A 115,343-nucleotide genomic window follows, 5' to 3' on the forward strand; every position below is an offset into this window, starting at 1 on the left:
AGGCAACCCTTCAATCACAAACTTGTGGAAGGCGCGGTTGTTTTTAATAAGAATTGGCGTATCGGGGGAAGATACCGTGTTAACCACATCATTCAGTGCCTCTATCGGAAGCTCTGGATTGATGATTGCTAATTGATTTAATAGCCGTTGCTTCAAAACAACTTGATGGTAATCATCACGCTCTGGAGAATCTCCATCAGGTGTGATGTCATAGCCATTTTTATATAGATAACCTTGGTCGGTGAACCATCTAATACATTCTTGTTCCAACTGGTCTTCTGTGATCACATTATTCCCTCAAAGTCGAAAGTCTTTTTTATTATTCTCGTAGCACAACACTTAGAACGGCAGCCCAAATAACAAGCCAATTCCGAATCCAATCGGGCTAACTGGTATTGCCACATCCGCTATGAGTTCTGCTAAGCCCTCACTCGCAACATCACTTGTTATAGATTCACCTACGCTGTGAACCATTTCACCTGCTAATGTCTCTGACACCGTATCAGTCAATATTGCGTTATCGATTCCTGAATCGATAACCAATGTGCCATCAAAACTATCAGCAACTTCGCTCGAAACAATAATGGGGATGTCTGAGTTTTCAGCAAGGGTCTCGTTAATATAAGCAACGCTGTCGGTCGCTTTTAATTGCACTTCAGCCGCAATGTCACCATCACTCATCAATGCAATATCAGAAACGGGATGGTTAGTGGCTTCAAAGAGCATGGCATCCATACCCTGCCCGTTTAGTGCGGCCACAACCTCTTGTTCGAAAACAATGCCTTTGATGTTGCTGACATGTCCTGACATAGCATCAGGGGTAACATCAGCAAAGTAATCAAGGATCTCGTCGTTACTTGCAAGCTCTAGCTCGTTATAGCCACGACGGACTGCATCAAAAACGGAACTTTGAGCAATCATTGCTGACGGGTTCCTGCTAAGAAGTCAACAATTTGCCTAAAGCTAGTATCAAGCATTGGATAAATACGGTGCCCATTTACGTTACTCGCACTTCCATGAGTCGGAGCATTTAATTTCGCAATATCTTGGGCCGAATTACCCTTTTTAGTTTCAAATTCAGTATTAGCTCCAAGTCCAACCAGTTTCAGTACAGATTCGAGGTAGCCACTACTAGCTGCAACCATCAAAGGTGACCATCCACCCTCATTTCTCAAGTCAAGATTGGCACCTTTGCTATGGAGAAATTCTAATGTTGAGACTTGATTATAAGTTGCAGCCCGATAAGCAGCGGTTCTTCCAGACTTACACTGAATATTGACATCCACACCCTTATCTATCAGCAACGAAATGAGTCCTGTTTTGCCATTTTGAGCCAATAAAGCTAACGCTGGGTGTGAATCCTTATTTCTTGCGTTTGGATTCGCACCAGCCGCAACAAGCGCTTTGATCATTTCGTCATCACCTTTAGCAATGGCGATAATCAGCATCGTTTCTTTATCTTCGTTTTCAACATCAGGATTCACACCATCAGCTAGCAGCTTCTTCGCGATGTTGATATGCCCACTTTGATACGCTGACAACATGGCGGCTTCTGAATACTTCGCACTGAACACCGCTCCTTTAGCGAGTAATTTATCTACTATCTCTATGCGTTGTTTGAAGTAAGCGCCCGTTACCGCATTCCAACCATCGTTGTTACAAACATCAACGGCGGCACCGTACTTAAGCAGAAACTCAACCGCTTTGATTCGACCTTTCATTGATGCCCAAATCAATGGTGTCCAGCCCTTGTCGTTACGAATATTAACTTCAGCACCTTTTTCAACCATCAACTCAGCGATTTCAAAATATTCATTGTCTAAACAAAGCAACAATGCGCTACTTATTTGTTGTGGTCGATAGTTAGGATTTGCGCCTTTGTGTAACAGTGCTTTAGCAATATCCAAGAAACCTAGTTCGATTGCTAACCGAAGTGGGTTATGGCCTGCATGATTGATATCAAAACCGTCACTGTTCATGATGTTCTCGGTGATTGCCGAAAAACCATTTTTCAAAGCAAGCTCAAACGGCGTTGCTCCTAGCTCTTCAAAGACGGTGTTAACTAACTCTGGTTGTTGTTCAAGTACATCGTTCAATAACGCCAAATTACCAGACTCAATGGCTGTTAATAGTTGCTCAGTCATTCAGGTTAACCTCTGCGATGTCTAACTCGATTTCGCCGGAAAGCAATTTAGAAATAGTCATTTCTTCTTCCTATTTTTCTGAGCATCACTACGCTTTTTCTTAGTCAAAAAATCATCCCTTGTGGGTAGGTTTGAGGAAAGGGAATCGATAACGAAATTGGCATATTTCTCAAAGTGCACGACATCATCCTTGGGAATGTATTTTCCTGTATGTGCTATTTCGTTCCGTTGCTTCCAAAGAGACTTTTGACTGTTAAAGATTGCATTGTATGCATCTGCATCAAGACCTTTGATATGTTTCAAAGGCCCCCAACTAGCTCTAATGAATCCCAGTTTATCTGGCCAAGGCTCTTGAATCTTGTGGTGATATTTGTGCAATCGAAGAAGTACCTCGATATTACACCACAACAAAAACACGGCTAAGCTAGGCTCCTCGTCGAAAAGCCGAGTGGCCCTAGCTTGATAACGTTGCTCTTCCAGTAGTTTAAATGATACATAAGCTCGTTCGTGTAATCTGCTCCGTTTAGTCACTTAGAGGTAATTCTCCTGATAACAGCTTAGGAAGCAAAGTGTCACGTAACTGGACAAGTGTCTTATTTTCATCACCGTGGCGCTTAATCAACTTCATATTTGCAGCGACTAGTTCATCGAACTTCTCAAGAATGGCAAGCGGTGGAATAACAAAAGGCATGGTTTGAACAGTCTTGGCTTGTGCTCGTTGACGACCACTAGTCCCCGTCATACTTTGAATTGCAAACTTTCTGAACGGCTCAAATCTCGCCATAAAATAGCTGAAGTATTTGTAGCTGTCAGACTTCGAACGCATGACAATGTATTCAGTAGAACCCCAGCCAACTTGTTCATCTTCAAGAAAATCTATGTATGCACTTTTACCGTTTTCTAGACATGGTGTTATACGCGCAAGTAATGCATCACCATTTATAAATTTAGTGCCGCTACCCATTTCTCGATCATAGATGTCCAAAGCAAGGTGACCTGCTGTTGGCATGTTTTTCATATCTAGATATGGAGCTACTGTGCCTTTCTTGAGAGTGCGTTTAGGATTGAAGTCCATCAAGTCCGACAATTCTCCTGCTTCCCAACCCTCAGGTATCAAACCTAACTCAGACTCAACGAGCTTTTCTGGGAATAGCGAGGCAGTGTCAGCATCCATACCCTCAGGTTGCTCGCCATTCATCTTGGCTTTCACTGGCTCGAAATCAACAAACCATGACTTGAAGATGGCTTGTGCCATTTCTTCTAGAGTTTGGTTGATTTGATTGTTAACAGTAACTTTCTTAGTCAGAGCGTTTACTTGTCGAGAAATCACTTTTTGAATTGCGATTGGTGGAACGATAACAGGTAATTTTAGTTGACCCGTTATTCCAAGGTAAGCCCTAGTTGAACCAGAACCTGCCCATAACCCCAAAACATTCTGGAAGAAACGTGAATCAAAATATGATTTTAGATAAATATTACTTAGCTTGCTTTCATCCAACACCCGATAATAGGTAACTTGAGGGGTGAGCATAATATAGTCGTGATCATTGTCTTGAACTATTGCCGTTCGACCAATAGTAGCTTTATGAGATAACAAAACGTCACCGACTTTGGAAAAGCCTTTTCTCAAACCTGAAGCTTGTTCGTGAGTAATAAACTTACACGCAGTCAAGTCAACGCGACCACCAGATAGGTCAGATGCCATGACAAATGGAATGCCTGACTCAACATAATCTGAGGCTTTCGGGTGAGTTCCTCCGTGATTCCCATCCAATGGCTTAGCAATAACTTTATTCTTTACTAACTCATCAACTGTAAATGCTTCCCAACCTACTGGCAGTTCAAAAGGCAAATCAAAGCTCATAACCCAACCCCGCTAGGTTCTTCTTGATCTCAGCTTCTAGCGTTGCCGATTCTGCAAACTGCTCACTTAATTTGGAAGTCAGAGTTGCCATCTTCTCAGCAAAAGGAACGCCATCATCCTCTTCTTCCGCAGCACCAACGTAGCGCCCCGGAGTTAGAACAAAGTCATGCTTGGTGATTTCTTCAAGTGTTGCTGATTTGCAGAAGCCTGCTTGGTCTTCATAAGCAACGCCGTGAACTTCTTCACCTGTTTTCCAAGCATGAAATAGGTCGGCTACTTTCTTTATGTCATCAAAGCTGAAGTCACGTAATACACGGTCTTTCATGAAGCCAAGGTTACGCGCATCGATAAATAGCACCTCACCTTTACGGCCACGGAGCTTGCGACCTGCCTTATCAACGCGAGGGTTCTTGTTTTTAGTTAAGAACCAAATACACGCAGGGATCTGTGTGTTGGTAAACAGTTGACCGGGAAGTGCTACCATACATTCAATCAAGTCGTTCTCGATTAACGCCTGACGAATAGTGCCTTCGTTGTTGGTCGTTGAACTCATAGAACCATTTGCCAACAGAAGCGCCTGAGAGCCTTCAGGTGCTAGGTGATGAAGCATGTGCTGCATCCATGCGAAGTTCGCATTTCCTGATGGTGGTTGGCCGTATTTGAAGCGAGGATCGTTATCATCAACACCCGTATTCCACTCTTTCATATTAAATGGAGGGTTTGCCATGATGAAGTCAGCACGTAGGTCTGGATGTTGTACGTTAGTGTAGGTACTTGCAGGCTCTTTACCGAAGTCGTAATCAAGACCACGGATCGCCATGTTCATCGCTGCTAGCTGCCACGTTGTATGGTTGTACTCTTGACCGTAAATTGAGATCTTCTGTTTCTGAGTAAGGGCATCAACCTTCTTCTCGTTTGCATGACGCTCTATGAACTTCTCTGATTGAACAAAGAAACCACCAGAACCCATTGCAGGGTCGTACACACGACCTTCAAACGGTTCAATCATCTCAACGATCAACGTTACGATGGATGCTGGCGTATAGAACTGACCACCTTTTTTACCTTCAGCCAGTGCGAACTGACCAAGCATGTATTCGTATACATGACCTAGGATGTCTTTACTGTTTAGATCTGCATGAACAAACGGAATTGTCGCAATCAGGTTGATAAGCTCATTCAGCTTAGCTTGGTCAATCTTCAATGAAGAGTATGACTTGTTAAGCACACCTTTCAGTTTCGGGTTATCGCGTTCGATACCTTCAAGTGCGTTATCGATGAGGTGACCGACAGAAGTTATTTTCTTAGGCTTACCGTTGATATCTAGCTCAGCACCACCAATAACCAATGGGCCGTTATCTTGCAGGAACTGCCAACGAGATTCAGTAGGTAGCCAGAACACGTTTTTCTCTGTGTAGAAATCACGTTGTTCAAGCTCGATGGCAATCTCTTCTGCTAGTTCTTCTTCCGAATAATCAGCAGGATCTAAATAGTATTCGTGCTCAGGGTTAGCAATGTCGGCTTTGATCTCATCCTGACGCAGCTTAAACGCATCAGAGACGTATTTAACGAAGATTAGACCTAACACTGCATGTTTGTACTGCGCCGCGTCTAGCGTTGAGCGTAGCTTGTCTGCTGCGTTCCAAAGCTTGCCTTCAAGCTCTTTCAAATACTGTTGTTCTGTTTGATTCATTAGAAGTTTTCTTGTTATAGAAATATTCCGTTAATCATACCACTGGATGCAGCATTGTCTTTGATTTCTGCCTTACTTAAAGAGCATTTTTATGAAGTAAGGAGCACATTATGGAAGCTTGGAATAAAGGAAAGCGTGTAGGTCAGAAGAAAGCCTTCAAACTAGAAGACATTTGGCGCATCCGTATTCGACTTGAGTTGGAAGAGCGCTTGTTTGAGTTAGCACTGTTTAATCTTGCCATCGACTGTAAATTGAGGTCCTGTGATTTACGCAACTTGAAAGTTCAAGATGTCAGTCGTAGCGGCTGTGTGATGCCGAGAACCATCGTAAAACAGCAGAAGACCCAACAGGAAGTGCACTTCGAGATCACGCCCAAGACTCAGCAAACCTTATCGCAATGGATAATCCAAAACTCGTTGTTACCAACAGACTATCTATTTCCGAGTCCACGCCGTGATGGACAACCTATCTCATACCATTACTACACCACCATGGTTAATCGATGGGTTACTGATATCGGGATGGATAAAACGCAATACGGCACGCATTCACTGCGCAGAACAAAGGCTTCTTTGATCTATGCTAAAACGAAGAATCTTAGGGCTATTCAATTACTTCTTGGTCATGCTAAGTTAGAAAGCACGATTGAATACCTTGGTGTCGAGATTGAAGATGCGTTAAGGATTTCAGAGAGTTGCGAGACTTGAAAAGCTTTGAGTTTGTCATAGCAAAATTAAAATAAGGAAATACAGTGGACGCAAACGCCTTGACGGTGCTAGCTATATTAGTCGCTGGGTATACACTGCTCGCCGAAGAAAAGCGAATTGACTTGAAACTTAGGTTTTCATGGGCGGATAAATCCGTAGTTGGATTTCTTGTCAGCGCTTTACTCTATGTGATTTACCTACCTGTGTTGAGTGCTCTTGACTTAGCTTTACCGTTCAAATGGCTATGGGGTTTTAACGAGAAGATAACAGCCTTTACGGCTATCGTTGCGACCTTACTTTACCTAGCTTTAAAGCTAGGAGGAAAACATCTGCCTAAATCAAAAACTTCTGACTGGCAAAAAGCATCAAGTCACTTACTCAGAAATCAGAAGTTCGAACAGTTGGCATTTTTACTAGACAAATATCATCATCAATTCTTACTATCTTTTCAGGATCGTTGGTTCGACCGAGTTCGAGCTAGATTAATGGTACCTTATCGTCCTTCAATTCAGGAGCTAATTGATTGGGAATTAGGCGAAGAATCTGATGGTAGTTCAATGAGTAGTCGCATCAAAACAGCTCTTGTTACTCTTATGAAGCCTTTTGCGTTCGCACTATCGTATTGCTTACCCGATCACAGCAAATACAAAGAAGGTGTATCCGCAAGTATCTCCGACATATTTAAGTCCCACCTTTTTGTAAGGCATTTAGCTCGAACACAGCCATTGCTTTGTGCGAAATTTACAAGAGTTCGTTTTAGTTCTGATGACGAATTTACTACGTTGTTCTTAAAAGAACTGATTGCCAACATATCAAGCCCTCTCTACCGAGAGCTTCAAGATAATCAAAATAGCTCTTATACAGGCGAGTATTACATTGATGACTCTAACCCCCTGTTAAGCTTCTACTTCAAAGATATCGAAATCGCTTCTCAAGTTAGTGTCTGGAAACCCATTGGCGATTACACCAAAGAGTTTATTAAAAATCAAAAAGGCGAAGATAATTACTATAACAAACCGTTCTCATACACCTATCACGAAGAAGAGAAATGGGCATGTCCTATCTTCGTAAGTATTCACTTTTTCACCGTAATGACATCAAGAGCTATTCACATGGGACACCAAGATCATATGTGGCTGATGTACATAGAAAGATATGTAGATGAAATACTTAAGAACTATATGCCTAACACTGATGTAGACAAAGACCGTGAGTTCCCAACCCGATTCGATTACCTCATTTATCAATCGTTAGATGCATTAAGGGGCTGGGTTGGCGCAGCCACATATAATGCTGAAGAAAATAACAAGGTGCAACTTGACGTCAGTAATGTACCCATCAAATGGGCAGCATCTACGCTTGGTAGTACATTTTATAGCTTAATTAAATCGAACAAACTTACCGATAGCCAATATGTGTATTATCTCGAAATGATCGTGAAATTGATGAAAGATTTGGACAATTCTAATAATAAAGCCCTGAGCAAGCATATTATTGATAATGCTACCAAAGAATATGAGCTATCTTCGCCAGATGGAGGGGTAGTTGCAGCTCTGATTCAACACTACTCTCGAATTGATCATGTTCTCAAGTCCAAAGAATCAACTTTTGAAAAAGTGGTTTCAGGAGCCATCGGTAAACCTTTACGCTAACCATGTCATTTTCCAACGGAACTATTCATAGCGGTGTAAAACAGTCAACAGACAGACCTAACCTAAACATGTGGGAAGTGATAAGAACAATACAAAAAACAATATTGGTGAGTAATATGAAAAAGAATAAAAAACTAGAGCACTACATCGACCAACTTGTTGGTGCTCGTGAACTAGAAATGGCTTTGTTTCCCGAAAAGTTTAAAGAAGCAGGTATCGATTCAAATACATTCCGAAAATTCTACGAAACCACAGTGATCTCTTTCGAAAGTAAGGAACTGGCTAAACACCATAACCTGTTTATTAACTATTGCGCTAAAGTTATGGATACTAGGCTTTATAAAGGGCACTCTTCTGCTCACAATTGCCATGAATCATGTGAAACAGTTATGCGAGCTATTCATGCAGAAGATAACCTCCAGCTTCGTAACTTTCTGTTAGAATTAAAACCACAAGTAACGGTAGGGGATGTGTTAGTTGAAGGGCAGCCTCAGTATAATGTTACAAAAAGATCGATCAAAGAAATAGTTGCAGAAGGTTTCAATCCCAATAAGTATCTAAATGTTCACGTTTGGATAACATTGCTTGACGGTACGATTTTTGACCCAACAATAGCTGCGACTTTAGTAGCAAAAAAAATGCTACCTCCTCAAGAAATCAATCAAATGCATATTCAACCTTTTGGTATGGACAATAATGTAAATATTACCTATAGACCGCTGCTTATTGATGATGAGTTCTATTCCAGAGTTGACCGTGATAGGAGTTTTTAGCTGTATGTAGGCACCTAGATCAACCTTGGGATAACAATCTAAGGCTATATAATACTAAATTGCTTTTGTCCCAAAGCGAGTCTAGATTCCAGACGATTTAACACTAGCTTGGGTATCAAATGAACTAGCTTCTACTCCAACACCATATTATGGGCATGATTTACATTACAAACCAACGTTACGCTGTGTGCTATTGACTCCCTCAAAGAGTTTAATTGTAAGGGCTTTGTTATTACTCCATTGGCACCAGCATCAACGAACGCTATCGCTGTTTCTTTGGTAACATCAGCGGTACAACCAAGAATAGCCCCTTGAAAATCATGCTCATTTCGTATTATTTTTGTCGCTTCTATGCCTCCCATTTGTGGCATTTGATGATCCATCAAGATTACGTCAAAAGAACATTGGTGCACCCTTTCAACAGCTTCTATACCGTTAGATACAATAGAAGTAGTAAGCCCTAGCTTTTCACACAAGCGTTTAGCAACAAGTTGATTAATCCGGTTATCCTCAACGATAAGAACTGACTTACCGGAAAAGTCTTCTTCGTTTGCGAGCTTTCTTTTATCTTGGAAGGTAGTTCCTCTTGGGCTTATAACTCTTGCTACAAAGCAACTTCCTGAACCTAACTCACTTGTGACTGTTATATCCCCACCCATTGATGTACATAATTTTTTAACTATGGATAAACCTAACCCTGTACCTCCAAATTCGTGCATCGTTCTAACATCGGCTTGTTCGAACGCATTAAATATACCGTTTAAACGATGTGAAGGTATACCAATTCCAGTATCAGAGACTTGAATAAAAAGCTCATTTTCTTCATTGTCATATTTTAAGACAACCTTAACCTGCCCATCAGAGGTAAACTTTATGGCATTCCCCACTAAATTGTAAATAATTTGACGTATACGAGCTTTATCTCCGACTAAGACAAGATCTTCAGGCAAACTACTGGTGTCGAATATAAGCTGAAGGTTTTTGTCAGAAGACTGCGGATAAAAAGAGTTTTTTATTGGCATCAATAGCTTGTTTAGTTCGAATTCTTCCTTAACAAAAACTAGATTCCCTTGCTCTAGATTTGAAAAATCAAGAATTTCGTTTATGACTACCATTAGGTGTTCACCTGACTCTAACAGCGTATCTAAGTGCGTCTGAATAGTTGAATCTTTATTGTCAGATATGAGTAACTGCGTCATTCCTATAACACCATTCATTGGGGTTCTTATCTCATGACTCATTGTTGCTAAAAAAATAGACTTAGCTAAATTGGCTTCCTCTGCCTTATTTACTGCCCCCTGTAATGCTAACTTGGTTTTTTTCAATTCTATAATGTAGTGGTTGAGGTAAAGGAACACGACAGAGAAGACTAAAATAATCAATAGTATCAAGGTATAAACGGTTGCTTCGCTGGTTAAGAATATGTTGTCCATCAAACGTTCGTGAACATGTTCCGCTGCTTCATCCATCTCTTCTGAAAAAACTTGTCTCTCTAATTTACTTAATAAAGATTCTGATACAGTTTGTTGTTTTGCTTTAAGTATTTTCTCAAGTAATACCAATTGTCTATCCGCAGTTTTTACGTACTCATCAACTACAGAAGGGAGTGAATTGCCTAACCAAAGCATTTGAGGAAATCTAACGTTAATGTCATTACTGGCTTCCTTTAAAGTGTTTAACTCGTAGGTTAGTTCTTGCACTTCAGAAAGTAGTTTGTTTATCTTTTGGTCAGCGTCTTCTGGCTGAGTTAAATGAATATAGCTCCTCATATGGACAAGGCTTGCTGAATGGGCAACGTGTGAGCTTTCAATGGCCTCTAGAAGAGAATTTTGAGTTTTAAATGAAAAGAAAAAACTGAGAGTTATGCCCAATGCTAGTGCAATTAAAGCTTCCACAAGATTGAACATTTGTGAGTGTTCATTATTCACTTGAGTCCTCCAAATGGAATTCATGGATAACAGGTATAGAGCTTTCTCTTTCAATATAATCAAAAAAGCAAGCAACCATAAATAGCCAAACAATTAATGCTATCCATACAAATACGCTTGTTTTATTCACCTTCCGACACCTCTCTTTCTCCATATGCATGAAGTTTAGAAGAGCATAACCTCAATAGCCATTCAATTTATGTGACTAAACTCAACGGAAAGAAAATGGTATGGTTGTGATACGCTTAAACTTGTTGGAGTAAGGCGCTTCTGTCCCAAATACTTAAGAAAAACAAACCAATGGCATACTCAATAATTGAACATAAACATCGCTTTTCTGCATGGGCAGCTTCCAGAGCATCAAGCGTTAATGGCGTAAGGTTTACGGTTGAGCAAGGCAAACAACTTATCGAGTCTATAGGTCTAGATAGCTTTGTTGATTCTCCAGATAAACTACCAGCTAGAGAAGACATCAATAAACAGCACCGATTATGGCGTGAACAGCTTATTGCTGAAGCGAGTAAAATAGGGTTGGTCTTTACACATGGCATCGCAGCCAAATTAATCAACATGTACTTAAAATCGGCTTTGGTTTGCGGGGGATATGATTCGCACGCAAAAGTCGCCAAATTGCACCCTCCTATAGATGCAGTGTTGTTGAAAGCTTTACGCCAAAATAATATCGGAGGGCTGAAGTCTCGCTGGAAAGAAGCTGAACTTGCAAGATGGTCTAAATTTTCCTCAGATCAATATGAACAAGTAATTCAATCGGTCAAAGAAGTAATGGGCAGCCGCGCACTATGGGAAATTGAAGAGTTTTGGCAAGGCTACCAGTGATCAAAGTAAGGCGCCTTTGTCCCAAACCGATTTTGGTGACATAAGAGGCAGCCCTATACGACTAGGTCACGCTTCACCAGCAAAGGTGTTCGGTCGTGTATGAGTCAGTATATCTTTGTATCCACTGGTGTCCACGCGGGGACATCAGTCTATTTTAATATCACCTTGCTTGACTCGAACACAAAATGAATTCCAGTCATGAGCATAAACATAAATTGGGTGTGGCACTGACTGTCCTCGTATAAATTCATCAAAAACCCGCTCCCATTTGGGTGGCAACTCAGACGGGTCTACCAGTGGGAATGCAACTCCAACCATTCGAAATTCTTCTAAATTAGGCAACTCCATAACTCAACTCCTGATTCAATCGATTACTGTTGAAACGTTATAGTCGAGTCGAGCCTTAATTGCACGTAGTACCCGTCATCCAGATATGTACCTGCAACATAGTTATTATGTATGTCGTGCCACGTTCCAAACTCTTCACTATCGGCCAACCATGTTATGATACCAGCAAGATTTTGTCCCGAACTCGTTTAAAAATTTATATCCGGTTGCAACTGTGGAGAACAAGTGCGAAACCAAGAAACGCAACAATAATTTCGACATAAGCGTAAGTAACCTTTCTAAATTACGGCATCCTGAACAACCAAAGGTATGGAAGGTTGATTAACTTTTAGCGTTATTGGTAAAGATCAATAATTAGATCACAGCAAATATGGTATAAATCCCCCCTAGTTCCATTGAATCCATACTACTTAATGAAGTGTACTTTTAATTTTTCCTTGATAGCTCTTATAACGAGCGCTTCCATATCTACAGTGACTTTTGCTAAAAAGCATGATGAGACAGTTGAGCTTTGTGCAGAGTTTGAATCTATTGCGCGACAAGCAATGACGCTAAGGCAGAATGATTTACCGATGTCTGAAGCTATGCAAATTCTTGGGGGGAAAGAGCCCGGAGCCTTAATGGTAAAGGAGGCATATAATTCGCCCTATTATAACTCTCAGTCACTAAAGGAAGGTCAAATCAGAGATTTTAGCAACGCTGTTTTCAGTTCTTGTTATGAGGCCGTTACGGATGCATAGGAAGTAAATGTTAGAAATCTTATTGTTTGTAGGGCTTTGTCTGACTTTTGGTGTTTTTCGTGTATTAGGGTGTTTATTTTCTTTGGGTGCAGCGGTCGTCGTAGCGATTATTTTGCTCATAATAATGGGAAGTTGATATTAAAAATGAATTGTTACATCTATGTATTGATTATCACTATAAACTCTTGGTAAGTGTATGAAATTAAATAATATCAGTCGGGAGTTATCCGATTTAGCAACACTTGAAATTGATGCTTACTTGAAGCGCGGAGAGCTAATAGAAGCAGCAAAAATCCACTTTGACACGACTGCGTCTTGGTTAGCTTGGTCAAAGTCACACCTTGGGATTTCTAAAGCTACACATTACCAGCACATTCAGTTACACAAGGCGTTTACAAACGGTACTTTCGGTAAAGAAATGAAAAAGGTCCCACTGATGGTTCTCAATCGATTAATGTCAAATGAAAACCTTCGAAATGAAGCTCGTCTCGATATGGCAAAAGGCATAAAAATCGATAGTAATTGGATAAAAACAAAGCGCTAGTGAACTTGTATCTAATACTGAGCCTAATTAGACACTTAAACATGGTAAATCGCACATAAAAGCACCGTGTTTTACATGATGTGTCACAAACAAGACTACACTGAACGTTAAACTAACCCCCATAAGCTAAGGATGGCTTAAATCGCGCAATGAACCATGATAAAACTACCACCATTCTTACCCATCACCTCATTGAATACACCCCGGCAAAATTTGTTTAGTGTTATTGCACTAAGGCACTTTTGAGCTAATTACCACAAAACGTTTTGGACCGATTCAGGTGATTAATTCCGTAACAAAGAAATGGTGGTGTATCTAGCAATCCAAAACGCATCAAAAAATGGACGATGCCTTTCAGGAACTAGCGACAAGCCTGAAACGCTATATTCATATATGGTTTTAGGCAACCGAGAAGGATTGATTCTTAATTACTACGTTTCTCGGATAACTATGGATTTAGCAAAGTATTTAAACCCGAGTTCAACTACCAACAAACGACTTACCTGAATGCATACTAGCAAGAAGAAGGTTCATGAACCTAGAAAGTGAAGTAGATGGAAATTTGAACGAAAAACTGTTGGTTCATGAAGTAAATAGAGGTTCATGAGTTAGAACAGTTTTGGGTGGGAAATGAAAACTATGAATAACAAAGGTTTAACGATGGTTCTGGTGTATATTTGTTCATGAACATCATTGAAACCCAGAATTGTTAAATTGGTTTTGGTGTTTATAAGGCAGGTATCTTTGTGTGATGCCCTGCCTTTATTCGGTGTCGATATTCTCTGATTTATACTGTGTATTTAACCATATTGGCTATTTACCATAAAATACCTAATATCCAGTGATAATAATCTTCGATTTTAACCCTGGTATTAGTTAGAGATTAACCGCCAGCGAATTTAACTTTGTAGCCTTTCTTTTCAAGGTGCGCTTTGATCTTGTCACGCGCGTCGCCTTGAATCTCGATGTTGCCATCTTTAACCGAGCCGCCACAGCCGCACACTTTTTTAAGTTCTGCCGCCATTAGTTTTAATGGAGCGTCATCTAGGTCTAAGCCAGTTACGACAGAAACGCCTTTGCCTTTACGGCCTTTGGTTTCTTTTTGGATTCGAACAATACCATCGCCCTTAGGACGTTGGACTTTCTCTTCTTCAGGTGTGATACGACCTGTTTCTGTTGAATATACTAGGCTCATAATTTACTTCTTTTGTTGCTCTGCTTTTTGTTTTGCGAGTAAGTAAGCTTCTATATGACGCTGGATTGCAATTTTGCCGCCTTTAATTAGGCGACCGTTAAACATGCAATACCACGCATTAGGCTCACCGGTGTCATTCTTGATTTGGTAGCCGTTGAAGTTTTCAGTCGAGCCACCAGTTCCTCTCGACTTATTTAAGGCAGTGAATTCTTTAGGATCAATAATCGATGCGGTTTCAATCCACCAATCAATACTCTTCTTTACGGCAGCTAAATTGCCCTGAATAACATTATTTTTTAACTTCGCACGCCAAACCGTGTTAGTAGCATCCGTCGATTGCAGATGGACGCTTCGATAAATTGAATTAGCCATATCTATTGATCATCTTTTTGTTTTCACTGCATTAATCATAAGTATACTTTTAATGATATCAAGCATAATATGGCAAAAACACCTGTTAAGGTACGGTAATTTGAGAAAAAAAGTCCCTATTTTATCTGACTCTGTGATAATTAATTCATTTGTCGAAAAATTGAACAGCAATGCGTCAATTGAAATTATAGATGAGTTAACAGGATACCAATATTCTCGCAATTCACTGTTGGGCATCTACAGTGATTGGAATCGCTACCACGCGTTCTGTACTAAAAAACGCATTAACACTCTTCCTGCCTCTGTAACGGCAATTCGTCGTTTCTTAGAGACTGAATCCAACGACAGAAAATACGCATCGCTAAAACGTTACACTGCAACGCTTAGTTTATTGCACACTGTGTTCGGCTTCGCTAACCCTATCAAGCATCGACAAGTTCGCTTTACCCTACTCCACTTACAAGCTCAAATGGCCGGTGATGCTAAGCAAACCAATGCAATGACGTCTGCGCACCTGACCGAATTGAACACGCTGCTTTCACATGACAAAGCTAACTTAAGAGAGATTCGTGATATCGCTATTTATAATGTGATGTTCGAGTGTGCTTTAAAGCGTTCGGAACTTAAGTCGTTATCGACCAGTGATGTTGAGAGTACCGACAGTAATTATCAAATAACGATTAAAGATTCTGTGTATCAGCTTTCACAAGTCGCGAGTGTTGCACTCGAGCGTTGGCTTGCATTTACTGGAACACAAGATGATTTACCTGTGTTTCGCGCGATAGATAAGCATGAAAACATCGGGCTTCAAACTTTGGATGATTCTTCTATCTATCGAATCTTGCGCAGAGCGAGTGACTTACTACAGCTAGCAGAAAATCATCACTTTTCCGGCAATTCCATTCGTGTTGGCGCTGCTCAAGAGTTGTCGAAACAAGGTCTTAAGGTGAGAGAGATTCAGGACTTTGGTCGTTGGCTCAGCCCGGCTATGCCAGCTCAATACGTTGGCAATGTTGATAATGCAGAGCGTGAAAAAATGAAGTTTAAGGCGATTCTTCCCTGGCAGTAACTACAAGTTTTTTAAATACCTGTTTTTAGAAAATAGGGCTTAAAAACAGCTAGGTAAAAAACAATAATGCCTTGGCAGAAAGCGCAAGGCATTAGTTTGTCAGCGTCTCGTTGTTGGGTTCAGCTTTACAACGAGTGATTAGATGAGCTAAGCAAGGCTCGTTCTAACGCAGTTCTCTAAGAACTGACTAAATTTAGGCCCATCATGTTCGACCATTTTAGGGAACATAGAAATCGGCGTCATACCCGGGAACGTATTCACTTCGTTCAGGTAGATCTCATTATCTTGTGTTAAGAAGAAGTCGATACGCGATAAGTGACGAAGCTTCATTTGAGAGAAAACTTTGCGCGCGCTGTCTGCAATCAATTCACGTTGTTCGTCAGTTAGGTTACTTGCTTCCACTTCAGTAATTGAGTGGCTGTCTGCACTGTATTTCTCTTCATAAGAATAGAATGCGCCATTCGGTGCAATCACCTCGCCCGGCTTGCTGATGTAAAGCTTACCATCAAGTTCATACGCAGCAACTTCCAGTTCTCTTGGAACGACTGACTTCTCGACAAGTACTTGGTCTGAGAAGGTAAACGCTTTATTGATCGCTTCGCTTAGATCTTCTACTTGGTTTACTTGATAACAGCCAACAGAAGAACCTTGACGAGCCGCTTTCACAAATACTTTACCCCAATTTTCAAAGGCTTGAGTTGCTTGTGAGTGAGTTTGATCTGTGTTGTCTGATAGAAACAGGTATGGTGTGTTTGGAATGCCCAGTGCGTCATACCAAAGCTTCGACGTGATCTTGTTGAAGCTGTTGTTACTTGCTTCAGAACCACAACCTAGATACGGAATTTTCGCCAGTTCAAACAGTGACTGGATGTCACCCGTTTCACCTGGGAAGCCGTGAATGCAAGGCACAATGAAATCTACTTTTGAATCGAGTTCATCGCCACGTAAAGCTTGATTGTTGATATCGAGATAAACCAATTCACCTGAATCAAGACACCAGCCTTCGTTTTTAATCTCAACTCTTACAACGTTAAAATCTGCAACGCTATTGAGTTGTTCAAAAAGGTAATTGGCTGAAACTAAAGACACTTCATGCTCTGAAGATCCACCGCCGCAAAGTAGAAGGATGTTTGTGGTGTTCATGGGTAAATTCGGTCCTTGAAACTAGGAATACTGACTTCAATGATAAACAAAAGTCGAAATAGGTACAGTGTTTTGAACGTTAAATTTGTGTCCGAAAGGACGAGCGATTAACTATTAAACAAAACCGTTCGTCTCAAAACAAAAGAAGGAGCATTTGCTCCCTCTTTATGAATTAAAACTTAGTTCAACTTGTTAAGCGTTGGGTATTCAGAGTTTTTGATGTCATCAATGCTCTTAACGAACGGCTTCAAGTTTTGGAAAGTGGTCGGCAGAGTTGAAATCGCCTTTTTAGCTTCTAAGCGTGTCGCGTAATCACCGTAAAGGACAGTGAACCACTTAGTGCCGTTAACCATTTTGTAGTTTTCCCAAACTGGTTGAGAAGTCGTTGGTAGCATTTTCACGAAAGAATCGACTTTAGTTTGGCTGCCAACAGCAACAACTTGGACTGTGTAACCAAAACGCTGGTTCATGTCTTGCTGCTTCTTAGTTGGGCCTGTTACTACTGCAACGGGTTTAGCCCTAGTCGTTTGAGTCACTTTCTGTTCAACAGGTTGGGTCTTGATAACGTTGACGACATTCTCTTCAACAACGCCTGTTTGCTCAGATTGAGATACAACTGGAGCTTCAACTTTGGCAGTTTTGTACTCTTCTTGATAGCTATCTGAAGTTACATTAGTCACGTAGTCGTCAGATACACATGCAGCCAAGAGCAGTGGCAAAGTCGCAATTGCAAATTTTTTCATGGAAAGCTCTATATCCTTAATAATAATTACTATAAATCATGCCGATACGTCGGTTTAGAATCAAGTTAACTTTGAGATTATACACCATTAGTGGGTGACCTATTTCACAAACTTTATGCAGTGTTTGCTTATTCATCTGAATTCGGTGAATTTGCCATCAACCTGTGAATCAAAAGTAAGTTACGATGAACTTACGTGCATTGCTAGGATATGTCTATGAATCATCTTGATCCCCTCCTTAAACCCCGCTCAATCGCAGTTGTTGGTGCTTCTCAACGAGAAACCCGAGCGGGATATATCGTTATGAACAATTTGTTGCACGGGGATTTTAAAGGTGCGGTGATGCCGGTTACGCCGAAATACGATTCAGTGGCGGGTGTGCTTTCTTATAAGAACATTTTATCGTTACCTATCGTTCCAGATCTCGCGATTTTGTGTACCAACGCGACACGCAATGTCGGCATCTTTGAAGAGTTGGCCGAGAAAGGGATTGCGTCGGTGATTGTGCTTTCTTCTGACATGCACCAGCACAGTGACAACGGCGAAACGTTTGATTCAAGATGCCTCGCCATTGCCAAAAAACATAATATCCGAGTGCTTGGCCCGAATAGCTTGGGGATTATTGTCCCTTGGCTTAATTTGAACGCGTCTTTCTCTCCAGTAACAGCACTACCCGGCAAAATCGCGTTTGTTTCTCAGTCTGCGGCTGTTTGTACCACGATCCTTGATTGGGCTAACGACAAAGAGATTGGCTTCTCTGCATTTATCTCGATCGGTAATGGCAGTGACATTGAGTTTTCAGAGCTATTGGATTATTTGAGTACCGATTCGCACACTGAAGCAATCTTGCTTTATGTCGATAGTATTAGTGATGCGAGGCGCTTTATATCTGCGGCGCGTGCGGCTTCGCGTAACAGGCGAATTTTGGTGTTGAAAGGCGGTCGAACGGCGAAAGGTAGAGCGGCCGCCATGGCACACACAGGTGGAGCCGACACATTAGACATCATTTATGACTCAGCAATTCGACGTAGCGGCATGCTGCGAGTTAAGAATTTGCATGAACTGTTTGCCGCGGTAGAAACGCTGACTCACTCGGTGCCATTGCGTGGTGAACGTCTTGCTATCGTTACCAATGGTGGTGGCCCTGCAATTATGGCCGTGGATACCCTGTTTGACCGTGGTGGTAAGCTTGCTGAACTATCCGAGCAGACTCTAGATAAGCTGAGTAATGTATTACCTTCAAGTTGGTCGCACAGCAACCCTATCGACATTGTCGGTGATGCTGGTGATCAGCGTTATATAGATACGATTAACACGCTGCTTGATGGAGATGAAGCCGATGCCATTCTTATCATGCACAGTCCTTCTGCTATCGCACATTCAGCCCAAACGGCAGAGCGAATTATTGAAGCGATTAAGAAGCACCCTCGCCATAAGCGATTCAATATATTAACCAATTGGTCTGGTGAACTGACAGCAAGGCCTGCAAGAAAACTGTTCACAGAAGCGGGTATTCCAACCTATCGAACGCCGGAAAGTTCTGTGGTCGCCTTCATGCACTTAGTCGAGTACAGACGCAACCAACGCCAGCTAATGGAAACACCAACGACCGCTGAAAAAGTTCACATTGAAGACTTGGCTGATGCGAAAAATTGGATAGAACGCCAACTACTGGATAAAGATACAGTTAGCCTTGATACTCACCAAAACAGTCAGTTTTTCAAGCACTTTAACTTAGATGTTCTGCCAACTTGGATCGCTTCAGACCCAAGTGAAGCGGTACATATCGCGGAAACGATTGGTTATCCCGTTGCGGTAAAACTGCGTTCGCCAGACATCGCGCATAAATCAGATGTACAAGGTGTAATGCTCAATCTACGAAACAGCAGTGAAGTGGCCAATGCGGCTCAAGCGATTCTCGATCGATCTCAATTGTCATTCCCTACCGCGCATATTCATGGGTTGCTGATTCAAGGAATGGCTAAACTTGCGGGCGGGCAAGAGTTACGCGTGAAAGTAACAACCGATGAAACCTTTGGTCCTATCATTTTACTTGGTCAAGGGGGGTCTGAGTGGGACGAATCGATTGATGCCGCAGCTGCCTTTCCACCGCTGAACATGACACTGGCTCGTTACTTGATTATTAGAGCGATAAAAAGCGGCAAGATTCGCCTGCAGAAATTACCTAATCCGATTGATATTGAAGGGCTCTCTGAGTTGCTGGTTCGTATATCTCAAATGGTGGTCGATTGCCCTGAAATACATGATTTGGATATCCATCCAGTATTGGCCAATGGTGACAAATTCACGATATTGGACGCGGATATCATTTTGAAAGCTTATGAGGGAGACCCGCAAGAAAGACTCGCGATTCGCCCATACCCAGTCGAACTGGAAGAAACCATACAGTTAAAGGATGGGACTGAGGTGCTGTTGCGCCCTATTCTTCCTGAAGATGAGCCGCTTCACGCCGACTTTATTAACCGAGTCTCTAAAGAGGATCTGTATAAGCGTTTCTTTAGTGATGTCGGTGAATTCAATCATGAGGCATTGGCGAACTTTACTCAGATTGATTTCGATAGAGAGATCGCTTTTGTGGTCGTTCGCAAGGAACAAGGTGTGCCAGCGATCATCGGCGTTTCAAGAGCACTGATTAACCCTGAGAACACGGATGCAGAGTTTGCGATACTGATACGGTCTGATCTGAAAGGTGTTGGCTTAGGTCGTATACTGATGACTAAGGTTATCGATTACTGCCGCGCTAAACAGACCAAGCAGATGTCGGGAATGACGATGCCAACGAATAGAGGGATGCTGACTCTAGCTCAAAAGCTTGGTTTTAAGCTAGACATCAGTTTTGAAGATGGTACTGCTGATATGGTTCTGCCACTATTTGAGTGACCATGTCTTTTTTAGATGTTGAATACACCAAGATTTGGCGTCGCCCATTTTGTTGCGTCGCCAAGCCATCACAATATCGATAGGTTGCGGCTCTGTTCCCGAAATCTGCTGTAGAACGCCAGATTCGATCAGTGGTTTCGCTATAACACTCGGTAAGGTACCAATCCCTAATCCCGTCGTTAACGCTTCTACTTTCGCAGGGAAGCTCGTGACCGTTAATCGCGGTTGTTTCTCTAGGATATTACGACTTAAAGCGGGTTGATCGCGGGCTGTATCTGCAATTGCGATCACCCTGTAACTTTCCCTCGCCTTTTGGTCGAATTCGCCAGAACGTTTGTGAACATAGTGGTTTGATGCCGCGACCCATACCATTTCCATTTTCCCGATTACGTCACTTTTCATGTCGTTTGGAATCGTGTCAAGCTTAGGGCATACCAATAGATCGGCACGGCCATCTGTGAGAGATTCCCAACAACCCGCTAAGATTTCTTCTTGTAAGCGAACACGTGTCTTACTGATTTTGCCGAGCTCATCGACTAGCGAGAAGAAATTAGCAATCGGAATGATGCCATCAAAGGCAATGGTCAAATCCAACTCCCAGCCATTTGCTAGAATACTCGCGTCATTAACGAGTTGTTCTGTGGCGCCAAGAATAATCCTACCTTGCTCTAATATTAACTGCCCCGCTTCCGTGAAATTTGCACGGTGGCCTGAGCGGTCAAAAATCATGATATCCAAGTCTTGTTCTAACTTCTGGATTTGATAACTCAATGAAGAAGGTGCTCGGTCCATTTCATTCGCTGCAGCGGCAAAACTCCCACGACGATCTATGGCATCCAGTATATGTAGTGCTTCAAGTGTTATTGGGCTATGCATCAGTATCCAACTTTATAAATGAGAGGTTAATCACAAAAATTGAAGTATTCACCAGCTAAATGGAACGTTTAAAGCTTTTAAAATACAACGAGTTATACGGTTAAAATAGGTTTAGGCTGACGAAATCGAAAATAAATTCAAATGCAAATAATAGTAATTATCATTTAGATCCAATATTATCTTTCGCAAATCAAGATAATACTATGGAATTAAGGTAACTATCAGATGTATAAGCAATCCCTACTCTCTGCTTCAATCGTTTTAGCGCTTTCATCAACCTCAGCCTTTGCTGAAGATTATGCCCTATTTGACGAGGTTGTTGTATCTTCGACTCGTACGAATCAAACACTTATCAATACTGCGGCTTCTGTGACTGTCATCTCTGACGAGCAAATCGAAGAGAACATGGCAAAAGATGTTAACGAAATCTTCGAATACACTCCGGGTGTGACGATGAATTCGAGCTCTCGTCAAGGCGCACAGACTATCAACATTCGTGGAATGGAAGGCAAACGCGTTAAGATTTTGGTTGATGGTTCATCGCAACCAGGTTCATTTGATGGTGGCCCTTATGCATTTATTAACTCTAGCGGTATTTCAATCGATCCCGATATGTTGAAAAGCGTCGAAATCATCAAAGGCGCTGCTTCAAGTTTACACGGAAGTGACGCTATTGGCGGCGTTGTTGCTTTCGAAACTAAAGACCCTTCTGATTTCTTAAAAGATGGCGAAGATTTTGGTGGCCAAGCTAAACTGTCTTACTCTTCAGAAGACAATTCTTTTAGCGAACATGTTGCGTTAGCGAATCGATTCGGCGACCTAGAAACATTGGTAGCCTACACGCGTCGAGATGGTGAAGAGTTGCAAAACTTCCGTAACCCTAACGACTTAGAGAACTACGCTGTTGAAGGTCAAGATACCTCAGCAGATAATCTTTTGGTTAAGTTGCAATACCAGTTAAACGAAAGTCATCGTATCGAGTTCTTAGCTGAGCTAATCAAAGATACTTCAGACTCTGACATCTACCACTCAAGCTACGATAGCTATACAGGTGCTGATGACACAACGCAAAATCGATTCGCTATTAAGCACATTTGGTTCGCTGATGGCACAATTGCCGATACCGTGACGAGCAAAGTATCGTACATTTCTAAAGAAGAAAATGGTGTAACGAAGCGCTTTAAACCTGCTGGCCCAGGTATGCCACCTTGGGTACCAGCTAACAACGACAACTTACAAACTAAAGACTACGAGTACACCGAAGATAAGCTTGAAATCGAGACGCAGTTAGATAAAGAAATTAACAACCATTACCTAGTGTATGGTGCGACTTATACACATAGTGACATTAGTAACACCAACATGGAGTACAACTCTGATCCAGCTACTGATGATCAGCTTTATGTATACACTCCTGATGCTAAAGAGCAAAAATTCGGCTTGTTTGTTCAAGATGAAATTAGCCTAATGAATGACAAGCTGGTTGTGACTCCAGGTGTTCGTTTTGATTACTTCTCAACGGATCCAGGCAGCAGCACTACCGAATCGTTGACTGATTTCTCTGATTCTGCAGTAACAGGTCGTTTAGGTTCAACCTACAAACTGACAGATACAGGCACTATTTTTGGCCAAATAAGCCAAGGCTTTAGAGCTCCTTCTTTTGATGAGCTTTATTACACCTATGACAACCCTGGACACGGCTACGTAAATGATCCAAACCCAGATCTGAAGTCAGAAACAAGTATCTCTTACGAGTTAGGCTACCGTCATAATACTCAAGCTTCATCATCTGAAATTGCGGCTTACTATAGTGACTACGATGATTTCATCGAGACAGTAGTTACGAAAAAGGTTGGCGGAATGACGCACTATTCCAACGTTAACTTAGATTCGGCAACGATTAAGGGAATTGAGTTCTCGAACACGTTACTTTGGGATGTTTTGGTAGGCGCGCCTGAAGGTATTTCGACACACTTCGTTGCGTCATACACTGAAGGTGAAGACGGAAACGGAAATGCACTAAATAGTGTGAACCCTTGGAATGCTGTATTCGGTCTTAACTACGATGCTCCAAACCAAAACTGGGGTACTAGCCTTAAGTTAAACTACACGGCTGACAAGTCTGGTTCAGACATCAACTTCGATGACGAAAGTGGCGGCAACGCTGGTCAAGCTGAGCTTCCAAGTGCTACGGTTGTTGACTTGACGGCTTACTACAAACCAATCAAAGATCTGACTATTCGTGGTGGCGTGTTTAACTTAACGAATGAAGAGTACTACCGTTGGAACGACATTCGCGGCGACGATGAGCTTTACAAAGAAAACTCTCAAGCGGAAAGAAACTACGGCATCTCAGCTAAATACGAATTCTAATTCGTTAAATAGCTGATACAGAAAAGCTTATGTAGCAGAAACTAAAAAGCCAGCTTAATGCTGGCTTTTATCTATTTCACTAAAAATTGTATCAAAAAGGAATAAGTGAAATTACGTCTTACTTCTCTGCCATTTCTTTCTTAACCATTACTGCAGCAGCAATGATGAAAGTGATGATTAGGCCTAGTTCCATGATTAACTCCAAAGAAAATTAACATTAAACATATAATTCGCGAGCATAGTAACACAACGAATACAGAATGATACTTTTTAACCACTAATTTACTTTTTATTCGATTTAGATCAAAAAAGATGCCCTAAAGCATCTTTTTGTACGTTAACTATTCATGAAACGACTAGATCAACCAGGGAAACCATCAGGGTTCGTTGACTGCCAGCGCCACGTATCTTCGGTCATATCAGTCAGTGTGCGCGTCGCATTCCAGCCCAACTCTTTCTGAGCTTTAGCCGGATCAGCCCAACATTCTGCGATGTCACCTGGGCGACGATCGACCAGTTGATAAGGGACTTGTTTACCGCTCGCTTTCTCGAACGCCTTAACCATATCTAATACACTTGAACCGTTGCCTGTACCAAGGTTGTAAATATGAAGACCGTCTTTACGCCCTACTTTCTCAAGTGCAGCAATATGACCGTCAGATAGATCCATGACGTGGATGTAATCACGTACGCCAGTGCCGTCTTTTGTTGGGTAATCGCTACCAAATACTGATAAGAATTCACGACGGCCTACAGCCACTTGAGATACGAATGGCATTAGGTTATTTGGGATACCTTGCGGATCTTCACCTAACTCACCACTTGGATGAGAACCGACTGGGTTGAAGTAACGCAGCAGGGTAATACTCCAATCTGGATTCGCTTGTTGAAAATCGGTTAAACACTCTTCAACCATTAGCTTGCTACGGCCATAAGGGTTAGTTGCACTTGTCGGGAAATCTTCAGTAATTGGAACACTCGCTGGATCGCCGTATACCGTTGCTGATGAACTAAATACCAGTGTTTTTACACCCGCTTCACGCATAGCATCGACAAGAACTAGAGAGCCATTAACATTGTTGTCGTAGTATTCAAGAGGCTTAGCAACGGATTCACCAACCGCTTTCAAACCAGCAAAGTGGATAACAGCTTCGATGTTATGTTGCTTCATGGTTTCAATCAGCAGTGCTTTATCGCGAATGTCGCCCTCAATAAAATCAGGACGAACGCCGGACACTTTCTCGATACGTTCTAATACGCTCGGTTTGCTATTGTACAAGTTATCAAAAAGAACAGGTGTCATGCCTGCATTGATCATTTGGATACTTGTGTGACTGCCGATGTAGCCCATGCCACCTGTAACTAAAACATTCATGCTTAGTAAACCTTTATAAAAATACTCAACCTATGGCTTATGATACAACAACTTAACGCGAGCTAACAGACATCAGTACTGTTGATTGTCTGCAGAGAAGGTATATTGACCTTTTCCTTTGTGCTTCGCTTGATACATCGCTTCATCGGCCATTTTTAAAATCGTGTCGAGATCTTTGTCTGATCCATCGACTAAATGGATTCCTATACTTGCACCGACTTTCAGTGTTCGCTGTTTGTAGTTCACTTCTTGTTCGATAAGATCCAACAAACGCTCCGCTAACTTGGCGATTAAGTTTTTGTCGGTCTGTTTAATAATAAGTACAAATTCGTCACCCGACAAACGTGCGACTAAATCCCCTGCTCTTACTTGCGAAAGCAAGCGGTCAGAAACCGTCTTAAGTATTTCGTCTCCAGCATCGTGTCCGTAGGTATCGTTTATACGTTTAAAGCCATCAAGATCTAAGTAAAGTACCGCAAACTGTTGATTTGAATAATGACTCGCGGATACGACACCATCTAAGAACTTATAAAGTTGCGCTCGATTCGCTAAACCGGTCAATGCGTCATGATGCGCTAAGTGTTCTAACCTCTCCATCTCTTTAACATTAGAGAGATCAGATAAAGTTAACACCATATCAAAATCGCCTTCTTTACGATCCGAGACAATTCGATTTACTTTGACGAACATTGGAACCAAAGTGCCTGAAACATTTTGCTCCCATACTTCTCCTTGCCATTGACCATAGTTTTCAAGAGAGCTGCGAATTGTCGGCATTAAGGACGAAAACTGCTGCCAAGAAAAGACTTCAAACGGCGTTTTGTCCACCAGCAAGTCAGCATGATAACCAAGTAACTGTGTGACCGCTGGGTTAACCATGGTAATAACGTTCGACGAATTGAGCACGATCAGCCCATCTTTACTGTTCTCAAATACGCCTGCCGCAAGTCGTTGACGGCTCATTGCCGTTTCAATCTCGGTCACGTCTTGTATCGCAAACAGAGTATGGCCATGTTTCGATAACGATCGGCTACTAATTTGTAACCATTGCTTAGATTGGAACAGATCAATGCTTTCGATCATTTCGTCGTTGAGCTCGATATTAGAATTTATAGCGGCTTGTAAAAAACCTGGTGGCTTAGTCGCGATGAGCTCTTGAATCGACATGTTTTCAAGAAAAGCTTCGGTACACTTAAAGATGTCTCGTGTAGCAGCATTAGCGTGAACAATGACCCCTTTTCGATCGACAACCAATAGTGAATGCTGAACCGTTTCAATGACTTCGTTCGCAAAAGATTTTTCTTCTTGCAGTTTATCTAATGTGAAATTGATCTGACTGTCACGATGCTTCAGCCTTTCTAACATGGTATTGAATGCACGAACTAAGTCGCCAATCTCATCGTTACTTGCGGCTGTTAATTTGGGTTGCTCTGAACGACGCTCAACAAATGCCTGCATTGCTTCATTTAACTCAAACATCGGTTGAATAATGAAACGTTGAACCATGGTTACGAGCACGATCCCCAGAAGTACGAGCAGAAATAAATAGATCACCGCGACTTTTAAAATGTTGGTCAGGATCTTAGCAAACGTCTGTTTGGATATTGTGACGCGTAGCTTTGCTATCATTTCATCATCTAGCCAAATGGGTACAGAGAGATAAATATAGTCTTCTGAGATCGCAAACTGCTGAGCGGCAATATCTTTGAGCTCATCAGCATTAGGCCTAGGTATGACGGTATTATCCACCTGATAGCTAGCAAATAACTGGTTGTCGTGATCAAATAACTTTACTCGCACTATGTCCTTATCGGCTGCAAAGGCAGACAAAATTTCGTTTGCGGAGGTTTTGTCTTCAAACAAAATCGCGGCTTGTAGATTGTATGCCACGCCTTGAGCCAACACTTTAACTCGTTGTATCAGGTTATCTTTCTCGCGTTCAAAAGTGACAGTGTAATTAATAGATTGAATTGTGATAAAGGCAACAGACACAAACAAGATGATCGGCAGGATAAGCTTGTTTTTGATGGATAGCTTATTGATGACAGACAACATTAATTACCCTCCACGACAGCGATACGTAACAAATTTGAGCCTATGATGTAGTTGCCTCTTTTGGCGTTGTCCAAATTGATCTTGGGTTTAATTTTTTTATCAACAGTAACAAGCTCAACGACACCTCCTATGCGAGTAAAGTTAGGAGTCGGACTGACAGTAATCATATTGGGCGAATATAAGCTGTTATCAAATCCCTCATCAGCAGCAGTAAAGTAAGTGATATCGCACTGTGTTGTGACAGTTTGGTGTACATGAATGGGCAGCAAGCGCATTGTTTCGCCATTGGTAAATGAGGTAAGCACATCACTGACTTCTTTATCCCCAATCACACAAAAATCGACGCTATTCATCTGACTCTCATTATCCCAACGAATAAAATTAGCGATTCTTAACAGATACATAGCCTTCATTTCATTGGAGCTGAAACTCGTCGCGTTCGAACCAAAAGAAGTGAGAAGTAAAATCAGCGCAAGTGTACCAATTGCAAATGATTGACAGAATTCGGCACGTTGCTCGAGCCTTTTGACACTCATGAGATACCCTTACGTAAATCTATTCGTAGTTAAATGTGATTGGGGTAAAGACTTTTTAATGACGGCACGTAGTCGTTGCTTTCATTCATGCTAAATTTGAGTGAGTTCGCGGGATATCTCCCGAGTTCACTTACTTTATAGGCAGAGTCGAATCTTTTGTTTATTCGCTCACTATATATGAAATGGAATACTGATAAGTTTCTGGTACCAAAACTTTGAAACAGGTCACTGTTTAATTCCATCATTTATACCAACGTCAGTAAGAACCTAAACGTAAAGGATTGAAAGCAAGTGACAATGAAGATTTTGCTTAATTGCGACATGGGAGAAAGTTTCGGCAATTGGAAGATGGGCGATGATGAATCGGTCATGGAATGGGTCGACATGGCGAATATTGCCTGCGGTTTTCATGCGTCCGATCCCCACGTGATGTCTAAGACTATTAAACTTGCTGAACATTACCATACTCAGATAGGAGCTCATCCCGGCTATCAAGATCTTGTTGGCTTTGGGCGACGTTCAATCCCTCATACTATTGACGAGATCAGCGAATTAGTTTGCTATCAAGTGGGCGCACTGCAAGCCTTGTGTCGTTATCACCATACAACGGTTGGGTATGTGAAGCCTCATGGTGCCCTTTATAACGATATGATGGCAAATACCGATGTGTTTAACGCAGTCGCTCAAGCGGTTGCTGAGTTCAACATCCCTTTAATGATCCTCTCTTCTTCTGATAATCAACAGTATTTAGACATCGCTGATGATCATGATTTGCCTCTACTCTTCGAAGCCTTCGCAGACAGAGCTTATTTAAACAGTGGACAGTTAGCCCCGAGAACTTTAAAAGGTTCGGTCTATGTCAATCAAGATGATATCTATAACCAAGTCATGCAGATCGTCAATTACGGATCAGTCACAACGCTCGAAGGTGAACGACTCCCTATTGAAGCCGACACGATTTGTGTCCATGGCGATAATCCACAATCGATCGCATTGATTAAAAAAATCAGACAAGACCTCAACGCTTTTAATTAATATTGCGAAAGCTAGAAAGCTACAAGCCTGTAAGTGTCAAAGCGGTTAGTTACAAATAAAGCGATAAGATAAGACCACATAACAAGAAACCATGGCCAATCACCAAAACTGCTTATGCTGTGATTGGCACGAATGGTACTTTAAAGCGTATTTCTTCGTATCAGTATGGAAGCGAAATGAAGATGAACAAGATTGAATTCAATATCGACCCTGTCGCAGAGTGCAGTGTTCTAGTTACATTAAAGCCGACTTACTCCTCAAACGTGACGCAAAGTGTAGAGCAAAGTTCAAGCGCAGATGATTCTCGATACATGGCCCACTTTTCTGAGGCCATTCGACAACATTTCGCGTCAGTATTAATGAACGTGACACCGGCTTATCACACAATATTGGTGGATTACCTGCCTTACCGAATATCTGAACAACAATTGGTCGAACAACTTAATACCCTACTCACTCAATCCTTGTCGACACTGGCAAACAACCATTCCCAATCAAACGTTGTTGAACTGCCCGCCTATTATTCTAAAGAAACCGCACTCGATTTAGAACGATACCAAGACAAAGGGTTATCGTTAGATTCTGTCATTGCTCATCACACTTCTCAGACATATCACGTCAGTGCAATTGGCTTTATTCCTGGCTTTGCCTTTATGTCTGATGTGGTTGATGAGCTGGTATTGCCGCGCCATGCGACTCCGCGTTTAAGCGTGCCCAAAGGCAGTATTGCTATTGCGGGGTCAAAAACGGCTGTTTATCCATCTGACTCACCGGGTGGATGGAATATTATAGGTAACTGCCCTTTATCATTGTTCGACTATGACCAATTAACCAGTGCAGACATAACCTCGCAAGGTCTCTCATTGTTGAATGTTGGCGATAGCGTGCAGTTTAAAACCATCACTAAGAAAGAATTCATTGAACTAGGAGGTGTACTTAATGGTTAAACCAACACTGACAGTACTTAAGCCGGGGCCAATGAGTTTGATTCAAGACTTCGGGCGGTTTGGTGTCGCACACCTCGGTTTAACACAAGGTGGCCCAGTGGATGATTACTCTTACAGTTGGGCTAATCACCTATTACAAAATCCAGTAAACCTAGCCGCGTTAGAAATTACACTAGGACAATGTGCTTTCAAGATCGATCATGATTGCGAAATGTCGATATGTGGTGGCGATTTACAGGCGGCTTTGGATGGTCAAAAGCTTGATAACTGGAGTACTTTCCAAGTTCGAGCTGGGCAGGTTTTATCTTTTGGATTGCCGAAGAATGGCCTTCGAGCCTATTTAGCGATTAAGGGAGGGTTTGATGTTCCCGTGACTTTGAATAGTCGATCTACGGTTACACGGGAAAAGATTGGCGGTCTTACCCAAAATGGCGAACCTTGCCAACAAGGTCAGAAGATAGCTTTCTCGACGCATCCTCTCACCCAACCTTTCAAGCCATTGAGCGTCACGTTCAGATACAAACCCAACTATAACCTGCCTTTGAATTTACGCATTATCGAAGGTTATCAATGCAATCTGTTTTCTGAATCTGCGAAGGAAACGCTCTATAGCTCCAGTTATCGTGTTGACCAGAATTCGAACCGTATGGGTTATCGACTCAGTGGCGAGCCGGTCACTTCTCCTGATGTATCCTTGTTATCAGAGGGAATAGCTCTTGGGGCGATTCAAATCCCACAAGACGGGCAACCTATCGTGTTATTGAACGACCGACAAACCATTGGTGGCTATCCGAAAATTGGTTGTATCGCTCGAATTGACTTACCGAGGTTAGCTCAAGCAAAACCGGGCCATGAAATATCGTTTAGTAAAGGCGATCGTTTGGGCTTACAAGATGTGTGGTGTCAGTGGGCACAGTTTTTCGGTTATTGATGTATTTGTTCTTGATGAACAACCCTATTAAGAAAACAAAACCAGACATCTAAATCGAAAAATCCAGCTTACTGTTTGCAGCAAGCTGGATTTTGAATTTGGGTATCGTGGTTCTAGGTTAAGGTATAAGCTTCTAGGAGAATTAGACTGCCTTTAGCCGTGATCTTGACCTGATACCTTCGCAAGCGCATCTGGGTAACCGCGCTCTTTGGTTAATCCTATCGCTCTGTTTTCAATATCATTCATGCTAAGTGACATTGTCACTGAGTGCGTATCTTCAATCGATACCGATTCAGCTATATCAAACCATTGCTCAGCAACCTTTTGCGCTGCTTCTAACGTGGAAGACGCTTTTACGACTTCAAGTCGAGCATAGCGCTCACCGCAGAAAGACACGTCTGAAGCTCTCAAGCTTGGGTCCGTCCCCGGAATTTGCTGCGCACCGAAAAGCGGCTTGCCGCCAACTTCTGCAGAAGCAAAGCTTGGAATGAACTGAGACATATGAGTAATCGCCGCTCGCGTTCTTAACTCAAGTTGCTCTTCGCTCCAACCGGATACGATTTTCTTAAGTAGCTTAGAGGGTAACTGAGGTTGTGATGAATCCGTTGAAGATGAAACCAACCCACCCTCAAACAGAGTAATTCCTTCTGTCATGCCATGAAGCTGGAACACACCATCAGCATACGGCGTTAATTGCGCCATACCTTGTGGAGTGCCTCTTGGGCCATGAAAGATAACCTCTGGCCATTCTTCCTTACATTCTTGAGAATATGGCCACTCAGTGACGTAGGCGGCTTTAAATTCAACCAGTCTTTGTTGCTTAGATCCAACAAAGTCGTCAACGATGCCGGTCTCGAAACCACTCGCATTAATCAAGTAATCTGCCGTCAGGTTACAACTTTGATTTTCACGATCTGTGTAAGTTAAAGACCAGCCTTCTCCCGTCGATTCAACAGATTGTAAACGGCTGTTGGTCAACACAGTACAATTCGATTGTTTATCAAGGGACAACTGAGCTGTCGCGGACAGTCGGAATACACTCCACCCATACTCTTGAACCATCGCGACTGGGTACTTAAGCGTGTCTAAATCAGTGTGTTTAGCAAAAGGAATACACCATTCATCGAGCGATGTAGGTTTCAGAGGCTGCGTCTTTGTAGAAAGCGCTAACAAATCCTCTTTACTGTAGAGTTTGTAATACTCTTCCGGATCGCCAAGCACTTGATTGCTTTTATCTTGTTTAACAAGATCCGCATAAGCTTGTTTGATGAGTTTAAGGCGAGGAAGTAAATCCATCGGTTCACCGCCATCACTATGTGGTACAGCGATGATTGTCGGTCGAATATTGATCGTGTGAGGGAATAGCCGGACAGTATCAATCGACTGCGTGAGCAACTGGAGACACTGCTCTACAGAAATATCTCGATACAAATTGCCGCCAGCGTGCAAGTGGCAAATAGGTGGTCCATTAACCAAACTTGGCCCTTTTTCCATGATAATGACCTTAAAACCCAGCTCACTAAAATGAATAGCGCTCGTGGTTCCGGCAATACCGCCGCCAACAATGGCAATAGAAGGTTGATTTGTATCCGTTTTGTTGTGGTTCATCGTGTTCTGTAGAATTAGATTAACTGCCCCCATTCTACTTTTGTTCGGCGATGAATTAAATCACATTTTTATCAAGGTCTTAGCATTCTGCTTATTAATATCAATGTAAAAAACAAAAATAATCTCTTGACTTAATAACTCTAGATTGAGGTTTGAAGGTTATTCTAACAGTCAGATTTGTCCTAAGTGACGCCACATAAAGGCTGTCTCAATACTCGTAAAACACCGACGTTAACTTATCCCTAAAGTTATCCACCGTTTTTGTGGATAACTGTTGATAACGTTCTTGCTAAGTTGCGCAAACCCTTTGTTTACAGGGACTAACCGATGTTCATAAAATCGTCGATATTGAACAATGAGTTTTAATTAATGCTGAGAAATGTCTATTTTAAGGTGAGATATATCTTGTTAGTCACACGAGTTGGTTAAATAAAAAGCGGCCTATCGCGAGTGACCTAAAAGATGTAAATAGGTATTCGCTGCTAGACCGCTTTAAAAAGTGTGGGTGACGTATGTTAGTTACCCGCTTTTACTTAACCAATGTCGTTTTTAATGCTTATCCAAAGTCCTTGTTTACTGGCGCCAACAAACGTTTAATCAAACTGTTGACCACCGCCGCTAAGGTCATGAAAGTCAGCACAGGCAAAACAATCCATAACATTGGGTGAAGTGATGGTTCTAATTCGAAGCCAAAGTTCATCACGCCAGCGACACTGAGTTCAGAACCTAAAGCTGCAATCGATCCCGCCACCAATGCCATCAATCCATATTCACACCAAATGGTATTGAGAATGCGCTTCTTACTCGCCCCTAAGGTTCGATATAAACGAATCTCTTGCTGTCTTTGAGATAAGCTCAGTCTTAGCAGTGTGAAAATTAACAACAGCCCCGCTACCACGCCAAGTGCTGCGAGCACGGTGATTGACCAGACGATTTGTTTAAGCAGCTCTTGTATCTTGCTGCCCATCTTACGAATGTCCATCAAACTTACAGTCGGGTGATTTCGAGATAGATCGTTGAGCATTTGGTTGTGTTGCTCTTCTAATCTGAAACTCACCAACCAAGTAGAAGGAATGGCACTCAATACATCCGGAGTAAAGATGAAGTAGAAGTTTGGCTTCATTTCACGCCACTCTACCTTCCTAATGCTATTGACGTTAGCCACAACGCTCTGGCTGTTTATCGTGAAAGTGAGCTCATCACCTATCTCCAAGCCAAGTTGTTCAGCCACTTCAGATTCGACGGATACGCCTTTCTCTTGAGTCCAAGTACCTTCAAGCACTTCGTTATAGACTGGTAGAGCGTCTCCCCACGTAAAGTTAATCTCTCGGCTTAGTGCATCTGTCCCTTCAGATGTATCACTGTACTCGTTCGCTTCGACTCCGTTTATTGTGGTTAAGCGACCACGAATAATTGGGAATGCCTGAGTACGTTCTACATCGTTGGCATCAATGGTCGCGAGATAATCGTCTTTCTCATAGCTCGCGATGTTCAGTGCAAACGCATTAGGCGCGTTTTCAGGTAAGGTTTGTTGCCAATCCGACAACAAATCACTTCTCACTAGCCAGATAATCGATAGCAGCATCAAAGACAACGCTAAAGACCCGAACTGAATACCAGTAGCAAAGGGTGTGCGATTGATTCGACTTAACGCCAAACGCATCGAAGTTGATGTCGGTAATTTGCCAAACAAGCGCAATACCACATTACTCACGACCGCTAATACTAAGAACAGACAAGCGATCCCAGCTAAGACAATCCACACCAACAAATTATCGCCGTACATCAACATCATTGGAATAACAGGCACAAGCAACAACAAGTATTTTTTATAGCTTTCACGTAACTGGTGATTTGATTGAATAACGCTGATAGCTGATGTGTTTACCAAACCTATTAGTGGGATACCTAACGCAGGCACGCCAATCAAGATACTCGATACGATAGCCAGTATTGCAGGCTCAGCACCATAACTCGGAAGCGGTGTTGGCAGTAAGTCACTAAGTGGAATTCGCAATAAAAACTCTAAGCCAATACCAATGGCGATACCGAGTACAGCGCCAATAACGACTAACAGAGATACCTGTACAGATAGCCATTTAATGATCCACGGTTTACTCGCACCTAAGCTTTTAAGCATCGCGATGGTTTTTCGACGACTCGCCACATAATGTTGGCAAGTCAGCACTAAAGTAGTCGCAGCCATGATCACAACAATAGCCACCGTTAGTGATAAGTATTGAGTGGTGCTTTCGAACATGTCGTTGGTACGACTGGATGAGTCTTGTGTACGCCAGCGATCACTTGGTGTCAGTTCGATACTGTCTTGTGCGGCTTTGAGTTTCGATTCATCACCATTTAAAAACAATCTAAAGCTAACGCGACTGCCTGGTTGGATTGCGCCTGTCGCTTCAACATCGTTATTGTGAATCAGAACAGCAGGCATTTGTTGGAAAGGGTTAAAACTCAAGCCCGGTTCTTGCGCGATACGCCCTGTGATTGTTAAATCGGCATCGCCTATCGTGACATTGTCACCTATCTCAACTTCTAGTTGAGCAAATATGCGCTCATCAAGCCACAATTCACCCGGTTCAACATGATTACTTGCCGCGTTATCTGCGCCTTCCAGTATCATTTCACCGCGTAAAGGGTAATTGCTCTCTAAGGCTTTAACGGTAACCAACTGCATCGAGTTATCACTGAATGCCATGGTTGAGAAACGGGTCAGCTGAGAGCTTTCTAACTGTTCAACCTGAGTCAGGTCTAATAAAGGTTGTGGGATTGGGTTTGCCGAGACAAATACACTGTCTGCGGTTAACGCATCTTTGCCCTGCTTTACGATCACTTGTTCCATACGCTCAGCCAACGCTGAAAGCGCGAACACACAAGCAATGATGAGCGTTAAAGCGATGGATACTGGCCATAGCTGACCATGTCGAATCTCTTCGATGCTCCATGAAAACAGTCGTTTGTTCAGTCCGTGTGATGAATTCAATTTACACTTCCTCTATGTGACCGACATGCATTTTCAAGGTTCTTTGGCAACGCTGTGCGAGTTTAGGGTCGTGCGTGACGAGAACAAGCGTGGTGCCGTGCGATGAATTGAGTTCAAACAACAACTCGACGATTTTCGCTGCGGTTTGTTGGTCTAGGTTGCCCGTTGGTTCATCGGCAAACAAAATTTTAGGCTTAATCATAAACGCACGAGCCAATGCGACCCTTTGTTGTTCGCCACCTGACAGTTGAGATGGCAAGTGATCAAGCCTATCTTTCAAACCCACTGATTCAAGCAAAGCTGTCGCGCGTTCGATGTCTTCGTCTTCACCTTTCAATAGACAAGGTAGCGTGACGTTTTGCAGAGCAGAAAGGCTTGGAATCAATAAGAAGCTTTGGAAAACAAATCCAACGGATTCACTGCGGATCTTGGCTCTCGCTTCATCGTCCAGCTGTGATAGAGGTTGGCCTAACAAACTGATTTCGCCAGTAGTTGGCACATCGAGCCCTGCAAGCAGTGTCATTAACGTGGATTTACCCGCACCTGAAGTACCGACAATTGCAACCGTTTCACCCTCACGAATATCGATATCAACTTGCTCTAAGATTGTTAAATGTTCTTGATTAGTAGACACTGTCTTGGAAACAGCTTCTGCTTTTATGATGGATGTATGCATGACTCGACTAATTTCCTTTTTATTTTTTATTTTATTTTCAACCGCTTCGTTAGCTCAAAGCTCTACGTCAGCTCAAGTTTCCAAGTTATTGGTACTTGGCGATAGCTTGAGTGCGGGTTACAACATGGATATCAAGCAAAGCTGGCCAAGTTTGTTGCCAGACGCATTGGAAAAACATGATAAAACCGTGAACGTGGTCAACGGCAGTATTTCTGGTGACACAACGGGCAATGGCTTAGCGCGTTTACCGCAACTGCTTGAAGAACATGCCCCAGACACCGTTCTTATTGAACTTGGCGCAAATGATGGACTGCGTGGCTTCCCACCTAAGCTTATGTCTGCGAATCTGGATCAGATCATCGAGCAAGTAAAAGCTGCGGGCGCGAAACCAATTATGATGCAGATTAAAATCCCACCTAACTACGGCAAACGTTACAACGAACAATTCGAGTACGTTTTTACATCGCTGTCTGATCAACAAGACGTGCCACTTTTGCCCTTTTTCCTTGAGCACATCATCCTCAAACCTGAGTGGATGATGAACGATGGACTGCATCCAAAACCAGAAGCTCAACCTTGGATCGCTGAATTCGTCGCCGAAGAATTATATCAGTATCTTTAGGTTTTAATGGTCTAGCTCAATAAATTTTACACAGCTTTACGTTAGCCTGAGTGCATATCACCGTTAACTGTAAGGTTATTTATGCTGATCGAACCTATTATCAAGGGTGTGGTAGCCAAAAGCGCTCACCCTATTGGCTGTCAAGAAGCCGTAAAGCAACAGATCAAATTTGTTAAGAGTGCGCCGCAAATCAAAGATGGCCCTAAACGAGTCCTGATCATCGGCGCATCCTCTGGCTTCGGCCTTGCCGCTCGTATCGCCCTTACCTTTGGCGGTGCAAAAGCTGACACCATCGGCGTCTCATTCGAGCGCGGTCCTAATGAAAAATCCTTAGGCAGTGCTGGTTGGTACAACAACATTTACTTCAGAAAAGAAGCCGAACGAGAGCAGCGTACTGCGATCAACATCGTTGGCGATGCCTTTTCACAAGAAACACGCTCACAAGTTGTCGAAGCCATCGAAACTTACTTCGAAGGTGAAGTGGATCTGATTATCTACAGCTTAGCCGCTGGTGTTAGACCAAAACCTGATTCTGAAGAGTTCTGGCGTTCTGCGATCAAGCCAATCGGTGAAAGCGTCACTGGTGCGACTATATCTCTTGAGCACGATCATTGGGTAACCAACACGCTTGAAGCAGCAACCGAAGAAGAAGCTGAAAGCACACTCAAAGTCATGGGTGGCGAAGACTGGGAAAACTGGATAGATGAGCTGATCAACGCTGAATCTATTGCTCCAGGCTGTAAAACCATCGCATTTTCTTACGTTGGTCCAGAAGTGACGCACCCTATCTACTTAGACGGTACTTTAGGACGCGCTAAGATCGACCTTCATCAAACCAGCCATGCGCTGAATCTTGAGCTAGCCAACTTCGGCGGTAATGCTTACGCGACCGTGTGTAAGGCATTGGTAACCAAAGCGAGTGTATTCATTCCGGGTTTAAGCCCCTACTTACTTGCTTTATATAAAGTGATGAAAGAGAAAGAAACCCACGAAGGTTGTATCGAACAGATGCAGCGCTTGTTTAGCTGCAAACTGTATGGTCAGGAAAAAGTGCCACTTGATGGTGAACGACTAGTACGAATGGACGAATGGGAACTCGACCCCGAAACCCAAGCTCACGTGACTGAGTTGCTTGAAGCGATGGACGAAAACAACTTCCAATCCATCGGCGACTATCAAGGTTTTAAAGAAGAGTTTTTACAGTTGAACGGGTTTGCTCAACCATCGGTAGACTATAACCAGAAACTTAACACTCAAGATTTTATAAAGTTAAAGCCTTAATCGAAACTTATCTCATTACTGAGACCCGGATTCACATTTGAAAACCTCTGCAAAATTGCAGAGGTTTTTTTCTGCAACTTTTCTTATACTTAATTAACGTAATATTCACAGGCTATTTGGTTTCATCATAATTAACACAGGATGTGTTGATGCATTAAGCATAATTGACTCGGAGTCATATGAAGAAAATTAAAACTCTAGATTTAGACATCCCAGACGACATGAAATCCGGTTGGCAAAATATTGTCGACTTGCTGGCTCAGATCACTCAAGTTCCAGCCGCTCTCATCATGCGTGTCCATAGTAACTCCATCGAAGTTTTTTCAACCAGCCGTAGCGAAAATAATCCCTATGCCCAAGGCGACTCAGAAACATTAGGCAATGGGTTGTACTGCGAGAGCGTCATGGAATCTCAGCAACATCTCGTTGTTCCTAACGCCTTGGCTGATCCCGAGTGGGAAGATAACCCTGATATCAAACTGGGTTTGGTCTCGTATTGTGGTATTCCGTTACTTTGGCCGAATGGCGAGTTGTTCGGTACGATCTGCATCTTAGACTCTAAAGAAAACCACTACACGCCTACCTATATCAAGTTACTCGAAAGCTTTCGTACTTCAATCGAGTCTCAACTCAAGACTTTGTTTCAGCACGCGAAATTGACTCAGATGAATGAAGAGTTAAAAAACCGCGTTTACACTCGAACGAAAGATCTTGCGAGCCTGAACTACTCACTCAACCAAGAGATTGATAAACGCAAAGCGGCTGAACAGAAAATCAATTTTCAGAAGAACCACGATCTTGGTACTGGCTTTTTGAATCGCAACGCATTTGAGTCTCGCTTAAACCAAAGGTTGTCTACACAGAATAGACTGACCGATTGTTCATACGCTGTCATTCATATCGGTTTTACCAATGGTCGACGTATCCAAGCACGTTACGGTTATAACGCATTAGACCAAGTGCTGGTTGAATACCGTCAGCGAATCGAAAGCATCTCCGATGTTGAAGTGTTCACGGCGCGCCCTACTTCTGTCGATCTCGTATTGGCGTTCAGCGTTAAGGATTTACAACATCGCCTCGAGGAATTGTGCAAGAGCTTGGTTAATGTTGGTCATTCAGAGTTCGCCATAGATAATGACAAGGTTCATTTGCATGCATTTATTGGCATTGCGATAACTGACAACGAAGACGATGCTGAAAGTGCGCTCCAGAAATCGTCAGAAGCGATGCTTGCCTGTAAAGACTCGGGGCAAAAATTTGCTTATTACTCTCAGTCACATACCGAAGAGCAAAGTCACCTGAACAAGATCGAAGGTTATTTGTTACACGCCGTTCGTAATGATGACTTGATGCTCTATTTCCAGCCGAAAGTCTGCCCGCTCACTCATCGATGGGTTGGCGCAGAAGCACTGTTACGCTGGAGGCACCCAGTTCTTGGTGATATCTCTAATGAAACCTTGATTCACATGGCAGAACAGAATGGTTTGATCTTCGAGGTTGGTAGCTTTGTATTGCGTAACGCGATTGAAAAAGCCAAAGAGTGGTCGCAATACGTTGATGATTTCAAAATGGCTGTCAATGTGTCTGCCGTTCAACTCAAGAACGTACATTTTGCCGAGCAGGTTATCCACCTCCTAGAAACCTATCACCTTGAACCGCACTTTTTAGAACTTGAGGTCACTGAAAGCGGTCTTATTGCTGACGAAGTGGTTGCTAAGAACACCTTGGAATCTCTGCATGATATCGGTGTTACATTGTCACTTGATGACTTCGGTACGGGCTATGCCTCATTTAGCTACCTTAAGAAATTCCCATTTGACGCGATCAAAATCGATAAGAGCTTTGTCGACCAAATGTTGAACTCAAGTGAAGACAAAGAGATTGTTCGTTCTATTGTTCAAATTGCTAAAAAGCTCGACTTAAAAGTCACCATCGAAGGCATTGAATCAGAAGTTCAGGAGCAATTCATCGTTGAGGAAGGTTGCGATGTTGGACAAGGTTACCTCTACGGTAAGCCGATGCCCGGGCAAGAATTCGAACACAGCTTAGTCAATCAAAACTATTTGGGGTCAACCCGTTACGCTTAAAGCGAAAAAGAGCAGTTTGTTTTGGATTTAGGTCTACTTTCTCTTTACTCTAAAGGTGGTGATTTTTATAATCGCCGCCTTTCTGTTTTTATCTTCCCTTTATATAGGCATTCCTCGTTATGGATCAGTTGACTGCAAAGCTTAAAAAGCTCGAAAAACAAAACTTCCGCGCATATCAACAAATTAAAGGTCAATACGACTTTGCTGATTTCGAATTACACATCGACCACGTTCAAGGTGACCCGTACGCATCTTCTTCACGTTTTCGCGCAACACGCGCTTGGTCGTTAACAGGGTTAGGTTGGCTGAAAGAAAAGTCTTACGAATACCAAGTAGCAGCTCGTGATTTTATTGCACGTAGCTTCTCTGAATTTGCTAAGCAAGAAGCGACCGTGTCTATCGCATTAACGGGTCAAACTGTTTTGGATAACACCGCTGTGGTTTTCACCGAGCACGGTATCGAAATCCGCTTTCGTATCAACCTACCTGCCGATGGTCGTAGTATTCTTGCAAAGAAAGCAATCAACATCATTACGTTCTATTTACCTAAGTTTATTCGTCGTGCAACGCTTGAACGCGAACTTAACATTGAAGCGATGATTAAGCATTGTGAAGCTGTTGAAGACCAAGACGCTTTACGCGCTCAATTGGAAGAAAACAACCTAGCGGCATTCGTAGCAAATGGCAGCATATTACCTCGTATCGCAGGTAACTGTGATTTACCAATGAAAGGCGCGGTTCCTTTCCTAGCACCAGAGTCTTTGAGTGTTACCTTAAACACCCCAAACCAAGGTGATGTAACTGGTTTAGGCATTCCTAAAGGTATTACACTGATCGTTGGTGGTGGTTTCCATGGTAAATCTACACTATTGAACGCTGTTGAACGTTCTATCTACAACCATATTCCTGGCGATGGTCGTGAAGGCATCGTGACGGCTACTGATACGATGAAGATCCGCGCGGAAGATGGCCGATGTGTACATAACCTGAATCTTTCAAACTACATCAACCATTTACCGATGCAGAAAGACACGTCTGATTTCAGCACACAAGATGCATCAGGTTCTACATCGCAAGCGGCTTGGCTACAAGAATCTATTGAAGCAGGTGTACAAACGCTCCTTATCGATGAAGACACGTCAGCGACTAACTTCATGATTCGTGACGAGCGTATGCAAGCGCTAGTATCGAAAGGGGCTGAGCCTATCACTCCACTTGTTGACCGTATTGGCCAACTTCGCGAAGAGATGGACATCTCGACTATCGTGGTAATGGGTGGTTCTGGCGATTACTTAGATGTGGCTGACACTGTGATTCAAATGCACGACTACCAAGCGGTAGACGTAACTGAAAAAGCACAAGAAGTCATTGCTCAACACCCTACTCAGCGAACTAACGAATGTGAGACGGCATTAGAGACGTTTGTTCCTCGCTCGTTAAACCGCGCAGCACTGATGAACATTCTTACTGACGGTAAATTCCGAGTTAACGCGAAAGGCAAAGAGTCACTGCGTTTTGGTAAGGAATTCGCAGACCTTTCTGCATTAGAGCAGTTAGAGTCAACTTCAGAAGTGAACGCGATTGGTTGGGCTTGGTTCCAGTTTGCACAAACTCCAGGCTGGTCAAACAACCCCGCTAAAGAGTTTAGCGCTATCTTAAGCGATGAGTGGCACGTGAACATGCCAAACTACGGTGACTTGGCGAAGCCAAGAGTATTAGATGTAATGGCTGCACTAAACCGTATGCGTAAATCTCAGTTCAAACCTTCGAACTCGAACTCGAACTCGAACTCGAACTAATATCTTGCGTTAAGTTAACCTTATCTCGTACTACGGCTCTCATTTATGAGGGCCGTTTTTTTTGAGCTTGAATCTACCTCGAACTTGTATTCTCAATACACGTATTCCGAATACAAATAATTCAATTACTTGATTCTTAATTAATAGATTATCAACACGTTGAATGCTGAGCAGTCTTACATTCGCCATACGTTGATTTATCTCTGAAATACCAAGAATCATGACACAGCTTTTACAAAGCCCTAGTGATATTCGGATAAAGTCCCGACACCACGAAGTGTAACTAAATGTAAAAGCCTGAGGTTTTGATGAACCACAAACGCGTAAAAATGCGTGATCATAAAAGTGAAGTAAACCTGTTTCGAAATCGAGTCATCGTTGCGTTTGTAGGGATCATGGTCTTCACCCTCGTTTTAATCGGAAACCTATACAGGCTCCAAGTTCAAGACTTCAAAAGTTATCAAACTCGAGCTGACGGCAACCGAATCAAGGTACTCCCTATCGCTCCAACGCGTGGGCTGATCTACGATCGCAATGGCGTATTACTCGCTGAAAACCAACTCATCTTTGATTTAATCATGATTCCTGAGAAAACGGATGACGTTGATACCATGCTCAGCAAGCTCAACAAATTCATCCCTCTTGATGATGAACAAATCGAGCGTTTCAAAAAGCGTTATCACAATACACGTCGTTTTAAGCCAGTGACCATTTTGGAAGATCTGAGCGAAGAAGAGATCGCCAAGTTTTCAGTTCAACAATACCAATTTCCAGGTTTATCCATCGATACCAACCTCAAGCGTTTTTACCCAAGTGGCGAGATACTTACCCACGTCTTAGGGTATGTCGCGCATATCAACGACAGTGACTTGAGAAAGCTTGATGAACAAGACAAAGAATCGAATTATCAAGCAACAACGGTTATCGGTAAGCTTGGTGTCGAACGATATTACGAAGACATACTTCATGGCACAAAAGGCTATCAAGAAGTTGAGGTAAACAGTCGCGGCCGTATTGTCAGAACCATTAAATATGTACCGCCAGTCGCAGGCAAAGACATTGTCCTGAACATCGACATTGAGCTGCAAAAATACGTGTTCGACCAACTCGATAACCGAACTGGCAGCGCTGTGATTCTTGATCCTAAAGATAACAGTGTATTAGCAATGGCATCGAGCCCTAGCTATGACCCAAATCTGTTCGTGGACGGCATTTCGAGTAAAAACTATCAGACGTTATTGAATGATCCTGCTCACCCATTGGTAAATAGAACAACTTTAGGCGTTTACCCGCCCGCTTCGACCGTCAAACCATTTATGGCCGTTGCTGGTCTGCAAGAACATGTTATCTCTGAGCATACCATTCGTGATGATCATGGCTCATGGCAGATTCCCGGTTCTAAACCTAACTCCAAAGCGTGGCGAGATTGGAAACGTTGGGGTCACGGACCAGTTGATGTTACACAAGCAATTGAAGAATCAGTGGATTCATTCTTCTATCAAACGGCCTTTGATTTAGGTATCGACCGCATTTCAACGTGGATGAACCGTTTTGGTTTTGGTAAGCCGACAGGCATCGATATCTACGAAGAAAGCAACGCCAACATGCCAACTCGTGATTGGAAAATGATGCGCTACCGTACGCCATGGTATCAAGGTGACACCGTGCCGATTGGTATCGGACAAGGCTATTGGACATCGACTCCATTGCAACTTGCCAAAGCAACATCTGTATTGGTGAATCACGGTAAAGTAATGCCTCCACACATTCTAAGGGCAACGTTAGATCATGGAGAAGATTTCGATACGCAAACGCTCGTTGAGCCTAAGCAGATGACATCGATTGAAGAAGTGCCCGATGAGATTTGGGATGTACCAATCAATGCGATGAGACTGGTAAATAACGGTAGTAGAGGCAGTGGTCGAAGAGCCTTTAAAGGTGCTGATTATGTGAGCGGTGGTAAATCAGGTACAGCGCAAGTATTCGACTTAGCGAAAGATCAGGTTTACAACTCGAAGAAGTTAGCACGTCACCTACTCGACCACGCGCTTTATACCGCGTTTGCACCTTATGATAATCCTGAATACGTTGCGACAGTGGTTATTGAGCACGGTAACGGTGGTTCAAAAGTTGGTGCGCCATACATTCGTAAGGTACTCGATTACGCATTTGAGCATAAAAGTGGAGTGAGTAAAGACAACTCATAGCTCATTACTTATGGCTTATTAGTAGCAATAAACACAAAGCCCCACTAATCACATATGGGGCTTTCTTATTTCTTCTGAGATCTTAGTAAATCAAGTGAGCTAAGTTTGAGAATTGTTATCTGCGCAACACATGCCATGCCTCGCACAATGTCTGAAACTTAGCTGTGTTGCCTTCATCCCTATCGGGGTGCCAACGTAGCGCAAGTCGTCGCCATCGTTTGCGAATCTCTTGTTGAGTCGAATCAAATGGCAACTCAAATAAACTGAGTGCATGGCTTCTGTCCATGTCCGTTTCACTGCCACCGACAAACTTCTTGTATCGAGTCCAAAACTCATTCAACAGCCTTTTGACTTCGCCCTCATCCGCTTCATAGTTGAGCCAGTTGATGTAGTAGTCACGTAATGGATCTTGAAGGTCGATGGTATGAGTGCTGCCATGATAACGACCGCTCATCAGTTCAATGTCCATGGCTTGAACCTGCAACCAACTGTCTGGATACAAGGTCTCTTGCAATTGATAGAGCGCATTCATGATTAAGAAGTTTTTCTTAAACAGCTCTTTTTCAGGTACGGGATCTAACACAGGCACCAAACCGAGATCATTAAGGTGTGCTGCCAAGGTATGCACTTTCCATCCACTTGGCTTTTGCTTAAGCACTTCCATAATTGGCCAAAGTAACGGATTTTCCATATGTGTTTGGAAATTAGGGCTAATATCCTGATGACTTGGTGATTCTGGGTTGTCTAACATAATAAAGTAGGCCCGTTGCCATATGCATTTGAGTGTCTTATTAATTGAAAGCGATTTACGCCAGTTTGTCGAGTTTCAAATCAAATAAACATCAATCCGTTGCACCAGATACACAAAAGGCCAGCATTACGCTAGCCTTCAAGAATATACAGTTTAACTGATATAAGCTTTAACTGATTAGATAACGCCAAGCTCTCTTAGACGTTCCATTAGGTATTCATTTGCCGTGTACTTTTCAGACAGAACCACTTCTGGTTTCGGGTGAAGGAAAAGAGGCAAAGAAATTCGAGACTTTTCTTGGCGAGCACCTGATGGGTTGATTACACGGTGAGTCGTTGATGGGAAGTAACCACCAGACGCTTCTTGCAGCATGTCACCGATGTTGATGATCATGTTGCCGAAGTCACATGGCACATCAATCCACTCATCATTCTGAGATTTAACTTGAAGGCCAGGCTCGTTAGCTGCAGGCAGAACCGTTAGAAGGTTAATGTCTTCATGAGCTGCAGCGCGGATCGCACCTGGTTCTTCATCACCTTGCATTGGTGGGTAGTGAAGAACGCGAAGCAGTGTTTGTTCGCTGCCATTAATCATTTCAGAAAGCGCGATTGAGAACTTCTCTTGTACTTCTTTTGGCGCATGCGCTTCAACCCAACCTAGCAGCTCTTGAGCAAAAGCATTAGCACGTTGGTAGTAATCTAGAATCTGTTCTTTTAGCTGTTCAGGAATCTGACCCCAAGGGTATACGTGAAAGTACTCTTTGATGTCTTTTACAGTGTGGCCCTTTGCAACTTCAGACACTGAAGGTGGAAAATATCCATCTTGTGTTTCAACATTGAAGTGGAAGTTCTCTTTCTCTTCAGAAATGAAGAACTGGTACCAGTTCTCGTAAATTGACTCAACAAGCTCTTTTGGGATCGGGTGATTCTTAAGAACACCAAAACCCGTTTCACGTAGAGAGCGAACAAATTGTTCTGCTGCGTCGTCAGCAAGGTAATCGACAGTTTCCAGTTTCATGACTTTTCTTTCTTGTTATGTAGTGATGCAACGATTTTAAGGATCGCTTTGTTGTAAATCAAACTTTTGTGAAACTCTCGCAACCGTTTGTCTAGATACTGGGCGATAACGCTAGTTTTCAACAAATATGGTGATTAGAGCACAATTGAACACTGTTCATTATTGTGTAACTATACATGAAACTAATACAGGATCTGATGATGACAATTACGCCACTTGCTCAAAATAGACCTCTACTCTCACTAACTGCTGTCTATCTTGTTATCTTTCTCTTTTCAGCCTTTGCTCCGTCTTCAAGAGCCGTTTGGATCGCTGAGATTATCCCTGCTCTCGGTATTCTTGTCGGGATATGGTGGCTATCCACCAAACTGACCTTTTCAAAGACGGCTTACGTTTTAATGTTCATCTGGTTGGTTCTGCATACGATTGGCGCTAAGTACACCTTCGCTGAAGTCCCCTTTGATTGGTTTAATAACCTGATTGGATCTGAGCGCAATAACTTTGACCGTGTCGCGCATTTCTCTATTGGTCTTTATGCCTATCCACTCGCTGAATATTTAATTCGTAAGAAACTGGCTCAACCAGTGTTGGCTTGTTTCTTTGCTCTATTTGCCATCATGAGTGTTGCAGCAGGTTATGAGATTATTGAGTGGTGGTACGCGGAGGTTGCAGGTGGTGATGAAGGTATCGCATTCCTTGGTTCACAAGGTGAGCCTTAGTTATCACTACAGAAAAAACAACCAAGTCTGCATAACCATTCACCCTTTACCGCACCTTTAATTCTCGCCTAACCGACTGAAATAACTGAACAATCAGCACTCATTGCCAAAAATTAATCATGAATTTGCTCGTATTACCCTTTACGGGAGAAACATAAAAAGGAAATGATACCGAGGCTGACAAGCGCATCGCGCTTGGCAGGCGAATATCTTTCTGGAGGGGGCGGCGCGGGACACGCAAAATTGCGAAGCAATTTTGTGGGTAGCCGTTCCCTCCACCTTTTTTGTTTCCCCGTAAAGGGCAAAGCGCGTTATTAATTTTTGGTGTTCACCAAACTCATAGCACACATCAAGTAACCTAGACACTTGAACCTATGTCCTGTGATCTTGGCTAACCAATACAGGCTAACTGTTCATCTATCCTCGCCCTGCTCGGTCTACTCACTATTGCCGAACAATTCACTGGCTCACGCCGAGGATGGTAAAGGAAGAACTAAGCGGGGGCATACGAAAAACAGTTCTTTTTTAAAGCAACACGGAGCCGAACGCCTCGCATACTTCTCTCCCTTATCAGCTTGCTGATTTAGGGAGAGTAAGCGAGGAAAGCATTCGCGTGATTGCGTTACACCTCGTCAGCCCTTGTCAGCTTGCTGACTTAGGGATGCGTGGAAGTAAAGTAATTGCGTGAAGCGTCAGGAGGGCGGAGAGGAAGCGCAGAAAAAAGAAGGGTGTATTTCCGTATGACTTTAGCTTCGTTCGTAGATGCCAATCCGTGAGGCATCAAAGAATCCATAATCTTCCCTAGAAGATTATGGAATTAAGAGTGGGAGCGGGAGGCTTGCCCTCCCCGAGCACTCTTAACCTCTCACAGAGCACACGTCATTCACTGCACTCACAGCGTGTGCTCACCTCTCACGTCAGGGCTGCCGCGAACAGACTTCCCCGCCGATTTACCGTTTGTTAGTTAGACACACCCTAACCGTAGGTCACATACTTATGGTCGGCTCGCGCCGTGGCACGGTGTTGAGGGTTCATACGCTTTGCCGCATGTTCGGCGTCATTTAAGACTGTGGGTTACTTGGTGAGTGTCGGTGTTTATCCTGCCGACTACAGCTTAATGCACTGTAGCGTATAGGCTACTCGCGTCTGCTTGCAGTGCTACGTACTTGTGCTTCTCGTTTGATGTGCTCAAGCGCCCTTTAGCTCTCATGTCTTGGTAGTTGTGGTATCGACGCCAATCTGCTGTCGACATCTGTCCTGTACCTAAACATCGAACACATATTGCTTTGGCAACCGTTCCTTTCCACACACCAGAACCTTCGCAAGATGGACAAGCTGAGTAAGGTTCGATCACCTCACGGGCTTCATAGTTCTTATCCGCTAGTATCTTCGACCACTTAACCATGTCACGGCGTATCTCAGGTGTTGGAGGAACTCGTGTTAACTCTCTGTATGAGCGGTAACGTTTCTTTGTTCTTGTCGCTTGTTTGACGACATTAGCTCCCAACTCAGGCGTTAAACCTTTGTACTTGCCGCGACGGTGCTGTTGATAGCGATCCTCGGCTTCGTAATAGGTACTCTGTGCCACTTCCACTTCTTCTGGTGTCATCGGCTCGTCGTAATCTTCTGGCGTTGGGTTATCGACCAACTTGTTAAGCATTTGGCGATTGAACTCGCCTGTTTCGGTGTTAACAACTTCGATGTCTCGTAAATCGTTAACGATAGACGAGTACAGCGTTGGGGCTGTTTTTCTCTTTGTCGGCTTCGTATTAAGCCCCTTGTACGTGAGTTTCGTTGTTAACTCTATGGTTAAGAGTTTCATGGTGTCCTCCTGTCGATGGTTCGTTATTCACTTAATGACAGCTACAAAAAAGCCCCGTCATTTCTGGCGAGGCTTTCACTGAATTATCCACTGGTTACATATCGTGAGCCCTTTTCGAAGAACGGTTTTTAAGCCGCTTTTTGACCACGTTTGCACTTCTTTGGCTTTGTAATTAAAGACAACAACTTGGCTTTGGTCTGTATGTCTACGATATAGAATATCCAGTACGGGTTCGCTTGTGATGAGTTGCAGTCTTGGGCTAAATCTCTTCATTGTTTTTTACTCCTATGCAGTTAGCTAAGTGTTTCTTCTAGGTTCACGGGAGTAGGTTCATCAGATTCAAATCCTAATTACTCACTTCGAAACCAAAAAGAAACAGGCACACGTCTGTCAGAACGACGCATACATAACCTCACAGGCTCTCTGCCCTCTAATCACTAGAACCACTTCGCTTGCGATTAACGTCCCACAAAAGAAAAAGGGACTTTTCCTGTGGGCTACAGAAAAAGTCCCTTCAAATAAAAAGCAAACAGGCCGGGGGTTGCTTTAAAAGAAAAGTTGCTCAGAAAATTTTTTAAAAAAACCTAGCCCCTCTTATAGTTCAGTGATCAATTTCACATAAAACATATGCAGTTCGTATCATCCATGATCTATATCTAGGTATCACCCCATCTCTAACTGTATGATCGGCTGCAAATTTTTCCCCATTGGTTGTGTATGAAAATAGAAGTTGTATGTAAGAAAGGTGAAGCCCAAAAGGTAAAAGGCGACCTATTCGAGAACTTGGCATCGGATTTACTAAACGCGCAGAACTATGAAGTTACCGAAGAAGTTCGAGTTACAGGTTCGGAGCTTGATTTACTTTGCAAGCATCGTGTTAGCAACAAAGAAATCTACGTCGAATGTAAAGCGCAGAAAGACAAGATTGGCTCACCTATAATCACCAAGTTAATCGGTACGGTTGTCGCACATGATTATCAAGAGGGGTGGTTAGTATCTACAGCGGAGTTTGGCAAAGATGCACTCGGACTTGCAGACAAAATAAAGAGCAAGCCAATCGCTGAATCATCTAAGTACAGCTTCTATACTCCAGATAGAGTCGTAGACTCTCTGATCTCTGCCGGAGTTATTGTTAGGTTCCCGACAGAAAAAGCGGAAGCATTCGCAGGGGTTGATAACCTAGGTAGTACAACTCTACTAATCTCGGAACTTGGTCGCTTTTGGTGCGTTTACACTTTGAAAGGAGGCTCTCCAAGCGGTGTTTTAGTATATAGCGCAAAAACGGGATTACACATCACGGACACAGATACACTAACAAATATTTCGAAGTTAGATTCTACACTAGCAAAGTATGACCTATTCGTAGGCGAGGTTAAGGCTCTAAATAAAATAAGCTTAACTAAACCACAGAAATTACCGTCAGTCGTAGAAGTTCAGATTGGTGACTCATGGGATGACTATCGCCCTGCTCGTCCTAAAGACTTCGTAGGTCGCGATGAACTCCAAAAGAACATTCTTTCATTTCTTGGTTCGATAAGAGATAAGGAGTCGTCGACTCGAATATTTGCGATAACAGGTAACTCGGGACTCGGTAAAAGTTCATTGATTGCGAAATTACGAGATCGCGCAAAGAATAAACACTACAAGAACAAATACTATGTGTTCGCCGTAGATATTCGTGGCGCAAAATCTCCGAACTACATCAACGCTGCCCTACTTAAAGCTCTAAAAGAAGCACAGAACTTTGGTGTGGGTGACAAAATAGAATTAAAACTGAGTGACCCAGACGCACCGCTCTCATCAGATAGCATCCAAACTTATTTGGAGTCAGTCGAGAAGCAAGACAAAGTGATTTGTTTGGTGTTTGATCAGTTCGAAGAACTCTATTCAAAACCAGAATTATTTAGTGTGTTTGAATCAGCGAAAAGCTTAATGCTTGAGGTAGCAGCACTGAAAGGTAACCTAGCTCTGGGTTTTGCATGGAAAACCGATAGTACGACTCAGCAAGACCACCCGGCATACCATATGTGGCATGAGTTGAAAGACTTGCGCCGTGAATATAGGTTAGAGATCTTCGATAGTGGTGAGGTGTCTAAATCTATCACTACATTCGAAAAAGAGTTCGACCAAAAAATCACACCAGATATTCGACACCAGATCACTTATGCATGTCAGGGTTTCCCTTGGTTGCTTAAAAAGCTATGCATTAACTTACGAGAAAGCTACAAGCGCGGTTCTAGTGCTGACGTATCTTTAGCTGACTTAGATGTTGCTAGATTGTTCGCTAATGACTTAGAACAATTGTCTCAATCAGAACGCACTTGTTTGGATATTATTGCTGACAGAGCACCTGCGGATTGGAGTGAGATCATTGAGCTGTCTAGTGTCGCCGATGTAAATCAACTCGTTCACAAAAGAATGATTATTCGAAGCGGCGACCGTCTAAACATCTACTGGGATATTTTTAAAGATTACCTAATTACAGGTAAAGTACCATTTATCCCTTACAACTATACTCCTACCTCAGATTTTTTCGCGCTAATGAGTCTTGCGCGCGAGCTAAAGTTTGATTGCTTCACTAGTTCAAACGATCTGGTTGAGAAGTTACAAAAAACTGAGAAGACAATACTAAACGTCGGCTCTGACTTGGTTATGTTCGGTATTGCAGAAAGAAATGGTTCTAATTTCAAGTTACACTCTCAAGTTACAGAGCTTACTGACTTTAACTGTTTAACTATCATCCGACGTAAACTTGCACGTCATAGTTTTAAACTATCTCTATACAAGCAGTTTGCGGGTCAGGTGGTTAATCACAAGCAACTGCTTGACACCTTTAAAGCCTCAATGCCGAAAACAGGTCATAGTGACAATACATGGTCTGTATATAGTCGTAGGCTAACCAAATATCTCCAGTTAACAGGTTTCTTAGTTCAAACTGGACAAGACTACACCATTCAAGATTCCGCTGTCGCAGCTGTTTCTACCGAACAATTCAAAGTTAGGCACAAAGGCAAACAACGAAGCAAAGTGTTTTCTTCTACAGTATCCCCGCATAGAGCGATGCAAACATTTAAAGCTTTCCAAGCCAGCGGCAACTTCATAGAGCTAGAAAACCAAGGTCACCGAAATCAGTTGTCAGTTCTCAAACGATTCGAGTTAATTGTGCTCAATGACGCAGGTTCTTATGCCATCAACCATGCTCTTATTGATAAGCATGGCGGTGATGTGGAGGCACTTTGGATCGCAGCTAAAAATGAACCTGCTGTCCAGAAGTGTATTGAATACTTGTCTAACGACCTCTCTCTAAATGGCGCTAAAGTTGGTGAATTGATTGCAAACGATTTTGGGCTTACTTGGAAAGAAGGAAGTAGGAAGCGCGGCGGTAACAGTATTCGTCAATGGTCTCTGTGGGTAAAACAAGGTATTGAAGACAGTAGTATCCCGTCACTACCCGGCAGAAACAGCAAATCTTAGCATTTTAAGTGACAGCGTTATAATCTACCGCATGAACTACGGTGTCGTTTCGATGATAACGTGGTTGTAGAAAAGCCTCGGCAACAGATTTGGTGCCGAGGCTTTTTGTTTATGTGACCTATAGCACTAAGCATAAAATCCATTTAACTTGTTCGTTTGTAATCTTCGGGGTTCAGGATAATCTCGCGACCACCGATTGAGTTTCCGAGTGCTGCCAGTAATTCTTCTTCGGTTTGAGCGAGTACATCCCGTTTAGATGTGATAGTAACCTCTTGTTTCTCAGGTGCAGCTAAACCGTGTAACTTAACCATACTATCCACCGCTTTGATCATCTCGGTAGCATTCACAGCCATAGCATACGCGTTGTTATAGAGTGCTTGGGCGTCACCTCTAGTGAATTTATCCGGTTTAGCCTGAACTATCGCGGTGTTTGCGGTTTTTGCTTCTGCTACGGAGTCGAGCATAGCCACTATATCCGGTCTGCGTTCTAGCAGTAAGACGGCAGACTCAGACTCAACCCCTGCTGCATCCCCTGCCTGCCGTGGCGACTGACCTGCCGAACGCTGCACCACGTACATAAGTTCTTGTTGGGACATCGTAGGATTAATGCCACTACTCATCGCTTTGATTTGTTCGTAGTTCATTAGTGAGTTCCTCGTTTGAATAGCTCGTATGCTCTGGCGTCTAACGCATTGGCTAATGGTTCAGCATCGGGTAGTGTCGTCAGCCCTAGCACTATTGCGCGGAATGTTTCGTTGTCCCACACACAGTCGCCGTGTTCGGCAACTAAATCGTTTAACGCCCTACCAATGGACTCGTAGAAATCAGTCATTAGTTGCCACCTTATGGTTACTGGTTTATCCATGCTTCCACTAGAGCTTCGGGTAATAGTGCTAGGGTTTGCTCGGCACACCCGCGAGTCATCCACTCATCGTATGTTGGACGGTACAAACCTTTAACGTTGAAACCAACCGAATTAGACACACTTCCTGCGTTACCGAATCCGTCAGGGTTAGCCGTTCGCTCTGCGCGTGCGGTGTACTCCAATTCGCGGGTAGCTTTACGTACTGCATCGACAATTCGTTCGGTTCGGTCGTGTTCACTGGTAGCTTTACCACCCATCAACCACGCCAGTTCGATAAGTGACACTAACTCAGGGTTAGTTAGTGCATCTGTTGCTGTCTGTACGTTACGTTCGTGCAGGGCTGCTGCTTGTTGTCGTTGCTGTTTTTCGGCTTCTGCTGCTCGCTCGGCTTCACGTTCACGTACTTGTTGCTGCTCGGCTAACCACTCAGCTTCGATGTGTTCGAATAACGCTTTACCTGCTGTAGTCATAACTGGCGAGAATGTCGCTGCAAGCAGTGTGTCGCTAATGGACTTAGCCACTGTGACTTCGTTACCTAGCTCGTTTAGCAGTGACTCGGCGTTTACTTGTCCGAGAACAAACGAACCAAGGGTCGTTAGTTCGAAACCATCTGCGCCCTGTCGTGCGCTGATTGGTAGCAAGGTGTCCAACAGTACAGACGGTGCTACGGTTAAACCCATCTGTAACGTTAGGTCATAGGCTGTAGCTAGTGATTTAGAGCCACCGTTGAATAGCTTCGGTAATAATTTATTTACTGTCATCGCTTAGTGCCTCTGCGTTTTTGATGAGTTTGTTTAGTTGTCGTTCGCTTAACTTTTTTACGTCTTGAGGTGCTTCTACTTCTGGCAGAATTGCGACTTTTTGGAATTGCAGACCAAGTAGCCTAACTATCCCCTCTGTCGCTTTGATCATCACCCCTGACTTACCATCTAGCAGTGCAAGTCGGTAACACTCTTGGTAATACTCGAAGGCTGCACGTTCATCGAAACTCAGCTCTCTTCGTAACTTGCCTTGAAGGTCTTCTTTTAGCTTTTTGTATAGTTCTGTTCCGCGCGCTCTAGATGCTGCGGATTCTGCATTACGTATCCCGTTAGGGGCAGTTGTTGAGTAACCTGCGCCGATGGCGTTGTCACGTAATGAGACGTCCCCTTGTAAGGTGTCCAGTATTACAAGTCTTGCAACACGCCCGCGTCTACTTGGTGCTTCGGGTAGTTCTGGAATCATTTCTTCTGTACCGTCTGCGTAGACGATTTTTGTTGCTGCGTTTACCGTCATATCGCCCTCTAGCGCTTTGCTTTTATCGTGTCATTTTGACTCATTTTACACCTAAAAAGAGCGTCAACAAAGTGTCAACGAGCTCTATCTCTTATATAATGAGTCATAATGACACGACGAAAGAGTGGATGGATTTATGAGTGATACAAAACCTGCGTTCAAGATGGACGGTAGTGCCGAAGATCGAGCGGCTTACCAGAGACATGTTGAAGACCAAGCATTCCTAGCAGCGGATAACAGTAACGTGGCATATGACGCAGATATGCGTGACCACCAACGCGAATTGGAGGCAGCACAACGCCGTAAAGAGGAAGAAGAACGCGCGAACTTCGATAAAGAAGTACAAACTCGCGTGGATTCTGAGTTAGCTGTTCGTGAGATGAGCCCAGTAGCGGAAAGGCTTGCGAAGGATTACCCGGTACTTAATCATGAACACAAGGACTTCGACCAAGGACTTACGGACGAGGTTATCGCGATGCGTAACATAGAAGTTAGAGTGCATGGGAAGTCCTATGCTGATGCTCTAGAATCTGCGGCGAAAGTTGTCCTTACTAAACACGGGATGAGAAGTGATGGGTTCAAAACTCGTGCCGTGGCTCATAAACCAGTAACAAGTGTTGAGTCAGTAATGGCGCTAGATTTGGACGATGGTGATGCGATGGCGCGTGCTAGAGGCGACATATTGACTAATAGTGAGCCTGTGAAAATGGCTGAAAAGCCTAGGGGGCATGACTGGCAGTCGGCGGGTTTCGATAATAAAGAATCGTATCAAACGGCAATCGATCGTGGCGACTTCGTTTGATATGTAACTGAGTATTAACTACTTACTGGTTTTGAGCTTGTTTTAGCGTTTTTTAGGTTAGCGTATTGAATAATAGGTTTTTTAAAACAAGCAGCAAAAATAATTATGAACTATTTGAAAGTTAACACAGTGGCTCAGTACAGTGTACCAGCGCTAATTGCGGCTGTTCTGAGTGGTTGTTCAGCGGGGGGTATTGAGCGAAGTAACGACCATAATTCTAAATTCGCGCCAGTCAACGCTGTTGACTCAGGTATTATGTCGATATCTTACCTTAATCAAGGTGCATCAATAGTAACTAATGCTCGCCGAGAAGATGCGTTCGAAAAAATGTATAACGAATGTTCGGGTAAGTACGAGTTGATCGATGAGGGAGGCTCTACAACTACTGGTGCAACATATATCACCGAGACTAACACTGGAGCAGTAGCCTCAACGAGTAGCTACAATTATACTACGTTCTATTTTAGGTGTGTTAATTAGCTGATATCATCGAGTAATAAAAAGCCACCAACATTATGATTATGTCAGTGGCTTTTATTACTGTGTAAGTTCATATAAAGCCTGATTCAACTCGTCAATCACCGGATGAGGCATTTCCTGATTGTCAGGTGCAAATTGCCGTTCGGTTTGTTCGAGGTGAACGATTTTAGCTTCAATTGCCAAAATCAATTGCTTACCTTTGAGGTAATCTAAGCCCAACGAGGCTAACACAGCGCGCATTTTAGTGGTCATAACTGTCACCTTTTAGTTTGTTTTCCCCAACAAGAACAAAAGGATAAATGACGTTTGCACCGAGCAATTATACCACGCGTACCCCACTAAGTAAGTAACAAACCAATCTATAGGTAAGACAGAAGAACTAAAGTACGATTACTAATTCGCTCTGAGAATAGCTGATTCAATACCATCTAACTTTCCACTAAGAATGTCGACGATAGTTTCACTCGATAGGTCATTGCCTATATAGGCGTGAATATCACTAATTAAGACAGTTCCATAGATCATAGTTGCAGCAATAATCGCGAGCAACATCACTTTGATGAGTTCTAAATATTTCATGGTTATCGGCACTGCTTATTATAAAGAAACTGTGCTGCCTCCTCTGGAGTCGATTTGGTTGCGATTGACATCGCTTTCGAATAACCCTCTGCAAATCCAAGGTTGTATGTAAATCTTTCTATTTGTGCGTCTTCAGGCGGAGCAATGCGTAACTCATGCTCAGGAAGTCCAGCTTGTTTAGCGAAAGTCATACAGTGGGTTTCGCTTACCCAGTCTGGTGCTTGTCCTGTTGTAAGCGCGGTTTCTGCGAAAGCTGAGATACTAAAAAGAGCACTCGTTGCAATTAATACATTAAGTTTGTTCACGTTATTATCAAAAGTATGGGAAGTCAGGCTCTTATTGTCTCCCACCAAACTCTAAAAATCGCTAAAACAACCTCAATGATGCGTCATATTAATCATTCGTTACATCATTGAGGTAAAGAGCTTTATTGAACTCCCTTGTCTGTTCAGACAGATAAAAGCATGTTTGGTGTCACCTTGTGCGCTTCGATGTCGGTGTAGGCTACGTTCTCTGAGCCTTTATCTACGTCCCCTGCTCGCTTGCTCAGGTCAACGTCAGCAGGTTTAACTAGGGTCGGTAGTAGGTAGACTACTGGCTGCCCTAGTGCTTCACGATTGGCGCGTTGTGCTTCGTGCTCCGCCTGTTCCGCTTGGATAGCTTTAAGTTCGTCTAGTGTGCTGTACTCTCTCAACTGCACATCGGTGATTGCCAGATTCAGACCATCATAATCTCGGTTATCTTTGATACGCGCGCGCTGTCTAGCGGTCGCTACAGTCATAAGTTGGCGTTGGTTGTTCATGGTTTTGATGCGGTTCACCATCACACGCTCGGCTTCCGGCGGTAAGTTAGGCTTAGAAATAATGCACTTTCTGTTAAATTTACTAATAATATTCGCAGAAAGTGCATTATTTGGGCGGTCGATTTCGCCCGAATTGTCCGAGTACGCCTCATCCAACCAAGCATTGAACTCGTCTGCGTCCATATTGCCACGGCTCATTACGTGACCGATGGACTTCATAACGTCTGCAACTACTCGCGTCACGCCCTCATCAGACGGTTTAGGCGTGCTTGGGCGAATCCAACTAGCAGGTGCAATACCAAGTGTTACAAGTTGCAGGCGGCTATCCCACATGAAAGCCACCAGCTCTTGAACCCAAGGTTGTGCGTGGTGCAGGAAGTAGCGGTCTTTCTTCTTAGTAGCCTTAGACACTTTTTTAAGGCGTTTGGCTTCCGTTTCTAGTCCGGTGTTCACCATAGTGTCTAGCTGCCTTAGCATAAGCCCACGCTCTAGCTCATAGCGTTTCATTTCTGGTGCTCGAACATCGTCAGCCGTAGGTAGTTCTACCTTACGTGTCCCGCTTAGAAGCTCTACGTTGTAGAGTGCTTTTCGGTACTTAGGGTTGAAGAAGTTCAGCACATGTTCTGTTTGTACTTCGTCTTCGATTGTCATGCCGTTGTAGTCACGGACAAACGCTTTACGGGCGGCCAGAACGTCCTCATACGAACAGTCGTCAGTGTTTACGTACTGGCGCGCTGTTATGTATTCAATGTCTTCTGCTTGGCAGATAGCGTTCACTAGAGCGTCAGTGATTTGTTTCGGGTCAGCTAGTACCAATTGCACATCTGAGTCTTCGCCGTGTTGCTTGTCTGTTGAAATCATCTGAGTAAGAACCTCTGTCGGTTGTTGTACTGCTTCTAGAGTGAAGCCCATCGTTTCTGCCACCGTACAAATGGACGATGCCTGTAGTGCTGTTAATCGGTTCAGACGGTCGATGCGGTCTGAGATAATTGCGCGGAATACTGGACTGCTATCGCGTGTTAGTTGTTGGTCGACATCTAGTGGTTTAGCTTCTGCACCTGCCGTGATGTACACCAAAATCTCATCTACGGTGCGAAGTCGTCTCATCATTTGTAAGGTACTAGGTGCAGGGATAACACCCGTAAACCATCCGTACATCGCTTTGAAGTGACCTCCGACTAGTGAGATTCCGCTATCAATCGCAGGTGAATATATAATGATGTCGTACAACTCAGCGTATTTATCCGGTTGCGCTGTGAAGTTTTTCATGTCAGTTTCCCACTGTTTAACTGACATACCGCACAGCTCAGTAGCAACGTCTACCTTTTCAGGCTTAGGACTCGTAATACACAACACACGCTCCGCAGGCACACCCATCTCGATAAACGAGCGTCTGAGATTCCAAACATGACTAACGCTGTCACAGGCAAGCATGAAGCGTCCATCCGCCTCACCGTCGACTACCATTTGCACTTGGGTATCGAGCATTTGGATCATCTTTGAGTCAGTACCGATAACACGCATCTTAGGTGGACTAAAGCGCACAGCTTCGTTAGGCATTTCGTACACTGAAACCGTTTCTTTCGGGATTATGGCTAGAGACTCAGCACTGCTGCTATGTAGGTTAACCAGTTGTCGCACATCCCTTTCACATAAACCTGCGTCCAGTAGTACGACTTTAGGAGCGCGAGTAAGCACCGCCAGTAGGTTGTTCATAATGGCTCTAGATTGGTTGCCCATTGTTTTGCGGTTGGTAAACGAGTCTAGTACCTGCGATGCTTCGTCGATGATTATCACATCCGCACCCATTACAAACTCATTGAACATGTTGTTGAATGCTGAGTTAATGCATACAGCTAGTCCTTTGAACATGTGGTGTGTATCGCTCTCTTGGATTGCTTGTCGCACCCACTTATCTTTATAGGACACAACAATGTTTGCCGACTCATCAACGGTGTTGTGGCTGCGCCAGTCGTCCATCGCCTCGTAATCAGCATCACTAATCTCAACACCCATTGAATCCGCGTGGTGTAGGTTACGCATCATCATGTCGGTTAGGTCGGTTGCTTCCTGTCCTTTAGAGAAACTCAGCGCGTTGTTGCGTGATAGTCGTTCACGATGCGTGATGATGACCACTCGTAGCCCTGCATCCATAAGTTCCTGCGCATGGGTCACCATTGCCTGTGTTTTACCTGATGCCATAGGTGCTTTAACAAACGTTACCTCGTTCTGCCCTAGGTCTTCTAGGTTGAACAATACCGGGTAGAAGCCCAAAATCCCCGTCACTGACCAGTCGTTATTGATAGGCGCGAGGTTAACCAACGAATGCACAGATTGCGCTTGCTGCTTAACAAAGTGTCTTAGTGTGGCGACTAGAAACGCTCGGTCTACTTGAGGCAGTTGTAGAGATAGGTGCAGTGCTAAGGTTTCGATACTTAGACCACCAGTGAACACGGTTTTACGTAGCGCATGACACACAGCATTCGCCACCGCATACGCTGCGTCTTCTTCCACTAGGACACCTTTGCGTGAGAGCTTGTTTAACTCGTTAGTCGCATCCGCCACATTTCGAGGCATCTTAGCTAGTTTAAAGTCAGCGTATCGTTCTGTATCCAACGCTAGTTTGTGCGTACCTGTAGGGATGTCTAGGTTGTCAGTGAAGTCTAACGCTACGTTCTTTAGTGTTGTGTACCCGTTCGACTTGTCTACCAAGGGGTATGCGGCATACTCATCCTTGTTACAACCGTGTAGCCATGCGTGCATGACAACGTGCGCTTGTTCCGGCTCTAGTAGGTTATAAATAGCAGACTGTATAGAACCGAGTACCGCGTCAGTTACCATAGCGGGGATAATATGGAATAGAGCGTTGAACACCTGTGGCTTGTTGAGCGCGACAAAGCGGATCGTAGCTTCTTCGGCTATTGCTGCTGACTCTATGTTACTCGCATCCTTAATCGCTGTGTCTTGCTTGGTATGTGTCTGACTGCGAGAAGTCACTGAACCTGATAGCTTGTTCTTTAGGGACTCTCGCATGGCATGACGTTCTTGGCTAAGGATATTCCAACTCTTACCACCAGAATACTTATACGTGCGTAAGGTCTTTGTTCTCGGATGTATTTCTAGGTTATCCGACACTTCATGAATAGAGTCGTAACACACAATCTTACCGTGGTAGTCACCGACCAAATCCAGCAAGTCACCTAGGCGAAACGTTGCGTCACGCTTGATACCTTTACGTTGTAGAGCTGCGTCTGACATAGTTTTAATTGTCACCAACAGGTCTTCCGTGACGACACCGTTCTCTAGGTTATTCATAAGCTTGTTAACGGTTGCCGTAGCTTGCTCTATTGTCATACCACTTGCGACATACTTAGATACTTTGTTCTCCATGTACGTAGCTCTCACCGCTGTTGCCGTCTCCGATAGTGCATCTTTAGCCTCACCAACCAACGCCATGTATTCTTCGTGTCTTACATCAGATTCAAATGCTACAGGTAGGACAACGCCGTCCCGAACATAACTCTGTGGAGCGTTTCGGGTGATACCGTCATACAACTTAGGGACAGCTTCAAAGGAGAAGCGCGAACAGTCACAAGCACTAGCATCGAACACCTGATTACGCTCAAGACGAGAACCGATAGATGACACCTTAATCTCACCGTAACCATGCCCCCACGCCGCGCGCTTTAGGTTCGTAACAAGGTCGGGGATACCTGCCAGTGAGTCGACAACATAGTATAAGTGCCAACCGTCAGCTTTGTGTTTCTCGCCCGTTGGGTAATAGATACCTGCCGATGAGGATGGTTTAGCTACGTAACCTGCACCGATGAAGTTAGGGCAGATGCCGCATAGCAACGCATGAATCTCATCGGCATTTAACGGTGTGTCGCCGTCATAGTCGACAAGTAGGAAGCCTTGTACATCAGGATACCCGATTAAACCCTCGCGCTTGGTACGTGCCAATTGGTTGCGTTTCAGGTTAGAATCACCTGTACGTATTTGCATTGGCTTGTTGTCATCCCACACAGAAACGACATCCGCAGAAAGTACACCGGAACATAACGTGTTGTTCTCTACTACAGCACGCAGTTCCTCCCACGATTTCACAGGGTTACGCTGCCACACACCGTTATTCACCGTAACTTTAGCAGTTGATTCGATACGACCATCCACCAAACGAAACTCTTTAGAGGCTGTCTGACGCGCCGCAGGGTTAATCGTTAGAACTTCGAAATTCAAAACGTTTTGGTTATTTAGCACTGGCATTACTTCACCTCTTGCACAGGCATAAACGCCAAGCGACCTTTGCCTAAGACGCGCGTTATGAAGTGAGTGTTGCGGCGGTTTTTGTTCATTGAGTACACACGTTTGCGTACGGTTGCAATATCGTGGTCTGTTGCAAGGTTTTCTAGAACCACGGCTTCACCTTGGGCTACACGCCAGATGATACCTGCAATTTCTAGTGTGTCGATGTCACGCGCTGTAATGAGTTTCATAGAGACTTCCTTTAAGATTGAGCACAGATACAACATGTATCTGTGTAATCTCCAACCAAGTCTCTATGTTGGCTTTTGGGGAACAGGAACGCGTGAATGACGGCTAATATCCTTCCCTTGGGAGAATTGTATTATACCTTTTTACGGTGGGTTTTCCCGTAGTTAAGGTTTAAATGGATCTGGGGAAAAGACCAATATCACATAGATTAAATCGATCAACAGCCCGATATCGATCGATTTTATCTATCGAGAACAATGTTCCATGCTTGGTACAGCAAGGTTACACCGTAACGTCAGCCATAAACAAGGTTAGTACAGCCATGACTTAACCTTACGCTTTATCGAGTGTTATCAGTCCTTGTTTGCCGCCAATCTCAAACGGGATAGCCTTAAATCGAGATACTATCCCTTCGAATGCAGCACTTTGCGCCCTTATTTCTAGGCTACGACCTGCTCCGTCTAGGTAAATCACACCGTGACGCTTGGTAAGTAACTCACTACTCCCATCTGCGTTGAATACCCATGACTCAAAACTGTTGCGGAATATCTGCGCCGCTTCACGCCTACTCGTCTCATCGGACAAATGTAGTTTGCGAACAGCACTCAACTGAATCAATGGTGCGGCTTGTACACCCTTAGCACTTGCTAGAGCTATCTCAGCCTGTTCTAAGTGTTGCGTGTTCTCTGTGACCTCTAACTCAAGTCGACTTAGTGCAGAAAATGCGGCTTCGGATGGGAACTTTACAGCCATATCGGATGCGGTAGCTAAACGCCCTCTAACATCTTTTAGACTTAATGCGGCATCTTGTACTGCTGCGGTTAACCGTTGCGTCTCGTCTTGTTCTACAGGTAGGTCACACAACACAGCGGCTAGGCTTTTAGCTACTGCGAACAAGTGACTTAGTTTGAACATCACATTCCCGCATTTATGCAAACGGCGATGTGAAGCACATTGCAAGTATTCGTAACGAACTCCCGCAGAACTCCGTGATGACGCATAGTGCATCGTCTCCGAACACTCGCCGCAGTGACAAAACCCTGTAAGTGGATTCGCAACCTTACCTACAGTTATTGATGCGCCTAGACTCTTAGATGACAATTGGTTTTTTGCCTTTAACCAATCCTCTCTAGTAACCACTACCGGGTAAACCTCGACCGCGTTCCCGTCGATGGTTTTGATACCTGTTACATTCTCATTTAATAGAACCTTGCGTACGGATGCGGATGACCACTTAGGAGAGCGACCGCTAAGTGTTGTTATCCCTTCATCGTTTAACTGCTTCGCTGTACTAGCCTGACCTAGACCGGAGAGATAAAGTTCGAATAGACGACGAACAGCATCGGCTTTATGGTTCAACTCGTAACCGCTAGGTGTAAAAGTAACCCATGATGCAGGGCGCGTAACTCTCGCGACTTCTCCATTCAGTAACCGGGTGTTCGCTGCTTTGATCGCATTTGTAGTTCGAACCGATTTAGCGTGACTCTCGCTCCATGCCCTTTCCTGCGTGACAAGGTAAGTAAGCATCGAGCCTAGGTCATTACGAGACTCTTTAGTGAAGACCTTACCGTCCATCAGCGTGACGATATTAATATCAGCACCTAGAATATTCATCCAAGTAGTTAGTGCGTCACCAATCGCCTGTCGGCTTAAACGGTCGATGTTCTCTACTAACAAGTAACTACCTGCGGGTATTACACCGGAACTAATAGCAGACAGCACTCCGGCGAATGCACCCTGTGATATGTGATCGCCTTTAAAAGCTGAATAGCCCTCATCGGTTATGACATCTAGCAATCGCCCGTCATTGGCAGCACACCACCTGTCAGCTAATAACTGCTGCCTCTCAAGGGATGAACCTTTGGATTGCTTTGATGTGGAGTACCTTCGGTATAGGTAGCAGTTTTTCATTATTTGTTCCTGTAAATTGGGGAGATGATTACGCCCTACATTTTACATCACATGATAATTAATGCGATATTTGGGACGCGCAGAAAGACATGCTTTGCGATACAACTGGAGCGATAGTCTCGCTATTACTTCTCAAGCTTCAAGGGCGAGTCAGAGTTCATTGATACTAGCCTTTTATTCAGAACTTCAATACCAGATCTGAAATGCCACAGCACATCATGTATGTGCTGTGGCATTTTTGTTTTATCGTGCGCTTTCATTTTATGGCTATCGTTTATTTCATAGCTATCGTTTACTTCATCGTCACTTTTCCACCGATGAACTTGTACGCTGGCGTGCCCCGAACCAAGGTATCTCGTGCGAATTCGATACCACACTCAGGGCATACGCATGGTTCTGTCGTGAAATCTTCGACGATACGTTCCTTAAAGCACTTTACGAGCGCACCTTTGCCGCCTTTTCGATACTTGAAAAGTTGCGTCTTACATTTAGCGCAGAATATCTGAACCGTTTTGGTCGGTTGTTTCTTGTTAGGTTTAGCCATAGTAGTTAGTGATTAAGCTCTTTGTTTCTTAAGTTTAGGGGCGACAAGAACCAAGCTTATCCCAAGTAAAATGACAGTCGATGAGATAACAAATTGAATGGTGACAGGTTCAGATAGCAACAAAACACCGCCAAGTGTCGCGATAACTGGAACAGAAAGCTGTGCAATCGATGCGACGACGGTATTCAGCTTTTTCACGACGTAATACCATAAGCTATAACCCACGCCAGAAGCCACTGAACCCGACAATGCCGCGTAAATCAAACCTTGCTCAGTGATGGATATTTGCGATGTCACGCTTGGAATAACCGTTAACAGGCTTAATAACATAAGGATCGCTAACGAGCTAAATCCAAAGTTGGCAGTCGTAGATTGCAACGCGTTTGTGGATTTCTTACCCGCCAATGTATAAATGCCCCACCCAATTCCAGCCAGAGCCATCAATATGATAGAGGTGATATCCGGCGAACTTGTCGATTCCGTCGGCATGAGTAAGTAAACGAGCCCAGAAACAGACAACAAACAACCACCCCATTCAAGCGATGACATTCTGTTGCCTGCGAATAGGTGTGCAGCAATCATGGTGAACTGAACCGCAACAAACAGTACCAGAGCTCCAAGTCCTGCACCTAATGTTAGATAAGCAAACGAGAAGCCGAACATGTAAACGAGTAACGCCACTATGGCGGTTAAATTAAACTGAGAACGAACCTTGGTGTACGTCGATGCTTTGTTGACCGCTTTATCTTGTTTGCGTTTGGCGCTTGAAGATAAGGTTAATAAAATCAACAGGGTGAGCGCACCCGATAAGATACGCACGATCGAGAAACTCAAAGGATCAATCGTTTGATCCATCAATGCCCAACGACACAATACAGAATTGGCAGCAAATGCCACCAGCGTAATGAATGTGATAATCACGGTTTGCATTGCGATATCCTAATTGAGTTATCTCTGGTTTCAGTCAACGTCAGGTTTAACCCAAACTTGGCTAAAGTCGAACCATCCGAGTGCATTACACTTAGCGTTTTGCAGCGTGCCGCATTGGTCTTTGTTTACGCCTAACCAGCAGTGAAACATCGGGATCAACTGATTGCTTTGCACAAGTTGTTTACCGAGTTGTCTTGCTGGGAATTGCTCAAACTCGCCCGAGCGCCAACGATCAATCATGTGACACCATTGGTCGAAGTCTTCTGCTGGGCTAGATTCATCGAGAAAGCTGTAATCCATTAACCAACCGGCTAGCGCATCGTCTCTATTGTTGGCAATCCCCATTGGGTTTATCCAAATATCAACATTGTCTGCGTGTGGAGGATCGGTTTCGTAACCGAAAAGTTCAACATCAACGTTGTATTGCTTCAACACAGTGACGATGGCTTTAGCGAGTGTTGGAAACATTGGATGCTGACATTGATACACCAATCTCACGCTTGGTTTAGCGCTTGCTGGTGGACAAACGGGTGTTTTTAACTTGATGTCATACCAACCGGGTTTGATTCCGTAAGCATGCAGCACACCCAAATCGATAACCGTTTCTTTTGGAATATGCACAAACAGGTCTGAAGCGTTCAAAGCATTCGATAGAAACTCAGCCCAAGCAGAATCTTGTGCGATGCCCTTCTTTCTATTCAATAGTAAATATGTGCAGCCCGGATCAAGCTCTACCTCATCATCGCTATCACCACGGTCTGCCATTATTGGCTTAGAAAGACTTGGGTAAACCATTGATGAATAAGCCTCATCGACCACCCAAACTTCAACGCGATCGATCAGCGGTCTAAAACCAAAGTATCCGTTGAAAGCCGTTAACACCAGTTGCTTCTCATCGTTCTTTTCAATGCGATAAGGGCCAGTACCAATTGGGCGAATATCGTAGTCTTCACCACGTAAAATCATCGGCAAGGTCACCTTAGCAACCGATTCAGTGAGTGCGAGTGGGAAGTACTTATCTGGGCGCGTTAGAAAGACATCAACCACGCAATTGGCCGGTGATGATACATCTTTAATATGAGAGAACATATTGAGCGGCTCGAGCAAAAGAAGCGTATCCACAACGTGACTTGTCAAGAGCGGCTCTCCGTTATGAAAACGAACCCCCGGTCTTAAGAAGAATCGCCATTGATGGTCATTAATCTTTTGCCATGAATGCGCGAGATCAGGCTGTAGCTGATCGTTCTCATCGAGGCGCGTTAACCCACTGAACACCTGACATGTGATGTGTTGTTCAGAGCGTCGCATCGATTTAGTTGGGTTAAGCATGGAAAGTGGACGGTAGTAAGGCAAACGAATAACTTGCTCGCCTTCTTGATACTGTACGCCCAAATAATTTTGAATAACTTGAGTAAGCTTGGCTGCATTGTGGTCAAGTACCGACAGTGCTTGCCCAATTTTACCTTCTTCTAAGTAGCGGCGTGCTAGGTTTTCGCTTACATCACAACGGTTCTGCTTAAAGATAAGTTGAGACAACTTGCCTCGACCCGCTGCAGGTAACCACTCTACCCAACCCTCTTCTTCGAGTTTGTTAAGCACCATTCTGGCATTACGACGGGTACAACAGAGCACATCTGTTATGTCATCGAGCTGAACATCAGAATCTTTACCATCGAAGAATTCAAACAGGGTTTCAAATTGAACGCGAAGTCTTGGGCTACTCATAAAGAGGAAAACTTATTCAAAGGATATTGAATTCAGTTTCCCTATTTTACGAGTCAAAATCAATCGAACTTATGAATTTTTAAGAAGAGATTATGGATATGAGTCGGTTTAGCAGCCATAATAGGAAGCGAAAGGCTTGAATAAACGCTGTTATAGTCAGTAATTACATCACATCGCAGCCGATTTCATTGGCGATGTCGCGGAGCTGTTGTTCATCGTCTAATTTAATCGACCATTTGCACTCAGAACCGTTGGCCGAAATAACGTTTGCCCCTTTTCCAATCAGTTGAATCGCATCAACTTGTGCTTGCAGTGTGACTCTATGCTCACCATCCAAACGAACGACCAACTCATGCGCCGTTGCAATGACTTTTCCACTTTTAAACGTTATGACCATGGATTTCTCTAACTAAATAAACAGTTTGTATATGAGGTTAATAAACTGAGGGTGGATTGGTTCCAGCCCCCAGCCTTTGTTATCGACTTAGCGTTTGTGCTTCTTCACTGCAATGGTTAAACGGCTTGTACATACCAAGCGTTGACGCTCATCAGTGATGTTTATCTGCCATACTTGGGTAGACACACCAAGGTGAATAGGCTCGGCAGTGCCGATAACGAGCCCTTCACGCATCGAACGAACGTGGTTAGCATTAATGTCTAACCCAACGCAATAGTAACCATCAGGAACGCAGAAGTTTGCCGCGAGTGAACCCAGCGTTTCGGCTAAAACTACCGATGCGCCGCCGTGAAGCATGCCCAGTGGTTGGTGCGTGAAATGACAAACCGGCATGGTTGCCACCAAGGAGTTATCGTTAACCTCGGTGTAAACAATGTTGAGGTGCTCAATTAAGGTATTTTTTGAGGTCGCGTTGAAGGTATCTAGGTCAACGGGCTTTTTCCAAATACTCATGTGGGTTCCTTAATTATTGACTTTGTTAGTGCGTGAGCTGCTTTAGTAAAGCTAATGGTATCCTTGAAGATAACTATGTTCTTAAAGAAAGCTATGTTCTTAAAGACAATAGTTATCTTACAGCTATTAGTTATTACGCAAGTTGATGTTAACATGCATAAAAACCGAATACACAGAGGATATTGTATGACGTCATGGACGAAGTTTGCCTCGCTTCTCACTCTTGCAGGCCTAACCGCGTGTAGCGCTTCCCCGACAGGAAGAAACCAATTGCTGCTTTTTTCAGATCAAGATATGTCTCAGCTTGGAGCACAGTCTTTTGAACAAATGAAGAAAGAGCAGCCAATCAGTAAAGATGCAAAAACCAACGCTTATGTTCAGTGTGTAGCGAACAGTATTACTCAACACATTCCTAAGCAAGGCTTTAGTGAATGGGAAGTCGTTGTTTTTGATAGCGACCAAGTCAACGCGTTCGCCCTGCCTGGCGGAAAAATTGGCGTTTACACGGGTTTGCTTAATGTCGCGGTTAACCAAGACCAATTGGCGACGGTTATCGGACACGAAGTGGCGCACGTTCTCGCTGACCACAGTAATGAGCGTCTATCTCAGTCTCAAATCGCTAATACTGGTCTATCTATTACTAGCGTCGCGTTAGGCGCATCAGAATACAAACAGTATCAGGGTATGACGATGGCTGCGTTAGGCTTAGGTGTTCAATACGGTGTTGTTCTACCTTATGGCCGAACTCAAGAGTCTGAAGCTGATATTGTAGGCTTAGAGTACATGGCTCAAGCTGGGTTCGATCCAAAACAAAGTGTCGATTTATGGCAAAACATGGCGAAAGCATCAGGTGGGAACCAACCTCCCGAATTACTTTCTACGCACCCTTCCCACAATACGCGTATTAAAGATCTGCAAGCGAAAATAAAAACGTTACCTCAATCCGCAACATCAAGGCCAGATTGCAAAGCGTAACCTGATGTTCGATTAAATTTAGAGCCTCAAATACAAAAACGCCCTATCCATATTGGTTAGGGCGTTTTTAGTGAATCAAGCTAACGAGTTATTCGAATCACGTTGACTGACCGATTAAGTGCCTAGAATTTGTAGCGGTAGGCTTAAAAGCTGATCTCCAGTAGAGGCAAAGTACCAGATAACGCCGATTAAACTGCTCACTAAACCCACGTACCAAAGGAATGATACGACTTGCCCGTATTTGTCTAATGGCAATAGATGACTATGGTGTCGTCCTTTCCATTCGAACAGAATTTCCACACTGCCCATGATCAATAAGAAACCAAACAAGGTTAAGTTCAACTGGTAACTCAATACTACGCCAGCAACCGCTGCTGCCACACAAAGCACAATGCCAAGCACGCTGTTCATCGAAAAGCTGATGCTTTTCAGCACATGGCCGCCATCCAGAGGCAAAATCGGCAGTAGATTGAACAGGTTTAACAAGGCGTTAAATACCGCAAGCCCAGCAAAGAACATCTCGCCAGTCGCCCAGTACAACACCATAAATATCAACGACAATATCAAGCCAAACAGTGGTCCCATGATCGAGATAACCACATCTTGCCATCGTGTATTAATCTTTTCGTCTGAAAGCGCTAATCCGCCAAGGAACGGGATTAAATAGATGCCTTTGGTCTTCATGCCAAAGTACTTCATTGCTCTGATATGACCGTATTCATGGAACATAAGGCAAGCGATCAAGGCCAAAGCGAACTGAATTGAAAAGAGCCATGAATAAGCCGCTAGACTCGCAGAAGCAAGTACCACTTTAATCAACTTAGCACTCTTCAGCGCTTTCATTCCCAGCGACACTAAACCAATCAAACTAAAACGTTTCTCAGGCTTAGGTGCTACAACGGGAGTTTGTTGCTCGATATCTTTAGTATTGCGATTACCTTCGGTGATGGTTTGGCCATTAACGGACGCTTTGTACGTCATCTCAAATGGTTGCCATTGAACCAACGCCTCAACGTGACACTGCAACGTTTCTTCGCCAGATCGGAGCGTAAAAGTATGCGTTCTCGCATCATCTTGATCTGTAGTTGCATCCAACTGAGACACCAACGTGTTATCCCAAAATAACTGTTGCCACCCTGCCATTGACCCCTCTAAACGAAGCGGTTTACCAAGAAACTCTATCGCGAGTAATTCCAAACTAAATTTCCAATTTAATGACTTTCTAAATGAACCAACATTATGCCGATTTAGCGATTAGCGGTAAACATAAACAAAGTTGTTACATATTGAGCAATTGAACACTATTTGTACCAATAGCCAATATAAACATTCTGGTCACACCTCCAACCACATATAAATCATTGATTGTAATTATATTATTAGTGTTAGAGTGCCGCTCCTTAAAAACATTACTTCACAAAATGATAACTCATTCTTTGACTTTATATGAAATTTGAATTTAACATACCGTTTACATTAGAGCTTAAACACCAACAATGCTCAGTGTGTTTTCAACAATAAGAATGAGATTTGATGCCCTAGGAGGGTCAAGGATGAAAACAATACAACGCTCTCTCGTTTCGCTTTCTGTGCTATTTGCATGTAATTCACTTGCGGCTGGTTTCCAAGTTGCTGAGCATTCTGCCTCAGGTCTTGGTCGCGCATTTTCAGGTGAAGGTGCCGTAGCCGATAACGCGAGTGTACTAGCGAGAAACCCCGCCGCAATGACCCTATTTGATACAGCACAGTTTTCAGGCGCGGTTTCTATCGTTGATCCAGAGGTTGATGTTACTCAAACCAAAATCAATGACAACGATTTCAACCAAAAATCATCAGATGTAGCTCCTTTACAAATCGTCCCTGCTGCTTATTACATTAGTCCTATCAACGACAAATGGGCTTGGGGAATTGGCATGTTTACGACGTACGGAGTGGCCACTGATTACCCCGATGATATTTATGCGGGTGATTTGGCAGGTGACACATCACTAATTTCAGTCAACTTAAACCCAAATATCGCGTACAGAGTTAACGATAGTTTTAGTGTTGGAGCTGGCGTTAACTTTGTTTATGCAGAAGCCGAACTCAACAGACATAAAGGCAGCCTTCCTGTTGGTGGCTCACCAAGCGACAAATTGATCTCGATGACTGGTGAGACTTTTGCTTTTGGTTGGAATGTGGGCGCGTTGTATGAACTTAACGAGTACAACCGTTTTGGATTTGGTTACCGATCGTCCGTTGAACTCGATTTTGATGACGGTGAGTTCACTGACTACACAGGTTTAAAAATGGAAAATGGCGCTCCTGGCAAAACCACAGGCCGTCTTGAAATTGAACTGCCTGATATCTTCGAATTATCAGCTTTTCATCAACTCAACGATGCTTGGGCAATACACTATGGTTGGCAGTTAACTAAGTGGAGTAAGTTCAAAGAGTTAAAAGCCACAAGTTCAGATTGTAAAAATAACGAATGTTTCTTAAAAACCGAACATTACGAAGACAATCAAAGATGGTCTGTAGGTGCAACTTACATGATTAATCAAAATTGGACGGTACGAGCGGGTCTAGCGTATGACGAGCAAGCTGGTGAGGCGACATTAAGTATCCCGGACAGCGATCGTATGTGGTATTCAGCAGGTCTAACTTACGCAATATCAGAAAACATGACCGTCGATGCTGCATTTGCCCTAGTACAAAGTGAAAGTGGTTCGTTTACCGAAACTGATGCGGCAGGACAAAAGCTTACATTTGATGCTGAGGGCGTTGCTTACCTTTCAGCGATACAACTTAACTACACCTTCAACTAACCGTACGGGAATAATTACATGAACAACAAATTTTCTTTATCTCTCGTATGCTCGGCATTACTACTTGCTGGCTGTGGAGACAACAGTGAAAGCTCTGGCGATTCAACAGCAGCACCTTATTCCGATGCAATCAACCAATCATTAGCTAGAAGTTCAAAAATTAGCTTCACTCTGTTAGGTAATGAAGCGGATGTACCTCTTCCCTCTTTCTTTCTATTCGATACCAATGACCACACATTGAACATTCCGCTAGATGCAAATTCAACGGGGTTACTGAATGATCCAAAAGTAGCGATGGGAGAAGCTGATGGTTGGAGTACTATCATGCCATTTACTATTAATGTGAATCTTCCTAGTGACAGAACGTTGAAGAATGATGTCGTGATGATGGGTACGACACCGTTTAGCGCGCACCTAAATGCCGGTGTAAAAGTTGCTAAAGTGGATGTTGATCTGGGCACCGGTGTCATGTCTAACTTTACTGCGCTAACTGCTGGCGTTGACTACTTAGTGGCATCTAGCGATTTTAAGACCATACAAGTTTTACCTCTTAAAGGTTTAGACCCTAGCTCTGACTACATCTATGCATTAACTGACTCAATTATTGATAGCGCAGATGAACCACTTGGAACATCAAGCTCCTACGCGTCTTTAAAAACGACAGATATAGACCAAGCAGGCTCGCTCGATTTACCACAAAAAATCATCCATCAAGTTGAAGCGTTATTCGCTGGCTATGGTGAAGTGTCAAGTTCAGATGAGATCATCTATTCATCTTGGTTTACGACTGCTTCAGCTGGTAACGTTATGAACGGGACCAAAGCTGCAATTGCACAAACGATTAGTCCCGCAGTTACCCCTTCTGATATATGGAAGAACCTAGCGAATCCAAATAATATTTCGGTAGCTGATCTCGACAAGCTGTATACATTTACAGTTGATGGAGCGAAACAGGATTTTGCTACAGCTGTACAAGCTGACGCGATGTTTAAGAGTGCATTTGGTGACGATGCTGCTACACAATTAGCGGCTGGTTACAATGCTAACTTCTCAGCACCAGCTGCTGCTTCTATTCAAGTGTATAGAGGAACAGTTGAGCTACCATACTTCTTGTCCGATTCATTAACAGACGATGAGTGGAAAACAACGCCTTGGCGTAGTGCTATGCCTAGTGTTTTAACCATCTTGAATGTACTCAGCTCAGGAAGTGACGCGGACAAAGCAGCCGTTGCTACACAGCTAGCAGGTTTAGGGATCACTGAGCCCGCTACTCAACTCTATCAAGCAGAGTACCAACAATTACTCATTGGAGAAAAGTTAACCCTCGCAGATGGAGAACAGTTAGACAGCGCGCGTATCATGACCAAATACAGCGCTGTACCGCAAATTCGAGCAGTAAAGTCAGTGCCGTTCGTTATGTTTGTGCCTGAAGGAGTAGCTATCGACAGCAGTTTACCAATTTTGCAGTACCAACACGGTATCACTAGTATCAAAGAGAGTGCTTACGCTTTCGCGATTCAGCATATTGGCGGCGCACTTACTGGAACTGCACCATACAAACCCTATGCAATTATCGCTATCGACCAACCACTTCACGGTCAACGCGCACTAAGTACGGATGTCGTTACGACACCAACAACACCTACCGTTTATATGAATCTTGAGTATTTACCAGTTGCACGAGATAACATACGTCAGAGCGCCATTGACGGGCTTGGAGTTCGCTTTGCTTTAAATTCTGCTACTGATGCAGCATTCAGTAACCTAGATAAAACCAATGTATCTCTATTTGGGCATTCTATTGGGGCTATTACAGGAATCAGCTCTTACACGGTAGGTAACACTGTGTTGAACCCTGCTATCGATTCTATGTTTAGTTATACAAGTGCTACCCTTGCTAACCCTGGTGGAGGCATTGCACCGTTCTTGCTAAATTCAGGTTCTTTCTCGCCAGAGATCAAGCATACGGTCAGCCTATCAAGTGTAACCGAGTACCAAGCACACTATACAAGTAACTGTGCGCCAGTAAGTAAGTCTGGTGGTGTTTGCTTTGCCGAATATTACACTGCTTTAAGTAGTGATAGTGCTTCTGCTTCAGACAAAGCTATCAAAGCGACAATCGACTCTACCCAGACTTCATTCATGTATGCTGCTCAAACAGTTCTAGATAATGTTGACCCTTACAACATTGCCTCTACCACTTCGGGACCAGTATTTGGTATTCAAGCCGACGGTGACGAAACAATACCAAACTCTGTTGCTGAGATCCCAACAGCTGGAACCGAACCACTGTTTAAAAAGTTATCATTGGTTAATACTGCACTGGACTCTTCGGGAGACAAGCTGGCTTCGTATTTTGACAAATCATCATCAGAGGCTGAACACTCTACTGTAATTTCTCAGAAAAATGCTGGTGATGCAGCAGCCAACGCAGAAATGACCTCGCAAATTGTACAATTTACCTTATCGCAGGGGACTGGCATTGCAAGCGTAACCGCTGGCTTGTTAGATGCGAGCAAGTAATAATCGTATGATCAAAAATTAATGAAACCAAATGCCAGCCTAGCCGCTGGCATTTTTGTCTCTGTCGTTCGAACAATTCCCCTAGTTAACCGTTTGCATAAACCTTTAAAACACAAATGGTTGATCTCAGCTAAAATTAATCAAGACAGAATACCGTACGACCTCTTTCTTTATTGTAAATAAAGTGGATAATAGCCCCGTAATTTAATACCTAATAAATGTGAGTCCATTATGTCTTCTGAAGCTACGATGCTAGAACGCTGCCAATCTAAATGTGAACTATGTGGTTCTGATTCTTCTCTTACTGCATACGCAGTGCCGCCACACAGCCACGTAACAGTGGATCACGGCATCATGGTATGTGACAAATGTCTTGGTGAAATTGACGATCCTAAAGATATCAACCACTGGCGCTGCCTAAGCGACAGTATGTGGAGTCAAGAAGCGCCAGTTCAAGTAACTGCATGGCGTCAACTTACTCGTCTGAACTCTGAAAGCTGGGCTCAAGACGCGCTAGACATGATGTACCTTGAAGAAGAAACGTCAGTTTGGGCACAAATCGGTATGTCTGCTGATGATAAGCCTCTTGACGTGAACGGCGTTGAACTTAAAAAAGGTGACGACGTAACAGTAATCAAAGACCTGCCAATCAAAGGTACTAACCAAGTGATTAAGCAAGGTACTGTTATTCGCGGCATCAGCGTTGGTGACGATCCTAAGCTTGTTTCTGGTAAAACAAACGGCGGTCAATCAATGTACGTAATCGCTGAGTTCTGCCGTAAGAAGTAATCTTACTGCAAGAAAGTGATAGAAAACGAAAAGGCGCTGATTAGCGCCTTTTTTATTGGAAAAATTCAACTTAATCCGTTGTTCTAGAAACCACTGCCGACATTAAAGTAGATAGCTCGCTCTTCATGGCTTTGTGCGTAATCCATTCCAAGATGCAAACCATAACGTCTTGCAATTTGGTATCGGAAACCAACACCTCCAGCATTGATGGTGCTATCGTGACTTACAATGTTATCTTGCTTTGCAGTACCAGAACCATAGAACCCAGACACCTTCCAACGATGATTAATGCTATACGTCAGTTGCCCTTGTATCGTTTCAATTTCATCACCTTGGTAGCGGTAAGAAGACACTCCGCGTAAAGACACATACGGCTTTGCTGTTGGGGATACAAGCCGATCTTGTTGGTCGAAGTTTTGATAATTCGCGGCTAAACCTAGCATCCATTTCTGATTGATTGGGATATAGGCTTCTCCATCTATGTTCAAATTTCGGTAATTGTAATCACTGCCAATCGCATCGTCGTACACCATGTAATCTGCAGACAATTTGTAACCTTTGGTTGGATAAAATAGATTATCTCTTGTGTCATATTCAGCTTCCAATCCTAGACCAGAAGTCACCGATTCATTACCTAAAATTCGGTCTAAAACCGTATTATCAAATTCAATCTCAGACTTAGCTAGTAACTGTTTTATCCCCAACATCCAAGGCGACTGTCCGATCCTAAACTGTACCTTTTGTGAAAGTACGGCCACTGAAGTTGATGTGCCTATTCTAAGATCATGGTCTATCGGTCCCCAGTTAATTGATGTGTACAAATCCAAATTCGCAACACCAAAGCCGCCACCTCCCGTGTAACGAATTGAATCATTCATCCATGAACGTCTATGTCCCCCAAATACAAACCATGTTTCGTTCTCTGTCCCTACCGCGCCAATTACTGACATTGCTGAAGGTACAAGCTGCGCACCACCATCAATGGCAGAAAGAGCAGCCTGCTTTCGTTGTCGCTTTTCTTCTTCCGTTTCATGTAAAAACAACCCTGCTACACCGCCACCGTAGCCCACCGCAGGTTCAGTAATTAAAATGGGAATAGGCAAGAAGCCATGAGCATTTTCGGCTATGTGATGTCCCATATCGAATTGACCATCAACAGGATCATAAAACGATGCCAAGGAAGGCGTTATTGTAAGCAAAGAGCAAGAAAAAAGAGCAAAGCCGCCGCAGCGATTCATAAGATTGGCCTCAATAAAAAAGGCCGGGTAATAAAACCCGGCCGAAAGTTTGCTTCCTTGCAATAAACATAGAAATTAAACACTTATTGCCAATAAAGGGGGTCCTTAATCGACCGGATTAGAATAGGTCAAACTGTGGCATTGCCCTACTCTCATATAGAGGGTCAGACCCATCAAATCATGTTGTTTAAGGGGGAGATGAATCGCGAATAACAGGTATAAAAAAAGGCTCAAAATGAGCCTTTATATAGAATTGCCAAGTGAGAAACGAATTCTGATTCTCAGGACGAATTCATATCAACATTGTTATCACCGATAAGCGCTACGGACGAAAATTACTGATTAAACGGTCTCGATACTCAGCGATCACAGACGTCAGTGAGCCTTTGATATCACTGATCTGTTTCGAGTGAGGACACCATAATGCAAAACCAAATTTGAAACCTTCAACCATTTGCGCTGCTTGAATAGGTTCGATTTCGTGTTGAGAAAACTCTGGGTCAGAGAAAAATGATCTAGGTAAAAGTGCCCAACCCAAACCTTCTTCAACTAATTTGATCATCAACGCGAGTTGGTCGATCTCCTCATGGTCTGAACTCACCACTATTTTTTCCGACATCCCTTCTTCGATCAAGGATTTCAATACAAACTGTTTCGAGTTTCTTAACGCAACCAGTACATCTTCTTTGTCTAGATTAGAGAACTCACCGTTCTTTTTTACGAACGGATAGAATTCAATATGCCCCAAAAACGTTGCATCTAAACTGTGCATCGCACGGCTATCGTGAACATTCACTAAACCGAAGTGATATTCACCACTTTGTATCCCTTGCTTGATCTCCTTCTTGTTACGAACCAGGAAGTTAACTCGCATCATTGGAAAGTCACGCTTGAGCTGCTTTCGAATATCAACCAAAACACGTTGAGGAATAACACTAGAGTATGCAATCGTAATATTTTCTAACCCGCCATAAGAAAGGCTCAACGCAACCTTGTCGAAGGTGCGTGCTTGTTCAATGGTTTGTTTGGCGTAATGGTAAAGAAGGTGCCCGTCTTCCGTGGGTTCGACCGAACGGCCAACTCTATTAAAAAGATTTACGGCGAGTTGGTCTTCCAGATTGGTAATCACCTGTCCGATAGTCGTTCTGTGCTTGTTGAGCTTAACGGCAGCTTTACTGAAGGAAAGCTGGTCATAAACGGTAACGAACGCGAGAAGCTGTTCAATGCTGAAGTTCATTTTGTTGTGCTTACTTTTAGTTGTTATGTATATAAATTATCACAGGTTGACGAAATTTCTACTTTGTAAGAATAATAATAGTGAAATGAGTTCGTCAGGTCGAAACGAAAAAACCTACTTAAGTCAGTAGGTTTATCATTGGTGCTTAGCGAATAACCTAAATGTATTCGATTACTCGGGCTAGGTAATTAAAGTCACCTGAATCGCCGTGGTAATTGCGGTAAACATCAACACTGAAATATCTAGGCTGATCCGCTTGAATATGGTCAACGATTCTCTGTTCAATCGACTCTAAAGTTTCACCCGTTTGGGAGTAAATGTATTTCTTGGTCGTTTTCTCAAGTTGTCGTTCTTTCGCTTCTTTATGCGAAACGTAGTTGTTCACCTTAATCCACTGACCAATGTAATCAATGGCAACGTAATCTGAATTACCTTCAACCATAATCAGTGCAGCTTCTTGTTGAACGTCAGTCAGTTGTCGCATGTCATTATCGACTTTTTGTTGATCCATTGTGGTCGCGTTTTGGGCCATCACACTGGTAGACGTTGCCATTAAAAGTAGCGCTAATGCTGTTTTTCTCATTTTCTAAGATCCCTAACTAAGGTAATTCGGTTACCCAAGGTTTCCCTTGAGTTGCTTTGTGATAACCATATTTGTATATGGTTAATAGGTAATGTTCATCAAACATGTCTTTAGTGCGTTTCGCATAACCAAAGTCGTGTTCCATGTAAGTAAATTGCATATCGATATTGTTGGTTGCACTGATGTATTTCATTCGGTACAAATCACCACGCGTTTGAGCAAGAGTCAGACTTGATACGCTCTTTGCGACCAAATCCAAGCCCTTATCTCTAAGCGAGTGGTACGGTGATGTAAGCGCTCCATTTCGAATTACGTCAAGCTGAGGTGACGTTTCTAGACCAAGCGCATCTGAAATCTGTTGATAGTCGAAATTGGATGGATTGAAGAACACTTGCGCCGCCAACCCACCATCAACGTGTAGCTCTTCAAAACTTTCGCCTTCATATTCGACGTCGATAAACTGTGGTGGGAACACACCAGGAATTGACGCACTTGCTGCCAATACCTGGTATATGAGTTCGGCTTTGTCTGGTATATCACTGTTTGCGATTGCACCCACATTCCAAATAACAAGCTCACCAGAATCAAAGTGTGTGCTGCCAATAAACAGGCGTTTACCACTGCGATGTTGTTGTGCAATTCGCTCGATCATTGGATCAGGGAAAGCCTCAGCAATAAATTGATACAAATTTTCACCGTTGGTGAATGCATCTTTAAAGATCGTGTTAAGAAAGTTCTTCTTACCCAACACTGACTTGTCGTTAATGTTCAACATCACTTCTTTCATCTTTGGAAACGCATCTCCGCCAATGAACACAAATGGTGCCATTAAAGCTCCTGCACTGATTCCCGTTACTATGGAATAATCTTTCAGCTGACCAGACTCTTCTAGGCCTATCAAAATGCCCGCACCAAATGCGCCGTTCGCACCGCCTCCGGATAATGCGAGGATGTTCAGTTGATCTCCAGACACCGTAATCGGTGTGGTTTGATCGTGTGAGGAGTAGAGAAAGTTCGGCTCCTCGCTCGCCCAGATACGAAGTGGCTCTTCCCCTAATTGTGCCTCTTCAACAACCACTTCCTTGTAGTTGTCTTTGTTAACGCGTACATCCAATGTATGAGGTGAGCTACAAGCCACCACGAGCAATGACATAGCTATAGTAAAACCCGAAGAAATTAGACGGTTCATATTTAGGCTCATTTAATGTTCTCTAAAATAATCCAGAGACTCTGTTTAATAAAAAGAGAAGTAAAAAAACAGAGAGGTTTATAAATAGGGATAAAGTGAAATCCATCTCCGTGTGCTCAGCAATATAGCTAGGATGACACTAAGCTCGTAATCTCGTTTGTAGGACGCTATCCATCGAAATAACCCCACTTCAATCAGTTACGTGCGGTTCAAGCTTCCATGAGATCTAACGCTATAAATAACGTATAGGCTTATCCAATTTTGACTACATTGAAGTCATGGGTTGGTTCTACAAATTCATATTGAGCGTTAATCGTTTGTAATTCCCAAGTCCCGTAACTCTTGGTCAATTCCAACACACCATAAACGGCGTTGTTCGTATGTCGAAATGCAGCGACTGGGGACATCCTTTTCATCAACCCTGCGGTAAAGAGGCCAGAAATCAGGTCACCTACACCTACCGGTTGTTTATCAAATTCAATGTTCGGCCGCTGGACTAAATAACAGGCCTTCTTCGTTGCCAGTATCATACTGAACGCATCATCGGGCAGAGAATGGAGATGCTTGACAAGCACCATCTTCGGGCCCATTTCCAATGCTTTCTTACAGGCAGTAACCGCATCATAAAGCGAGTTGATCTTGGTCTCTGTCAATTCGCTTAGTTCAAATTGGTTCGGAACGATGACATCGGCAATGGGCAACATGTGTTTTGTAATAGCGGCTTTAACGCCATCATCAACAATACAACCTTTGTCCGGGTCACCCATTACAGGGTCACAAACATAGAGTGCACTGTGGTTCTTCTCTTTGATGAGATTGACCGCTTCGGCAACTGCTTTGCATTGGTCCGCACTTCCTTGATATCCCGATAGGATCGCACCACAGTCTTTCAATGCGCTAATGTTGTCTAAGCCTCGAATTAAATTTCGAATATCATCTGATCCAAATGTTTGACCTGTCCAACCTTGCTCATATTGAGTGTGATTAGAGTACTGAACAGTATGGATAGGCCACACATCGAGTCCCATTCGTTGGATTGGAAAAACCGCAGAGCTGTTGCCTGCATGTCCAAAGACCACGTGAGATTGAATAGAAATAATACTTTTCATACGCCGCTCTTCTGATTTTGTCGGAATGAATTACGATTGGATTTAGCGACTAAATAAACACAACGATTGCACCCAATAGATAGCTACTCGAACACTGTGCTTATTTGGTCGGAATAAGCCTCGACATCGCCAAGGCTTATTCTTAATTTGTGTTGTAGGTCATTGGCTTAAACCGGTGTTTTGATTCCAAGCCAGTGACTGATGCTTATTTGCCTTGAAACTCTGCAAAGTGCTCATCCAACACCTTACGAGTTGCGCGACCAATAAGTTCGTACTCATGGTGAGTCAGGTTCGCTAGCGATACACGAACAGAGGCGTGTACTACATCGAAGCCTTTTCCAGGAAGTAAGATAACGCCAGTTTCGTGGGCAAGGCGGAACAGGAAGTCTTTCCCCTTCTCGTTCGCTTTGAACCATTCAACGAAAGCTGGGCCGTACAATTTGCCACCCAGAGTGTCGAGCTCAAGCAGTGTGTAGTAGTCCACACGATCTTTGTTTTCTTCAATTTCGACACCCATGTTTTTGTACAACGTTTTGTAGCGTTCGCGAATAATACGTTTGCATGCTTCTTTATAGTTTTGCTCTGAGTCCATTAGGCAGTTCAATGAGAACAGCGCCATTTGAACTTGTTGTGGCAATGAAAGACCTGCGGTGTGGTTTAGTGCTACGCTGCGGCTATCTGCAACGATACGATCGATGAATTTAATACCGCGCGGTTCTGGGTCTAACGTCTTGTAGCGATCATCCAGTTCAAGTTGACGAATTTCTGGTAGGCTGCGCATCGCATCATCGAACACGTTGCTGTGTTGAATCGCAATCGAGCCAAGGCGCCAGCCTGTCGCACCGAAGTACTTAGAGAATGAGTAAACACAAAGCGTGTTGTATGGAAGTTTGGCAAACAGCGAAACGAAATCGTCTGCGAATGTGCCGTACACATCATCGGTGATAATGAACAGGTCACTACGCTGGGTGTTTACAAAGTTTGATAGGTTGTTCAGCGTTTCATCAGAGAACTTTACTGATGCAGGGTTAGCTGGGTTTACTACACATAGTAATTTGATGTCTTTGTCTTCAAGCTTAACGATTTCAGACATAGGCAACTGCCATGTCTTCTCATCTAAGCGAAGCTCAACAATCTCAAGTTCGTATTCTGAAAGCTCAGGGATCTCTAAGTAAGGCGTAAAGATTGGCGTGATTAACGCAACTTTGTCACCTTTCTTCAGTAATCCGTTGTTAAACATGGTTTGGAACGTGTACGTCATTGATGCCGTACCGCCTTCCGTTGCAAACAGATCGAAATCCGTCGTCATTGGCATTGGACCGTACATCTCTTCTGCAATGTATTGTTTTACAACACTTTCGATATTTGTCAGCATGCGTGGCGGTACTGGGTAATTACACGCCAAGTAAGCGTTTACCAGTTCGTTTAGGAACACTTGCTTCTCGATACCTAGGCGATCTTTCGCGTAACTCAATGCTTTTTCAATGAATTGAACGCCTGGGTTCTGCTGATTGTTGTTTGCGTACGAGTCGAAACGCTCAACAATGCCCACACCGTCCGGAATACCACCAAAGCTACCATCTAAATATGAATACGTGCGCTCAGCTTCCATTACTGCAAATTCACCTAAGCGAATGAACGCTTTACGTGGCAATGTAGCAAGGAAGTTAGGGTTACCACGACCTGCGTCTAATAAAGCACGGTCAGGTACTGTTTGTGCAACTTCAATTAATTTATCTTTTAATTCAAATGGGCTTAGATCAGCGAATTTTGAAAAGTCGATGGTTGTATTTTGTGTAGTCATGATATTTACCTAATAATTTAATCGTGAACAATTTAAATATAATAATGTTATTTAAGTGTGGTTATTCAGACCTACCTTAATCGTTATTTGGTAGACCTTTTAATAAATTGATAATTTCTTGGGTTGTTTGCGTATCTGTAATAAGTTCGTAGTTTTAACTACATACCCGCATTAACGGTAATAATGCCAACGATAATTGGTCCCCATAGAGTCAGTAACACGTTGGCTACAGCGTAAGTCACGGTGAACGAGAATACTGGCGTTGCATTACCTGTTTTTTCCATCAATGCTGCGAATGCTGGGTTTGCACTTCGACCACCAGTCACACAACCTAAAGCTTCTACTGGGTTCTTGATCTTCAATACACAGTACGAGAAGAAGAATGAAATAATCTGTGGAATGATAGTGACTGCCATACCCAAGAACAGAAGTGACATACCGTGTTCTTTGATGGTATCAACCGCTTGAGGGCCTGCTTGTAAGCCAACAATGCCAACAAATGCCGCTAAACCAAAGTCACGAATGAAGTTTGCAGCCCCCGCAGGGAACTGAGCCACATGTGGGTTTCGGCTACGTAACCAACCAACAAGTAAGCCAGAGATCAAACAACCTGCACCAGAACCAATCGTTACGGGAATACCTGCAATCTTGAAGCTGATTAAACCGATAAGAAGGCCCAACACCATACCGAAACCCAGTACGATGAAGTCAGTCATAGTCGCAGAACCCATTCGCTTACCGATGTGTTTTTCAACTCGGTTGATGTCTTGAGCGGTACCCGTTAGCTGGATAACATCGTTCTTCTCAACAATAAGGTCTTCGGTAATAGCCACTGAAGTACCAGCACGCATGTAGTCTGTAACATACACACCACGGAACGAACGTTGATTTGAGCTATCTTTGATCTCTCTTAACGAACGACCAATCAGCTTGCGGTTATCAGCGATAAGTTGACGATTTTCTTCAATAACTTCATAGCTTTCCGGTAATGCTACTTCATTACTTTGTGCCTTGCTCTGTAGTTCATAAACCGCATTTCTACGGCCGGTAACCACAACAAGGTCGCCCGCTTTAAGTGCTGTGAACTTGTCTGCACTCAGCTCTTTTCCATCGCGCTCAATAAGTTCGATACACGCAGCAAGTGATGATTGGTTCAATTGCGCTAATGTTTTACCAACAAGCTGGTCGTCGTTAGTCACTTTGAAAGCACGCGTTACTAAAGCCGTGACCGCGTTAAACTCGCCGTCCGCTAGATCACGTTTACCATTAGAATTTTTCTCCTCTAACGCAATTGCTTCAGAGCGAATGTCCCACTTCATCAACGTTGGGAATACCCAAGTCACCATCAAGATTGGACCTAAAGAGCCAAAGATATATGTTACCGCGTAACCAACGGCAACATTAGTTTGCATTAAATGCTTAGCTTCTTCAGATACACCACCAAGACGTGCAATGGCATCCCCGGCTGTACCAATGATCGCAGATTGAGTTAAGCCACCAGCCGCTAAACCTGCAGCTGTACCTCTATCTAGGTCAAATAACCAGGCAGCCGCAAGCACACACAATAAGCCTGATACCGTCATAACAACCGCAGAAAGCAGGATGTTTATTGTTCGGAAGTTAAGTGCTTTAAAGAATTGCGCACCGCCTTGATAACCCACAGCATAAATAAAGAGCGCAAAGAAAATGCTTTTTACGCCGGGATCAATCTGAACACCAAATTGCCCAATAATTACGCCCATTAATAATGTTCCGGCTACCCCGCCTAAAACAAATCGACCAATGGTAATTTTACCCACCATATAACCCAATGAGAGTGTAATAAATAGAGCGACAAATGGTGCCATGTCAAATAAATTAGAAATAATGTCCATGACAAATTTACTCTTGTTACTAAATATAAGGAGTAAATAATCTAACGAATAACTTAATAATGATATTTGTTGGATTATTCAATAATAAATAAAGCATCTCGTTGCTTCGAACCTAATATTAAGAACAAAAGGTTTTATTATGTAATCCCATTTGATGGATCAAATCATCACTTTGACTATTTGGAGAGTTCTTGAAGAGCAATTTACATCTAAAGTCTTTGTTTTTAATGGATTTAGTCCACAGCAGTAAAAAGTGGATTATTTTCGAAATAAATTTCGATTAAATGTTTTTACATCCAGAACGGTAGCCTATCAACCCTTGCTCTACCGGTTTACGGCACTAAACAAGAGTTTGGTGGCATAGTTTTTGAGTAAACTCGGATTTTTGATGGATCCGATCCTCCATAAGCGATTATCACAATGAATCGAACTCCGTTATCTTTGCATTCATCAAACGAATAGAGAGAAGAAACATGAACACAATGCCACACGAACTTGTGTGGGGAGAAGTCTATTTCCCGCCGTTGTTATTGGTTATTGCATTGGCTTACATGTTAACAATCTTAACTGGGTCAATCGCTACAAGGCTTGGGATACATAAATATGTCGCCTTTCCTGCAATAGCAGAACTGAGTCTAATTGTGATTTTCACTGGCATTATTGGCCAATTTATTACCATCTTTTGAGGCATTTACCGTGATCAAACGTTATCTAATCACACTGTTGTTAGTCGCTGCTGCTGGCTCTGTGGTTTTCAGCTACTACCAATCTTACACAAGCAACCCATGGACAAGAGACGGTCAAGTCAGTGCGTACATTGTTTCAATTACACCGCGTGTAACCGGACAGGTTATTGAGGTACATGTAGACGATAACTCTCAAGTGTCTAAAGGCGATCTTCTTTTTGAAATCGACCCTAGTATCTACAAAGCAACCTATAAAAAAGCCCTAGCGACTCAGAAACAAGCGCTTGCCCTACTCGCCAAGGCAAAGAATGAAGAACAACGTGCGTTGAATTTAGAAAAAAGAACGCCAGGTGCTGTGCCCGTGCTGACTCTCAATAACTTAGACAATGCTGTAGAAACGAGCTCAGCCAACGTTGAATTGGCAAAGGCCAGCGTTGAAGAAGCACACTTGAATCTTGAGTACACCAAGGTTTATGCGCCTACCAACGGCTACATTACTAACTTGAACCTGCGTGTTGGGTCTCAAGTGGTTGCAAACTCCCCCGTAGTCGCTTTGATCGATGAAGATAGTTTTTGGATTGAAGGCTATTTCAAGGAGACCGATCTGGTAGGTGTTGATGCGCAAGATAAAGCGTATGTGACACTCATGATGCACAACAATGTCCAATTAGAAGGTCACATCAAAAGTATTGGTTTTGGTATTGCGAAGCAAGATGGCAGTACTGGTAACGACCTGTTACCCAACGTGAACCCTAATTTCCAATGGATACGTCTTGCTCAACGCATTCCAATCAAGGTCAAGTTAGACAAAGTACCACGAGATTTACAACTGCGTGTTGGCATGACTGCTTCTATCAAAATTATCAAATAATTGGGTGATTTCTATGTTCAATGCGTCGACTAAAGAAGCGATTAAAGCCGCACTGTCTATCGTTATCGCAATTTGCCTAGCGTTGTGGTTTGGTTGGGAAAAACCGTATTGGGCCGCGATAGCCGTTGCGGTAATGACATTGAACGAGAGTTTCGCCCACTCAATAAACAAAGGGCATAACCGGTTAATGGGAACCTTGTTAGGGACCGGTTATGCCTTTTTCCTGATCGCTATGTTTTCTCAAGATCGTTTCCTATTTCTAACCTTTTTCACCCTATTCCTTGGGGTGTGTATCTTCATGTCGAGCGACGAAAAATACGGTTATATCTTTTCGATCGGATTTGCCGTGTGTTCGATTGTTGCCTGTATGGGCGGGTTCGATAGTCAAACTACCTTTCACTTTGCAGTACTTCGACTTCAAGAAACGCTACTTGGTGTCGTTGTCTTCTCTTTCGTGTATCGCTTAGTGTGGCCAGTGAACACAGAGCTTAACTTTGTTCAACGGTTTGAAACCAGTAAACAAGCGTTGTTAGATGCTATGGAAAAAACAGACGACATCGATATTGCCGCACTTGAAAGTAACACTGCGAATATTGATAAGCTGTATCAACTTTTAGATTTACCACTTACTGGTAGTTATCATCTTAAAGAGAACATCCAAACATGGCGTTTACGTATCAACGAGATGGCGCATATCCAAGATACGTTGCTTAAACAAAGTCACGGTGAATCTGACTTGGGTATTCAATGGGTCGTTATTGCCAACAACTTGACGAGCTTTAACGCACTAACGCCAGACCAATCACTTGTTGAAGGTGAGCCTAATTTAATGGGTGATCATAAAGAAGTGTCTTGGCATCACGCTCATCGCACGTTTGTTCAACATTTGAATGAAGATGGGCGAAAAGTGCTGCAAGGCGTGTCGATGTTTGTAACTTCGTTATTGATATGGATATATCTTCCAATGCCAGGCGGTTTTATTTTTCCAATGCTTGCGGGCGTCTTTTCTTCAATGGTGCCGACGATGCCACCGAGCATCATCAAAGATGCGTTTTTCGGCGTGCTTGGTACAGGTTCAGTGATCTTATTGCAGTACATTTTCGTGATGCCTTTAATGACCGAACTTTGGCAACTCGCCCTATTCTACTTCGTTAATATTATGGTGATATGGAAAATGTTCGCGACACCTAAGCTCATGGTACATCGAATATTGGGTATTAACTTGTTGGTGGTACTTACATCTGGCGCACTCAACCTGACGCCCATCTACCAAATTGAAACACCATTATTAATGATGGTTAATATCTTAATCATTTTGATGATAGCGAAACTATTTACTGATCTATTCAGAGTAAAGGTAAACGTGTAGAACTGGATACAGTAAACCACTCATAACAAAACGGCCTGCCAAGTGTTTTTACGCAGGCCGTTTTTGTATCTGTTGAAAATCATTATGAATCAGTTGATTAACGTTGTTCTTGACTAAGTGAGGATGACGTCCATCAAACGCGATTAACGCGATCTGCCACCTCCTCTTAAAATCCTCTCATTGATTGACGCAATGCATTTTTAATCGCGACATTCACACTAGCAATCCTAACGGATGAATACATAACAACTGAACACGAGGTTCAGTACAACATCGACTGTTTGAGTCTCGAAGGTTTGAGGCTACTCAGAGTGGAAACCGTCATGAGTTTTTTTGAAATACGCACTAGCGCCTGTAAGACCCATACTCTTTCTGTATTAGCGAGCGCCCTGCTACTTACAACACCCTCTTTAGCTTCAGCCGCAGAAGAAACGAACACATACAGCGAAGTCATGGAAAAAGGCCGAGCGCTGTTTGACAAATATGGCATCAGCCATGATTTGCCAAAATTAGCAATCAGTTCACTGGTCCAGGGCGAGCATCTAGTTGAACACGCACACCGTACTCTTCAAATTGGTGATGAGATTCGTGACTCTAGCGTCTATCTCGTTAAGAACACCGATACTAAAGGCAACATCGATCTTCGTATCAAATATAACCCAGAAGAGTTGGATGATAACGAAAACCTACTCGATGAAATAGAAGCATTCACACGTACCGAATATCGATTACGTGACTATGCAGAAAGCTTTGATTCTTCTTCGGTTCGCGTCAAAGAAATCGACGATAACAAAGTCATCATTAGCTTCGATTATTCGAAGTATGGACTGCCTCAAGACATCGCATATTTCCGTTTTTTGAATGTCGACATTGAGTTAGTCGACGGTGAACCAAAACGCATGCTGATCAGCAATGAAAAACCGTTCAAACACCATACCTACAAGGTAGAAAGCTATCAGCAAGAGATCGAGTTTCACAGTTTACCGTCAGGAAAGTTAGTTATCGCGAGTAAGACAACTGAAGTGGTTGGTACAACCAAGAACAAGCCGATGAAGATGACGAGCATCATCGAGCCAGTCGCGTTTTATGAAGACGATAACGGCGTACAAGTGATCAACGAAGCGAGGCTTCAAGAAGTATCAGACCCAAGAATGTTAGAAGCGAGTGTCAAGCTAGACCGAATCTTCCCGTTAATGGGCGATATGGTGCGACGCCAAGGTATCGATTTGCCTCTTCCATTTGGCGTATCAGTGGCTTATCGAAATCAAGATATGGACATTCCCATGACAGATTACGTGATTGGTGGTGTGCGCTTGAATGACTTATTTGACCCTGAAGATAGTATTGCGACGGTCAAAGCGGAAAGTGTTTCGATACGCGGTGACGTAAATATCCTGCCATTCTGGAATGTATTCGGATACGTAGGAAAGGTAAACGTTGATGCGAATGTGGATGCCTCTTATACCGGCGCTGCAGGAGAATACTTAAAAGACAAGCTCAATGATCAATTTGATGGAGCTGGTGATCTGCTTTGTAGTGAAGTTTCGGCTCTGTGTAACAGTGGCCGCTTAAATGTTCCGATGCATCTCGAATATGACTTACGCGGAGTAGGTACAACACTGTCTGTTGGTTACAAAGAGTTTTTTGCTTCTGTTACGGGCAGTTATTCACAAACCCGTCTTAAAGGACTAGACGATTGGGGCGATGGCATTGTCACGGTTCAACCTATGTTGGGTTACCAATTAGTCGATTATCGAGCTCAATTTTTCGTGGGCGCTGAATACCAAGGGTTAAATTCACGTATGCAAGGCACCGTAAAAACCGATGACATCGAATTTGATTATGACGTTGGTGTCGACATCGATCAGTGGGCGTTCCTAACTGGGGTTAACAAGCAGATCGGCAAGCATTACAACATGACCATGTTGTACAACAAAGGTGAAACTCGTTCGGCTGTAACGCTGAATCTTGGCTACCGATTCTAGTCACTGAATTGGAGATACCAGCCTAGCCCTTAAAACTAGGTTGTTCTTGATAAAAAATTTTGTAGCTCTGTTATCTACGCAAATAACGATTAAACAGACTACGCCGAATACTATTGTGGAAACTCTTTTTATGACTATTGCATACCGTTCAATGATCGCTCTTACTATTGCTGCTGCCTTAGCAGGTTGCGATACTGATACCGACCCTACAGTTCCATTCCCAGACAAACCAGAACCGTTAGTTCCGGCACCTGCCAAATCATTTGATGCTCAAATCGGCGACGTAAGGATTAAAGCAACCAAAGAAGAGTTGGTTGTTACTTCAAATGAAGAAGATGACAAGCTTGCGTCTATTGAATCTTTCAAAGGGATTCAATATGCCGAGGCTCAGCGCTTTGAGCACAGTAATATGCTGCCTTTATCAGATAATACAGATGAGTTTGAAGTTATTGATGCAACTCAGTTTGGTTATGCTTGTCCTCAACTAAAAACGACATCACAAACACAAGATGAGAACTGCCTTAACCTCAATGTCTGGCGTCCAGCAGGCGTAGATTCTGATGCAGATCTACCGGTTTATGTATTCATCCACGGTGGTGACTTTGAATATGGCTCAGGTTCTGAACCTCTGATTCAAGGCGATAATGTTGTGGCTCAAGGCGCCAGTGAAGGTAACCCATTTATTTATGTGACTTTTAACTATCGTTTAGGCTTATTGGGCAAACAATGGGTCGATGGTGCAAACTTAAAAGAGGGTGGTAACTTTGGTATTGGTGACCAAAAACGTGCTATGCAGTGGATTCACGAGAATATTGCTAAATTTGGTGGCAATGCTGGAAACGTCACTTTATTCGGTCAAGGTTCAGGTGCGATGTCGGTTGGCATACTTCAACAAACATCGAGTCACGAACCAATAGTCGGTGAAAATGGTTATTTCAATCGCTCAATCATGCAAAGTAATACCTATGGCTTTGAATACCAAAGCTATGATTCAGCAGAAGCAAATAGCACTTCTATTTGTGAAGCGACGGGAGTTTCTCAAATTGAGACCGGTGATAATACAATAAAATCAGCTTTGAATTTATTGATGTTAGCCCTTCCTGACGACATCAAAGAAGTATTAGAGCCGATTGTTGATGAGATGCCTGATCAAGTGGATACTACCGTTTGTGTAGACAACTACATAGAACTACAAAAGCAACTACCTCTCAGTTCAATTTTAGAAGCTCAAGATAAAATACTACTCAACCCAATCAACATAACATTAGATTGGGTTGTTGAAAGTGTATTGACGTTAAAAAACGGCGTTCCACTCCTGAGCCATGACAATAATACGCCAATGACAAACTTGTTACCATTTGCACCCTATATCGAATATAAATCGATATTTTCTAAAGGACATCACTTGGTTTCTCAGCCTTCGCTAGATAGCCTTTCTGTGCCAACAGTCATTGGTAACAATGAAAAAGATGCTAATACTATGGGCATGTTACCTACCCTCACGTTCTTGATTCCAACGATTTTGGAGTTATTACAAGAGGACATCGACAACGGTACTTTTGAATCACTTAGCGAAGGCAATAAAGATTTAGAGTTAGCGGTATGGCTTCAAGTTGATGACAACCAACAACGAGTAATCGATATGGTATCAACGCTTTCTTTGGAAGAAGTTCAAACTCAGATTGAGCTGGGTGACCTACTCGACTTATTGCCATCAACGGCGTACGAAGCGGTAACTAAGCTGTTTTTCGGTCTAGGTAATGCTGACTTCAACAATGATGTATTAGGTTTATCCGATTACGCGCCATGGTCTGAAAATGAACTTGGTGGGGCAACGAAAAACATGTCCCAATTTAAGACATTAATGAATGACATGCTATTCCAAGCGCCTGCTCGTAACCAAGCGATTCGTTCTTCTGAAGATATGAACACCCCGGTGTCTATGTACCACTTTGCGTATAAGCCTAGCTTTAACGTTTGGACATACAATACTAGTGGCGAGAATGGTGACCTAGATATCGGCGACGCTTTAAAAACTATCGCATGTATCTCAGCAGCTTGTAATGCATCGGAATTGCCATTTGTTTTTAACAAGCCATTAAAGTTAGACGGCACATCAGTTCGCCCAACATCAAAAGATCGAGCGCTTATGAATGACATGTCGCGTTTATGGTTCAGTGACCATCTATTTAGCGACTATACGTACAGCAAACAAATGGACAACGTGCTATCGATCAATAGTGATGGGTCGCTAAGCCAAGAGGTCGACTGGGATTCAGTTAAAAATGCTGGTGAAGACACCGATATGCGTAATGGCAGACTTCAAGGCTTGAATGATTTGGGTCTTACATTGAAGTACATGCCCGATTACTCGATTCCTGAAAAACAATAACGATCCCCTCAACAGTGGCCAGTGATATGGCCACTGTCATTTCTACACCCCACGCGGAACCCCATTATGAACTTCACACGTATTCATGCGTTGATGGTGTTGCTTTTATCGATCTTGATAACTGGCTGCGCCCAACCTTACCCCGATGTTGAACCTGACTTCGAAACGAACTGGCAAAGCACAGAACATCACGCTGAGGTGTACCTTATCCCGGCTGCGCCAGAAGCCTTCGCACGTCGTATCGAGCTTGTTCGCCAAGCACAACACTCTATTGATATGACCTACTTCTCTTGGGAGCGTGACACGCTTGGGTTGATGCTTCTAAACGAGCTAAAGCAAGCGGCGGATCGCGAGGTTCACGTCCGACTGATCCTAGATGACCTACTGGTTTTTAATGATAAATGGCTAGCGGAATTGGACTCACAGCCCAATATTGAAATTCGACTGTTCAACCCGTTTGAATCACGTAAAGCGGGCTGGATTGGCCGAGCGTTCAACTTCTCAACTCATCAAAAAAAACTGGATAATCGGCTTCACGAGAAGTACTTCAATGTCGATCATCACTCGATGATTTTAGGCGGAAGAAACATCGGCAACGATTACTTTGGCTATAGCGATAATGCCAATTTCTTTGATATGGACGTTTTGTTTCGAGGTGACGTAATCGCGTCTTTCGACAACAATTACCAAGCTCTTTGGGACAGCCAATATGTAGTGCCAATTCAAGAGCGAATCAAAGTCAAAGAACAAGACCAATACAAAGCGTTTACCAAGGCAATAAATAAAGGTGAGAAGAATAAAAAGTCGATCACTTTCGATGTCGAGCAACAGATACATCGCCTAAGCGAACCAAGGTTTATTAAAGCATCGGTAACGCCTTTATTTGATTCATTAGACAAGCTCAATGACAACAAGCCCTACTTTCGTCAACGAACAGAACGCTTAATGACACAAAAAGTTCCGTCGCCTTCAAAAGCGGTGATTTCGACGCCCTATGTCGTTCCAAGCGATGATCAGTTTGTGTTTATCGATGCGTTAATACAGCAGCAAGCCGAAGTAACTTTAATTACGAACTCTTCAGCTTCTAATGATTCGGGCTTTATTCCTGCGTATTACGAAAAACACCGTGAGACTTTGTTAGATAAAGGCGTAAGTATCTACGAGTACAAAAGCCAAGCAATCAATGGTGATCACTACTTTCATGTTGATACCTACTACCACAACAAAACAGTAATTTTAGATGAGCGTGTTACTTATATTGGATCATCCAACTTCGACCCAAGATCAGACTTTCTCAACGTTGAGTTTGGTGTGCTGATTGAGAGTGAAGAGTTTGCGAAGCAAGTGACACACTACTTAACGTGTCAGAAAGAGGATTTGTTCTGGGCTGTGACGCGAGAACAATCAGGAGATACGATCTGGTCTTCAGGGGAACAAAAACAGACTAAGAACCCTAATTACAGTTCATGGAATAAATTGCCGGATTGGTTGTTTCGAAAAATGAATGGTGAGTTTGAGCTTTAGTTTTCACCAATCCAAATGCAAAAAAGCCGCGTAATTTCGCGGCTTTTTCATGTTTCAAATACACGTATGTGAGCTTACAAACGGAAGGTCATCGCTCTCTTGGCTACGTAGTTCACCATATCTAACGTTGTGTAAATCGAATCGACATCGTTAATGTCGTAATCAAGATGGTCACGTTCAACATACTGTTCTGCTAATCGATAGATATCAACGACACGTTCTGCAACAGCTTCCATTGGGTCAATAAAAGTAAGTGCTGGAAATGCAGTTTCAAGCTGCTTTCTAACCAGAGGAAGTTCAGTGCACCCCAGAATGACCGTATCAACGCCCTTCTCTACGATGCTTTGAACCGCAACAGAAAGAAGTGCCGCATTACGGTCAAACTCGCCCGCTTTAATGCCGTTGGTTTCTCGGATTGCTTGCCCACATGCGGTCATCTCGCCCGTCACTTCCCCATAGATAGCGCTATGTACATTATGTTCTTGCTCAAAAGCATCTGGCTTAACGAATACGAGATTGGCGTCAGTTAGGTAACGGTCATAGATTCCCGAGTTGTATGTGCCGTTGGTGCATAAAATACCGACAATAGATTCAGGATTCTGCTCTTTAATTTGATCAACCGTGGTTTGAAGCATATCGACGATATAAACATTGGTATGTTTTTGAACTTCTGGTCTGAAATAATGAGCGGTGTTGCAGGTCATAACGCCAAATTGAACATTGGCGTGTTCTAAAATGCACGCTGATTCAATCAACTCTGGGACAGGGTCGATACCGCCTTCGTTTATTGCTTCAGAGCGATCTGGGATATCTGAATTTTTAACCACAATCATGGCCATGTGGTCTTGGTCTTTAAGCGCGCCGTGTTCAATCTCTTTTTTAGCAACGATATCTTGGAACAGAGCATCCGCTTCTGGGCCCATATTACCAAATACACCGAATCGTACCTTTTTCATTGTTTTTACCTTTGTGTTTGCTAGAGCACAAAGGTTATTACGCTCTGTCGATTTGCTTGAATCCCATTGGATGGATCGCATCCTCGTAAGCGCTTACACAACGTACAAATATTAGAACTGAGTGCCTAAGGAAAAATGAATACGAAACTCATCGCCTTCAGGGGCATCTAAACCGTAAGCAAAATCGAGTTTTATAGGCACAAATTGTGAATTCCAAATCAGGCTAAGGCCTGTGCCGCGCTTCCAATTCGCTTCGTCATCAAACGCATCACCAACATCGAGAAACGCGCCCATCCAAATTGACCGATAAACCTGATGTTGATATTCAAGCCCTGCCGTTAGCATGTAACGCGCGCCTGTTAATTCACCGTTCTCATCTTTCGGAGAAATCGATTCATAGCCATAGCCTCGTAAGCTCCCATCGCCACCAGCAAAGTAACGCAGTGATGAAGGTACATCCGACAACGATTTAGCTATGTTAATGCCAACGTTTGAACGGAAATGGAGCTTCTGGCTTTCGCTAATATCCCAAGAAAGCACGCTGCTTCCTTCCAACCGCAACAGCCTAGAATCAGAGAACAAACTAGGGTCAGAATACTCAACAGAGTAGATGTGTCGATGACTAAGTTCCAATTGATCATTTTTACGATCAACCTGAGAAAAACTGATTCCCGGTAACAATAATTGCGATTGATCTTCCTCAGAGGCCTGACGGTACTGTTCGTGCAAGTATTTGACATAAATAGTGCTTTGCCAATCGCTGTCTAATTGCCAGTAACGTTCGAACTTAAGATCGTTTGAAAAGCTATTGGTGTCTCGATGATCAATTCGTTTCGATTCAAACTGAATACCAAAATAATCGGTGGTCACTTTCTCTGTTGGGATTTTGTACCCCAGTTGCAGTGATTGCTCTTGTTCAGACAAATACGTCTGTGTTTCAAAGCTGTGTCCTCTTCGGTTATACCAAGGCTTTGACCAATTTAAAGACGCTCTTAAACCGAGATCGGTAGAATAACCCCCACCCACCTGCACAATGTCGCGAGAGCTTGGGTCAGCAATGATTTCGATTGGCACTTCTAGATTGTCATCAAGGTGGTTAAAGTCACCATGCACAACGACACTGCGAAACCACTGAGTTTCAAACAAGTCAGACTGCAGCTCACCCAACTTGATGGTGTCAAATTCGTCACCTTGCTTGAATGTTGGAATTTTATCGATACGAGTAGCTTCAACACCATCATCAGGAATGCTGATAGCGCCAAACTTATAGCGTGGGCCACTAGAAAAATGCAAGTGAATGTTGGCGATGTTTTCGCTAGGAACCACTTCAATCTTAGACTCGACAAACCTACCGTCAAAATAGCCTTTACGCTTTGCCAAAGACAAAATCGCCCGTTTAGTTTGGTCGTATTCTTGGTGAGATAATGGTGAGCCTGAATCTAACTTACTTTGCGTGAGTATTTTGATGAATTCTTCATCTTTACTCGCTTCACCTGTGACTTTTACAACCGATTCTGCAATGTTCATGACAGGGCCAGAATCGACGTTCAAGGTGAGGTTATCAGTGTCATCAAGTTCGATATCTATCTGAGAATGATAGTAGCCATAAGGGTTGAGCGCGTCTTGAACCCGTTTCAATAACTTAGTATGGGATAGCTGGGAAGCTGGGACATCAACCAAAGGTTTTAAGTATAACTCTACATTTTCAGTGAGAGTTTTGTTCAGCCCTTTAACCTTGAAGTCTGCACCTATCGCAGCGCGGTGAGTAACCATAAAGAGTGAAGCTGCCAGTATTACTTGTTTAATCGAGGTCTTCACGCCGTTACCCAGTTGCTCAAAACCCGAATAGATTATGAGCAAAGTGTGAAATCGCTGAATCTCTTATGGAGGACGTCATCCTACGAACTAACGTGTATTCACACTTTAAACATAAGTTCAGTCGTTCATTCGCCAATTACATCTCTTTATCTAACAGACACAAAAAAGGCGCAATTAAGCGCCTTTAAAAAATCTATTTTTACCGATTCAATATCAGTTGTTTCGCAACCAAACATCTTGGTTTTTAGGTACTTTCTTCTTTTTCTTTTTACCTGTGCCTGCCGGTGGTGCAACGGGTTTCAATGCAGCAACAAGTTCAGCAGTTGCTTCTTCATCCACTTCAAAGCCTTCGATTTGCTCACGCTCAAGACGAATCTTGTTCTTCTTCTCGATGATTGTGAAGTGATGGTAGTCTTCGTGATCGATCAAAGATAATGCTAAACCAACCTCACCCGCACGACCGCTTCGGCCAATACGGTGCATGTAGTCTGATGGACTACGCGGTAAATCAAAGTTGATTACTACTGGTAGTTTTTCGATATCCAGACCACGTGCCGCGATGTCTGTCGCGATCAGAACGTCGATCTCGCCAGATTTGAAATCTTCAAGGATACGAGTACGTGAACCCTGACCTTTATCACCGTGGAATACTTCTGCGATAATACCACGCTTGTAAAGCTTGTCTGCCAAGTGCTCACAGCTGTTCTTCGCATTAACGAAGATCAGAGCTTGTCGCCATTCGTGTTGTTGAATCAGGTGCGCTAACAAAGCTGTCTTGCGGCCTTTTTCAACTTCGAATACACGTTGAACCAATGTGCTTGCATTAGCACTTTGAAGTTGAACTTCAATTGGATCGTTCAGTAGTTCGTGAGTGAGCGTTTTAACTTGCTCAGGGAAAGTTGCAGAGAACAACAGAGTTTGCTTCTTGCTCGGCAATAGCTTCAAGATCGCATCGAGTTCTTCTGTAAAACCAAGGCTCAACATACGGTCAGCTTCATCAAGCACTAGCGTTTTAACTTTATCAAGCTTGATAGCGTTACTTGAGATCAGGTCAAGCAAACGACCCGGTGTTGCCACCAAGATATCTGTGCCGCCACGTAGCGCTTGCATCTGAGTGTTCACCGATACACCACCGAATACACAAACGGTTTTAATTGCACCGTTGAAATGCACGGCGTAAGACTTAACGCTATCGGCAACTTGCTTAGCAAGCTCTCGTGTAGGAACCAAGATAAGGCCAGAAACATAGTTACCTTTGCCCGAACGACGGTCTAAAGGTGCATCTTCATGGATCTGCTGTAGCAGTGGAAGTGCAAATGCTGCGGTTTTACCTGAACCTGTATTTGCGCCTGCAATTAGGTCGCGTCCTGCTAACACACTTGGAATAACTTGCGCTTGGATAGGCGTTGGCTGTTGGTATTCAAGCTCGGTTAGGCGAGCCATCAAAGGAGAAATTAAGCCAAGATCGGAGAAGTTGGTTGGTGCTGTGGTGTTAGTCATTAATTGCAGGAACTCAAAGCTAAAATAATAGCGCGCTATATTAACGTATTTCAGCAGTATTACGTAACTAAATCGCCCCTTTATCCCTTGTTTCAGTAGTTAAGCCCCTTCAAAACAAGCAAGAGATGAATCAATCGGTGTTAGAAGTGCTCTAATCATCGTCTCAGCTTCATCTCTATATGTTTATCTCATTGGATTACCAAGCTTGTAACACGGTTGCTCTTGTAAAACGGTCATCCTTGCAATTTAGTTCAACCACCCTGCGACCGTTTGTTCGGGCGCATACGAGTTAGGTGCGGTTAACCATACGGCTACTGCATCTGGCGTGGCGACTAATGGATCAAAATCGACATTGAATTGCCATTTGGATTCACCACGTTGGTAACCATCGTAAACCACCACAAAATCATGCTCGAGTTTCTTACCTCTGTTTTCTCCCGCTTTAACGCTAGTGACTTCATTCATCGCTAACAAGGTAATATGAGCGACATAATCCCCTTTGCCTTCGTAACTCACGCTGAACGTATCGCCCTTATGATTCACCGTTAGCTTAGGGTTACTTTGTTGTTGGAGCGAAGGGAGATTTCTATCGAGCCAGTTAAAGTAACCGCGCCACTCTTTTCCATCGACGATAAAGCCAGGAGTGTAAACGCCACTTGTTACCCCATAAGCTTTGTATAAGCGTTGCTTTTGACTGAATGCCTTGCTGGCGAACTTGTCTCCCCATCCTAGGTAATCCCAGTAATCGACGTGATAAGCGAGCGGAATGACTTGTGTCCAGAGTTTTGGATGGTCTTCAAAAGTGCTGAGGTACTCATCAGCAGGTGGGCAACTCGAACAACCTTCAGAGGTGAACAGTTCGATAACCTGCGCAGGTTGACCTTCATTACTCCAGGTTTGTGCATTCGACACAGAAGAGTAAAAGCCGATCGGTAAGGCAAATAAACAGAGTTTAATCAATGGTGAGTTGCGTTTGGCGTGTGACATACCGTGATCCTTGTACGAAGCGAATTTACTGGCGCTCAAATACAGACCGTTATGCCTAAGTCTTTCTTTCAGGTGATGAGTCTCTTTCAGGTGCTTATTTTGCGAAGAGATAGAGTTTATTGCAGATACAAAAACGCCAGCTTCAGAAGCTGGCGTTTTCTTAAAATTCTATATTTTACATGTTAACGCTAAGATTAACGGTTAATACCGATATCGCGTTGCATGTGACCAGATAGGTCGCTTGCGTAGTAACTACGTGGAGAGTTGTCTACGAAAAGAATATCGAAAATATGTGCAATCAATCCTTTGAAGTTAACCGAGTAGGTCTTCTTATCCATAGAGTTAGGAACAGCGATAGTATTCATTTGCATTGCTTGAGCCATGATTGCCTCTCTATAAATTTGTTTATGTGGTTCGTTCTGATGACAAGAATAATAGGTGATCTTTTGCAGGTTAAAAAATGACTAAAATTAGATGTTCGAATTAGTTTTTCTAATAAAACAAACCATTAACAACCCTAGGAGATACATATGCACAATGGGTGCGTATAAATTCAATATGATGCAAAAATCATGCATTTAGTACAAATAACCCCCAAACAAAAGTGGCCAATGTCACAGAAATTTTACATAAATAAATTTTCCACTTCATCGGCCACGCATCCCTTATCGAGTTTTCGATAAGTTATATTTGTTTTAATTTACTTGTTCAATGTCTGGCTTCTTTGCATAAATCGACGCTATAACCGCAATCGTCATGGTAGAAATCAGCACCGCTAACGACCAATACGTTGGGATAGCCCATTCGCTGTCGACCAATAGCATTTTCACACCGATGAAGACCATGATGAACGCCAATGCTGGCTTCAAGTAGATGAACTTATCCATCATGCCTTGCAGCACAAAGTACAGAGAGCGAAGGCCAAGTAGCGCAAATACGTTTGCAGCAAGTACCAAGAACGGTTCTTGTGTCACCGCAAAGATAGCTGGGATAGAATCCAGAGCAAACATCACGTCCATGACGGCAATCGCACCAATCACCAACATCATTGGAGTAAACGCCCATTTAACGCCCTGCTTAACCATTAATGCAGGACCATGGAAGTCCTCGGTGACAGGCATAATTTTACGAAGTAGCTTCTCAGGTAGTGTGTTAACACTCTCTTCTTCACCCTTGTCTAACGCCAGTTTGATACCAGTACCAATCAAGAACGCCGCAAACACATAAAGCACCCAGTGGTATTCAGCCAACAGCTGAGCACCTAATGCGATCATAATTGCACGAAGCACCAATGCACCGATTACACCCCAAAGAAGCGCACGCGGTCTTAGATGCTCTGGAACTTGGTATTGAGCAAAGATCATCGCGAATACGAACAAGTTGTCTACGCTCAATGATTTTTCTAACAAGTAACCCGTAATAAATGACACCGTTGCTTTTTGCGCGGTGTAGTCACTATTTGGAGCATAGATGTCCCAAAATAGGTAGATAGAACCTGCGAACAAGAACGCGAGAACAAACCAGAAAACGCTCCAAATTGCCGCTTTCTTAATGGTTACGCTGCCACCACGAGTTTGATAGATATCGATAGAGACGAGAATTACGGTCAGCAGGAAAAAGCCCACATAAGTCGTCATGATTGGCGATGAAAAAAAGGATTCACTATTGGTAGATAATAGAGATTGAGTTGAGTTCATTATTCCTCCGGGCGGAAGAACTGTACAAAGACCTTCCGCAAACAAAGCATATCAAGCTCCATTACGGATCTTGACTGTGATTGCGTTGGTCTCGTTGAAGTGAAATATGGGATTTCACCTTTACATACCGGATAGACTCTTGGCCTAACGAGATGACGATATGTAAACTTGCGCTAACTACTCCCCAAACGCGTGGATAATATTCCCCTATTTATGTTTCGTCTAGATAAATTTGTTCTAAAAAAGAAAAAAGGAGCAAAAGCCCCTTTTTCTATTACCGCTGTTTTATCAAAATGACACACACATTGATTCTAAGAATACCACTCACCTGTTCACCCTGGGTGAATGCTCAGTGATATTTGAAACGAATGATATTCACCTATAAACCAGCCGTGGGTACCAAGTACACCAACGCAGACCAAACAGACACCCAGCCTACGACGGCTACCGCGTCTAACCAATCTTTCCTATCCATATTTTGCCTCCACAGGAAGTCACCTGTACAACAAAGCATAAACAGTGCCAATTTTATAAATCATTCAGAAAGTACAAATAGCACGGACGATTATCGAAAACATTCCATGCAATTCAATGGTTCACTGTGTTGGAGTGATTCAGGGTGATCTTGTAAGAACGCGATAAAGCAGTCAGCCATTGAGTCAGTTGTAACAACCCCATCACCGATCATATCTAAGACAGCGTTATAACCTTCTTTGCCTTTCATTGTGTAGGCCGATGACGCGCCTCGGTAGATTCGGTCGCGAGACACTGGCTGCCAACCGGATGCTTCAGAGTGTATTTCTAGATGATGAATGCGATGCCCTAAGGGCGCGTCTTTGTGGTAACAAAATCTCAAGTTATGAGTATAAGGAAAGCTGCCAGAACCCGTACCTACCACACCATTATCTAATGCGTTATTAATAGCGCCTTCTAACATACCTGCGATCGTCTCACCCTTTACCTCATACACACCAATAGGTACGGCAAACGGTAGTAGTTTTCCGGCAATATCGGCAACAGAGACGTCTCCGCTATTGAGTGAGTTTCTTACACCACCTGAGTTGTGGATGGCAAATTCGACGCAGTGTCCTTTCTTATTCATCAGGTAATGAAACGACTGAGCAACCAAAGGCGCTAGCTGGCTTGGTCCTTTCTCATCTGGAATACGCACATGACGCAGTTTGCTGTCAGCATGAGCAATAACTTGTTGCTGAAGCTTTCTAACTCTCGGCTGATATTTATCCGTCAGAATGCTCTGCAGTTCAGGATCTTTTTTACATACCGCGATGTTCTGATGATTGTTCAAAAACTCACACGCCATATTGTGAGCATCGTCTTGCCCTACTTCACTCAATTTAGCGTCTATAAACAGTCGGCGCCCCAACAGCAGTTCATTCTTGCCATTAAAGTGAGTAACTTTGCCTTCAGAGTTGAATTCGATTTCACAGTGTCCGAGGCTCATTGCGTGGAAGCCAGCTTGCACTACATAGGTGTCACCCACTTTTACGCCGTAGTCATCATCTTTCACTAGGCCAATATCAGAGAAATCACCTTGCAAGCGATGGCTGTGCCCACCAACAATCACACCAATACCAGACACATTGGCCGCCAGTTCTAAATCAGCCTCGTAACCAAGATGGCTGAGTAACACAATCTTGTTAATACCAGCTTGATGGATCTGCTTTATCGTGGCTTTTGCCGTTTCTAGCGCATTTTCAAATGGTGTATCAATATCAGGGTTCGCAATGCCCGCCATCTTGTCGATGCTTAAGCCGAATATAGCGACTTTCTCGCCATCAAACTCTTTTGTTATAAAAGCAGCGCTTCGTGTTTCAGTTAGGTAAGGCTTAACAATGTCGTTGTCCGCTAGGGTATGAGTTTTATTGATATCCTCATTCGACAAATTCCAGTTACCCGCCAACAGTGGGAATTTGATTCTTTTCGCGAAAATTGCCACTGGTTCATTGCCCATGTCTAACTCGTGATTGCCAAGGGTCATGGCATCAATATTCAGGGCATTCAACAAATCGGCATTGGCTTTTCCCTTGAATAGAGAAAAGTACAACGTGCCTTGGAAGCAGTCTCCAGCGTGCAGGAACAAGGTTCCAAGCTTTTGACGTTGGGCATCTTGTTCTATCTGTTTAAAGCGCGTCGAGATTCGAGCAAAACCACCTGCACTGACATAAGGTTCAATGATGTGGTTGTTCATTTTAAGTGATAGCTGTAATGAGGTTGGTTCAAAGTATGAGTGGGTGTCGTTGATGTGTGCCAACACTATTTTTGTCGGCTTATTCTTTTTAGTCATATTTTCTTCTCTCTTTGTCCCTTCATACTAGGTTGAGAATCATGACAGAATCGTGAATTTTATGAAACTGCACTGCAAAAAAATACTCAAGATAGATCAAAAATCTCGTTTTGCTCCGTATAAATAAAGAGTGGGTTTTGTGACAAATGCGCATACCGGATAACAAATTTTCGATTATGATTAAAGATATCTGTTAGCTTTCAAACAATTAGCAGAGCCTTCCGTTAGGAGTAAGCCTATGCAACTAGAAAGAATCGAGATTTCTGGCTTTCGAGGTATCAAGCGTATGTCACTCGCGTTTGACGAGCTAACCACGCTGATTGGTGAAAATACTTGGGGTAAGTCTTCTTTACTTGATGCTTTGTCCGTCGTTCTCCCCTCAGACGGTGTCCCATATCACTTCGAAATGACTGATTTTCATGTCGATTATTCTGTTTCACATCCACAGTCTCAACATCTTCAAATTGTTCTCGCATTAAAAGCCAACGACAAGAGCGAACTCAACGCAGGTCGTTACCGCAAACTCAAACCTATTTGGGTTCAAGATGAGTTCGGCACCTACCGTATCTATTACAGAATCAGTGCGACGTTAGAGCAATATGAAACGACAACCCACTACGCCTTTCTAGGAATCGATGGCAACCCTTTAAAGCTTCATCACTCTGAAAAACTGGCGCAGGAGTTAATGACGTTACACCCTGTGATTCGTTTGCGAGATGCAAGGCACTTTGATCGTCCTTTCAACAGTAAAACAATCAATCAGAATGCCGTTGTTAATGGTGGTTCTAATGGAAACGCTAACGTTATCTCCAATGGGAATGGTAACGGTACTCATGCCAGCAATGGCAGTGCTGCTAACTCTAATGGAAACAGCAACGGAAATGGAAATGGAAATGGGCGTCAGGCAAGAATAGAAAAACGCATTGATAATACCTGTCGTCGCTTAATGGCAATCCCAGGACACGTAAACAAAGGCGAGATGCGCAGTAGCCTTGATTCAATGCAAAGCCTGATAGAGCACTACTTTTCTTTCAAGAGTAATTCTCGTCGTAACCCAAGAAAACAGAGGGATGGCCTACTTTATTCAGCGGGTGCCAATGACCAGAGCATTCATCAACTTGTTGAAGAAACCAAAAACAAGCAGACTCGTTTACTGTTCATGGGTTTACTTAACGCTTACTTGCAAGCCAAAGGGCCGACTGACTTAAGACGATGCGCACGCCCTCTTTTGATCCTTGAAGATCCAGAAGGTCGTTTACACCCCACACACCTAGCTAGGGCTTGGAGTTTGATGCAGAAATTACCCATGCAGAAAATTCTCACGACCAACAGTGGTGAGTTACTCGCAGCCGTGCCACTTCAATCCATTCGCCGCTTGGTTCGACAATCAGACAAAACCATTGCCAACCAACTCAACATGAACCACTTCAGCAAAGATGAGCTGAGACGAATTGGGTTCCACATACGGTTCCATCGTTCTGGGGCGTTGTTTGCTCGATGTTGGCTATTGGTAGAAGGTGAAACCGAAGTCTGGTTGTTTAATGAATTAGCCAACCAATGCGGTTATAACCTTGCAGCAGAAGGTGTGCAGATCATTGAATTCGCTCAATCTGGGCTTAAGGCACTGATCAAGGTTGCACAAGAGTTTGGTATCGACTGGCATGTAGTAACTGACGGCGATGCGGCAGGTAAGAAATATGCCGCGACAGTGATGTCTAAATTAGGGAAAGATCAAGAACGTCATCGCTTAACTGAGCTGCCTGATAAAGACATCGAGCATTACTTGTATATGAACGGCTTCGAAAACTTTTTCCGCGACATGGTTAAGATCCCTTACGATCACCCTATTCCAGCGAAAAAAGTGGTGGCTAAGGTTCTCAAGAAACACGCGAAACCCGACCTTGCGTTAGCGATCGTTTCTCACTGCGAGAATCAAGGACAAGAATGTATTCCGCTGTTATTAAGGTGGACGCTAAAACGTGTCATCACCATGGCAAACGGCAACACCTAAGCGCCTTAATTAATTGATAGCTGCTATCGGTTCTTCTGCGGATAAATTTATTAACCGATCACCTGAATCAAAAACCAAAAAAGGCACACCAAGTGGTGTGCCTGTATAAATCGATATACAAATTAATTGGGGGTTATCTTGCAAGAGTTCACAGTGACTAAACTAGGGTCAGGTTAACGAATTAAGCCTTCGCTTGCTTAGCGTGTTGTTCAACCGCTTCCGAAGATTGGGTCGATTTTTCGTGAAGCCATAGCCCCGTTGCTTTCATCAAATATCCGAATACACCACCAAGCAGTAAAGATGGTACGACAAGTTGCCAATCGCCACCTGCCGCAAACGTCGCACAACAACCAATGAAGGTTCCTGGGATATAACCTAGCCACGCTTGTTTCGCTTGAATACACATGAAGAAAGCCACAATAGCAGTAATCACATAGCCTAGAATCTCTAACCCTGCGAAGGTTGAGCTTTCGATAATCACCATTGCCCAGAATACACCCGTCATGTTGGTCAGTAAGCTACCCGCTAGTCCTTTAACACCGCCGGTTGGCGAAGCAAAATAACTGGTGCAACCTAGAAAACCTGCCCATGACAGTAAACCGAAAGAGATAGCTATCCATCCCCATAGACCTGACAAAATACCTGTTGTTAATGAAATCGCGACTAATGTACTCATACTATTTCTAAAGCCTAATTACGCAATTCATCGCAACCGGATTTAGCCTCACTTAAAATCAAGTAAGCATATTATGGGAAGATCGCCTTCTTTTAGACGATCGCGATCACATTAATAATGTACGCGAATGTGCATTTATCACCAGATAGAGACCGGAATCGCTTATTCAACATAAATAGTTATCAGGGGCTATTGGCCTTTCGAGGTCGATTTTGCAACCTTTGTGGGAAATTTATACAAGACAGAGGCTTTGACGTGTAGCTAGCCTACATGAAAAGCCGATAACGCAGTAGAAATGAACCACAAGGGCTGCCCGAAGGGTTCGGCTAAAATCGCTTTACGTTTTGTTGAAGAATATTTGCTTAGAATGACTAGGCTACATACTCTTCGCCGCACCTAAAACGATTTTATCTCGAACAAAACTTAACCACGAAAGGTCAACAGCCCCTAGTTTTATCAATTTATCGCTACAGAACCGACGGTTTGCCTTTCATCATGCGCTTACCTTCTCGCTTAATACACTCAGCAAGCGGGTTTTCTGCCATATCAGCACGCCAGATAAACGAAAGCGTACGTTCCATTTCAAGCTCAGGAACATTCAAGGTAACGAGTTGGCCTGATTCAACAAACTGTTCGACATCGAGATAAGGTAGACACGTTAAATATGGGCCGTTTGCAACCAAACTTCTTAAAACAGGAACGTGTTCATACTCTCGCCAAACATCAAGATCACCAATTAAATGATGAATAGAGCTATCAAAAACTTTGCGCGTACCCGAGCCATGTTCGCGCAACACCCACTTCGCTTGCTCTAACTGAGCCAAACTCACACGTTCACGCTTGGCAAAGGGGTGATGAGCGGATGCAACGACCGTTAAATGGTCTGTACACCACACTTCTTGATGAACTCGACTGTCGTCACAACGGCCTTCGATAACACCCAAGTCATATTTATAATCTAATACGCCATCAATGACTGCATCGGTACTTTGCACGCCAAGCGAGATTCGCATCTCAGGAAAGTCGTTATCAATAATACTGATGAGGTCTGGAACCAGGTGTTCTGCTGGGGTTTGGCTAGCACCGAGTTTGAGCTCTCCACTCAGTAAATGCTGTTCGTAGAAACCCATCTCAATTTGCTGCGCATCTTGCAGTAAACGCTTCGCTTTTGGCCTTAGCCACATGCCCCAATGAGTGAGGGCCATTTGCTTGCCCTGCCTTTCAAACAAAGGCCTGCCGAGCATTTTTTCCAACTGTGCAAGAGACATACTTGTCGCTGACTGAGTCAACGCCAACTTGTCTGCTGCCTGACTAACACTCCCGGAATCTGCCACTGCATCAAATACCGCGAGTTGCTTTAATGAATAACGCAAAATTCATCCTTAATTCTTTTAATAACTTATGTCCTGCTGCTCGTTTTTTATTAATCCGATGAGCAATTAATTTCATTCTACGCGTAACCAAATCTATATCAATAATTTTGATGTGGTTTCTAAAAATTATCAATTTTACCTCTACCCCTCAACCCCCTAATCTGGAATGGCAGGACACAAACGAGCCCTGCAAAACATTACTGATTAACCAAGTCATTAACACTAGGAATTACACATGACGGATTGTTCAAGGGGGGGATATGGCAACCAGCACTTCTGAAAATCAGCAACTGTTCTCGCCAACAGAAATGATGGCGGAAGCCGAGAAGTTTGCATTAAGCAAAGCAAATAAAACCAGCAGCATGACATTGAGTTTGGCAATCATGGCTGGCGCATTCATCGGGCTTGCTTTTCTATTCTACATCACGGTAACCACAGGTAGCGCTGATGCTGGATGGGGATTGAGTCGCTTAGCCGGTGGCCTTGCATTCAGCATGGGGTTAATCCTGATTGTGATTTGCGGCGGCGAGCTATTTACCAGTTCAGTGTTATCAAGCATCTCATGGGCTAACAAGCAGATAACCTTCACTAAGATGCTGTCTATCTGGGGCAAGGTTTACGTCGGTAACTTCATTGGTGCCATGTTCCTTTTGGCTTTGGTAAGCGCAGCAGGCTTGTATCAATTAGATGGTGGCCAATGGGGCTTAAACGCTCTGAACATTGCACAGCACAAGCTACACCACAGCCCTGTTCAAGCTTTTGCTTTGGGTGTGCTTTGTAACTTATTGGTGTGTTTAGCAATTTGGTTAACGTTCAGCTCTGCTAACGCCATGACCAAAGCAATGATGACCGTGTTACCCGTTGCAATGTTCGTTAGCTCAGGCTTTGAACACTGTGTGGCGAATATGTTCATGGTACCACTAGGCATCACGATTCAGGCATTCGCACCAGAGAGTTTTTGGATGCAAATTGGCGCGACACCAGCCCAGTACGCAGACCTAAACATCATGAAATTTGTCACCGCAAACTTAATACCAGTGACAATCGGCAACATCGTAGGTGGTTCGGTATTGGTCGGCTTAGCCAATTGGAGCATCTACCGTCGCCCACAACTTAAAGCAGCAAAAATTACCGCTATTACACAAACAACAGAAATTACGTCAGTTAAGGAAATCACTATGAACACAGCAACTACTATCAAGCAAATCATGAACACTCAACCAATTACACTTAGCGTAGAAATGCCTACATCTGTTGCGATTGATTCACTTTTAGACGCTCAACTGGTTAGCGCTCCTGTTTGCGATGTTGAAGGCCGTTTAGTAGGTATCTTCTCTGTTCATGACGTAATGGTTGACCTTTGGTGCCAAGACTACATTCCGACTAAAGGCCAGAAAGTAGTAGACCTAATGAGCCGTGACGTAGTCGCTATCTCTGCTAGCGATAAGTTGGTCGATGTTGCTGAGTTCCTATGTATCGACAAAGAACAACTTTACCCTACTACAAGCATGGGCTACGCCACTCGCCTGACTTCTCTTTCTCTAGAAGAACGTGCAAAAGCGATGAAGGTAAGCCAGCCACATATGCTTCCAGTACTAGAAAATGGCGTAATGGTCGGTGTATTGACTCGTACAGAGGTGATGCAAGCACTACGCCCTATCTACGGTGACCGCCTAAACGTGGTTCCACAAGCTGAACTAGAAACAGCTTAACTAAGAAGGATGAGCTAACGAATACCAACTTAACTAAAACAAAGCTGGATGATTAGGGATTAGTCGTTCACTTAAGAAAATCAGTCATGGCAACGTTGACTGGCTAGAAGTAAATGGTGGCTTAAAACGTAGTAAAAGGTTTGACACAAAACAAACCTAAACGCGTTGCCAGTTACTTCAATAAAAAAGGCGCAAAGTGAATACTTTGCGCCTTTCTCTATTTCTAGCTGTTGCTTTCTAGGTATCTATTCAACTTTTGATCTTACATAAAAGATTGATACCAGCCAGCAATCATCAAGTTAGATTACTTCTTTACACCTTCAACGTGTAGATCCATGTCTACGTAGCTTGAAGCGCCCATTACTGGAATGTTGAAGTCAGCAAGTTCTAGACGAGTTGTACCAACGAAACCAGCACGCTCACCGCCCCATGGGTCTTGACCAGCACCGATGAATTCAGCTTCGATAACGATAGGCTTAGTGACACCGTGAAGTTTAAGGTCGCCCGTTACTTCAAGTTTGCCTTCGCCTTTATCAACCACTTTTGTGCTGTTGAATGTTGCGTCTGAGAATTTGCTTGTATCAATGAAGTCAGAGCTACGGATATGCTTATCACGTTCTGCGTGGTTTGAATCAAGGCTTGTTGTATCAATCGTTACGTTCACTTTTGAAGCTTCAACGTTGCTCTCATCAAATGAGAAATCACCTGAGAATGTGTTAAAACGACCTTGGATAAAGCTGTAACCTAGGTGGCTAACTTTAAAGTTAACTGAAGCATGCGCACCTTTTGTATCAATCACGTAATCAGCGGCGTTCGCAGCGAAAGGCATTGCCATAGCAAATGCTAATCCTGTAGCGATAATTGACTTTTTCATTTTGAAGCTCCTATCATTTTTCGTAGCGTATCGTCTTTGTCGATAACGTGGTGTTTTATCGCCGCTAAGGCGTGCACTGATGCCAGAATTATCAGTACCCATGCAGCATAGTAGTGAACCGTACCTGCGAGATCAGATTGGTTTGCAAACAGTTCACCCATACTTGGTACAGTGAACCAATTGAAGACCTCGATCCCGCGGCCATCTGATGTCGAAATCAAATAACCTGAAATAAATAAAACTGCTAAGTTGATGTACATAAAGCCGTGAGCGATCTTCGCTGCTGCAACTTCATAGCTTTTACCTTCCACCTTAGGTGACGCGGTAACTAGTTTCCAAAGCAAGCGGATAACGGTAACGGCAGCCAAAAGAATGCCTACCGAACGGTGGTAGTCTGGCGCGGTTTTGTACCACTCGCTGTAGTATGAAAGATCAACCATCCACAGGCCTACACCAAACAAGCCAAAAATAGCGAGTGCTGAAATCCAATGCATCGCTCTTGCTAAAGGGTTGTAATTTCTAACGTTGTTGTCCATGCATCTCTTCCGAATGTTAACGAGTAGTGTAGTTTCGAAAAGCGTACCCTACACCAAGTTTGTGTAACATATTATTTACCAAGCTTTACATTGGTAACATCATTTCAAATTAAACGAGTTATTCAAATTTTTTGAACAAGTTTGGGCTAAACGTTAGATTTCAACAATTTGTTCGATCTCATAGAGCTCATCTGAGATGTCTAACATTTTACGTTCCATCACTTTTTGAGCGTCTTCTATCCCCTTGTTGTAGTAAACCGCACCAAACTTTTTACTGATGAAGTCGACCAAGAATTCCGTGTCGAACTGACCAAGCTCCACATCAAGTTCATCTTGCAGATACTTTTGAAGCGCATGGGTGAGCTCCGACTTTTGTTTTGAATCTAATTGAATGGTCATGACTATTTCCAAATAAAGTGTAAGTAGTTCGATCGTGATTAGCTGACTAAACTATAATCTAGCTAACTCATCGTAACTTTGTTCACTAGTTGTCGTTTTCCTAACTAGCTATAATTCCTCATAATTTAGAATACAGACCAGTGAAGTGCCAGTGCTATCCATAAAATCGCTCGGCAATCACTAATTTTGATAGAGGGATCAAGAACTCGCACTTTGGCGATAGGTAATGGCACTGCAATTACCGTACTATTGCCCATCAATAAGATAGTAACTGTGTATAAGGGACTTCATTGTTATTAGATCTCGTGATTAAAAGCGTCAATCAGTTTCAAGACGATTGCCTAAAGCTCTGCGAACGCCACTACCCTACGGTACACAATCAAGGAATCAGTGAGCATCACATTGGTAAGGCATTTGCCCGACGTATGGAGCACACCTTCGTTAGCTTTAATCATGCAAGCAACATCAGCCCACTCGAAATGCTCTCCTCTGGTGAAAACCCTCGACACTTCCGAATCTCCTCTGAAATCGGCACCGTTTGGATGATCAGCCATCACATGGTGAGCGCAGGGAAAACTTGTCGCAAAAAGTTGATGCTAGACATTCATAAGTGGCAGCAAGAGTATGGATTTGCCATTCAGCCCAATGACGTTTTGATCATTGTGTCTGACCATTGGATTACCCGAAGTAAAAACAGCGGTGAACTTTTGCATTGGTGGATGGGAGAACTCCCGGATGAGATTACTGAATACAGCCAACAAGGTATCACGCTAAGAGAGAGTGATTCTCAATTCGCTGCTGATTTAAATAGTAACTTTAGTATCAGCCCATGTTTTATTAAATTCGGTCACCCGTTAAAACGGTCAGGGAATCAACAGTTGGTTCGTAAATACCTGCAACTTTATGCGGTACTTCAATGGCAGTAAGAATACGGGTCAACTTTTTCATTCAATATTGAAAGTAAATTGTTAGACCTTCATCTCAATATTTTATAAAAGACACTTATTCCCTGCTCATTAATTATTCGAACTTCCTGTTTTAATTATTAATAGCCGTTCGACTCACTGTCTCGATTTTGAGAGATAGATATCATTTCTATGTAACTCGCTTAGCCTCTCCATTTTATAACTTTGACATTCCCCCACAATCTAAGCCTTTAACCCTACTTTTCTCTGGTGTATCAGCGTTCTAGCCTTATATTGGTTGGAGTTAATATGAGAGACGTTACTCAGCCATTAAATTCACAGCAACTATCAGATACAATGAATGATAAGTAAATTTAATGGTTAATGTCATTTATCATGCTGATTTTTCGTTAATTATATTTATTTAAATATTGACCCTACAAATGAATTTTTATTAATTGACAATTTACTTACACCTGTCAATATTGTGACAGCCATGACGTATATTCCGTCATTGAATAAACATCTTTATTAGCGACTATGATTTTATCAGACAGAAGTGAATTTATTAACTGTATATCTGTGGATGCCGATATGCAGTTTATTGCGAAATACCAAGACCTAACACTTAGAAGTGTCTATCAACCTATATTCGACAGTTCAATGACTCAGATAGGCGTTGAGGCTTTAGTGCGTATTTCGAATAGCAAAGGGGATATTGTTCGTCCTGATCACTTCTTCCATTCCGACGACACGTTGTGTAACGATAAGATCAATGTTGAGAGGCTGAGTCGCGCTATCCATATCCGTAACTTCGCACAATCGAATATTCGCCATTTACACCTTTTCCTAAACGTTCTTCCGAACGTTGGTGAGTTGTTTGCCGCAGAAAAAGTCAGTGACAGCCTATTGGCTAAACGCCTTCATGAACTTAACCTTTCATGCGAACAAATCGTGATGGAGCTGGTAGAACTGAATGCAGAAAGTGAAGAACGCTTGAAAGACGCCGCTCACTCTCTTGCAGAGAACGGCTTTCAAATTGCTGTTGATGATTTCGGAACACAAGCGTCAACAGAACAACGCGTTCGCCATATTAATCCTCATATCATCAAGATAGATCGCTCTGTCATGTTGGATTTTGAACAAGGCGACACAAGCGAGATGGCGTTGGTTCTTAGCCTTGCTAATCAAATTGGTGCTAAGACCGTAATCGAAGGTATCGAAACCGAACAACAGCTCGCAGCAATGCAAAGCTTAGGCTTCGATATGTATCAAGGCTATCACTTAGCCATGCCAAAGCCGATTGAATTAGATCTCCGCCTCGCAATCTAGAACTGCCCTCTATTCTCTATTCTCTATTCTCTATTCTCTATTCTCTATTCTACAGGAAACCGCTTTACCATTGGTTAGCGGCTTTTTAATACCTATCTCTTTCTTAACGCAACGCTCGCTGACGCTATAGTCTCTTAACACGATCTTATATCGCCAAATCACACCCATAAAAAAGCCCAGTCAAAATTGACTGGGCTGGCTTAAAAGAATCTGTTTTATATCATTCCCTAATAACCCGCAGTGGACGGTTTGATTCTATATAGAATAGCGAACATCACTGGTACTACTATTAGCGTTAGTACTGTAGCAAAGCCTAAGCCTGCCATGATGGTAATCGCCATCGAGCCGAAAAATGCATCGAATACCAAAGGAATCATACCCAAGATAGTCGTCAATGCTGCCATAGATACCGGTCGTACACGACTAATCGCACTGTCGACAACCGCTAAATATGGGTCTTTACCTGTTGAGAGTTCAGTGTTGATCTGGTCAAGCAGTACGATACCGTTTTTCAAGATCATGCCGCTTAGACTCAGTAAGCCCAAGAACGCCGTGAAGCTGAATGGCATATTAGTACCTAGCAGGCCAATCGAAACACCAATGATAGAGAGTGGTACCGTAAACCAAATCACAAGTGGCTTACGAAGCGAGTTAAACAGAAGCATAGTGATGATAAACATCAGCAAGTAACCCATTGGCAGTGAACCAAATAGAGATTCTTGTGCATCTTTCGAACTTTCGTACTCACCACCCCAGCTAATGCTGTAGCCTTCAGGTAAATCTAATGCTTCAACCTTTGGTTTCACACGAGCAAACAGACTCGCTGGCGTTTCATCGCCAAGAACATCGTGGTCAGCCAATACCGTTAGCGTACGTTTTCTGTCACGACGTTGAATTAGTGGTTCAGACCATTGAAGCTCTACTCCATCAATCACTTGTTCAACAGGAATGTAAGTTTGTAGCGATGGGCTCCAAATCTTCACATTGTTCAGTGATTCAAAATCAAAACGCTCTTCTTCTGGTAAACGCGCCACGATAGGTAACATATGAGTACCATCACGCAGTAAACCGATGTTGTAACCGCCGAACGCCATTTGTAACGTCTCAGACAGATCAGTTTTTGAAATGCCAAGGCGACGAGCCTTTGATTCGTTAAACAGTGGCACTAGCTCTTTAGTGCGTTCACGCCAGTCGTGACGAACATTTCGTGAGCCTGGATCGGCAAGTAAGACGTCTTCGACTTCAACTGCAATGCTACGTAATACTTGAGGATCAGCACCGATAATGCGCGCTTCAATCTTTGAAGCCGGTGACGGACCAAACTCAATCAGTTTGAACTGGAATGTCGGTTGCTCAAATTCGTTCGCTAAGTTTTTGTCTAACTCCGCTAGAACCTTAAACATGGTGTCACGGTCAGTGGTTCTTACTTGTAACTGGCTGTACGCTTCGTAGCTTTTCTCTGGTTGGTATGTCAGAGCGAAACGTTGCATGCCCTGCCCAACCGTCGTGGTTACAAACTCTACGTCGTCTTCTTGACGAATGTAGCTCTCAACCTTTTCAGTCTGCTTGATCGTTTCACGTACATCCGTACCTTCTGGCATCCACATGTCTACGTAGAACATCGGTGTATTTGATGGCGGGAAGAACTGTTGCTTCACCTTACCAAAACCAACCACAGACACGGCGAGCAATACGATCATGCTGACAACAGTTAACCATCTAAAACGCAATGCAAATTTCAGAGACGCACCGAATACAACGAACAGAATACCTTTGTATGGGTCTTCGTTCTCATCGACTTTGTCTTCTTCTTTAAGCAACATTTCAGCCAGGAATGGCGTTAGTGTTAGCGCCGTTACCCAACTCAAGAACAACGAGAAACACAGTACCCAGAACAATGAACCCATGAACTCGCCCGTTGCATCTTTCGATAGTCCGATAGGTGCAAAAGCGGTAATAGCAATAATGGTCGCGCCCAATAGTGGCCATTGTGTTTGTGTCACGATGTCTTTTGCAGCTTGAAGCTTGGTCTTACCTTTCTTCAAGCCAACCAATATACCTTCAACGACAACAATCGCGTTGTCCACCAGCATACCGAGTGCGATGATCAAGGCACCCAGCGAGATACGGTGCAGTTCGACATCGTTGTAGTCCATAAGAATGAACGTACCGAATACGGTCAATAGCAGTACCAAACCAATGATCAAACCACTGCGTAAACCCATTGCAAAAAGCAGTACGATGATAACGATAGCAACGGCTTCTACTAGGCTGATTAGGAAGTCAGCCACTGATTTGTCTACTTCTTGCGCTTGGTTGTAGAAGTAGTTCAGCTCTACACCAGCAGGTTTAATGCTTTCTAATCGGTCTAGCTCGGCATCTAGCGCATTGCCAATCTCAACGACGTTTACGCCTGAAGAGAACGCAATGCCTAGGTTGATCGCTGGTTTGCCGTTGTAAGTTAGTACATTGCCCGGTTTTTCTTGGATACCGCGAGTAACCTCAGCGACATCTTTCAAGCGAATTAGGTTACCCGTATCACGACCATGAATGATCAGGTTTTCTAGCTCTTCAACTGTGCTCAGCGTACCGTTCGGTTTAATCGTTAGGCTTTGGCCATTCAACATAACCTCGCCTGCCGATACCACACTGTTTTGTTGTGCTAACAGTGACGTTACCGTCGACATATCTAGGTTAAGCGCCGCTAAACGCTCAAGTGACATTTCAACAAACAATTGCTCTTGTTGGTCACCTGCGATGCTTACTTTACCTACACCGTCGACCAGCTCGATTTCACGCGTTAGATAATCCGCATACTGCTTTAGCTCGACATAATCGTAGCCATCACCAGTCAGCATGATCATCACACCAAATACGTCACCAAAATCATCAATGATCTGAACTGAGTTAACACCACTTGGTAGTGTTGGCTGTAGATCGTTGATCTTACGACGCATTTCATCCCAGATTTGTGGTAGCTCGTCTGGACCGTAGTCCATCTTCATGCTGACCATAATTTGAGACATGCCATTCGACGAGGTCGAAGTGATCTTGTCGATATAAGGGAGCTGTCTTATCTCTTTCTCAAGGGGATAAGTCAGTTCCTCCTCAACTTCCATTGACGTAGCGCCAGGGTAAGTTGAAATAATCATTGCATCTTTAATGGTAAAAGCTGGGTCTTCTAAACGGGATAGATTACCAAAAGACGTCACACCGCCAATGGCCAAAATGACTAGAAACAGCCAGCTGATTACTTTGTTCTTTATTGAATATTCTGCGATGTTCATTCTGCTTTTCCTGACAATTTGATTCCGTCACGGAGTTTTCTTAGATTCGAATTTACGAGTAGCTCACCTTGTTCAACGCCATGCGCGATAAGTGCGCCTTGGCCGCTGATCTTGTCGACTTCCACTTCGCTTTTGAATGCTTGGCCGTCTTCCATTTTCCACACGTAAAATTGGTTCGCTTCAGCGCCTGCTTGTAGCGTCGTCATCGGCAACTGGTAACCTTGAACATCACTCAGGCCCGCTTTCGCCATATCGACATTGACCGTAACGCTGGTACCCGGCAGAATTTCACTTTCAGGTTGTTGCATCTGCATCCAAAACTCGTAGGTGCGAGATTGTGGGTGCAGTTCACTGGTGTGCTCTAGATACGTTAGAGGGTATTTTCCAGAGTGGCCGCCAAAGGTTGCATCAGGTCGATAACTGTTCGAACGCATATCTGGGCTTATAGACGCTAAGATCGAATCTGATACTTGAATTCGCACATACACCTTGTCGTTCTGGTACACGCTGAGTAACGTTTCACCCGGTGTGGTGTTTTCGAAACGTTGCTTATCGACGGTTGAAACCGTGCCAGAAAATGGTGCTAAAAGCTCTGTGTAACTCAGCTTACGCTCTGCCGCCGCCAAATTAGCCGATGCCAGTTTGTAGTTAGCGGTCAGTTGGTCGTGTTCTGATTGCGACAACATCTTGCTGTCAAACATCTCAGAACCACGCGCCAGTTGCTTACTCGCTAATTTGAATTGAGATTTAGCGTCTGTCAGATCTTGAAGGTATGTCGCGTTGTCTAAGGTCGCCAGTAGCTGACCTTTTTCTACGTTGTCACCGGCTTCAACCAATACTTGTTGAATCTCACCAGCAAGCTTA

The 115,343-nt window shown here is 43.3% G+C and carries 89 protein-coding genes and 2 pseudogenes (2 of these 91 cut by a window edge); 34 read left to right on the forward strand and 57 right to left on the reverse strand.

What is annotated here, in order from left to right; genetic code table 11:
• The 5 genes from QUF19_RS24790 to QUF19_RS24810 form a co-directional block, all read right to left on the reverse strand.
• Positions 1-288, reverse strand: partial view of a type I restriction endonuclease subunit R gene (locus QUF19_RS24790; protein WP_286300693.1) — the start only. 2,940 nt of this gene lie to the left of the window's left edge; 288 of the gene's 3,228 nt are visible here — the first part of the coding sequence; the start codon lies at positions 286-288; its stop codon lies off the left edge, out of view.
• A 51-nt stretch (positions 289-339) separates the two neighbouring features.
• On the reverse strand, positions 340-921 hold the full coding sequence (locus QUF19_RS24795; protein WP_286300695.1) for a hypothetical protein: 582 nt from the start codon (positions 919-921) through the stop codon (positions 340-342).
• Positions 918-2,144 (reverse strand): ankyrin repeat domain-containing protein, encoded by a 1,227-nt coding sequence (locus QUF19_RS24800; protein ID WP_286300696.1) that lies wholly within the window; start codon positions 2,142-2,144, stop codon positions 918-920. Before QUF19_RS24800 ends, QUF19_RS24795 begins: the two co-directional genes overlap by 4 nt.
• Positions 2,145-2,667: 523 nt before the next feature.
• Positions 2,668-4,008 carry a restriction endonuclease subunit S gene (locus QUF19_RS24805; protein WP_286300698.1) on the reverse strand — a complete coding sequence of 447 codons (1,341 nt, stop codon included), beginning with the start codon at positions 4,006-4,008 and terminating at the stop codon, positions 2,668-2,670.
• Positions 3,998-5,701 (reverse strand): type I restriction-modification system subunit M, encoded by a 1,704-nt coding sequence (locus tag QUF19_RS24810; protein WP_286300700.1) that lies wholly within the window; start codon positions 5,699-5,701, stop codon positions 3,998-4,000. Before QUF19_RS24810 ends, QUF19_RS24805 begins: the two co-directional genes overlap by 11 nt.
• A 110-nt stretch (positions 5,702-5,811) precedes the next feature.
• Between QUF19_RS24810 and QUF19_RS24815 the strand changes: the two genes are divergently transcribed.
• The 3 genes from QUF19_RS24815 to QUF19_RS24825 all read left to right on the forward strand — a co-directional run bounded on the left by QUF19_RS24815 (position 5,812) and on the right by QUF19_RS24825 (position 8,833).
• Complete coding sequence (locus tag QUF19_RS24815) at positions 5,812-6,408, forward strand: tyrosine-type recombinase/integrase (protein WP_286300702.1); 597 nt, start codon at positions 5,812-5,814, stop codon at positions 6,406-6,408.
• A 44-nt stretch (positions 6,409-6,452) separates the two neighbouring features.
• Positions 6,453-8,060 (forward strand): hypothetical protein, encoded by a 1,608-nt coding sequence (locus QUF19_RS24820; protein WP_286300704.1) that lies wholly within the window; start codon positions 6,453-6,455, stop codon positions 8,058-8,060.
• Between the two features lie 116 nt (positions 8,061-8,176).
• The gene (locus tag QUF19_RS24825; protein ID WP_286300705.1) at positions 8,177-8,833 is read left to right on the forward strand and encodes a hypothetical protein; all 657 of its coding nucleotides are present in this window, start codon (positions 8,177-8,179) and stop codon (positions 8,831-8,833) included.
• Positions 8,834-8,964: 131 nt separating this feature from the next.
• Here the strand turns inward: QUF19_RS24825 and QUF19_RS24830 are convergent, their stop codons facing one another.
• A complete protein-coding gene (locus QUF19_RS24830) occupies positions 8,965-10,740 on the reverse strand; it encodes an ATP-binding protein (protein WP_286303306.1) in 1,776 nt (591 codons plus the stop codon).
• A 321-nt stretch (positions 10,741-11,061) separates the two neighbouring features.
• On the opposite strand from QUF19_RS24830, the gene QUF19_RS24835 reads away from it, so the two are divergent.
• Both QUF19_RS24835 and QUF19_RS24840 read left to right on the forward strand, forming a co-directional pair.
• Positions 11,062-11,598 (forward strand): hypothetical protein, encoded by a 537-nt coding sequence (locus QUF19_RS24835; RefSeq protein ID WP_016790881.1) that lies wholly within the window; start codon positions 11,062-11,064, stop codon positions 11,596-11,598.
• 1,284 nt (positions 11,599-12,882) lie between these two features.
• Complete coding sequence (locus tag QUF19_RS24840; RefSeq protein ID WP_286300710.1) at positions 12,883-13,230, forward strand: hypothetical protein; 348 nt, start codon at positions 12,883-12,885, stop codon at positions 13,228-13,230.
• An 883-nt stretch (positions 13,231-14,113) separates the two neighbouring features.
• Here the strand turns inward: QUF19_RS24840 and yciH are convergent.
• Together yciH and QUF19_RS24850 are read right to left on the reverse strand one after the other, a co-directional pair.
• The gene (yciH, locus tag QUF19_RS24845) at positions 14,114-14,425 is read right to left on the reverse strand and encodes a stress response translation initiation inhibitor YciH (protein ID WP_102436931.1); all 312 of its coding nucleotides are present in this window, start codon (positions 14,423-14,425) and stop codon (positions 14,114-14,116) included.
• A gap of 3 nt (positions 14,426-14,428) precedes the next feature.
• On the reverse strand, positions 14,429-14,797 hold the full coding sequence (locus QUF19_RS24850; protein ID WP_017108028.1) for a DUF3319 domain-containing protein: 369 nt from the start codon (positions 14,795-14,797) through the stop codon (positions 14,429-14,431).
• Between the two features lie 100 nt (positions 14,798-14,897).
• On the opposite strand from QUF19_RS24850, the gene QUF19_RS24855 reads away from it, so the two are divergent.
• Positions 14,898-15,866 carry a tyrosine-type recombinase/integrase gene (locus QUF19_RS24855; RefSeq protein ID WP_286300714.1) on the forward strand — a complete coding sequence of 323 codons (969 nt, stop codon included), beginning with the start codon at positions 14,898-14,900 and terminating at the stop codon, positions 15,864-15,866.
• Positions 15,867-16,013: 147 nt separating this feature from the next.
• Here QUF19_RS24855 and QUF19_RS24860 read toward each other — a convergent pair whose 3' ends face one another.
• Together QUF19_RS24860 and QUF19_RS24865 are read right to left on the reverse strand one after the other, a co-directional pair.
• Complete coding sequence (locus QUF19_RS24860) at positions 16,014-17,009, reverse strand: D-alanine--D-alanine ligase (RefSeq protein WP_286300716.1); 996 nt, start codon at positions 17,007-17,009, stop codon at positions 16,014-16,016.
• Positions 17,010-17,188: 179 nt separating this feature from the next.
• Positions 17,189-17,752 (reverse strand): SPOR domain-containing protein, encoded by a 564-nt coding sequence (locus QUF19_RS24865; RefSeq protein WP_017108031.1) that lies wholly within the window; start codon positions 17,750-17,752, stop codon positions 17,189-17,191.
• Between the two features lie 216 nt (positions 17,753-17,968).
• Here QUF19_RS24865 and QUF19_RS24870 point away from each other — a divergent pair, with 216 nt between their 5' ends.
• Positions 17,969-20,653 (forward strand): bifunctional acetate--CoA ligase family protein/GNAT family N-acetyltransferase, encoded by a 2,685-nt coding sequence (locus QUF19_RS24870; RefSeq protein ID WP_076670443.1) that lies wholly within the window; start codon positions 17,969-17,971, stop codon positions 20,651-20,653.
• On the opposite strand, the gene QUF19_RS24875 is transcribed toward QUF19_RS24870, so the two are convergent.
• Entirely contained in the window at positions 20,642-21,529 is an 888-nt protein-coding gene (locus QUF19_RS24875; protein ID WP_102436920.1) for a LysR family transcriptional regulator, read from the reverse strand. The two genes, QUF19_RS24870 and QUF19_RS24875, sit on opposite strands and share 12 nt — an antisense overlap.
• Positions 21,530-21,754: 225 nt before the next feature.
• On the opposite strand from QUF19_RS24875, the gene QUF19_RS24880 reads away from it, so the two are divergent.
• Positions 21,755-23,902 carry a TonB-dependent hemoglobin/transferrin/lactoferrin family receptor gene (locus QUF19_RS24880; RefSeq protein ID WP_286300725.1) on the forward strand — a complete coding sequence of 716 codons (2,148 nt, stop codon included), beginning with the start codon at positions 21,755-21,757 and terminating at the stop codon, positions 23,900-23,902.
• 361 nt (positions 23,903-24,263) lie between these two features.
• Here the strand turns inward: QUF19_RS24880 and galE are convergent, their stop codons facing one another.
• The 3 genes from galE to QUF19_RS24895 form a co-directional block, all read right to left on the reverse strand.
• Complete coding sequence (gene galE / locus QUF19_RS24885) at positions 24,264-25,277, reverse strand: UDP-glucose 4-epimerase GalE (RefSeq protein WP_017112006.1); 1,014 nt, start codon at positions 25,275-25,277, stop codon at positions 24,264-24,266.
• Between the two features lie 72 nt (positions 25,278-25,349).
• Positions 25,350-27,332 (reverse strand): sensor domain-containing diguanylate cyclase, encoded by a 1,983-nt coding sequence (locus tag QUF19_RS24890; protein ID WP_286300728.1) that lies wholly within the window; start codon positions 27,330-27,332, stop codon positions 25,350-25,352.
• The gene (locus tag QUF19_RS24895) at positions 27,332-27,868 is read right to left on the reverse strand and encodes a YfiR family protein (protein ID WP_286300731.1); all 537 of its coding nucleotides are present in this window, start codon (positions 27,866-27,868) and stop codon (positions 27,332-27,334) included. Before QUF19_RS24895 ends, QUF19_RS24890 begins: the two co-directional genes overlap by 1 nt.
• Before the next feature lie 291 nt (positions 27,869-28,159).
• Here QUF19_RS24895 and QUF19_RS24900 point away from each other — a divergent pair, with 291 nt between their 5' ends.
• From QUF19_RS24900 to QUF19_RS24910, 3 genes are all read left to right on the forward strand, one after another.
• Positions 28,160-28,903 (forward strand): 5-oxoprolinase subunit PxpA, encoded by a 744-nt coding sequence (locus QUF19_RS24900; protein WP_286300733.1) that lies wholly within the window; start codon positions 28,160-28,162, stop codon positions 28,901-28,903.
• A gap of 176 nt (positions 28,904-29,079) precedes the next feature.
• The gene (locus tag QUF19_RS24905; RefSeq protein ID WP_286300735.1) at positions 29,080-29,850 is read left to right on the forward strand and encodes a 5-oxoprolinase subunit B family protein; all 771 of its coding nucleotides are present in this window, start codon (positions 29,080-29,082) and stop codon (positions 29,848-29,850) included.
• Complete coding sequence (locus QUF19_RS24910; protein ID WP_286300737.1) at positions 29,843-30,781, forward strand: 5-oxoprolinase subunit C family protein; 939 nt, start codon at positions 29,843-29,845, stop codon at positions 30,779-30,781. Before QUF19_RS24905 ends, QUF19_RS24910 begins: the two co-directional genes overlap by 8 nt.
• Positions 30,782-30,934: 153 nt before the next feature.
• Here QUF19_RS24910 and QUF19_RS24915 read toward each other — a convergent pair whose 3' ends face one another.
• The 3 genes from QUF19_RS24915 to QUF19_RS24925 all read right to left on the reverse strand — a co-directional run bounded on the left by QUF19_RS24915 (position 30,935) and on the right by QUF19_RS24925 (position 36,060).
• Positions 30,935-32,389: an FAD-dependent oxidoreductase gene (locus tag QUF19_RS24915; protein ID WP_286300739.1), complete on the reverse strand. Its 1,455-nt coding sequence runs from the start codon at positions 32,387-32,389 to the stop codon at positions 30,935-30,937.
• A 556-nt stretch (positions 32,390-32,945) separates the two neighbouring features.
• Positions 32,946-35,384, reverse strand: a complete 2,439-nt coding sequence (locus tag QUF19_RS24920; RefSeq protein ID WP_286300742.1) for an ABC transporter permease — start codon at positions 35,382-35,384, stop codon at positions 32,946-32,948.
• 1 nt (position 35,385) lies between these two features.
• Positions 35,386-36,060 carry an ABC transporter ATP-binding protein gene (locus QUF19_RS24925; RefSeq protein ID WP_286300744.1) on the reverse strand — a complete coding sequence of 225 codons (675 nt, stop codon included), beginning with the start codon at positions 36,058-36,060 and terminating at the stop codon, positions 35,386-35,388.
• On the opposite strand from QUF19_RS24925, the gene QUF19_RS24930 reads away from it, so the two are divergent.
• The 5 genes from QUF19_RS24930 (at position 36,059) to mrdA (ending at position 44,056) form a co-directional block, all read left to right on the forward strand.
• The gene (locus QUF19_RS24930) at positions 36,059-36,682 is read left to right on the forward strand and encodes an arylesterase (RefSeq protein ID WP_102311994.1); all 624 of its coding nucleotides are present in this window, start codon (positions 36,059-36,061) and stop codon (positions 36,680-36,682) included. The genes QUF19_RS24925 and QUF19_RS24930 overlap by 2 nt on opposite strands.
• 81 nt (positions 36,683-36,763) lie before the next feature.
• Entirely contained in the window at positions 36,764-37,963 is a 1,200-nt protein-coding gene (fabV, locus tag QUF19_RS24935; protein WP_286300749.1) for an enoyl-ACP reductase FabV, read from the forward strand.
• A gap of 179 nt (positions 37,964-38,142) precedes the next feature.
• Positions 38,143-40,050 (forward strand): bifunctional diguanylate cyclase/phosphodiesterase, encoded by a 1,908-nt coding sequence (locus QUF19_RS24940; protein ID WP_286300752.1) that lies wholly within the window; start codon positions 38,143-38,145, stop codon positions 40,048-40,050.
• A gap of 119 nt (positions 40,051-40,169) precedes the next feature.
• Complete coding sequence (locus QUF19_RS24945) at positions 40,170-41,849, forward strand: ABC-ATPase domain-containing protein (RefSeq protein ID WP_286300754.1); 1,680 nt, start codon at positions 40,170-40,172, stop codon at positions 41,847-41,849.
• A 308-nt stretch (positions 41,850-42,157) separates the two neighbouring features.
• Positions 42,158-44,056 carry a penicillin-binding protein 2 gene (gene mrdA, locus QUF19_RS24950; protein ID WP_286300755.1) on the forward strand — a complete coding sequence of 633 codons (1,899 nt, stop codon included), beginning with the start codon at positions 42,158-42,160 and terminating at the stop codon, positions 44,054-44,056.
• A gap of 115 nt (positions 44,057-44,171) precedes the next feature.
• Here mrdA and QUF19_RS24955 read toward each other — a convergent pair whose 3' ends face one another.
• Entirely contained in the window at positions 44,172-44,807 is a 636-nt protein-coding gene (locus QUF19_RS24955; RefSeq protein WP_286300757.1) for a DNA-J related domain-containing protein, read from the reverse strand.
• A 177-nt stretch (positions 44,808-44,984) separates the two neighbouring features.
• On the reverse strand, positions 44,985-45,824 hold the full coding sequence (locus tag QUF19_RS24960; RefSeq protein ID WP_286300759.1) for an isopenicillin N synthase family dioxygenase: 840 nt from the start codon (positions 45,822-45,824) through the stop codon (positions 44,985-44,987).
• A gap of 200 nt (positions 45,825-46,024) precedes the next feature.
• Between QUF19_RS24960 and QUF19_RS24965 the strand changes: the two are divergent.
• Positions 46,025-46,537: pseudogene (locus QUF19_RS24965) on the forward strand (DUF2238 domain-containing protein); the annotation flags it as partial.
• A 1,120-nt stretch (positions 46,538-47,657) separates the two neighbouring features.
• On the opposite strand, the gene QUF19_RS24970 reads toward QUF19_RS24965, so the two are convergent.
• Positions 47,658-48,365, reverse strand: coding sequence for a hypothetical protein (locus QUF19_RS24970; protein WP_286300761.1), 708 nt, complete (start codon positions 48,363-48,365; stop codon positions 47,658-47,660).
• Positions 48,366-49,082: 717 nt separating this feature from the next.
• On the opposite strand from QUF19_RS24970, the gene QUF19_RS24975 reads away from it, so the two are divergent.
• Entirely contained in the window at positions 49,083-51,839 is a 2,757-nt protein-coding gene (locus QUF19_RS24975; protein WP_286300762.1) for a restriction endonuclease, read from the forward strand.
• Positions 51,840-51,982: 143 nt separating this feature from the next.
• Here the strand turns inward: QUF19_RS24975 and QUF19_RS24980 are convergent, their stop codons facing one another.
• From QUF19_RS24980 to QUF19_RS24995, 4 genes are read right to left on the reverse strand one after another with little or no spacing between them, the layout of a single operon-like run.
• Positions 51,983-52,435, reverse strand: coding sequence for a hypothetical protein (locus QUF19_RS24980; protein WP_286300764.1), 453 nt, complete (start codon positions 52,433-52,435; stop codon positions 51,983-51,985).
• A 47-nt stretch (positions 52,436-52,482) separates the two neighbouring features.
• Complete coding sequence (locus tag QUF19_RS24985) at positions 52,483-52,671, reverse strand: hypothetical protein (protein ID WP_286300766.1); 189 nt, start codon at positions 52,669-52,671, stop codon at positions 52,483-52,485.
• 17 nt (positions 52,672-52,688) lie between these two features.
• Positions 52,689-53,465 (reverse strand): hypothetical protein, encoded by a 777-nt coding sequence (locus tag QUF19_RS24990; RefSeq protein WP_286300769.1) that lies wholly within the window; start codon positions 53,463-53,465, stop codon positions 52,689-52,691.
• Complete coding sequence (locus QUF19_RS24995) at positions 53,452-53,979, reverse strand: hypothetical protein (RefSeq protein ID WP_286300771.1); 528 nt, start codon at positions 53,977-53,979, stop codon at positions 53,452-53,454. Before QUF19_RS24995 ends, QUF19_RS24990 begins: the two co-directional genes overlap by 14 nt.
• Before the next feature lie 136 nt (positions 53,980-54,115).
• Between QUF19_RS24995 and QUF19_RS25000 the strand changes: the two genes are divergently transcribed.
• The gene (locus QUF19_RS25000; protein WP_286300773.1) at positions 54,116-54,781 is read left to right on the forward strand and encodes a hypothetical protein; all 666 of its coding nucleotides are present in this window, start codon (positions 54,116-54,118) and stop codon (positions 54,779-54,781) included.
• A 537-nt stretch (positions 54,782-55,318) separates the two neighbouring features.
• On the opposite strand, the gene QUF19_RS25005 is transcribed toward QUF19_RS25000, so the two are convergent.
• The 6 genes from QUF19_RS25005 to QUF19_RS25030 form a co-directional block, all read right to left on the reverse strand.
• The gene (locus QUF19_RS25005; RefSeq protein ID WP_286300774.1) at positions 55,319-55,513 is read right to left on the reverse strand and encodes a hypothetical protein; all 195 of its coding nucleotides are present in this window, start codon (positions 55,511-55,513) and stop codon (positions 55,319-55,321) included.
• Between the two features lie 141 nt (positions 55,514-55,654).
• Positions 55,655-55,840, reverse strand: a complete 186-nt coding sequence (locus QUF19_RS25010; protein ID WP_286300776.1) for a hypothetical protein — start codon at positions 55,838-55,840, stop codon at positions 55,655-55,657.
• Between the two features lie 2 nt (positions 55,841-55,842).
• Entirely contained in the window at positions 55,843-56,145 is a 303-nt protein-coding gene (locus tag QUF19_RS25015) for a hypothetical protein (protein ID WP_286300778.1), read from the reverse strand.
• Positions 56,146-56,288: 143 nt separating this feature from the next.
• Positions 56,289-60,908 carry a hypothetical protein gene (locus QUF19_RS25020; RefSeq protein ID WP_286300780.1) on the reverse strand — a complete coding sequence of 1,540 codons (4,620 nt, stop codon included), beginning with the start codon at positions 60,906-60,908 and terminating at the stop codon, positions 56,289-56,291.
• Positions 60,908-61,138: a hypothetical protein gene (locus tag QUF19_RS25025; RefSeq protein WP_286300782.1), complete on the reverse strand. Its 231-nt coding sequence runs from the start codon at positions 61,136-61,138 to the stop codon at positions 60,908-60,910. Before QUF19_RS25025 ends, QUF19_RS25020 begins: the two co-directional genes overlap by 1 nt.
• A 331-nt stretch (positions 61,139-61,469) precedes the next feature.
• Positions 61,470-63,047 (reverse strand): recombinase family protein, encoded by a 1,578-nt coding sequence (locus QUF19_RS25030; RefSeq protein WP_286300784.1) that lies wholly within the window; start codon positions 63,045-63,047, stop codon positions 61,470-61,472.
• 65 nt (positions 63,048-63,112) lie between these two features.
• Here QUF19_RS25030 and QUF19_RS25035 point away from each other — a divergent pair.
• Positions 63,113-63,211: pseudogene (locus QUF19_RS25035) on the forward strand (DUF2238 domain-containing protein); the annotation flags it as partial.
• Positions 63,212-63,339: 128 nt separating this feature from the next.
• On the opposite strand, the gene QUF19_RS25040 reads toward QUF19_RS25035, so the two are convergent.
• The 5 genes from QUF19_RS25040 to QUF19_RS25060 form a co-directional block, all read right to left on the reverse strand.
• The gene (locus QUF19_RS25040; RefSeq protein ID WP_102250464.1) at positions 63,340-63,591 is read right to left on the reverse strand and encodes a hypothetical protein; all 252 of its coding nucleotides are present in this window, start codon (positions 63,589-63,591) and stop codon (positions 63,340-63,342) included.
• A 12-nt stretch (positions 63,592-63,603) separates the two neighbouring features.
• Entirely contained in the window at positions 63,604-64,521 is a 918-nt protein-coding gene (locus tag QUF19_RS25045) for a DMT family transporter (RefSeq protein ID WP_286300789.1), read from the reverse strand.
• Between the two features lie 30 nt (positions 64,522-64,551).
• A complete protein-coding gene (locus tag QUF19_RS25050; RefSeq protein WP_286300791.1) occupies positions 64,552-66,246 on the reverse strand; it encodes an SgrR family transcriptional regulator in 1,695 nt (564 codons plus the stop codon).
• Between the two features lie 163 nt (positions 66,247-66,409).
• Positions 66,410-66,643: a DUF3389 domain-containing protein gene (locus QUF19_RS25055; RefSeq protein WP_086713940.1), complete on the reverse strand. Its 234-nt coding sequence runs from the start codon at positions 66,641-66,643 to the stop codon at positions 66,410-66,412.
• An 87-nt stretch (positions 66,644-66,730) separates the two neighbouring features.
• On the reverse strand, positions 66,731-67,156 hold the full coding sequence (locus QUF19_RS25060) for a hotdog fold thioesterase (protein ID WP_286300796.1): 426 nt from the start codon (positions 67,154-67,156) through the stop codon (positions 66,731-66,733).
• 186 nt (positions 67,157-67,342) lie between these two features.
• On the opposite strand from QUF19_RS25060, the gene QUF19_RS25065 reads away from it, so the two are divergent.
• Positions 67,343-68,131 carry a M48 family metallopeptidase gene (locus QUF19_RS25065; RefSeq protein WP_286300799.1) on the forward strand — a complete coding sequence of 263 codons (789 nt, stop codon included), beginning with the start codon at positions 67,343-67,345 and terminating at the stop codon, positions 68,129-68,131.
• Positions 68,132-68,245: 114 nt separating this feature from the next.
• Here QUF19_RS25065 and QUF19_RS25070 read toward each other — a convergent pair whose 3' ends face one another.
• Entirely contained in the window at positions 68,246-69,328 is a 1,083-nt protein-coding gene (locus QUF19_RS25070; RefSeq protein ID WP_029223684.1) for a site-2 protease family protein, read from the reverse strand.
• 356 nt (positions 69,329-69,684) lie between these two features.
• Between QUF19_RS25070 and QUF19_RS25075 the strand changes: the two genes are divergently transcribed.
• The 3 genes from QUF19_RS25075 to QUF19_RS25085 all read left to right on the forward strand — a co-directional run bounded on the left by QUF19_RS25075 (position 69,685) and on the right by QUF19_RS25085 (position 74,250).
• Positions 69,685-70,938, forward strand: coding sequence for an outer membrane protein transport protein (locus tag QUF19_RS25075; RefSeq protein WP_286300804.1), 1,254 nt, complete (start codon positions 69,685-69,687; stop codon positions 70,936-70,938).
• Between the two features lie 18 nt (positions 70,939-70,956).
• Entirely contained in the window at positions 70,957-73,461 is a 2,505-nt protein-coding gene (locus tag QUF19_RS25080; RefSeq protein ID WP_286300805.1) for a VolA/Pla-1 family phospholipase, read from the forward strand.
• A 231-nt stretch (positions 73,462-73,692) separates the two neighbouring features.
• On the forward strand, positions 73,693-74,250 hold the full coding sequence (locus tag QUF19_RS25085) for a PhnA domain-containing protein (protein ID WP_017111983.1): 558 nt from the start codon (positions 73,693-73,695) through the stop codon (positions 74,248-74,250).
• 83 nt (positions 74,251-74,333) lie between these two features.
• On the opposite strand, the gene QUF19_RS25090 is transcribed toward QUF19_RS25085, so the two are convergent.
• The 7 genes from QUF19_RS25090 to aspT all read right to left on the reverse strand — a co-directional run bounded on the left by QUF19_RS25090 (position 74,334) and on the right by aspT (position 83,284).
• Positions 74,334-75,488 carry a BamA/TamA family outer membrane protein gene (locus QUF19_RS25090; protein ID WP_286300810.1) on the reverse strand — a complete coding sequence of 385 codons (1,155 nt, stop codon included), beginning with the start codon at positions 75,486-75,488 and terminating at the stop codon, positions 74,334-74,336.
• A gap of 322 nt (positions 75,489-75,810) precedes the next feature.
• Positions 75,811-76,725 carry a LysR family transcriptional regulator gene (locus QUF19_RS25095; RefSeq protein ID WP_286300812.1) on the reverse strand — a complete coding sequence of 305 codons (915 nt, stop codon included), beginning with the start codon at positions 76,723-76,725 and terminating at the stop codon, positions 75,811-75,813.
• Positions 76,726-76,882: 157 nt separating this feature from the next.
• Complete coding sequence (locus tag QUF19_RS25100) at positions 76,883-77,308, reverse strand: hypothetical protein (protein ID WP_286300814.1); 426 nt, start codon at positions 77,306-77,308, stop codon at positions 76,883-76,885.
• A gap of 16 nt (positions 77,309-77,324) precedes the next feature.
• Positions 77,325-78,497, reverse strand: coding sequence for a patatin-like phospholipase family protein (locus QUF19_RS25105; RefSeq protein WP_286300816.1), 1,173 nt, complete (start codon positions 78,495-78,497; stop codon positions 77,325-77,327).
• Positions 78,498-78,748: 251 nt separating this feature from the next.
• Complete coding sequence (pdxY, locus tag QUF19_RS25110; protein WP_286300818.1) at positions 78,749-79,606, reverse strand: pyridoxal kinase PdxY; 858 nt, start codon at positions 79,604-79,606, stop codon at positions 78,749-78,751.
• 205 nt (positions 79,607-79,811) lie between these two features.
• Complete coding sequence (locus QUF19_RS25115; protein ID WP_286300820.1) at positions 79,812-81,410, reverse strand: bifunctional aspartate transaminase/aspartate 4-decarboxylase; 1,599 nt, start codon at positions 81,408-81,410, stop codon at positions 79,812-79,814.
• A gap of 158 nt (positions 81,411-81,568) precedes the next feature.
• The gene (gene aspT, locus QUF19_RS25120) at positions 81,569-83,284 is read right to left on the reverse strand and encodes an aspartate-alanine antiporter (RefSeq protein ID WP_286300822.1); all 1,716 of its coding nucleotides are present in this window, start codon (positions 83,282-83,284) and stop codon (positions 81,569-81,571) included.
• 473 nt (positions 83,285-83,757) lie between these two features.
• On the opposite strand from aspT, the gene QUF19_RS25125 reads away from it, so the two are divergent.
• The 6 genes from QUF19_RS25125 to QUF19_RS25150 all read left to right on the forward strand — a co-directional run bounded on the left by QUF19_RS25125 (position 83,758) and on the right by QUF19_RS25150 (position 92,111).
• Entirely contained in the window at positions 83,758-83,970 is a 213-nt protein-coding gene (locus QUF19_RS25125; protein ID WP_123285082.1) for a DUF1656 domain-containing protein, read from the forward strand.
• 10 nt (positions 83,971-83,980) lie between these two features.
• Positions 83,981-84,841: an HlyD family secretion protein gene (locus QUF19_RS25130; RefSeq protein WP_286300828.1), complete on the forward strand. Its 861-nt coding sequence runs from the start codon at positions 83,981-83,983 to the stop codon at positions 84,839-84,841.
• A 13-nt stretch (positions 84,842-84,854) separates the two neighbouring features.
• Positions 84,855-86,210 (forward strand): FUSC family protein, encoded by a 1,356-nt coding sequence (locus QUF19_RS25135; protein ID WP_286300830.1) that lies wholly within the window; start codon positions 84,855-84,857, stop codon positions 86,208-86,210.
• Positions 86,211-86,533: 323 nt separating this feature from the next.
• Positions 86,534-88,195 carry a hypothetical protein gene (locus tag QUF19_RS25140; RefSeq protein ID WP_286300832.1) on the forward strand — a complete coding sequence of 554 codons (1,662 nt, stop codon included), beginning with the start codon at positions 86,534-86,536 and terminating at the stop codon, positions 88,193-88,195.
• Between the two features lie 130 nt (positions 88,196-88,325).
• Positions 88,326-90,587, forward strand: coding sequence for a carboxylesterase family protein (locus QUF19_RS25145; RefSeq protein WP_286300834.1), 2,262 nt, complete (start codon positions 88,326-88,328; stop codon positions 90,585-90,587).
• A gap of 66 nt (positions 90,588-90,653) precedes the next feature.
• Positions 90,654-92,111: a phospholipase D family protein gene (locus QUF19_RS25150; protein ID WP_286300835.1), complete on the forward strand. Its 1,458-nt coding sequence runs from the start codon at positions 90,654-90,656 to the stop codon at positions 92,109-92,111.
• Between the two features lie 74 nt (positions 92,112-92,185).
• Here QUF19_RS25150 and QUF19_RS25155 read toward each other — a convergent pair whose 3' ends face one another.
• From QUF19_RS25155 to QUF19_RS25185, 7 genes are all read right to left on the reverse strand, one after another.
• Positions 92,186-93,067, reverse strand: coding sequence for an aspartate/glutamate racemase family protein (locus QUF19_RS25155; RefSeq protein WP_286300837.1), 882 nt, complete (start codon positions 93,065-93,067; stop codon positions 92,186-92,188).
• 111 nt (positions 93,068-93,178) lie between these two features.
• Positions 93,179-94,897, reverse strand: a complete 1,719-nt coding sequence (locus QUF19_RS25160) for an autotransporter assembly complex protein TamA (RefSeq protein ID WP_286303307.1) — start codon at positions 94,895-94,897, stop codon at positions 93,179-93,181.
• A 201-nt stretch (positions 94,898-95,098) separates the two neighbouring features.
• Positions 95,099-96,385: a DEAD/DEAH box helicase gene (locus QUF19_RS25165; protein ID WP_286300839.1), complete on the reverse strand. Its 1,287-nt coding sequence runs from the start codon at positions 96,383-96,385 to the stop codon at positions 95,099-95,101.
• A gap of 246 nt (positions 96,386-96,631) precedes the next feature.
• Entirely contained in the window at positions 96,632-97,372 is a 741-nt protein-coding gene (locus tag QUF19_RS25170; protein ID WP_286300841.1) for a DUF1223 domain-containing protein, read from the reverse strand.
• 194 nt (positions 97,373-97,566) lie between these two features.
• On the reverse strand, positions 97,567-97,755 hold the full coding sequence (locus QUF19_RS25175) for a hypothetical protein (protein WP_010429554.1): 189 nt from the start codon (positions 97,753-97,755) through the stop codon (positions 97,567-97,569).
• Between the two features lie 312 nt (positions 97,756-98,067).
• Complete coding sequence (locus tag QUF19_RS25180) at positions 98,068-99,069, reverse strand: TerC/Alx family metal homeostasis membrane protein (protein WP_065105712.1); 1,002 nt, start codon at positions 99,067-99,069, stop codon at positions 98,068-98,070.
• A gap of 565 nt (positions 99,070-99,634) precedes the next feature.
• The gene (locus tag QUF19_RS25185; RefSeq protein ID WP_286300860.1) at positions 99,635-101,374 is read right to left on the reverse strand and encodes a bifunctional metallophosphatase/5'-nucleotidase; all 1,740 of its coding nucleotides are present in this window, start codon (positions 101,372-101,374) and stop codon (positions 99,635-99,637) included.
• Positions 101,375-101,612: 238 nt separating this feature from the next.
• Here QUF19_RS25185 and QUF19_RS25190 point away from each other — a divergent pair, with 238 nt between their 5' ends.
• On the forward strand, positions 101,613-103,385 hold the full coding sequence (locus tag QUF19_RS25190; RefSeq protein ID WP_286300862.1) for an ATP-dependent endonuclease: 1,773 nt from the start codon (positions 101,613-101,615) through the stop codon (positions 103,383-103,385).
• A 181-nt stretch (positions 103,386-103,566) separates the two neighbouring features.
• On the opposite strand, the gene QUF19_RS25195 is transcribed toward QUF19_RS25190, so the two are convergent.
• Complete coding sequence (locus QUF19_RS25195) at positions 103,567-104,061, reverse strand: DUF1097 domain-containing protein (RefSeq protein WP_057622224.1); 495 nt, start codon at positions 104,059-104,061, stop codon at positions 103,567-103,569.
• A gap of 467 nt (positions 104,062-104,528) precedes the next feature.
• A complete protein-coding gene (locus tag QUF19_RS25200) occupies positions 104,529-105,434 on the reverse strand; it encodes a LysR substrate-binding domain-containing protein (RefSeq protein WP_102434902.1) in 906 nt (301 codons plus the stop codon).
• A gap of 260 nt (positions 105,435-105,694) precedes the next feature.
• On the opposite strand from QUF19_RS25200, the gene focA reads away from it, so the two are divergent.
• On the forward strand, positions 105,695-107,146 hold the full coding sequence (focA, locus tag QUF19_RS25205; RefSeq protein WP_048662006.1) for a formate transporter FocA: 1,452 nt from the start codon (positions 105,695-105,697) through the stop codon (positions 107,144-107,146).
• A 304-nt stretch (positions 107,147-107,450) separates the two neighbouring features.
• Here the strand turns inward: focA and QUF19_RS25210 are convergent, their stop codons facing one another.
• The 3 genes from QUF19_RS25210 to QUF19_RS25220 form a co-directional block, all read right to left on the reverse strand.
• Positions 107,451-108,020: a YceI family protein gene (locus QUF19_RS25210; RefSeq protein ID WP_286300880.1), complete on the reverse strand. Its 570-nt coding sequence runs from the start codon at positions 108,018-108,020 to the stop codon at positions 107,451-107,453.
• A complete protein-coding gene (locus QUF19_RS25215; protein WP_102434903.1) occupies positions 108,017-108,556 on the reverse strand; it encodes a cytochrome b in 540 nt (179 codons plus the stop codon). Before QUF19_RS25215 ends, QUF19_RS25210 begins: the two co-directional genes overlap by 4 nt.
• A 153-nt stretch (positions 108,557-108,709) precedes the next feature.
• The gene (locus QUF19_RS25220) at positions 108,710-108,955 is read right to left on the reverse strand and encodes a DUF2164 domain-containing protein (protein WP_048660209.1); all 246 of its coding nucleotides are present in this window, start codon (positions 108,953-108,955) and stop codon (positions 108,710-108,712) included.
• Between the two features lie 290 nt (positions 108,956-109,245).
• Between QUF19_RS25220 and QUF19_RS25225 the strand changes: the two genes are divergently transcribed.
• The gene (locus QUF19_RS25225) at positions 109,246-109,881 is read left to right on the forward strand and encodes a hypothetical protein (RefSeq protein ID WP_286300890.1); all 636 of its coding nucleotides are present in this window, start codon (positions 109,246-109,248) and stop codon (positions 109,879-109,881) included.
• Between the two features lie 573 nt (positions 109,882-110,454).
• Complete coding sequence (locus QUF19_RS25230; RefSeq protein ID WP_286300893.1) at positions 110,455-111,192, forward strand: EAL domain-containing protein; 738 nt, start codon at positions 110,455-110,457, stop codon at positions 111,190-111,192.
• Positions 111,193-111,419: 227 nt separating this feature from the next.
• On the opposite strand, the gene QUF19_RS25235 is transcribed toward QUF19_RS25230, so the two are convergent.
• Together QUF19_RS25235 and QUF19_RS25240 are read right to left on the reverse strand one after the other, a co-directional pair.
• Entirely contained in the window at positions 111,420-114,479 is a 3,060-nt protein-coding gene (locus QUF19_RS25235) for an efflux RND transporter permease subunit (protein ID WP_102434907.1), read from the reverse strand.
• Positions 114,476-115,343, reverse strand: partial view of an efflux RND transporter periplasmic adaptor subunit gene (locus tag QUF19_RS25240; RefSeq protein WP_286300895.1) — the 3' portion only. It continues 188 nt past the right edge of the window; only the last 868 of its 1,056 coding nucleotides appear in the window; its start codon lies beyond the right edge, outside the window; the stop codon is at positions 114,476-114,478. Before QUF19_RS25240 ends, QUF19_RS25235 begins: the two co-directional genes overlap by 4 nt.

It is taken from the genome of Vibrio sp. FE10, from assembly GCF_030297155.1.
In the GTDB taxonomy this organism is placed as follows: domain Bacteria; phylum Pseudomonadota; class Gammaproteobacteria; order Enterobacterales; family Vibrionaceae; genus Vibrio; species Vibrio apostichopi.

Excerpts from the sequence above, each read along its gene's own strand:
- QUF19_RS24795 (WP_286300695.1), bottom strand. The coding sequence starts at position 921 with ATGATTGCTCAAAGTTCCGTTTTTGATGCAGTCCGTCGTGGCTATAAC.
- QUF19_RS24800 (WP_286300696.1), bottom strand. The coding sequence starts at position 2,144 with ATGACTGAGCAACTATTAACAGCCATTGAGTCTGGTAATTTGGCGTTA.
- QUF19_RS24805 (WP_286300698.1), bottom strand. The coding sequence starts at position 4,008 with ATGAGCTTTGATTTGCCTTTTGAACTGCCAGTAGGTTGGGAAGCATTT.
- QUF19_RS24810 (WP_286300700.1), bottom strand. The coding sequence starts at position 5,701 with ATGAATCAAACAGAACAACAGTATTTGAAAGAGCTTGAAGGCAAGCTT.
- QUF19_RS24815 (WP_286300702.1), top strand. The coding sequence starts at position 5,812 with ATGGAAGCTTGGAATAAAGGAAAGCGTGTAGGTCAGAAGAAAGCCTTC.
- QUF19_RS24825 (WP_286300705.1), top strand. The coding sequence starts at position 8,177 with ATGAAAAAGAATAAAAAACTAGAGCACTACATCGACCAACTTGTTGGT.
- QUF19_RS24830 (WP_286303306.1), bottom strand. The coding sequence starts at position 10,740 with ATGTTCAATCTTGTGGAAGCTTTAATTGCACTAGCATTGGGCATAACT.
- QUF19_RS24835 (WP_016790881.1), top strand. The coding sequence starts at position 11,062 with ATGGCATACTCAATAATTGAACATAAACATCGCTTTTCTGCATGGGCA.
- QUF19_RS24840 (WP_286300710.1), top strand. The coding sequence starts at position 12,883 with ATGAAATTAAATAATATCAGTCGGGAGTTATCCGATTTAGCAACACTT.
- yciH (WP_102436931.1), bottom strand. The coding sequence starts at position 14,425 with ATGAGCCTAGTATATTCAACAGAAACAGGTCGTATCACACCTGAAGAA.
- QUF19_RS24850 (WP_017108028.1), bottom strand. The coding sequence starts at position 14,797 with ATGGCTAATTCAATTTATCGAAGCGTCCATCTGCAATCGACGGATGCT.
- QUF19_RS24860 (WP_286300716.1), bottom strand. The coding sequence starts at position 17,009 with ATGAACACCACAAACATCCTTCTACTTTGCGGCGGTGGATCTTCAGAG.
- QUF19_RS24865 (WP_017108031.1), bottom strand. The coding sequence starts at position 17,752 with ATGAAAAAATTTGCAATTGCGACTTTGCCACTGCTCTTGGCTGCATGT.
- QUF19_RS24870 (WP_076670443.1), top strand. The coding sequence starts at position 17,969 with ATGAATCATCTTGATCCCCTCCTTAAACCCCGCTCAATCGCAGTTGTT.
- QUF19_RS24875 (WP_102436920.1), bottom strand. The coding sequence starts at position 21,529 with ATGCATAGCCCAATAACACTTGAAGCACTACATATACTGGATGCCATA.
- QUF19_RS24880 (WP_286300725.1), top strand. The coding sequence starts at position 21,755 with ATGTATAAGCAATCCCTACTCTCTGCTTCAATCGTTTTAGCGCTTTCA.
- galE (WP_017112006.1), bottom strand. The coding sequence starts at position 25,277 with ATGAATGTTTTAGTTACAGGTGGCATGGGCTACATCGGCAGTCACACA.
- QUF19_RS24890 (WP_286300728.1), bottom strand. The coding sequence starts at position 27,332 with ATGTTGTCTGTCATCAATAAGCTATCCATCAAAAACAAGCTTATCCTG.
- QUF19_RS24895 (WP_286300731.1), bottom strand. The coding sequence starts at position 27,868 with ATGAGTGTCAAAAGGCTCGAGCAACGTGCCGAATTCTGTCAATCATTT.
- QUF19_RS24905 (WP_286300735.1), top strand. The coding sequence starts at position 29,080 with ATGAAGATGAACAAGATTGAATTCAATATCGACCCTGTCGCAGAGTGC.
- QUF19_RS24910 (WP_286300737.1), top strand. The coding sequence starts at position 29,843 with ATGGTTAAACCAACACTGACAGTACTTAAGCCGGGGCCAATGAGTTTG.
- QUF19_RS24915 (WP_286300739.1), bottom strand. The coding sequence starts at position 32,389 with ATGAACCACAACAAAACGGATACAAATCAACCTTCTATTGCCATTGTT.
- QUF19_RS24930 (WP_102311994.1), top strand. The coding sequence starts at position 36,059 with ATGACTCGACTAATTTCCTTTTTATTTTTTATTTTATTTTCAACCGCT.
- QUF19_RS24925 (WP_286300744.1), bottom strand. The coding sequence starts at position 36,060 with ATGCATACATCCATCATAAAAGCAGAAGCTGTTTCCAAGACAGTGTCT.
- fabV (WP_286300749.1), top strand. The coding sequence starts at position 36,764 with ATGCTGATCGAACCTATTATCAAGGGTGTGGTAGCCAAAAGCGCTCAC.
- QUF19_RS24940 (WP_286300752.1), top strand. The coding sequence starts at position 38,143 with ATGAAGAAAATTAAAACTCTAGATTTAGACATCCCAGACGACATGAAA.
- QUF19_RS24945 (WP_286300754.1), top strand. The coding sequence starts at position 40,170 with ATGGATCAGTTGACTGCAAAGCTTAAAAAGCTCGAAAAACAAAACTTC.
- mrdA (WP_286300755.1), top strand. The coding sequence starts at position 42,158 with ATGAACCACAAACGCGTAAAAATGCGTGATCATAAAAGTGAAGTAAAC.
- QUF19_RS24955 (WP_286300757.1), bottom strand. The coding sequence starts at position 44,807 with ATGTTAGACAACCCAGAATCACCAAGTCATCAGGATATTAGCCCTAAT.
- QUF19_RS24960 (WP_286300759.1), bottom strand. The coding sequence starts at position 45,824 with ATGAAACTGGAAACTGTCGATTACCTTGCTGACGACGCAGCAGAACAA.
- QUF19_RS24970 (WP_286300761.1), bottom strand. The coding sequence starts at position 48,365 with ATGAAACTCTTAACCATAGAGTTAACAACGAAACTCACGTACAAGGGG.
- QUF19_RS24975 (WP_286300762.1), top strand. The coding sequence starts at position 49,083 with ATGAAAATAGAAGTTGTATGTAAGAAAGGTGAAGCCCAAAAGGTAAAA.
- QUF19_RS24980 (WP_286300764.1), bottom strand. The coding sequence starts at position 52,435 with ATGTCCCAACAAGAACTTATGTACGTGGTGCAGCGTTCGGCAGGTCAG.
- QUF19_RS24985 (WP_286300766.1), bottom strand. The coding sequence starts at position 52,671 with ATGACTGATTTCTACGAGTCCATTGGTAGGGCGTTAAACGATTTAGTT.
- QUF19_RS24990 (WP_286300769.1), bottom strand. The coding sequence starts at position 53,465 with ATGACAGTAAATAAATTATTACCGAAGCTATTCAACGGTGGCTCTAAA.
- QUF19_RS24995 (WP_286300771.1), bottom strand. The coding sequence starts at position 53,979 with ATGACGGTAAACGCAGCAACAAAAATCGTCTACGCAGACGGTACAGAA.
- QUF19_RS25000 (WP_286300773.1), top strand. The coding sequence starts at position 54,116 with ATGAGTGATACAAAACCTGCGTTCAAGATGGACGGTAGTGCCGAAGAT.
- QUF19_RS25005 (WP_286300774.1), bottom strand. The coding sequence starts at position 55,513 with ATGACCACTAAAATGCGCGCTGTGTTAGCCTCGTTGGGCTTAGATTAC.
- QUF19_RS25010 (WP_286300776.1), bottom strand. The coding sequence starts at position 55,840 with ATGAAATATTTAGAACTCATCAAAGTGATGTTGCTCGCGATTATTGCT.
- QUF19_RS25020 (WP_286300780.1), bottom strand. The coding sequence starts at position 60,908 with ATGCCAGTGCTAAATAACCAAAACGTTTTGAATTTCGAAGTTCTAACG.
- QUF19_RS25025 (WP_286300782.1), bottom strand. The coding sequence starts at position 61,138 with ATGAAACTCATTACAGCGCGTGACATCGACACACTAGAAATTGCAGGT.
- QUF19_RS25030 (WP_286300784.1), bottom strand. The coding sequence starts at position 63,047 with ATGAAAAACTGCTACCTATACCGAAGGTACTCCACATCAAAGCAATCC.
- QUF19_RS25040 (WP_102250464.1), bottom strand. The coding sequence starts at position 63,591 with ATGGCTAAACCTAACAAGAAACAACCGACCAAAACGGTTCAGATATTC.
- QUF19_RS25045 (WP_286300789.1), bottom strand. The coding sequence starts at position 64,521 with ATGCAAACCGTGATTATCACATTCATTACGCTGGTGGCATTTGCTGCC.
- QUF19_RS25050 (WP_286300791.1), bottom strand. The coding sequence starts at position 66,246 with ATGAGTAGCCCAAGACTTCGCGTTCAATTTGAAACCCTGTTTGAATTC.
- QUF19_RS25055 (WP_086713940.1), bottom strand. The coding sequence starts at position 66,643 with ATGGTCATAACGTTTAAAAGTGGAAAAGTCATTGCAACGGCGCATGAG.
- QUF19_RS25060 (WP_286300796.1), bottom strand. The coding sequence starts at position 67,156 with ATGAGTATTTGGAAAAAGCCCGTTGACCTAGATACCTTCAACGCGACC.
- QUF19_RS25065 (WP_286300799.1), top strand. The coding sequence starts at position 67,343 with ATGACGTCATGGACGAAGTTTGCCTCGCTTCTCACTCTTGCAGGCCTA.
- QUF19_RS25075 (WP_286300804.1), top strand. The coding sequence starts at position 69,685 with ATGAAAACAATACAACGCTCTCTCGTTTCGCTTTCTGTGCTATTTGCA.
- QUF19_RS25080 (WP_286300805.1), top strand. The coding sequence starts at position 70,957 with ATGAACAACAAATTTTCTTTATCTCTCGTATGCTCGGCATTACTACTT.
- QUF19_RS25085 (WP_017111983.1), top strand. The coding sequence starts at position 73,693 with ATGTCTTCTGAAGCTACGATGCTAGAACGCTGCCAATCTAAATGTGAA.
- QUF19_RS25090 (WP_286300810.1), bottom strand. The coding sequence starts at position 75,488 with ATGAATCGCTGCGGCGGCTTTGCTCTTTTTTCTTGCTCTTTGCTTACA.
- QUF19_RS25095 (WP_286300812.1), bottom strand. The coding sequence starts at position 76,725 with ATGAACTTCAGCATTGAACAGCTTCTCGCGTTCGTTACCGTTTATGAC.
- QUF19_RS25100 (WP_286300814.1), bottom strand. The coding sequence starts at position 77,308 with ATGAGAAAAACAGCATTAGCGCTACTTTTAATGGCAACGTCTACCAGT.
- QUF19_RS25105 (WP_286300816.1), bottom strand. The coding sequence starts at position 78,497 with ATGAACCGTCTAATTTCTTCGGGTTTTACTATAGCTATGTCATTGCTC.
- pdxY (WP_286300818.1), bottom strand. The coding sequence starts at position 79,606 with ATGAAAAGTATTATTTCTATTCAATCTCACGTGGTCTTTGGACATGCA.
- QUF19_RS25115 (WP_286300820.1), bottom strand. The coding sequence starts at position 81,410 with ATGACTACACAAAATACAACCATCGACTTTTCAAAATTCGCTGATCTA.
- aspT (WP_286300822.1), bottom strand. The coding sequence starts at position 83,284 with ATGGACATTATTTCTAATTTATTTGACATGGCACCATTTGTCGCTCTA.
- QUF19_RS25125 (WP_123285082.1), top strand. The coding sequence starts at position 83,758 with ATGAACACAATGCCACACGAACTTGTGTGGGGAGAAGTCTATTTCCCG.
- QUF19_RS25135 (WP_286300830.1), top strand. The coding sequence starts at position 84,855 with ATGTTCAATGCGTCGACTAAAGAAGCGATTAAAGCCGCACTGTCTATC.
- QUF19_RS25140 (WP_286300832.1), top strand. The coding sequence starts at position 86,534 with ATGAGTTTTTTTGAAATACGCACTAGCGCCTGTAAGACCCATACTCTT.
- QUF19_RS25145 (WP_286300834.1), top strand. The coding sequence starts at position 88,326 with ATGACTATTGCATACCGTTCAATGATCGCTCTTACTATTGCTGCTGCC.
- QUF19_RS25150 (WP_286300835.1), top strand. The coding sequence starts at position 90,654 with ATGAACTTCACACGTATTCATGCGTTGATGGTGTTGCTTTTATCGATC.
- QUF19_RS25155 (WP_286300837.1), bottom strand. The coding sequence starts at position 93,067 with ATGAAAAAGGTACGATTCGGTGTATTTGGTAATATGGGCCCAGAAGCG.
- QUF19_RS25165 (WP_286300839.1), bottom strand. The coding sequence starts at position 96,385 with ATGACTAACACCACAGCACCAACCAACTTCTCCGATCTTGGCTTAATT.
- QUF19_RS25170 (WP_286300841.1), bottom strand. The coding sequence starts at position 97,372 with ATGTCACACGCCAAACGCAACTCACCATTGATTAAACTCTGTTTATTT.
- QUF19_RS25175 (WP_010429554.1), bottom strand. The coding sequence starts at position 97,755 with ATGGCTCAAGCAATGCAAATGAATACTATCGCTGTTCCTAACTCTATG.
- QUF19_RS25180 (WP_065105712.1), bottom strand. The coding sequence starts at position 99,069 with ATGAACTCAACTCAATCTCTATTATCTACCAATAGTGAATCCTTTTTT.
- QUF19_RS25185 (WP_286300860.1), bottom strand. The coding sequence starts at position 101,374 with ATGACTAAAAAGAATAAGCCGACAAAAATAGTGTTGGCACACATCAAC.
- QUF19_RS25190 (WP_286300862.1), top strand. The coding sequence starts at position 101,613 with ATGCAACTAGAAAGAATCGAGATTTCTGGCTTTCGAGGTATCAAGCGT.
- QUF19_RS25195 (WP_057622224.1), bottom strand. The coding sequence starts at position 104,061 with ATGAGTACATTAGTCGCGATTTCATTAACAACAGGTATTTTGTCAGGT.
- focA (WP_048662006.1), top strand. The coding sequence starts at position 105,695 with ATGGCAACCAGCACTTCTGAAAATCAGCAACTGTTCTCGCCAACAGAA.
- QUF19_RS25210 (WP_286300880.1), bottom strand. The coding sequence starts at position 108,020 with ATGAAAAAGTCAATTATCGCTACAGGATTAGCATTTGCTATGGCAATG.
- QUF19_RS25215 (WP_102434903.1), bottom strand. The coding sequence starts at position 108,556 with ATGGACAACAACGTTAGAAATTACAACCCTTTAGCAAGAGCGATGCAT.
- QUF19_RS25220 (WP_048660209.1), bottom strand. The coding sequence starts at position 108,955 with ATGACCATTCAATTAGATTCAAAACAAAAGTCGGAGCTCACCCATGCG.
- QUF19_RS25230 (WP_286300893.1), top strand. The coding sequence starts at position 110,455 with ATGCAGTTTATTGCGAAATACCAAGACCTAACACTTAGAAGTGTCTAT.
- QUF19_RS25235 (WP_102434907.1), bottom strand. The coding sequence starts at position 114,479 with ATGAACATCGCAGAATATTCAATAAAGAACAAAGTAATCAGCTGGCTG.